This is a genomic window from Streptomyces sp. NPDC050743, assembly GCF_044456925.1.
GTDB lineage: Bacteria > Actinomycetota > Actinomycetes > Streptomycetales > Streptomycetaceae > Streptomyces.
Genome location: NZ_JBITGJ010000003.1, coordinates 241,537 through 356,879 on the forward strand (window position 1 = coordinate 241,537; position 115,343 = coordinate 356,879).

Here is a 115,343-nt window from a genome sequence, read left to right on the forward strand (position 1 = left end):
GCCGTGCGCGGGAACCGGGCCACCGTCGCCAAGATCACCAGCAAGTACCGCGACGAGCGCGCGGGCGTGATCCCCCTGCCGCCGGGCGCGGTCGGTGACGCCCGGGGCCGGCCCAGCTTCCTGGAGACCGACGAGCTGCGCGAGGTGCCGGTCGGCGACTTCCGGCGCCGGGTGGGCGTGGTGGACCCGGTTCTGTGGGACCAGGTACGGCACCTGGCCGGCTGATCACTTCACGTTCACCGTGACCGTCCACTCCTGAATGCCCTTGCAGGACACCTGGCCCGGCGCCGTCGGCTCGGCGCACAGCGGCCGGGAGGACGTCAGTTTCTCGGTGCCGGTGGCCACCGCCTGGTAGGCGGCCGTGGCCTGGCCCGGCAGGATGACGAAGCCCGCGTTGATGCCCTTCAGCGCGCTGCCACTGGCCATGAGCGGCTTCCAGGGGCGGGACTTGGTGCCCTCCAGGGTGACCCGGACCTCGCCGCCCTTGGCCACGCAGACCGTACGGCCGCTGTCGGAGGCCTTGAGCTGGACGAGGGCGGCGCAGCCGGCGCCGCCCGGGGACGCGGACGGTGACGCCTTGCCGTCACCGGCGCCGGTGTCCTCGCCGCTCTGGGAGCCGCAGCCGGCGAGGAGCAGCGCGGTGGCCGCGAGGGCGCAGAGGGTCGTACGGCGCATGGGGGTTCGCCTTTCTGCCGTGGCCGTGCGGGGCCGGCCGCCTGGTGCAGATGTGACGTACCAGCTGCCAAAAAGGATCCCGCACGCGGACGGATTCCGCGTGCGGGACCACGGTGCTCACCGGTTGTGGATCAGCTGGTCGTCAGGGCGGTGTCGTCCACGACGAAGCTGGTCTGGAGGGAGGAGTCCTCCACTCCGTTGAACTTCAGGGTGACCGTCTGGCCCGCCAGCGAGGACAGGTCGAAGGTCTTCTGCGCGTACCCGGAGTTCGCGTTGACGTTCGAGTAGGTCGCCAGGGTGGTCGAACCGGCGGTCACCGTCAGCTTGTCGTACGCGGTGCTGCCGGTCTCGGCGGTGTCGATGTGCAGGTAGAAGGTGAGCGTGGCCTTGCAGCCGGCCGGGATCGTCACCGACTGCGACAGCGTGTCGGTGTGCGAGGAGCCGTAGCCGTCGAGCCAGGCGTAGTACGAGCCGCCGTGGGCCGCCTCACCGGTGTCGTTGGTGATGACACCGCTGGACGCGCTCCAGCCGGTGGCTCCTGACTCGAAGCCCGGGTTGGCCAGCAACTGGGAGGAGGAGCAGGTGCCGCCGGAGGAGCCGACGGTCCAGGTGAAGGAGGCCGAGCCGGAGGCGCCGGTGGAGTCCTTCGCGGTCACCGTGACCTGGTAGGTGCCGGCGGTCGACGCCGTACCGGAGACCAGGCCGGTGGAGCTGTTGATGGACAGCCCCGTGGGCAGGCCGGTGGCGCTGTAGGTGAGGGCCGCGCCCGCGCTGTCGGTGGCCTGGATCTGCAGGCTGACCGAACCGCCGGTGGTGGTGGACTGGCTGCCGGGGTTGGTGACGGTCACCGTGTTGCCGCTGCTGGAGCCGGCGGTGAAGGCGGTGGTGCCGTTCGGGGTGCCCCAGCCGGTCGGGCCGTCGTAGCCGGTGCGCGCGGTGCAGAAGTACGAGGTGGAGCAGGAGCCGTTGGAGCCGCTGGTCACGTCGTACAGGTTGGCGGTGTGGGAGTACGGGTACTTCGCCGGATAGTCGCTCGCGCCCGGGGTGCCCGCGAGGGCGTAGACGCCGGCGATGATCGGCGCGGAGGCGCTGGTGCCGCCGACGACGCCCCAGCCGGAGCCGCCGTAGGTGTCGTAGACCGCCACACCGGTGGCCGGGTCGGCGACCGCGGAGACGTCGGCCTCCATGCGCTTGGCGCAGCCGGTGTCGGTCTGCCAGCTCGGCTTCGGGTCGTAGGCGGAGCAGCCGGAGCCGGTGCCCTCGGTGGAGTTGGTGTGCCAGACGGACTCGGTCCAGCCGCGGGAGTTGGACGAGGTGGTCAGCGCGGTGCCGCCGACGGCCGTCACGTACTGGGAGGTGGCCGGGTACTCGGCGCCGTAGGCGGAGTCACCCGAGGAGACGGTGATGGCGACACCCGGGTGCTTGAAGTACTGGGTGTCCTCGGTGGTCTGGGAGGACGCCTCGGAGCCGCCCCAGCTGTTGGAGACGAACTTGGCGCCGAGCGAGACCGCCTCGTTCTCGGCGATGCCGAGGTCGGTGTCGTTGGCGGAGTTGGCCTCGACCAGGATGATGCTGCAGTTCGGGCAGATGGCGCTGACCATGTCGAGGTCGAGCGCCTCCTCGCCGGCCCAGCCGCTGTCGTTGGCCGGCAGCGAGGTGGTGGAGCCGGTCTGACTGACCTGCCTGAAGCAGCCGTTGGCCTTGGTGCAGGAGGACAGGCCGTACTGGGCGCGGTAGGTGGCCAGGTCCGACTCGGCGTTGGGGTCGTTGTAGGCGTCGACGATGGCGACCGTCATGCCGGAACCGCCCGTGGTGGGCAGGTTGTAGGCGCTGTGCAGGTTGGCCGGGGAGAGGCCGGAGGGCGCGGCCGCGAGGGCGGCGGCCAGGCGCTGCTTGATGTCCGTGCGGCGCTGGGCGAAGCAGGACGCGTAGCCGGGCTCGGCCTTGGCGCACAGGTGCTCGGTCGGCACCTTCTGGCCGGCCTTGCCGGTGGAGTGGAAGGTCTGCCGCTCGGGGTCGGTCAGCGCCTTGGCGTTCTGCGTGACCTTGGAGGTGTGCGGGTGCGCGCTGGCGGTCTGCGCCCCGGCCGTGGGCGCCGCGACGAGTCCGGCGACGGTGAGGGCGAGGGCGGGGAAGGCGACGGCGAGGAGTCTTCGCAGACTCCGTCTCCGCCGGCTCGGGCGTGACTCACGCATGGGGTACTGCCTCCGGTTGACGTGGGGATGCGCACTGGATTGGCAGGCCCGTGACGCGCGTAGCGGCGGCAGAACCGCGCAGTCATGAGCATGACACTCACAGACACCTGACAGTCCGCCGGGTGAGCGTTACATGTCAGGTGTGGGCAGGAACGTAGCCGTGGCCTCGGGACCACCGGCAGTACTCAAAGAAATTCTTTGCCCTGCCATAGAAATGACTTAGCCCCCTCATAGGAGGGGGCTGGGGCGCGCTTGGCGGGGACCTCGGCGGAAACTACGCCCAGAGCTGGCCCTGCAGCGTCTCGATGGCCTCCTCGGTGGTGGCCGCCGTGTAGACGCCGGTGGACAGGTACTTCCAGCCGCCGTCGGCCACGATGAAGACGATGTCGGCGGACTCCCCCGCCTTGACCGCCTTCCTGCCCACACCGATCGCCGCGTGCAGGGCGGCGCCCGTCGAGACGCCCGCGAAGATGCCCTCCTGCTGCAGCAGTTCCCGGGTGCGGGTGACCGCGTCGGCCGAGCCGACCGAGAAGCGGCTGGTGAGCACCGAGGCGTCGTACAGCTCGGGCACGAAGCCCTCGTCGAGGTTCCGCAGGCCGTACACCAGGTCGTCGTAGCGCGGTTCGGCGGCGACGATCTGCACGCCCGGCCTGTGCTCGCGCAGGTAGCGGCCGACGCCCATCAGGGTGCCGGTGGTGCCGAGACCGGCCACGAAGTGGGTGATCGACGGCAGGTCCGCCAGGATCTCCGGGCCGGTGGTGGCGTAGTGGGCGCCGGCGTTGTCCGGATTGCCGTACTGGTAGAGCATCACCCAGTCGGGGTGCTCGGCGGACAGCTCCTTGGCCACGCGTACGGCGGTGTTGGAGCCGCCCGCGGCCGGGGAGGAGATGATCTCGGCGCCCCACATGCCGAGCAGGTCCCGGCGCTCCTGCGAGGTGTTCTCCGGCATCACGCACACCATGCGGTAGCCCTTGAGCTTGGCCGCCATGGCGAGGGAGATGCCGGTGTTGCCGGAGGTGGGCTCCAGGATGGTGCAGCCCGGGGTGAGCCGGCCGTCCTTCTCCGCCTGCTCGATCATGTGCAGCGCGGGGCGGTCCTTGACCGAGCCGGTGGGGTTGCGGTCCTCCAGCTTGGCCCAGATGCGGACGTCGGGGGACGGCGAGAGCCGCGGCAGGCGCACCAGAGGGGTGTTGCCCACCGCGGCCAGCGGAGAGTCGTAGCGCATCGCTGCTCAGCGGCCGATCAGCGCATGCCGCCGGCGACGGCCGGCAGGATCGTCACGGTGTCGCCGTCGGACAGCTTGGTGTCGATGCCGTCGATGAAGCGCACGTCCTCGTCGTTCAGGTACACGTTGACGAAGCGGCGCAGCTTGCCCTCGTCCACGATGCGGGCCTGGATGCCCGCGTGCCGGGTCTCGAGGTCGGCGAACAGCTCGGCGAGGGTGTTCCCGCCGCCCTCCACCGCCTTCTGGCCGTCCGTGTACGTGCGGAGGATGGTCGGGATGCGGACCTCGATGGCCATGGCTCAGGGCTCCTGTCGGAAGGTGTCGTCGGTTCGGTCAGGCGCGCGGCGGCGGCGCGCCGCGGCTCAATGCCAAACGGCGGCAGCGGGGTGGATCAACAGATGGCGCTGTTCAGCCTGCACAGATCGACGTGCAGCCGCGCCACGAGCAGCATGCCCGGCGCCTTCTCGCTCACGTCGTTCAGAACCATGCGCTCATCGTAACGATTCCCGGTCCGGCCATCGGAGTGTGATCTCGCATGCTGGATGAAATCTGACCGCATCGCGGGATCAGTAGGAGTCCACGACCCTGACCTCCTCCTCCGACACCTCGCCGTCCACGATCCGGAAGGAGCGGAACTGGAACTCGCCGAGGCCGTCGGTGTCGGCGGTGGAGACCAGGACGTAGTGGGCGCCGGGCTCGTTGGCGTAGGAGATGTCGGTGCGCGAGGGGTAGGCCTCGGTGGCGGTGTGGGAGTGGTAGATGACCACCGGGTCCTCGTCGCGGTCGTCCAGCTCGCGGTAGAGCTTGAGCAGGTCGCCCGAGTCGAACTCGTAGAAGGTGGGCGACATCGCCGCGTTCAGCATGGGGATGAAGCGCTCGGGCCGGTCCGCGCCCGCCGGGCCCGCGACGACGCCGCACGCCTCGTCGGGGTGGTCCTTGCGGGCGTGGGCGACGATCTGGTCGTAGAGGACCTGGGTGATGGTCAGCATGTCCGTCAGGATAAGCAGAAGGGCCGTTCCGTACCGATAGCTGGTACGGAACGGCCCATATGCCGGACGTCCTGAGCGGCAGCCGCAGCGGGGCGCCACGAGAGCCCCGCGCGGCCGGACGTCCCTTCGGGGGATGGTCGTCAGCGCTTGCGGAAGGCCGCGGCCTCCGGGTTGCGGCGCTTGAGCACCCAGTAGGAGACGCCGAGGATCGCGGCCCACAGCGGAGCACAGTAAAGCGACACCCGGGCGTCCTTGTCGATGCCCATGAGCACGATCACCATCAGGATGAACGCCAGCGCGAAGACGCTCGTGTACGGCGCCCCCGGCGCGCGGAACTCACTCTGCGGCAGCAGCCCGCGGTTCGCCTTCGCCCGGTAGCGGAGCTGGCAGACCAGAATGACGATCCAGGCCCACATGCCGGAGATGGTCGCGAAGGAGACGACGTAGTCGAACGCCTTGCCCGGCCACTGGTAGTTGATCCAGACACCGACCAGCATCAGCGCGGCGGAGAACGTCGTGCCGACCAGCGGGGTACCGCTGCGCGTCAGCTTGGTGAAGAACTTCGGGCCCTGGCTGTTGAGCGCCAGATCCCGCAGCATGCGGCCGGTGGAGTACATGCCGGAATTGCAGGAGGACAGCGCGGCCGTGAGGACGACGAAGTTCACGATGCCGGCGCCGGCGGCTAGGCCCATCTTCTGGAAGGCGGCCACGAACGGGCTCACACCCGGGTGGAAGTTCGTCCACGGCACGACCGACAGGATCATGATCAGCGCGCCGACGTAGAAGACGGCGATGCGCCACGGCACGGTGTTGATCGCCTTGGGCAGCACCGTCTTGGGGTCCTTGGACTCGCCCGCGGTGACGCCGACCAGCTCGACGGCGAGGAAGGCGAACATAACCATCTGCAGGGTCATCAGCGTGTTGCCGACGCCGTGCGGGAAGAAGCCGCCGTCGTTCCACAGGTGGCTGACGGACGCGGTGTCGCCCGCGTCGGAGAAGCCGATCGTCAGGATGCCGGCGCAGATCAGGATCATGCCGATGATCGCGGTGACCTTGACCATGGAGAACCAGAACTCCAGCTCACCGAAGAGCTTCACGGAGATCAGGTTGGCGCCGTACAGCACGATCGTGAAGATCAGGGCCGAGACCCACTGCGGGATGTCGAACCAGTACGTCATGTAGGCGGCCGCGGCCGTGACCTCGGTGATGCCGGTGACCACCCAGAACAGCCAGTACGTCCAGCCGGTGACGAAGCCCGCGAAGGGGCCGATGAACTCGCGCGCGTACTCCGAGAACGAACCCGACACCGGGCGGTACATCAGCAGCTCGCCGAGCGCCCGCATGATCAGGAAGATGACGAGGCCCGCGACGGCGTAGGCCAGGATGAGACTGGGTCCGGCCTTGGAAATGCCCTTGCCCGCGCCGAGGAACAGGCCGGTGCCGATGGCACCGCCGATGGCGATCATCTGGATCTGCCGGGACCCGAGCCCGCGCTGGTATCCCTCGCCGCTCTCGCCGTCGGCCGGCGCGGCGTCCTTGCCGTCGCGATGCTGGTCGACCTGCGCTGAGGTCATGTGTGGTGCGCCTTTCTCCATGCCGATCCGGACCTTTCGTCGGCCTCGGATCGGGTTTCGATCCCCCCGGATTGCTGGAGCTGTTGCCTGGCCGACGGTCGTCGGCTCGGTGGCGCACCCGGCCGGACATGGGTGGTGTCAGCCGGGCGGTCGTGAAGATTTATCACGGCCGCAATATTGATCAAAGGAACGCGATGTGGCGCATCACACAGGGAAAAGGGCACAAAGAGTGCCCGAATGCGGCAAACCAGGCCGCAACGGTGACGGCATCGTTATCCGGATTTGAGCGTCCGCTGAGCGAACACCCGTGCACTGGAAATGTCCCGGATTACGCCATAAGTGTGTTGACCAGGGTCTCCTGGAGCCCGCCGAGCCACAGATAGGCCATGACCATCGGCTTGCGCGGGTCCTCGTCCGGGAGCCGGTAGAGCAGGTCGGTGTCGTCCTCGTCGATGATCTCCAGCCGGGTGCCGATCGCGAGCCGCAGGTCGTTGAGCGCGCCGAGCCACTGCCGGGACTCCCCCGCCGCGAGCTTCAGCACCGCCCCGCCCTCGTCCACCGGGGCGAGCGCGTCCAAGGCGCGGATCACCGCGAGCGCGTTCTCGCGCTTGCCGGCGCGCAGGTCGTTCTCGGTGTAGCGGCGGAACTCGGCGGAGTGGGCCTGCCGCTCCTCGGCCTCGGCGGGCGAGTCCGGGGCCTGCTCTGGGTCGCTGTAGGCGTCCGGGAAGAGCCTTCTGAGCACCGGATCGGCGGGCGGCTCGCTCGGGCCCTCCGCGAAGAGCTCGGCGAGCGGGTCCTTCGGGGCGTCCGCGCCCGGCCCGGGGCCGATGAGCTCCAGGAGCTGGACGGCCAGCGACCGGATGATGGAGATCTCGATCTCGTCGAGCGCGACGGCCGCGCCGCCGCCGGGGAGCGGTTCGAAGTGTCCGGGCATGTAAATGGGTTCGCTACTTCCGGTCTTGCTGCAGGGTGGCCCACAGACCGTAGCCGTGCATCGCCTGCACGTCGCGCTCCATCTCCTCGCGAGTCCCGCTGGAGACGACCGCCCGGCCCTTGTGGTGGACGTCGAGCATGAGCTTGGTGGCTTTGTCCTTCGAGTACCCGAAGTACGACTGGAAGACGTACGTCACATAGCTCATGAGGTTGACCGGGTCGTTGTGCACGATCGTGACCCAGGGGACGTCGGGCTCGGGTACGGCGAAGACCTCCTCCGCCGACTCTGTGCGTTCGATCTCTAGGGGCGCGGGTGACGTCACATTGCCCATGCTGCCACGCGGCCCGGAAATCGTCACACCGACGAGAAGGGAGTAGGATCGGTTGCCATGAACACAGCGGACCTTGGGCTGCCGGTGGATGTTCCCTCGACGGCGCTCTTCACGGACCAGTACGAGCTGACGATGCTGCAGGCCGCTCTCAAGGCCGGTACGGCCGAACGGCGGAGCGTGTTCGAGGTCTTCACCCGGCGGCTGCCGGACGGGCGCCGCTACGGCGTGGTGGCGGGCACCGGGCGTGTCCTGGACGCGGTGGAGAACTTCCGCTTCGACACCGACGTGCTGGGCTTCCTGCGCGAGCGGAAGATCGTCGACGAGGACACCCTGAAGTGGCTCGCCGACTACCGCTTCAGCGGGGACATCTGGGGCTACCCCGAGGGCGAGGTCTACTTCCCCGGCTCGCCGATCATGCGCGTCGAGGGCACCTTCGCCGAGTGCGTGCTGCTGGAGACGGTGATCCTCTCCATCCTCAACCACGACTCCGCGATCGCCGCGGCGGCCTCCCGGATGGCCTCCGCCGCCGGGCAGCGCCCGCTGATCGAGATGGGCGCCCGCCGCACCCACGAGCTGGCGGCGGTCGCCGCCGCGCGCGCCGCGTACGTCGGCGGCTTCGCGACCACCTCCGACCTCGCGGCCGGCTTCCGCTACGGCATCCCGACGGTCGGCACCTCGGCCCACGCCTTCACCCTGCTCCACGACCACGAGCGGGACGCCTTCCAGGCCCAGGTCGCCACCCTCGGCCGGGGCACCACGCTGCTCGTGGACACCTACGACGTCGCCGAGGCCGTCCGTACGGCGGTAGAGGTGGCCGGCCCCGAGCTGGGCGCGGTCCGCATCGACTCCGGCGACCTGCTGCTCGTGGCGCACCGGGTGCGGCAGCAGCTGGACGAGCTGGGCGCGCGGAACACGAAGATCGTCGTCACCTCCGACCTGGACGAGTACGCGATCGCCTCACTGGCCGCCGCCCCCGTGGACGCCTACGGCGTCGGCACCCAGCTGGTCACCGGCTCCGGCCACCCGACCTGCTCCATGGTCTACAAGCTGGTCGCCCGCGCCGAGTCCGGCGACCCGAAGGCGCCGCTGGTGCCGGTCGCGAAGAAGTCCAGCGGCGGCAAGACCTCCGTCGGGGGCCGCAAGTGGGCGGCGCGCCGGCTGGACGAGGACGGGGTGGCCGAGGCCGAGGTCGTGGGCACCGGCCAGGTGCCGGCGGAGCTCGCCGAGCGCCGGCTCCTCGTGCAGCTGATCAAGGGCGGTGACGTCGTCGCCCGGGAACCCCTGGACGTGCCGCGCGAGCGCCACATCGCCGCGCGGGCGAACCTCCCCCTGTCGGCGACCCAGCTCTCCCGGGGGGAACCCGTCCTTCCGACGGAGTACGTCCAAGGGCGCTCGGGTAGCTAAAGCGGGACCGCCGTCCGCCCGCCCACGCCCCCTCCCCTACGGGCCCGTAACTCTCTAGGCTCAGTTACTTAAACCTCAGTCGAAGGACACCCACCATGCGCCGCGCCTTGATCGTCGTAGATGTGCAGAACGACTTCTGCGAGGGGGGCAGCCTCGCGGTCGCGGGCGGCGCGGACGTGGCCGCCGCGATCACCGAGCTGATCGGCCAGGCGGCGGGCTCCGGCTACCGCCATGTGGTCGCCACCCGGGACCACCACATCGCGCCCGGCGGCCACTTCGCCGACAACCCCGACTTCGTCCGCTCCTGGCCCGCGCACTGCGTCGCGGGCACGGAGGGGGTGGGCTTCCACCCCAACTTCGCCCCCGCCGTCGCCTCCGGCGCGGTCGACGCGGTCTTCTCCAAGGGGGAGTACTCGGCGGCCTACAGCGGCTTCGAGGGCAAGGAGGAGAACGGCACGCCGCTGGCCGACTGGCTCCGCGCCCGCCACATCGACGAGGTCGACGTGGTCGGCATAGCCACGGACCACTGCGTACGCGCCACCGCGCTGGATGCGGCGAGAGAGGGCTTCCGGACCCAGGTCCTGCTGGACCTGACGGCGGGGGTCGCTCCGGAGACGACGGAGCGGGCCCTGGAGGAGCTCCGAGAGGCGGCCGTGGAGCTGACGGGCAAGCCGGTGGTCAGTGGCTGACGGTCACCGACCACCGCCGACCTGCAAAGCAGCGCCCCGAAGGGGCGCGGGGCCGTATCGACATGCGGCTTCGCCGCGTGGGCGCGACCAGCCACAACACACCCGCAACCGCCCACGCAGCGCCACCGCCCCCCACAGCCGGCGTCACCCCTGCTGAACCGCCGGAGGTCTCAGCAGCGCCCGGATGGGGTGCCACAGCTCGTTCACGATGACACCGGTGTCCGTGGGGGCCGTGCGCCATATCAGGCCGTCCGGGTGGTGCAGCACGGCCGTGATCTCGTCCGGTGTCGGAGGCGCCGCGTTCCCCCGGAGGTAGATCGCGCGGAACCCCAGGTTGCGGAGCCTGGTCAGGGCCCGGGCCCGGTTCTGGGCGTGCACCAGTACCCGCACCCCGGCGGAGCCGTAGGGCAGGTTCAGTGCCACCACGACCGTGCCGTTCGGCAGCTTGCAGAAGCCTCCAGCGGCCATGCGGTCACATCCCCGTTTCGGTCGGTGTCAATAAGCGGTCCACAGGACGCACCTAAACACGATCGGCGGCGACCCGCCAAGGGGTTGCCGCCGATATGCGTCTGACCTGCGGAAACGCTGACTACTTCACCGCGGGACCGATCTTGAGCAAGATCGTCGAGCCGTCCTTGGCCTCCTTGACGATCGCGATCTTGGTGTTGGTGTCAGTGACCTTCACGCCACCGGTGGGGTTCGCCGGGTCGTAGTAGGTGCTCGTGTGGTCGTTGAAGACCGGCACCCCCTTCGACGCCTTGATCACCGTCGCGGCGTCCGCCTTGTGCAGCGTGATGCCGTCCGTGCCGTACAGGCTGAACGGGGAGTCGTACGCCTGCATGCGGTTGCGCATCAGCGTGCCGTCGGTCCACTTCAGCGCCTTCGGGTGCGAGTCGATCGGCAGGATCAGACCGGTACCCGGGTGGCTGTTGGTGCTGTTGGTGTTGTTGTCGGCCTGGGAGGTGTCCCACTTCCAGATCAACAGGCCGTTCTGGTACGGGTAGTGCTCCACCCAGTCCGGAGGGGTCGTCGAGAAGCCGAAGTTGTACGGGCCGGTCTTCAGGGTCTTGTCGTACGACACGTACTGCCGGTTCTCGGCGACGTAGTACTGCTTGTAGTCCTTGGTGAAGGACGCGCCGATCCGCGAGAAGCCGTTCGCGGTCCAAGCGGCGTCCGCGGCCTCCGCGTTGTCCGAGAAGACGGGGGCGCCGTCGGCGGTCACGGTGATCGCGTCGGCCGTGAAGCCGTTCTCCGCGACACCGCCGTCAGTGGCGTAACGGAAGCGCAGGCCGATCTTCTTGCCCGCGTAGGCGTCGAGCGAGTACGACAGCTTCTTGTGGCTCTGCGAGAAGCCGGTGAGCGCCGGGTTGCCGCTGCCGTCACGCGGGATGGCCTGGCCGTCCGCCGTGCCTTCCAGGGCGGTCCAGTTGGCGCCGCCGTCGGTCGACACCTCGGCGTACAGGTAGTCGTAGCCGTCCTCGATGGCCCACCAGCCGTCCAGGTCCAGCTTCGCCGAGGACTTTCCGGTCAGGTCCACGGGCCGGGTCAGCGTGTTCTTCAGGTCGTTGCCGCTGCCGCTCCACCACTGGGTCGAACCCTCGGCGGGCTGGGTGATCGTGGTGGTGACCGCCTTGTCCGGCAGGGTGACCACGAGGGCCTGCTTGTCCCAGGCGTTGTACTCGGCGACACCCGGCTTGTGCGTGGACTGCGTGCCGGCCTTGGCGGTGTCGTAGTCGAGCCAGCCGAGCTGCAGCTTGTCCCAGGCGTTCATGTCGCCCGGCAGGTCGCCGATGGACTCCCTGCCGGTGCCCAGCCAGGAACCGGAGGACATCAAGGTCCAGAAACCCGTGGAATTGTCGCCGCCGGCGGTGTCGTACTCGTCGGGCAGACCGAGGTCGTGACCGTACTCGTGGGCGAAGACGCCGAGGCCGCCGTTCTCCGGCTGGATGGTGTAGTCGCCGACCCAGACGCCGGTGTCGCCGACCTGGGCGCCGCCGAGCTTGTTGCCGGCGGGCCCGGTGGCGCCCGCGTCGGTGCCGAAGGCGTACCAGCGGTGGGCCCAGATCGCGTCGGTGCCCTGGGCGCCGCCGCCCGCGGACTCGTCCTCACCGGCGTGCACGATCTGGAGGTGGTCGACATAGCCGTCGGGCTCGTTGAAGTTACCGTCGCCGTCGTGGTCGTAGCGGTCCCACTGGTCGTACTGGGCGAGGTCCTTCTTGATGTCGGCGTCGGTCCGCCCGGCCGCCTTCGCTTGCGCGACCCAGGCGTTCAGACCGTCGCTGACGACGTTCCACACGCTCGGGCAGTTGGTCTGACCGCAGGCGTTGTTGCTGCCGTAACGGGCCTCGTTGTAGGGGACCTTGACCCAGTCCGTGATCTCACCGGAGACCGAGTAGCGGCCCGAGGACTGCTTCTCGTAGTACTTCTTCAGCGACTCGGTCTTCTTGCCGGTGCCGAAGTAGAGGTCCTGGTAGTGCTTCTGGCCGTAGTCCTTCTGCCAGGCCGTGGAGTTGTCCTTCTTGCGGTCCGGCGCGGCGATGGTGTTGTGCAGCGGGCCCGCGGTGCCGCCGTACTTGGGGTCGGTCTTGTCCCCGAACTCCACCAGGATGGTGAAGATCTTGTCGGACTTCTCGCGGCTCAGCTCGACGTACTTGCTCTTGCCCTTGCGGCTCTTGAGCGCCACGACCTTGGAGCCGCCCCGCTCCTGCGCCTTGACCTTCCCCGATATGAGCTGGTTCAGCGCCTCCCGGCGCTGGGCCTCCTGGGTCTTGCTGAGCGGGCCGTCGAGGTCGTGTGCCCGCTGCCGCACCGGGGCCGGGTCGTGCCGGTTGACGGCCGCCGACCGGGTCTGGGTGCTCGCCTCCGCGACGGCGAGGGTGGCGAACGTCGCGGAGGCCGCCGCGAGGCTCACACCGATCGCGGCCGCTCTGAACGTTCAGGATCTGCCGGTCACTTGAGTTCCTCCCCTGCGTCTGTTAGGCGCATGCCAAGTGACGTCATTTGGCTAGAGGTTTGGAAGAAAAACAGGTCTTGACTTGTTCTGGCCAAATCCACTAGGTGCAGCCGACGTTCGCTTTACGAACCTGCTGGCGTCCTATGACTCCACCCCATGACTCCGTGCGCCCCCCGTGCACCTGTACCGTGGGTTAGGTCACGCTTACCAGGTGTCCGGCTCGGGCATGCACGCGAAGAGAGTCGAACGGCACGCCCCCGACACCCCCCCGAAGAATCCCCCGAAGACTTCCGAGGACACGATTGCCATGCCTCGTCCGACTGCCGCACAGCTCGTTTACGGTTCGTGCACCGTGATCTTCTCGACGCTCGCCATGCTGCTGCTGTCCCAGACGAGTTCGGGCCTCGGGGTCACCGTCATCGCCCTCGCGGCGCTGGCCCTCGGGCTGCTCGTGGCGATGACGGTGCCGCTGCCGAAGGTCCGTACGACCGAGGTACCGGCCGAAACCGCCGAGCCCGCATCCCAGGAGCAGCCGGTGTCCACGGCCTTGTGAACTGTGCCCACACGAAAAGCGGCGGGCCCGTGATCCCACGGGCCCGCCGCTTTCGTACGGGCACCCCTGCCGCTTGGCTCAGCCGGTGCTGACCACCACCGTCTTGGCCGCCTTGTCGTGCAGCCCCTGCTTGTAGGGCTTGTCGAAGTAGCTCCAGCCGCCGCAGATCGCCGTCCAGATGGGGCCACAGCAGAAGGCGAACACCACCCACAGCAGAAGGGCGCGGATCAGGTTGGTCTGCATCGAGGGCGTGGCGCCGTTGTCCAGGTTCGCCACCCTCATGTTGAACCACTTCTTGCCGAGGGTCTGGCCGTACTTGGTCATCATGAACGTGTCGTACGCGACGTACAGCACGGCCGCGATGAAGGACTGTCCCACGGACTTGGCGGCCTCGACGTGACCGCTGTTGACCTGGTACTGACGTACTCCGAACGCCCAGGTGAGCAGCCAGACGACGATCCCGACGAGGATCATGTCGATGATCCGCGCGAGGGTCCGTCTGCCGCTACCGGCGAGCGGGGGCATACCGGCGAGCGGGTCGGCGGGGTAATCGCCGGTGCCGTAGGGGCCGCCTCCGTAGGGTCCGCCGCCATAGGGAGGGGGCTGCTCTCCGCCGTACGGGGGCGGTGGCTGGTTGCCGTACGGCGGCGGTGGCTCGCCGCTCCCGTACGGGGGTGGCTGGCCGCCGCCCGGGGGCTGCCCGCCACCGGGCGGCGGGGGCTGCTGGGCACCGCCGGACGGAGTACCGTACGGCGAGCCCGACCCCTGGTCCGACGGGGGCCGCTTCCTGAACGGGTCGTCCTCGGGGGGCTGCTCTCCGGAGCCGGGGGGCGGTTCACTGCTCATGGCCCGAGTGGACCGCGAACGCCCCGGCTCCGCATCCGGCGGACGGCCGTACGGGGTACGGCCGCGCCCCGCGCTCAGCCCGCGACGAAGGTGTGCGCCGCCTTGTCGTGCCAGCACTGGTGCCAGGGCCGGTCGAACAGGCACCACAGCACGCCCAGGATCCCGATGCCGAGCAGGCCGGGCACGCTGTAGACCAGCCAGCGGCGCAGCGCAGCGCCGAAGGCCGGGGGCTCGTGCGCCTCGATGTCCCGCACCTCCAGACCGAGCAGCTTCTTGCCGAGGGTGCGGCCCCATCTGGCGGTCGGCAGCACCTCGTACCCGACGCCGGCGAGCAGCAGGACGGCGAGCACGATGCCGAGGCTGGTGGCGGTCGTGCCGTCGAGCAGCCAGACGGTGACCTCGCGGCCGGACAGCCTGGCCGCGTCGATCTTCTGCTGGACGTGGTCGAGGGCCTTGGTGCCGAGCGGTACGGCGGCGACGGCCGTCACGGCGCCCACGACCACGGTGTCGATCAGCCGGGCCGCGAACCGCTTGCTCAGTCCGGCGGGGCGGGCGGCGGCCTGGCGGCGCGCGGCCGCCTGGAAGGGGTCCTCCACCGGCGGCTTCCACGGCGCCACCGGCTGCTCGTCCCCGCCGGCCAGCTGGTGCACCTGCTGCGCCCAGGACGCCTGGCCACCACCGGGCCCGCTGGTCACCGGGGTGGCCGGGGCACCGGCCTGCGCCGGCACCGAGGGCGCCACGGCCGCCTGGGCGGGCTGGGCCTGCGGTGCCTGCGCGGCAGCGGCGCGGGCGGCGGCCTTGCCGGCACCGAAGCCGGGGCCTGCGGCCGGGGAAGCGGCAGCGGGGTTCGAGGGGGATGCGGCGGAGGGCGGGGTGGGTGTGCCGACGGGACCCTGCGGCCCGAAGCCACCGGGCGCACCCGCGTCATGGCCGCCCTCACCCGCGCCGGAGGCGGACGCGCCGAAGCCCGGGCCCTGAGCCGGATCCTGCGCGCCGAAGCCGGTCCCCGTCCCGGCTCCAGCGGCGGCCTGCGGTGCGGGGCCCTGGGCCGCGCCGTGCGGGCCGAAGCCGGAGCCCGCCCCGGCTTCCGCGCCGGAAGTCTGGGGGCCGGACGCGGGCTGGGCGCCCCGCCGGCCCTGTCCGGGTACCGGGCGGAACGTCATCGTGCCGTCGTCCTGGACCGCCGCGGGCCCTGGGACCGGCCGGCGGAAGAGGAAGGTGCCGCCCGGGTTCTGGTCCTCGCCCTCCCCCGGCCCGCCGTCGGGGCGGCCGGCCTGGCCCGCCGGCCGGGCCGGGCTCTCCGCGGGCACCCGCGGGTCGGCACCCCAGGCGGTCCGCCCGTCGCCGGGCCCGTGACCACCGGCGCCCGGGCCCGCCTGCCCCGCCGTGCCCTGGTCGCCGTACCCGGCGTGTCCCGCACCGCTTCGGCCGTCGGCACCCCAGGCGCCGGACCCGCCGTGGCCGTCGGGCGCCCAGGTGCCGGGGCCGTCATGGCCGGAGGGCGCCGGCTGCGGGTCCTCGTCGAAGAAGTGGGGGCCCGTCTCCTCCACGGCCGAAGGCGCGGCGCGGACACCGGGCAGCGCGACGAGCGGTTCGCCGTCCTTCGGCGCCGGGCGGCTGGTGCCGGGCACCCAGGAGGCGCCGTTCCAGTACCGGACGTATCCGGGAATGGACGGGTCCGGGTAGTAGCCCTCGCGGGGCCTGTCGTCACCTGGGGCCGGGGTTGGGGCGCTCATGTCCGTCGTCCCGTATCTGCTCGGGGGTGGGATGGGGGCCTCCACATCTATCAGACCGCGGCAGCCCGCAGCGCCAGTCCCGCAGGACCCACCCCTTTCCGGGCAATGCCGCACCCCGCTCTCACACGTCCGCGAAAAAAAATTCCCCCGACCCGCGTAATGGCCCGGCCGCTGCCCCCTCTCCCCCGGTGCGGGCCCGTTCCGAGCGGCCCCGAGCGGAAAGGACACGCAGGTCATGGAACACACCGTGGTGGAGCGGGAGCTGGAACTGCGGCTCATCCTGTCGCCGGAGCGCGGCATCCCGGTGCCGGCCCGGCTGAGCTACCGCTCCGACGATCCGTACGCCGTCCACATCACCTTCCACATCAACTCCCCGTCCCCGGTCGACTGGACGTTCGCCCGCGAGCTGCTGGTGGAGGGCGTGTTCCGGCCGTGCGGGCAGGGCGACGTGCGGGTGTGGCCGACGAACGCGGAGGGGCGCGGTGTCGTGCTGATGGCACTGAGCTCCCCGGACGGGGACGCGCTGCTTCAAGCGCCCGTCCCGCAGGTGTCGGCCTGGCTGGAGCGGACGTTGCGGGCCGTGCCCTCGGGGACGGAGGGCGGGCAGCTGGGCATCGACGACGCGCTCGACCAGCTGCTCGCCCGGTGAGCGACCCTGTCGAGGGCTCAGAGGACCTTGCCCGGGTTGAGGATGTTCAGCGGGTCGAAGGCCTGCTTCACGGCGCGCTGCATCTCGACCCCGACCGGGCCGATCTCCCGGGCCAGCCACTCCTTCTTCAGCATCCCGACGCCGTGTTCGCCGGTGATGGTGCCGCCGAGCTCCAGGCCGAGGGCCATGATCTCGTCGAAGGACTCCCGAGCCCGCCGAGACTCGGCCGCGTCCGCCGCGTCGAAGCAGACGGTGGGGTGGGTGTTGCCGTCGCCGGCGTGGGCGCAGACGCCGATGGTCAGGCCGTACTTGGCGGCGATCCGCTCGACGCCCTCCAGCATCGCGCCGAGCCGCGAGCGGGGTACGCACACGTCGTCGATCATCGTCGTGCCCTTGACCGCCTCCAGCGCGGTCAGCGAGAGCCGCCGCGCCTTCAGCAGCATCTCGGACTCGGCCGCGTCCTCGGCCGGGACCACCTCGGTGGCGCCGGCGGCCTCGCACAGCGCGCCGACGGCGGCGAGGTCGGCGGCCGGGTCCGGGGTGTCGAAGGCGGCCAGCAGCAGCGCCTCGGTGGTCTCCGGCAGGCCCATGTGGGCGAGATCGTTGACCGCCTTGACGGTCGTACGGTCCATCAGTTCGAGGAGGGACGGGACGTGACCGCCCTCCATGATCCGGCAGACGGCGTCGCAGGCGGCGGCCGCGGAGGGGAACTCAGCGGCCAGCACCAGCTGCTGCGGCGGCTTGGGCTTGAGCGCGAGCACCGCCCGGACGACGATGCCGAGCGAGCCCTCGGAGCCGACGAACAGACGCGTGAGGTCGTAACCGGCGACACCCTTCGCGGTACGGCGGCCGGTGGACATCAGGCGGCCGTCGGCCAGCACCACGTCCAAGCCGAGGACGTACTCGGCCGTGACCCCGTACTTCACGCAGCACAGGCCGCCGGACCCGGTACCGATGTTGCCGCCGATGGTGCACATCTCCCAGCTGGAGGGGTCCGGCGGGTAGTACAGGCCGTGTTCCTCGACCGCGCGGGACAGGGTCGCGTTGATCACGCCGGGTTCGACCACGGCGATCCGGTCGACGGGGCTGATCTCCAGGATGCGGTCCATCTTGGTGAGGGACAGCACGATGCAGCCGTCGGTGGCGTTGGCGGCGCCGGACAGTCCACTGCGGGCGCCCTGCGGGACCACCGGGACGCGCAGTTCGGTGGCGGTGCGCATGACGTGCTGGACCTGCTCGACGGTGCGCGGCAGGACGACGACGGCCGGGGTGCCGGCCGGGCAGAAGCTCGCCATGTCGTTGGCGTAGGAGGCCGTGACGTCGGCGTCGGTGAGGACCGCCTCGGCCGGCAGGCCCGAAAGGAGCCGGTCGGTGAGGTTGCCCTGGGCCTCGTCGGGTGCGGCTTGGATACGGCTCATGATCACAGCGTCGCACCATGGGCCATCGCCTGTGAACCCCGTCGACCGTCTCCCTCCGGCCCGCCGGCCGGGTTCAGAGCGCGGCGGTCCCGATGAGGGCGTTGCGGGTGACCAGCACCGCCAGCTGTTCCTCGCTCAGCCCTTCGGTGTCCCCGGACCGTCTCGGCAGCACCATGTAGCGCGTCTCCGCGCTGGAGTCCCATACGTTGAAGGCTCCCCTCCCTGAAGGGAGTGGATTGGTCACCCTCCAGGGCTGAGCGGGGATTTACGGCTCAGGCCGCCGCCGGAGCCGGCGGCTCGGGTGGTCTTACGCCCTCGGCACCGTCCGGGTTCCAACCTGCCCGGACCAGCATCACACGGGCAAAGTTCTTGTCCCTGGGGGACACCGCTCCACACACGGTGCAGGCATACGTTCTCATCGACAGAGGCAGTGCGTGCTTGGTTCTCGCTCCGCACGTGGCACAGTCCATCGTGGTGTGCGCCGGGTGCACGAGACGGACCTCCCGCCCGTGCTTGCGGCCCATCTCGCACAGGGCACGCTTCGTCGCGGCGATGGCGGCATCGGCCGCCTTGCGGGCCATGGTGGTCTTCGCCAGGAACCTCGGCCTGAAGTCCTCCACCGCAACCCCGTCGTGGCCGCGCACCACCCGCTTGGCCCACTTGCGGCCGGTGTCCTCCCGCTGCCTCGCCACCTTCTTGTGCAGCTTCGCCGCCTGCGCCTGCGCCTGCCGGTAGCCGGCGGATGCGGGCTGTCCCTTGGGAGGCCGGCGCCGGGCCATCATCCGCTGATACCTCGCCAGCCGCTGCGCGGCCCGCCTGCCGTGCTCGGCATGCGGCAGATCGTAGGCGTCGTCGGTGGTGGTGGCGGTCTCCTTCACACCCCAGTCCACCCCGAGCACGCGCCCCGTGGCGGCGAGCGGTTCACTCCGCGCGGCAACGACGAAGGACACATACCAATGCCCGAGCGTGTCCTGGAACACCCGCACACTCGACGGGTCGGCCGGAAGGTCCCGCGACCACACCACCCTCAGCACGACCTGGCCCGCAAGGTGCAGGCGGCCGTCCCTGAGGCGGAAACCGCGCCTGGTGTAGTTGAGGCTGGGCCGCGCCTCCCGCTTCTTCTTCCACCTGGGCATCCCGGCCCGCCGGTGCATCGGCAACCGGTCCTTGATGTCCTTCAGCGCCTTCGCCCTCGACCTGGCGAAGTCCCGTATCGCCTGCTGCTGCGGCACGCTCGCGCCCTCAGCCAGCCATGGCGTCGCCCTGCGTGCCTCGGTCAGCATCCTGTCCAACTGCCCCGGACCGCAGGTCACCTTCTCGCCCGTCGCCCGGCTCTGCGCGTGGACCTGCTGGGACTTCGCGACGCACTCATTCCAGATCCAGCGGCAGCGATCCCACTCGGCTTCGAGCCGGCGCCTGGCCGTGTTCGACAGGCGCACACGGAAGGTGTACCGGGCATGCTCGGTGTCCTTCGTGGTCGCCTCTGCCGTCATGCATCCGAACCTACCCGAGCGGACTGACAGTTGAGCTCTTGATCATTGCGGGCGGCATCACCGCCGTGCGGGGCGGGGCGCCGGATCGCCCTGACGGCGATCCGGCTATCCCTGCCCCGCTCCGCAGGAGTCCGATTCCTCCCCGGCCCGAAGGCCGGGGCATCCCCGGAGGAACCCGGTGAACCACCGCTCGTAGTAGGAGCTGGTCAGGTACCGGGCGGGCGGGATCGACTCGATGGCGTCCCGGAACTCGTCGAGATAGAAGAGCCCCTCCGCGCGCAGGGCGAGCAGGAGGCCGGCGACCCTCGCCTCCCAGTCCGTGTGGAAGGGCTCGGGATCGTCGGTGGTGTCGATGGCGCCGAAGCCGACCGTGCCGCCCACGTCGTTGATCCTGGCCATGCCGTGAGCCTACGTCCGCCTCGGCGCCCTCGCCTCACAGATTGCCGCGGCGCTCCTGCTCCCGCTCGATCGCCTCGAACAGGGCCTTGAAGTTGCCCTTGCCGAAGCCCATCGAGCCGTGCCGCTCGATGATCTCGAAGAAGACCGTCGGCTTGTCCTGGACCGGCTTGGTGAAGATCTGCAGCAGGTAGCCGTCCTCGTCGCGGTCGGCGAGGATCTTCAGTTCGCGCAGGGTCTCGATCGGCACCCGCGTGTCGCCGACCCACTCGCCGAGAGTGTCGTAGTACGAGTCGGGGGTGTCGAGGAACTCGACGCCGGCCGCGCGCATGGTGCGGACGGTCTGCACGATGTCGCCCGTGTTCAGCGCGATGTGCTGGACGCCGGCGCCGCCGTAGAACTCCAGGTACTCGTCGATCTGGGACTTCTTCTTGGCGATCGCGGGCTCGTTGATCGGGAACTTCACCTTGAGGGTGCCGTCCGCGACGACCTTCGACATCAGCGCGCTGTACTCGGTGGCGATGTCGTCGCCCACGAACTCCTTCATGTTCGTGAAGCCCATGACCTTGTTGTAGAACCCGACCCACTCGTTCATCCGGCCGAGTTCCACGTTGCCGACGCAGTGGTCGATGGCCTGGAAGGTGCGCTGGGCGGGCGGTTCGACGATCGGCTTCGCGGCGACGTAACCGGGCAGGTAGGGGCCGTCGTAGCCGGAGCGGTCGACCAGGGTGTGGCGGGTCTCGCCGTAGGTGGCGATCGCGGCGAGGACGACGGTGCCGTGCTCGTCCTTCACCTCGTACGGTTCGACGACCGAGCGGGCGCCGTGCTCGACGGCGTAGGCGTGCGCGGCGCGGGCGTCCGGGACCTCGATGGCCAGGTCGATGACGCCGTCGCCGTGCTCGGCCACGTGCCGGGCGAGGAAGTGACCCCAGTCGGTGCTCGGCTTGATCACCGAGGTGAACACGAAGCGGGCGGAGCCGTTCTCCAGGACGTAACTGGCGGTCTCGCGGCTGCCGTTCTCCGGTCCGGAGTAGGCGACCAGCTGCATGCCGAAGGCGGTGGAGTAGTAGTGCGCCGCCTGCTTGGCGTTGCCCACGGCGAAGACGACCGCGTCCATTCCCTTGACCGGGAAGGGGTCGGCCTGCCGGGCGGTGTCGGGAGTGTGGTGAGTGGTCTGCGTCATAGCGGAAGCGTGGACCCGCCCTGCAAGGTGCGCAATAGTTTCCGTGTTCACTGGGCAATCTGCTCAGCGATACGGCCATATCGGCGGTCTTTCTGTACAGGATGCCCATCCCTGGAGGTGCCGTGGCGATCGATCATCTGGACGGGCGGATCATCGTGCTGCTCGCGCGCGAGCCGCGCATCGGGGTGCTGGAGATGTCCCGGCGGCTCGGGGTCGCCCGGGGCACGGTGCAGGCGCGCCTGGACCGGCTGCAGTCCAGCGGGGTCATCCGGGGGTTCGGCCCGCAGGTGGATCCCGCGGCCCTCGGCTACCCGGTGACGGCCTTCGCCACGCTGCAGATCCGGCAGGGCCAGGGTCCCGACGTCCGGGCCCACTTGGCGACCGTGCCGGAGGTGCTGGAACTGCTGACCACCACCGGCAGCGGAGACATGCTGTGCCGCCTGGTGGCCCGCTCCAACGCCGACCTCCAGCGGGTGATCGACCGCGTCGTCGGCTTCGAGGGCATCGTCCGCGCCTCCACGGCGATCGTCATGGAGAACCCGGTTCCGCTGCGGATCATCCCGCTGGTGGAACAGGCCGCCGGGGAGGACGGGGACTTGCAGAGAAGTTGATGCAAAAGACGCGTTGCAAAGGTCTCTTTGCATAGCTATCTTTGTACGCATGACGGAGGAACCGCAGGAGCGCAAGGTCCGCCAACTGGACGCCCGTTCACTCAGAGGACTGGCCCACCCGCTGCGGATGCAGCTGCTGGACGCCCTGCGGCACCACGGTCCGGCCACCGCCTCCCAACTGGGCGAACGGCTCGGCGAGTCCAGCGGCGCGACCAGCTACCACCTGCGTCAGCTCGCCGCCCACGGCTTCGTCGAGGACGCACCGGAGCACGGCAAGGGCCGGGAGCGGTGGTGGAGGGCAGTGGACCAGGGGCTCGCCTTCCACTCCGAGGATTTCAGGCAAGCCGGCCCCGAGGTCCGGGGCATGGCCGACATGTACCTCCACGAGGTCGCGAACACCCACGCCCGTGAACTGTCCACCTGGCTCAGCACCCGGGACCGCTGGTCCGAGGAGTGGTCCCGCGCCTCCGACATGAGCAACGCGACGCTACGGCTCACGCCCGAGCTGGCCGCCGAACTCGTCCAGAGGATGCACGCCCTGATCGACGACTACCGGGACCGCGTCCCCGGCAAGGACACCCCGGACTCCGGGCAAGTACGCGTCCACACGCACCTGTTCCCCATCGAGACGGACTGAAAGGGCACGCCATGTACTTCCGGACCCAGCTCGACCTCGCCCAGCAGCACGCCGCCGATCTCCGCGCCCAGGCCGACGCCCACCGGCTCGCCACCGCGGCGAAGCCGCCCGTCGAACTGCGCGCCCGCGTCGGCTGGACCCTCGTAGAGGTCGGCCTGCGCCTCGCGGCCGCCCCGAAGCCGGTGGTCGCCTAGATGGTGGTCGCCTAGACAAGGACAGGCCCTCAGCAGCTCGGTACCGAGCCCTTCCCCTTCTCCAGCGCCTCCAGGGAGTCCACGGCGCTCTTCAGCGTGGTGACCGGGATCAGGCGCAGTCCCTTGGGCAGTTCCGCCTTGGCGTCGGTGCACTCGGCCTTCGGGACCAGGAAGATCGTGGCGCCGTCACGCCGGGCGGCCTGGGTCTTCAGGGCCACCCCGCCGACCGCGCCGACCCTGCCGGAGGCGTCGATCGTGCCCGTACCGGCGACGGTGCGGCCGCCGGTGAGGTCGCCGCCGCTGCCGTCGCCGTGCAGCTTGTCGATGATCCCCAGGGTGAACAGCAGGCCCGCGCTCGGTCCGCCCACGTCGGCGAGCTTCAGCGTGACCTCGACCTTGTCGGCGCTCAGCCCCAGGTACTTCAGCGCCGCCTGGGTCGCCGCGTCCTGGGACTGCTTCATCTGCGCCTCGTTGTGCTGCTCGATCTCCTTGACGTTCTCGCCGCTCGGGTAGACCGCGTCGCGGGGCATCACGGCCCGGTCGGTGCGGAACCAGTTGCCGATCACGTCTGCGAGGGTCACCGTGGCGTCCGGACCGGTCGCCTCGATCGTGACCATCCGCAGCTGCCCGCTGGTGCGCCGGACCGGGGCGCCCGAGACGGTGATCACCTGGCTGCCCTTGTTCTCGCCGAGCACGTTCGCCGTCATCCCGGGCTGCGCCACCGAGAACGGCAGCGGCGCGAACGCCGCCGTGGCCAGCAGGGCCGCGACGGGCACGGCGCAGACGGCTACGGCCTGGGGACGCGTGAGACGTGAGAGCACGGGATCAATCTAACGTGACCACCAGCCGTGCCTTATGCCGCGTACAGGTCCCGCCGGCCCCGGGTGAAGCGGCGCAGGGCCTCCGGAAGGGGCTCGACGCCGATTCCGGGTGCGGTCGGGACCGGCAGGTGGCCGTCCTGGAGTACGAACGGCTCGGTGATGTCCTCGGCGAAGTAGCGGGAGGACGCGGAGGTGTCCCCGGGGAGCGTGCAGCCGGGCAGGGCGGCCAGGGCGAGGTTGGGGGCGCGTCCGATGCCCGTCTCCAGCATGCCGCCGCACCACACCGGGACCCCGTGCGCGTGCGCCACGTCGTGGACCCGGCGGGCCTCCAGGTAGCCGCCGACCCGGGCGGGCTTGACGTTCACCACCCGGCAGGCGTCCATCGCGATCGCGGCGGCGGTGTCGGAGGCGTGGTGCAGGGACTCGTCCAGGCAGACGGGGGTGCGCAGGCGCTGCTGCAGCTGGGCGTGGGCGTGCAGGTTGTTCTCCTGCAGCGGCTCCTCGATCAGCAGCAGCCCGAACTCGTCCAGGCGCCGCAGCCGCTCGGCGTCCGCCAGGGTGTACGCGGTGTTGGCGTCCACCTGCAGGGGCAGTGCCTCGCCGAAGCGGTCGCGGACCGCCCGTACCGGCTCCACGTCCCAGCCCGGCTCGATCTTCAGCTTGATGCGGACGTATCCCTCGGCGAGGTAGCGCTCGACGTCGTCCAGCAGCTCCGGCACCGAGTTCTTGATGCCGACCGACACCCCGGCGGGCACCCGGTCCCGCACCGCGCCGAGATACACGGCCAGCGGCATGCCGTACGTGCGCAGCTCGGCGTCCAGCAGGGCCGTCTCCAGGGCCGCCTTCGCCAGCTCGTGGCCCTTGATCTTCGCCACGGCCGGGGCGAGGGCGGCGGCCGTGACCTCGCCCAGCGCCGCCACGCGCGGGATCAGGAAGTCGCGCAGCACGATCTCGGCGCCGGCCACGAACTCCGAGCAGTACAGCGGCTCGGGGTCGGCGGCGAACTCCGACCAGCCCTCGGCGGAGTCGGTGACGACGTGCAGGAGGAAGGTGTCCTTCGTCGTCATCGTCCCGAAGGACGTACGGAACGGGGTGACCAGCGGGATCGCCACGTGGACGATCTCGACGCGCTCCAGTTTCACGCGGCCTCCTCCACGGGGGTCCCCCCGCTCGAGCGCAGCCGAGAGTGGGGGAGGGTCAGCGTGTACCAGCCGTCGCGGGACATCCCGGTGGCCCGGAACCCCTCCCCGAAGGCCGTCAGCAGCACCTCGCGCACCGCGTGCCGCCAGCGCAGCGCGAGTGCCGGGTCGGCGGCGCGCAGCTTGACGATGTCTTCGGGCACCCGGCACCAGATGTGCCGCTCGTCGCGGCGGGTGAGGGGGTCGCCGTCGGGGGCGGTGGCGATGACCGGTCCGCGGGGTGCGATGTCGTACGACGCCGGTGGCGCGCCCAGGTCCCAGGTGACCGTCAGCCGGTCGCTCTCGTCGCCGTCGTTCACGCCGTCGGTCATCGGGCCGTAGAAGTCGACCAGGTACTCCGTGCCGGTGGCGCCCAGCTTGGCCAGGTTGAAGCGGGCGTTGCGGCCGACCAGCGGGTCGAAGGTCCAGCGCATGGTGCGGGCGCCCAGACCGAGGGCCCAGTCGCGCTGGGCCAGCTTCACGGCGTGCCCGAGCCCCCGGTCCGCGGCGGCCACCAGCGAGTAGGTGCCGCGGTCGGCGCCGAGGACGGCGACGGACGCGCCGGCCAGCCGCTGCCCGTCGTACGCGGCGTGCACCGCGCCGCCGGCGTGCACCAGGCTGTGCAGCACCTCGGCCGGGTAGGGCGGGGCGGTGCGGGGTGTCTGCCAGACGTCGCTGAAGTAGCCGGCCACGGCCGCGAGGGAGGCGACGTCGTGGACGGTACGGAGGGTGACTCCTGCTGTCATGGCACGAGTCTCGAAGGAGCTGGCTCCGTGTGTGTTGTGCGAGCGGCCAACGCTCGCGTACGTTCGTTGCACCATCCGCCAATAGCCCGCTGGGGACCCTCATGGACGCCTGCACCCTCGGTGACCTCCTGGACGTCGTCGGCGGCCCCGCCCTGCGCCTGCACACGACCCCCGCCGGGCAGGCCGTCCCGGTGACCGAGGCGGTGCTCCACGACGGCCGCACCCCGCTCCCCCGGCAGCCCGGCGCGCTGCTGCTCGCGGTCGGTGTCCCGGCGGCGGAGTCCGGGCCGCTGCTGCGGGCGGCGGCCGAGGCCGGGCTGACCGGGGTGGTGGTGCGCGGTGCGGACGGCCCGGTCGCGGCGGCGGAGGCGTACGGCGTGGCCCTGCTGTCGGTCGCCGAGGACGCCGCCTGGCACCACGTCCATCTGCTGCTGGCCTCGGCCATCGCCGCCCGGCCCACCGCCGCCGCCCCCGACAGCGGGCTCGGCGACCTGTTCGCGCTGGCCGACGCGATCGCGACGGCGACCGGCGGGGCCACGGCCGTCGAGGACCCACGGCAGCGGATCCTCGCCTACTCCACCGTCCCCGGGCAGCCGGTGGACGAGGACCGCCGGCAGGGCATCCTCGGCCGGCAGGTTCCGGCCAGCGCGGAGAACACCGAGCAGTACCGCCGCCTGTTCGCCGCCGACCGCCCGCTGAGGCTGCCCGCGCTGTCCGCCGGCGACCTGCCCCGCCTGGCGATGCCGGTACGGGCCGGCGGGGAGACGCTCGGCTCGGTGTGGGTGGTCGACGGCGGCTCGCTCACCCCGGACGCCGAGGACACCCTCGCCCAGGGCGCGTCCACGGCCGCCCTGCTCCTGCTGCGGGCACGCGCGGCCCGGGAACTGGCCCGGCACCGGGGCAGCGAGCTGCTGCGCCGACTGCTGGACGGCACGGCGGTGGATGCGGCGACGGCAGCCGAGCGGCTGGGCCTGGCCGGTCTCGCCCGGGTGGCGGCCTTCGTGCTGGACTCGACGGCCGGCGTCCCGGACACCGAGCGCACCGCGCTGCGCCTGCTGGACGTCGTACGGCTGCAGTGCGAGGCGCGTTACGGGCGGCACGCGGGCGTGCTGGTGGACGGGGTGGTGTACGCGGTGCTGCCCGGTTCCGGCGAGCGGCACAAGAAGCTGGCCGAGGACATCGTGGCGCGGGCCGGGCAGGCGCTGCGGGTGCCGGTGCGGGCGGCGCTCGGCGAGGTGGTGCCGGACGCGGCGGGGCTGGCGGACTCCCGGGCGGACGCCGACCTGGTGCTGCGGGTGCTGGACGGGGGGCTGCCGGTGGCCTGCGTGGACGAGGTACGGGCCCGCGTCACCCTGCTGCGGCTGACCGAAGTGATGGGCGAGCGGCGGGAGTTGAACGCGGGCGCCTGGCGGCGGGTGCTGGCGTACGACGCCGCGCACGGCACGGAGTACGCCCGCACGCTGGTCTGCTGGTTCGACGCGGGCTGCGACATGGCGGGCGCGGCGAAGCTCCTCGCCGTGCACCCCAACACCTGCCGCTACCGCCTGAGGCAGCTCCAGCAGCACGCCGGGGTCGACCTGGACGACCCCGACGAACGGCTGGTGCTCTGGCTCCAGTTGCGGGCGCTGGCGGGCCTCAGCTCAGCCACGCCCTGAGCCGCTCCTCACATGTGCGCAGGTGCGCCACGGGCACGTACTCCCCCGCCGTGTGGGCGAGGGAGGGGTCCCCGGGGCCGTAGTTGAGCGCGGGCACGCCCAGCGCGGCGAACCGGGCGACGTCCGTCCAGCCGAGCTTGGGTCGCGGCTCGGCGCCGAGCGCGGCGACGAGGCCGCCGACCCGGTCCAGATGCGGCAGGGCACCGCCGACGATCTCGGTGACGCGCACCTCGTACTCCGGGAAGAGCGCGCGCACGTACGCCTCGGCTTCTTCCGGTGAACGGCTGGGCGCGAAGCGGCAGTTGACGGTGACGACGCACTCGTCGGGTACGACGTTCCCGGCGACCCCGGCCCGTACGGCGACGGCACTGAGCCCTTCGCGGTACTCCAGTCCGTCGACGAGGACCCGCTCGGGCCGGTGTGCGTCGAGCCGTCGCAGGACCAGGCCGGCCTTGTGGGCGGCGTTGACCCCCTGCCAGGCGCGGGCGGTGTGGGCGCGGGCGCCCCTGACCACGATGTCGGCGGTGAGGATGCCCTGGCAGCCGGCCTCCACACCCGCGTCGGAGGGCTCCATGAGGATGGCGAGTTGGGCGTCGGCCAGCAGGTCCGGCCGCTCGGCGCCGATCCGGGCGAGCCCGTTGCGGTCCCCTTCCACCTCCTCGCACTCGTAGAAGACGTACGTGAGGTCGCGGACGGGCTCCGCGACGGTGGCGGCCAGCCGAAGGGCCACGGCCACGCCGCCCTTCATGTCGCAGGCGCCGAGCCCGTGCACACGCTCGCCGGCGAGCCGGGAGGGCAGGTTCCCGGCGGCCGGGACCGTGTCCAGGTGCCCGGCGATCAGGGCGCGTTCACCGCGTCCGAGGCGGGTGCGGGCGACGAGGGAGTTGCCGACCCGGTCGACGGTGAGATGGGGCAGGGCGCGCAGGGCGGTGTGCACGGCGTCGGCGATCCGTGCCTCCTGCCCGCTCTCGGAGGGCAGGTCGACGAGGGCACGGGTGAGTGTGACGACGTCGGCGGTGAGGTCGAGGCGGGTCATGCGGAGTCTTCCCGGAGGGCCTGATCGAGGTTGAGCTTGGAGTGCCGGACGCCGTAGAGGCCGTAGACGACGAGCCCGGCCGCCATCCAGGCCCCGAAGGCGATCCAGGTGTCGGTGCCCAGGCTGCCCAGCATGTAGACGCAGAAGCCGACGCCGAGCAGGGGCGTGACGGGCGAGAACGGCACCCGGAAGGAGCGCGGGGTGTCGGGGCTGCGCCGGCGCAGCAGCACCACCGCGACGTTGACCAGCATGAACGCGAAGAGCGTGCCGATGCTGGTGGCGTCGGCGAGGCTGCCGAGCGGGACGAGGGCGGCGAGGACGGCGATGAACGCCGACACGATCACGGTGTTGGCGCGGGGCACACCGGTGCGCGGGTGCACCTTGGCGAACAGGGGCGGCACGAGCCCGTCCCGGGCCATCGCGAAGAGGATGCGGATCTGCCCGTACTGCACGGTGAGCACCACGCTGGTGGTGGCGACGACCGCGCCGACGGACAGCAGGATCGGCCACAGGTTCCCGCCGCCGACGGACCGTACGAGCACCTCGCTGAGCGTGGCCTCGGTCCCCGCGAACTGCTTCCACGGCATGGCGCCGAGCGCGGCGACGGCGACGAGCACGTACAGGGCGGTGACGAGGACGAGCGACAGGATGATGGCGCGCGGCAGGTCCCTTTGCGGGTTGCGTGCCTCCTCACCCGCGGTGGAGGCGGCGTCGAACCCGATGTAGGAGAAGAAGAGGGAGGCGGCTCCGGCGCTCATGCCGGCCGCGCCGAGCGGGAAGAGGGGGTGGAAGTTCCCGGCGCGGAAGGCGGTGAAGGCGACGGCGCAGAACAGCACGAGGGCGGCTATCTTGACGCCGACCATGACGGTGTTGGCGACGGCGCTCTCCTTGGCCCCGCGCAGCAGGACGACCATGGCGAGTACGACGATGAGGGCGGCGGGGATGTTGAGGGTCCCGCCGGCCCCCGGCGGCGCGCTGAGCGAGTCGGGCAGCGTGACGCCGAAGGTGAGCTGGAGCAACTCGTTGACGTACTGCCCCCAGCCCACGGCGACGGCGGCGACCGACACCCCGTACTCCAGGATCAGACACCAGCCGCACACCCAGGCGACCAGCTCGCCGAGGGTGGCGTAGGCGTAGCTGTAGGAGGATCCCGAGCCGGGGATCATGCCGGCCAGCTCGGCGTACGACAGCGCCGAGAACAGGGCGGTGACGCCGGCGACGACGAAGGAGACGACGATGGCGGGCCCCGCCTCCGGCACGGCCTGCCCCAGCACCACGAAGATCCCGGTACCGAGGGTGGCGCCCACGCTGAGCAGCGTCAGCTGGGCCACGCCCATGCTCCGCCTGAGCGGGCTGCCGGCGGCCTCCCCGACGAGCCGTTGCACCGGCTGGCGCCGGGTGAGCCGACGTGCGCCGCCCGCTTCTCGTGCCGTGGCCTCCGGCCGTGTACCCACTGTGTCCACCGCTGTTCCCTCCGCCTCGGGGTGTATGGCCCTTGATGATGCGGAGGGGGTGGGGCGGCGGGGTGTGCGGATCGGCCAAAGGTGCGGGTGGGTGGTTGGCCGGATGAGCAAAGGGGGGTGGGGTGGGGTGTGTGCCGGGTGCGGGTGCGTGGGGGCTCCCGCCCCTTCGGGGCGCTACTCGGCTGCGGGCAGTCGTGCCACTGGGGCGGCGCGGGTGGGCGCAGCGGCACCCCACGAGCGCGGGCGAGCGGAACCCACCCCGGCCGGCATCAGCGCAGGTCAGCCGATCGACGCAGGGCGATCGGGCAGGGTCGGCGTCAGCGCAGCGCCTCGGCGACCTCCTTCGCCGCCTCCACCACCCTCGGTCCCACCCGTTCCGGTACGGAGTCCGACAGCATGACGACGCCCACGCTGCCCTCGACGCCCGTGACGCCCACCAAAGGCGCCGCCGCCCCGCTCGCGCCGGCCTCCAGTTCGCCGTGGGTGAGGGTGTACCCGGGATCCGTGGATGGCGACTGCCGTGCGGCCAGGATCGCCTTGCCGGCCGCGCCCCGGTCCAGCGGATGCCGGAACCCGGCGCGGTACGCCACGTGATAGTCGGTCCACGTGGGTTCGACCACGGCGACGGCCAGTGCCTCCGTCCCGTCCACCAGCGTCAGATGCGCCGTGGCCCCGATGTCCTCGGCGAGCGACCGCAGCGCGGGCAGCGCGGCCTCCCGCACCAGCGGGTGCACCTGCCGGCCGAGCCGCAGCACCCCGAGCCCGACCCGGGCCCGTCCGCCCAAGTCCCGCCGTACCAGGGCGTGCTGTTCGAGCGTGGCGAGCAACCGGTACACCACGGTACGGTTCACGCCCAGCTTCGTGGACAACTCCGTGACGGTCAGCCCGTGGTCGGTGTCGGCCAGCAACTTGAGGACACGCAGTCCCCGGTCGAGCGTCTGAGAGGTCTCCGCGGTCACGACGCCCACTCCTTCGGCGGTGAGGTCGGCGGACCCCCTGAGCGGCGAATGCGTCGCCGAGTCCCGTCGGCGACGCGTTTCAGAGGCCGCCGATCGGCAGGATGGCCCGGCGGCTCCGGGCATGTCGCTTCACGGCTGCGCTCCGCGGCGGCGCTGCCACGGGGCGTATGCGTAGCGGGACAGTAGCGAAGCAGGTTCGCTGAGCGGAAGTCTCCGTCCAGAATCCGGGCAAGACCAGATCCGGCCTGCCTGAATTCGTCCGGATACGCACACGCCCCAGGAACTGACACGCGCCAGTCCCTGGGGGCCGGGGCGCAGCCCCGAGCAGCCGCCCCGCGGAGTGTCACCTCATCCGCGTGGCCCACTCCTGCACCTTGGCGATCCGCTGCCGCAGCTGACCCGCCGTGGCCTCCGCGCTGGGCGGCCCGCCGCAGACCCGGCGCAGCTCGGTGTGGATCACCCCGTGCGGCTTGCCGCTCTGGTGGACGTACGCGCTGACCATCGTGTTGAGCTGCTTGCGCAGCTCCATCATCTCCTTGTGGGTGACCACCGGCCGCCGCTCGGCCGGCAGTTCCAGCAGGTCGGCCTCGCTGTCCGGCTTCTTGCGGCTGTGCGCGATCTGCCGGGCCTGCCGCTTCTGCAGCAGCAGCTGCACCTGCTCGGGCTCCAACAGTCCCGGAATGCCGAGGTAGTCCTGCTCCTCCTCGCTCCCCGGGTGCGCCTGCATGCCGAACTCGGCGCCGTCGTACAGCACCCGGTCGAAGACGGCGTCGGACTCCAGCGCCTCGAAGGGCAGCATGTCCTGCTCGCCGGTGTCCTCGTCCTGCTGCTTGTTCGCCTCCTCCATCTCCTTCTCGGATTCGGCGTACGGGTCCTCCTCGCCCTCCTTCTTGGGCTTGTCGAGGGCGTGGTCCCGTTCCTTCTCCATCTCATTGGCGAAGGTCAGCAGGTCGGGCACCGTCGGCAGGAACACGGACGCGGTCTCGCCGCGCCGCCGGGACCGTACGAAACGCCCGACGGCCTGCGCGAAGAACAGCGGGGTCGAGATCGTCGTCGCGTACACGCCGACCGCGAGCCGGGGCACGTCGACGCCCTCGGACACCATGCGCACCGCGACCATCCACCGGTCGTTGCTGTCGCTGAACTCGTCGATCCGCTTCGAGGCGCCGGCGTCGTCGGACAGGACGAGCGTCGCCTTGGTCCCGGTGATCTCCCGGATCAGCTTGGCATAGGCGCGCGCGGAGTCCTGGTCGGAGGCGATGACGAGGGCACCGGCATCCGGGATGGCCTTGCGCACCTCGGTCAGCCGCTGGTCGGCGGCGCGCAGCACGCTGGGCATCCAGTCACCGCGCGGATCGAGCGCCGTACGCCAGGCCTGGCTGATCGCGTCCTTGGTCATCGGCTCGCCGAGCCGGGCGGCGACCTCGTCACCGGCCTTGGTGCGCCAGCGCATGTTGCCGCTGTAGGAGAGGAAGATGACCGGCCGGACGACGCCGTCCGACAGGGCGGACCCGTACCCGTAGGTGTAGTCGGCGGCGGACCGCCGGATGCCGGCGTTGTCCTCCTCGTACGTCACGAAGGGGATGGGGTTGGTGTCGGACCGGAAGGGCGTACCGGTCAGGGCGAGCCGGCGCGTGGCCGGCTCGAACGCCTCCAGACAGGCCTCGCCCCAGGACTTGGAGTCACCGGCGTGGTGGATCTCGTCCAGGATCACCAGGGTCTTGCGCTGCTCGACGCGGTTGCGGTGCAGCATGGGCCGCACGCCGACGCCGGCGTAGGTGACCGCGACGCCGTCGTACTCCCGGCCGAGCGGCCCGGCGCTGTACTCGGGGTCGAGCCTGATCCCTATCCGTCCGGCCGCCTCGGCCCACTGCTTCTTCAGGTGCTCGGTCGGCGCGACCACGGTCACCTGCTGCACGACGTGGTGGTGCAGCAGCCAGGAGGCCAGCGTCAGCGCGAAGGTGGTCTTGCCGGCGCCGGGCGTGGCGACGGCGAGGAAGTCACGCGGCTGCTCCTGGATGTACTTCTCCATCGCCCCCTGCTGCCAGGCACGCAGCTTGCTGGCGGTACCCCAGGGCGCGCGGCCCGGGAAGGCGGGCGAGAGGTGGTGGGAGTGAGCGGAGGAAGCGGCGGTGGTAGTCACGGTCTCCGTATGTCTTGCGGGTCGGGCGGCTCGGCTACGTATGACAACCGGGCCACCCTACCGGCGCCCCGGCGGTGTCAACGCGCGAACGAGGCCGGGTCGCCCGTGGGTGGGAGCCACGTCACAACTGCCGCAGCCGCCCCGCGATCACCCCGACATCACCGAGGTCACCGGAGGCCACCTCGATGACCAGGTCGTACGCGGTGTCCTGGTCGGCATCGGCGAGATCCACCCCGTTGACGGCGAGAAAGGCGGCGGTGGCGAGCCACGCGGTGCGCTTGTTGCCGTCGACCAGGGGGTGGTTGGCGGCCAGGGCGTGCAGCAGGGCGGCGGCCTGCTCGTACAGGTCCTCGTAGGCGGCCGTACCGAACATCCGGGCCCGCGGCCGGTGCACGGCGGAGGCCAGCAGGCCCGGCTCGCGTGCCTCGGGCGGCCGGCCGCCGAAGGCGATCTCGGCGACGGCGGTGACCTCGGCGACGGTGAGGTGGCGGCTCATTCGCCCAGCCTCCGCAGCAGAGCGGCGTGGCTGCGCGCGAGGCGCTCGGCGTGGGCGCGGACGACCGCCTGCTCCTCCCTCAGATACCGGTGTACGGCCGCCAGGACGACCTCGTCGGTCCGGCGGCCGGAGGCGTCGGCGAGGTCGTCCAGGGCCTGCCGGGTGGCGGTGTCGAGGGAGAGGGTCAGCTCGGGCATGGGGGAAGGCTAGGGTGCGGCAGGCCTCCCGGCGACCGGATTTCCCAGGTCACCGCGCCCTGAGCCGTGTCGTCACCCAGGCCCCCACCAGCGCCACCCCCGCCATCGGCAGGAAGACCGCGGCGAAGGCGGCGGGGTGGCTGCCGTCGGTGGCCGTGGCCGTGGTGGCCGCCGCGCTGCCGCCGCCCAGGGCCGCGAAGGCGGCGCCGGCCGCGGCGAGGAGGACGACGTTGGAGAGGGCGTCGGAGATCTGCAGTGCGGCGGAGTTGGCGCCGGCCTCCTCCGGGGCGGACAGCTTCAGCAGGAGCACGCTGGTGGAGGAGATCACCAGGCCCATGCCGAAGCAGCCGAAGCCCCAGGCGACGGCGACGGTCCAGACGGGCACGGAGTGCATGAGCACGCTGGGGGCGGCCGTGATCGCGGCGGCGACCAGCACCATGCCGCCGGTCATCAGCCGCTCCCGGTACGGCTGCACGCGCGGCCGGGACTGCACCCAGGAGCCCAGCGCCCAGGTGCCGCCGCCCGCCGCGAGCGAGAGCCCGGCGAGCATCGGTGACAGGCCGCGCTGGGTGACCAGCATCAGCGGCACGAAGGACTCGGCGGAGATGAAGGAACCGGCGGACAGACCGCGCAGCAGCACGACGGAGGGCAGGCCGCGGGCCGCCCGGTAGGTGCCGCGCGGAAGGAGGCCGAGGACGGCGGGCACGAGCAGGGCGGCGCCGGCCAGCCCCGGGAGCAGGGACAGGGGGCGCAGGTCCTGCGCGGCGTACTGCAGCAGGCCGGCGCCGAGGGAGATGCCGAGCGCGAGCCGGATCCGCCGCCGGTCGAAGGCGAGGGCGCCGGCATCCTCGTCCACCGGGCCGGCCGCCCTCCGCCGTATCTGCGGCAGGGCGAGGGCGAGCGGGAAGACGACGAGGGCCGGGATACCGAGGAAGACCCAGCGCCAGCCCAGGTGCTCGGTGACGGCGCCGGAGGCGAGCGGGCCGACGATGGACGGTACGACCCAGCCGGCCGCGAACGCCGCCATGATCGCGGGGCGCAGCCGCTCCGGGTAGGCGCGGCCGACGACGACATACAGCGCCACGATGACCAGTCCGCCGCCGAGCCCCTGCACCGCCCGCCCGAGGATGAACACCCACATGACCTGCGCGGTCCCGGCGACGACGAGTCCCGCGGCGAAGGCCCCGATCCCCGTGGTCAGCGCCCCGAGCGGCCCCCGCCGGTCGGACCACTGACCGGCCAGCACCATGCCGAACAGGCTGGTCGTGAAGTACCCGGAGAAGGCGAACGCGTACAGGGCCAGGCCGTCCAGCTCCCGCGCCGCGACCGGCATCGCGGTGCCGACGGCGGTCGCCTCGAAGGCGATCAGCAGCACGACGGACACGATCCCCACACTGAGCGCCCGGTAGGCCCCGCCCAGCACACCGTCGCCCTGCTCGACGGGCTCCACGACATCGGCGTCACGCGACTCAAGGGCACTCATGGCCGACAGAGTAAGGCCCACAGCACGGTTTGACCCCTGTCGGTGGTCCCGCCCACCCTGCGACCTTGGTGTACGCCTCCGGGCCGTTCATGAACGCCGTGTGGCAGTCGCATTGCAGCCCCGCCGTTCGCCTTGAGCCCGTGGAACACCTCGCCATAACGTCGTTCCCACGAACACGGCCGTGTGCCCGAGTGGTTCAGGGGCTCGCCTGCAAAGCGAGTTACGTGGGTTCGAATCCCGCCACGGCCTCTTGTGCCTTGACCAGGCAAAAGGAAAGGGCGGCACCCCTAGCGGGGTGCCGCCCTGTTCGTCGTCCGTCTCAGTTCCCGTCTCAGTTGATAGGCCCACCCACCTGTTCGACCGACTCGACGCCACACGAGCCCCCCACACCCTTCACTGAGTCCTCGCATGTCGGATGATGACCCTTGAACGAACAACAACCTCAGGGGGACATGCGCGCTCGCGCCATCTCCATGGCGGTCACTGCCGCACTAGCTAGCGTTCTCGTCGGCTGCACTAGGGCGCGTATTGGGTCGCGATCAATCTGCGGGATTCGCCCTCGGGGCCGGTCCTGGAGCGGTAGACCTTCTTGCGTGACGCGAGTGCAACTGACGGATCAGGAATGGGAGTTCATCGGGCCGTACCTGCCGATCGGCGAGTACGGCCCATATCCCGAACGGCTGCGGCAGCAGTTCGAGGGTGTGATCTGGCGGTTCAGGACCGGCGGACAATGGCAGGAGATGCCGCAGCAGTTCGGTGCCTGGTCGACCGTCCACAACCGCTTCCGGCAGTGGCGCGACGCCGGCGTCTTCGAGGCATTGCTGGAGGGCCTGATAGCGGAGTCCGCGAAGCGGGGTGAGGTGGACCTGACGCTGGTGAGCATCGACTCCACCACCGCGCGCGCTCACCACGACGCCGCCGGGATGCATCTGGACCAGGACGTCCTCACAGCCCTGGAGAAGGCTGCCGCCGAGGCGGAGAAGGCCAGGTCAAAAGGGGCAGCCGCGATGAACAAGATGGACAGGACACCGAGACCGGTCCCGGGCACGAGGAGCGGCGACGCATCCGGCGTCGGCGGAAGCTGAGGCTGAAGGCTGCCCTCCTCGGGCGCTCCAGGGGCGGGCTGACCAGCAAGGTCCACCTCGCCGCCGACCGAAAGTGCCGCCCGCTGGCGTTCGTGCTGACCGCAGGCCAGGCCGCAGACAGCCCACAGTTCCTGCCCGTACTCGTGAAGTTACGGGTCCGCGGCCCCGTCGGCCGTCCACGCACCCGGCCGGACGCGGTCGCCGCCGACAAGGCCTGGGAACGCCCGTCCGGCCGCCCCGGACCCGGTGTCAGGGCCCGTGATGACGGGCGGGCTCGCCGACAGCGTCTTCGACACGGCGAGCCGGAACCCGGGGCTCCCCCTCGTGGCACGCCGCAGCGACGACGGATCCTGGATCCCCGTGACGGCGGCCGGACTACGGGACGAAGTGGTCGATCTGGCGAGGGGACTCGTCGCCTCCAGCATCCGCCCCGGCAACCGGGTGGATCCTGAGGGACGCCCGCTGTGTCGCCGTGGTCGTCGAGGACGAGCAGGGCGTGATGACCGTGGGGTCGGTGTGCGGCTCGCTGCCCCGGCTGCGCCACGTCTGGCAACTGGACGTGGGCGCGCTGGACGATCTCGTGGCGCGCGGCCGCCCGGTCCCGGCCACGACCGTCGACTCGCTGCGCCGGATCGTGCTGCCGGACTCGACCGCGATCGTCGCCTACACCTCCGGCACCAGCGGACACCCCCGCGGGTGCGCGCTCAGCCACCGCAACCTGGCGAGCCCCTGCGACACACTGCCGGCCGGCTGGCGGCACACCGCGGCACCGCCCGGTGAGCAGCCCTCCATCCTCGTCTTCCTGCCCTTCTCGCATGTGACGGGCTGATGCTCCAGCAGCTGTGTCTGCGTGGCGGCGTCCTCATGGGCCACGAACCCGAGCTGGCCGCGGAGGCCCTGGCCTCGTCGCTGCCGACGTTCCGGCCCACGTACCTGTACGCGGTGCCGTATGTCTTCGAGAAGCTGTACAAGAAGTTCCTCCAAACCGCCCAGCAGGCGGGCCGGGGCGCCCTGTTCGAGCGGGCCGTCCGCACCGCGCAGGACTACGCGCTCGCGGCCGAGCGGCAGCGGCTGGGCACCGGGCCCGGCCCCGGCTTCGACCTGAGACTGCAGCACGCCCTCTACGACAAGGCCGTGTACCGCAAGCTGCGCGCCGCGCCGGGCGGGCGGGTGTGCGGGGCGGTGTCCGGGGGATCGCCCCTGAACCGGGATCTCGCCCTCTTCTTCGCGGGCATCGGCATCCTCGTCCACGACGGGTACGGGCTCACCGAGACGAGCGGAGGCATCACCGCGCAGCCGATCGGGCGGGAGAAGTCCGGCACGGTGGGGCGCCCGCTTCCGGGTGTCGACGTACGGGTGGCCGAGGACGGGGAGATCCTGGTGCGCGGCCCGTCGGTGTTCCAGGGGTATGTGGGCGACGACCACGGCACCCGCACGGTGCTGCGCGACGGCTGGCTGGCCACGGGCGACATCGGGCGTCTGGACTCCGAGGGCTATCTGTCCATCACGGGCCGCAAGAAGGAGATCATCGTCACGAGCGGCGGCAAGAGCGTGGCCCCGGCGGCACTGGAGGAGCGGCTGCGGGTGCATCCGCTCATTCACCAGGCGGTCGTCGTGGGCGACAACCGGCCCTGCGTCGGCGCCCTGTTCACGCGCGGGGACACCCCGGGCCGGGACGCCCGGGAGGAGAACGCGCTGCGGCAGGAGATCGCGTGGGCGGTGGCCGCCGCCAACAGCACGGTGTCGCGGTCCGAGTCGATCCGGGTCTTCCGGGTGCTGCCGGAGCCGTTCGACGTCGTGAACGGGCTGCTGACGCCGTCGATGAAGCTGCGCCGGGACGCCATCGCCCGCCGGTACGCGGTCGAGATCGACGCATGTACCAGTCGGCCTCGCGCGTTCCACGGGAGCGGCGGCCGGCTGCCCACCTGGGACGACTCCGACGACGTGTTCCGCCGCGTGAGGTGAGGGCCCCCATGGGGTGAAGGCGTCCGGATGCGCGTACGGGGCAGCGCGGCGCATGCTTGTTGTGTTATCGACCCGACGGCCGGAAACGGTAGGCAACAAGGACAGAAACCGATGCGAGTGCGCATCGAAGGCGCGGACGGCGCGCCCGGAACGGTGATCGACGCGCTGATCGGAGCGGTGGCGGAAGCGATCCGTGCCGCGGGCGGCCTGGCGACGGGCGGCGTGTACCTGCGCTCCCGTACGCCCGGCGTGCTGCGCCTGGCTGTACTTTCCGGGATGCCCGCGGAGCTGATGCGGCCGTGGTGGCGGATGCCCCAGTACCGGCCGGTTCCCGTCGCGGACGCCTACCGGCTCGGCCTGCCGGTGGTCCTCAACGACGGCACGGACATGATGCGGCGCTACCCCCAGGTGTCGGCGTCGCTGCCGTTCCACTTCGGCGTGGTTTTCGTGCCGGTGCGCGGCGGCGGGACGACCTACGGCGTTCTGGGGGTGATGCGCCCCGCACAGCCGAACGTGACCGAGCCGCTGCCCGACCGGAGGCTGACGACCATGGCGGACCGGCTCGGCGACGTCCTCCATGCCGTGGACGTGGGCGGGGACCCGGTGGTGTGGGACGGGCCCCCGCTCTGTGTGCGACCCCCGGCGACGGGCTGCGCGCAGGGACGCGTCGGGCACTTCCTGTGGGACCCGGCCGAGCGCACGGTCACCGCGGACACCACCTTCTGGGGGCTGACCGGGGGCTGCGAGAAGGACATCGCCCAGTCGCCGGAGGTGCTCGCCCGAGCCGTCTCCCCCGATGACGGTCCCGTCGTGTCGTCCGCGCTGCGCGAGGCCGCCCGGGGATCGCCCGCCCGGCCCCTGTGGGTGCGGGCCGGAGACGGCGGACATCGGCTGCTGGAGTTCTGGACCGAGGGACCGGCCCGCGAGGGGTACCGTGTGGGCGGTCTCGTTGTCGATCCGGGGCCCGGTCCTGCGGCGGAGAGCGCGGATCTCCTCCCGGACGGGGTGTTCGCGTTCGAACGGACGGGGCTGATCACCTACGTCAACCCGCGGGCCGCGGACCTGCTGGGGCGGCCGCGGACGGAACTGGTCGGCCGACCGCTGCTGAAGGTCCTGCCGTGGCTGGACCGGCGCGGCTACGAGGACCAGCTGCGGGCGGCGCTGCTGTCGGCAGAGCCGGTGCGCTTCCAGGTCGAGCACTCCAAGCTGGGGCCGCACGGTGAGCGTGAAAGCGACTGGCTCACCCTGTTGGTCTATCCCGGCCCCGACGTGGTGACCTGCCAGGTGGTGCCGCTCGGGCACACGGCGGACGCGGTCTCGGTGGACGAGACGGCAGTGACGACGGGGACGCGCGACGCCAAGGAGGCGCTGTCCTCTGCGTACCGCCCCATCGTGCTCGGGATCGCCCTGTCAGGGGCCCTGACCGCGCATCAGGTGTCCGAGGTGGTGATGCGTGAGCTGCTGCCGGCGTTCGAATGCCGTCGTCTGGCCATCTACCTGCTCCACGAGCGGCGTCTGCACCTGGCCTGGGAGACCGGCTTCCCGCCGGGATCCCTCGATCAGTTCGAAGGGGTGGGGCTGGACGCGAAGCTGCCGAGTGTGGAGACGCTCACCACCGGGCACCCCCTGTTCTTCGAGTCCATGGAGCAGATGCGGGCCGCCTACCAGGGCATCCCGAGTGACGCCCAAACCGGCGCGCGGGCCTTCCTGCCGCTGATCGCCTCCGGGCGGCCGGTCGGCTCCTGCATCCTCGGCTTCGAGCATGCACGTACCTTCAGCTCCGAGGAACGTACGGTGCTCACCGCGCTCGCGGGGTTGATCGCGCAGGCCCTTGAGCGGGCCCGCCAATACGACACCGAGGCGGCGCTGGCCCGCGGTCTGCAGGAGGCCCTGCTGCCGCACCGGCTGTCCGAGCACCCGTTGATGGAAACCGCGGTCCTCTATCTGCCCGGTACCCAGGGCCTGGACGTGGGCGGCGACTGGTACGACGTGGTGGAGGCCGGGGACGGGCTGGCACTGGTCATCGGCGACGTGCAGGGCCACGGGGTGCAGGCGGCGGCCACCATGGGACAACTGCGCAGTGCGATCCGAGCCTTCGCGCTCGGCGACCATCCTCCGGACCAGGTGATGAGCAGTACGAACCGGCTGCTGATAGACCTCGACCCGGGGCAGTTCGCAAGCTGCTGCTACGTCCGTCTCGATCCTGTCACGGGGGCGGCGCGGGCCGCGCGGGCCGGGCATCCGCAGCCGTTGCTGAGCCATCCGGACGGGCATACCACGGTACTGGACCTGCCCGGTGGGGTGGTGCTCGGAGTGGATCCGGGGGCCGGGTATCCGGTGACACGGCTGCGGCTGGAACCGGGGGCCGTGCTGGCGCTGTACACCGACGGGCTGGTCGAGCGACCGGGGGCGGACCTCGGCGAGGGGGTCGAGGCGCTGCGGGCGGCACTGTCGGATGCGCGGGAGGCGCCGGGCCGCGTGGGCGGGCTCCGCCTGACGGAGGTCGCCGACCGGATCACGGACCGGGTCCTGCACACGGCGGACCGGACGGACGACATGACGCTGCTGCTCGCCATGCGGCGCGACGAAGGAGACGGCGCATCCAGGTCCGGTGCCGCCGCCCGGGCGGGCCGAGCCGTGGCGGGTGAGGCGTCCGAGATCCGGGGCGCCTGTTGACTCCGGTGCCGTGCTGGTGCGGCGATGCTCCTTGGTACGTCGGCCGACCGTGAGGCGAAGACAGTTCATCGATGGCTCTGCAGATCAGCGCGACCAATCCGGAGCACCCCGCGCTCCTGCTCGAACTGCCCTGGCAGGTGCCCCTGGAGGAGTGGCCGGAGCATTACCTGGTGCCGCTGCCCCGCGGTATCTCCCGGCACGTGGTGCGCTACGCACGCGCCGGTACCGAGGTGGTGGCGGTCAAGGAGCTCGCCGAGCGGCCCGCGGTGCGGGAGTTCGAGCTGCTGCGGGACCTCGACCGGCTCGGTATCCCGGCGGTGGACCCGCTCGCCGTGGTCACCGGCCGTACCGGCAAGGACGGCGGGCCCTTGGAGCCTGTGCTGATCACCCGGCATCTGCCCAGGTGTCCCCCGGTGGGTTCAGGAGTTGCTAAAAGACCTGCTCAGGGCGGGCGAAGCCAGCCCGCTGTAAATCCGCCGGCTCCGTCCTGCCAGCTTGTGGGCCTCACCAAGGGGCGATGCCCTCGCGAAGCGCCTCCGCGTGCAGGCGCCGAGCCCTCAGCGGCGAGGCGGCGGCGAAGCTTCAGGTGGCCCCGCAGGCCGCGGGCGGCGGTGCCTTTTGAACGGCCGCAAAAGGGCCGTTGGCGCCGGCTCCACGGTGTACGTTCAGGCAGGACGCGCCGAGAGCGCCCAGCACGCCGTGAGAGGATCCGAAAGCCAGATGGAATCCGTCACCGCCGCCCAGGAACGGCTGCGCGCACGCCAGCAGGAACTGCAGGACGAACTGGCACAGGTCCAGCGGCAACTTAAACAACTGGAGACGATGGTGGTCGCCTCGCAGTGGCGGCATGCCCCCAGTGGCCCGAAGGGACGCGGCACCGTCTACCACGCGACGGCAAACCGGAGTTGCCGCCTGACAAACGGGCCGGAAGAGATCACCCTGTACGAGGCCCTACAGACGGGGCTGGTCCCGTGCCCCAAGTGCAGGCCGAAGGGCGCCTAACGCCACGCGCCGTGGGGCCGACCTTCTTCCGGCAGCGCTGAACGATCGCTCACGAGATACAAGACGTGGGCGTCCATCTCAGTTTCCGTCTCGTTCATCGCCGTGCACCGCCGTACGGCGAAGCTCACCGCTATCCGGCGGGTGCGGCTGTTCGTACGGGACTGAACGGCGACGGACGCACCCGAATAGTGCTCTGACCAGCACGGACAAACCTCCTCGGCGAGTGTCCAGCAGTTCTTGCGCGGCAGGTCCGACAACAGCCCGAGCACCAACGCCCGTGCCCGGCGCCGTGGTTCCACCCGGACGAACCGCCCCGCGATACGGCCCATCAGAACCTCGAACGCTTCCTGCCACCGGGCAGGATCTATGCTGTGAGCTGCGGGCACCGTCTGATCTTCTGTCTTCACACACCGACGATCACCGGCGGCCGCGCCCATTCCCCGGACCGGCTCCCAACAGTACGACCACGAACTGCTGCCGGCGCGGCCGGTGAGTGATGACCGGTGCTGGCTCTGCCGATGCCCCCCGATCTTGGCTGATATACGCTGCCTTTACTTTCATCGCAGCTATGCCCGGGGGGGCTTACACATGCTGATGCGGTCTCGCGTGCTCTGGGGGAGCGCGCTCTTTTCCGTGGTCCTGGTGGGAGGCGCCGCGCCCGGTGTGGTCGCGGCGCCGGCGGCGGTCACGGGTGCCGCGGTTTCCGTCGGGGTCGGGCCGTGGGGCACGGCGAAGGAGTTGGCCGGGGTCAGCCGGGTGGTCGAACTGGAGTCGGCTCGGAACGGGACGCTGGCGGGGCTCTTCGTTCAGGGCGGCAGGACGGTGGTCTCGGTCAGGCCCGCGGGCACCGCCGCCTGGGGATCGACGCAGGCGGCGCCGGGAGCCACGCTGCAGCGGACGGACGACGGGGCGCTCGCGCTGCTGTGGTGGGTGCCGGGAACGGATGGCGGGCCCAGCACGCTGCGGATGTCCCGGCTGGCTCCCGACGGCGCCGCCTTCGGCCCGGCCGAGGACGTCGCGACGGGTACGCCCGCGAGCGCCGGGGTCGACCGGCGGACGCCGGTGACCACCATCGCCGCCGACTCCGCGGGCAGGCAGGTCGTCGCCTGGATGGACGCCGACCGCCGGCTGACGGTCGTGGAGCGTTCCGGCCCGCGGTCCGCCTGGTCCGCGCCGGCGCGCCTCGACCGGCTCCCGGACCCGATCGTCCGGCCCGACCACACCTACGACTACACGCTGCGGGACCTGCACCTCGCCGTGGCCACCGACGGGTCCGTGGGCTTGGTGTGGGGTGGGGACAGCTATGACACGGGTGACGGGGTGGACCCCGATCCGACGGCTTGCCAGTGGCACTACCGGTTCCTGGAGAAGCCCGCGGGGGCGGGTTCCTGGACGGCGCCGCATGCCCTGGCACAGCTGGGCGACCAGCCTCGGCTGGTCACGCTGGCCGCTCATCCGCAGGGCGGTTTCCAGTTGCTGGCCGGCGGCACCTACGCCCGCAAGGCGGCCGGTGCGGCGGACTGGGGTGCCGGCCAGAGCACCGGGATCGAGGCGGGCCCGTCCGCGCCGGCCGAGTTGCTGACCGCCGCGAACGGCGATGTCACCGCGGTCGGCTGGCAGAGCGGCGGGCCCGCCGTCGCCACCCGTCTCGCGTCCCGGGGCAGTTGGGGCGCCCCGCGGCAGCTGACCCGTTACGCCGAGGACGGCCCGGTCGGCAGCGCGCAGATCGTGAACGGCGCGGTGGTCGTCACCTACACACAGAAGCGGTTCGTCTCCAGCCGTACGGTCCGCCGGGACTTCGTCGCCCAGACCGTGGCGGGCGGCAGCGTGTCGAAGCCGCGCACCCTCAGCTCCCGGAAGGACGGCACGACCAGCGCGGGCCTGGTGGCCACCGATGACAAGGGACGCCCGGTGGCGGCCTGGACGCAGTCCGCCGACGACGGCTCCTCGCGCGTCTCGTACACCGCGACCACCGGGAGCCGGGCCCTGCCCAAGTGGCACGACTACGCCGACGACACCCGCGCGGACCTCGTGGGCATCGGCCAGGGCGACACGATGAACCTGTTCACGCAGGACTCCGCCAATCCGCTGGTCACCTATCAGACCCGCACCTGGGCGGACACGACCCGGGTCGTGCCGTTCGGGGACTTCGACGGCGACCGCTGCAACGACCTCGTCGTACGGCTGCCCGGCGGCGAGACCCGGCTCTACACGCCGGTCTGCGGCGGTCTGCCCGCGCCCGACTCCGCGTACCGGCGCCTGGCCCGGGACTGGAGCGGCTACGACACGCTGCTCTCCAGCGGCGACCAGACCGGCGACGGCCGCCCCGACCTGCTGGCCCGGGACGCCCGCACCGGTGATCTGTACCTGTACGCCCACAACGGGACGGACGGCTTCCTGGCCCGCAAGAAGATCCGCTCCGCGTGGACCGGCTACAAGCGGGTCATCGGTGCCGGCGATCTCAACGGCGACGGCATCGGCGACGTGCTCGCGCTCGACCGGTCCGGCGAACTCTGGCGCTACAACGGCGTCCGCGGCGGCACCCTCAAGGACCGTGTCCTGGTCTTCAAGGACTGGGGCGGCTCCTACCAGGACGTCGTGGGTGCCGGTGACGTCAACGGCGACGGCCGCGACGACCTGGTCTCCCGCGACACCTCGAACCGGCTGTGGCTCAACGCGGGCACCGGCACCGGCACCTTCAAGAACCGCGTCCAGGCGGCCGGTGACGCGACCTACTGGAAGAGCTGGGCGTCCCTCGGCTGAGCGTGGTGCGGACGAGCGGGCCGGGTCACAGGACCCCGCCCGCCTCGTCCTGGAACAGCTCGGTCCAGTAGTGCCACTGGGTGCCGGGCGCCGTGCCCGTGGGGTCGACGGCCGACAGGGTGTGGATCATCGCCGCGGCCAGCTGGTCGTACGCCTCCGTCGTCAGTGCGCCCGCGAGGTGCTCGTCGATGGTGCGCTCGTGGTGCAGGAGCCAGAGCGTGAAGGCGAGGGTGGAGACGTCGGTGTTGAGGGGGTGGAGCGTGGCCTCCGGCTCGCTGAAGGTCAGCACCGCGCCCGTTCTGCCGTCGACCACCAGGCTGTTGTCCTCGACGAGGTAGCCGAGGCGGATCAAGTGGTCGGCGTGGGCCGGGAGTTCGTCCAGGGGGTAGTCGCCCGCGTACTCGTCGGTGAAGTACTCCCGGAGCGTCGGCAGCGGGACGTCCGTGTCGGCGTGGAAGAGGACCGTCTCCTCCGGCAGCCCGGTCTCGCGGAGGAAGCGCCGGGTCGGCTCGTGCGTGAGGGTCGTGGGGAAGTCGACCTCTTCGAAGCGGGTCACCCTGCCGTGCCCGAACTCCTGGTCCAGGACGCGCGCGGGGACGTCCAGGGTGAGACCGGAGGCGGTGCCGGGGCCGGCGACGAGGGCGAGCGGGCGGATCAGGGCCGCCGCCTTCCAGTACGGCGGGACCTCGCCTGCCGCGCCCTCCTCGAAGAGGGAGAGCAGGCGGCGGGTCGCCTCGGCGACCGTCCTGGGGCCGTACTGACCCGCGAGGGACGTGAAACGGCCGCGCAGGCCCGCCAGTTCCTCGGTGACCGCGGCGAAGCGCAGCAGCGTGGCCAGGGAAGGCGCGAAGGGGCGGGGCTCGGACGGGGCGAACAGGTACGCCGTCGTCAGCTCGCCGGTGCCGCCGTCGAGCAGGATCGACTCGCGCTCCATGCCCGCCGGGTTGAGCAGTTCGCCTATCACCAGCCGGTCCCGCAGCTCGGCCGCCACCCGGAACGGGCCGTCCGCGGCGTCGGCGAACGTGCGCAGGCCGTGCCTGCGCAGCGGCGAGAAGGTCAACAGGCCCGTGTCCGCAGGCAGTCCGCCACCGCCGAGCAGGCCGCGCGTCGGCCCGTGCGTGACATAGCGGTCCAGCTCCGCCTCGGTCAGCGTGATCGCCGGAATCCCGGCATCGGTCGTGCTCATCGCTCCCCCGCGATCTTCCCCGTGCCCCACCTGCGTCCGTGAGCGCGACTGCCCCCACTGCTTGCGCAGCCTACGCCCCCCCACTGACAACGGCCCGCACCAGGAAGGACGTCGGTCGAGCCGGGTGCGTTGCGCGCCGGCGCGGATCGTCACCGCCGCGGGGCGAGCCTCCGGGCGCTCACTGGCCCGTCACCACCGCCGCCTGCGGCCGGATCGGGAGCCGGTTGACCGGGCGGCCGGTGGCCGCGCGGACCGCGGAGGCGATCGCGGCCGGTGCCGTCACGACCGGGACCGCGCTGACGGACTTGGCGCCGAAGGGGGCGACCACATCCCGTTCCTCGACCAGTTTGACGATCCGGATGTCCGGGGCGTCCAGCGCGGTCGGCAGCGCGTATCCGGTCAGGTCGGGGTGGCGGATCAGGCCACGCGGGGTGCGCAGGTTCTCGGTGAGCGCGATGCCGACGCCCTGGGTCACGCCCGCCTCGATACGGGCGACCAGCTGGGTGGGGTTGAGCACCCGGCCCACGTCCTGGGCGACCGCCAGCTCCACCACCCGCACCGAGCCCAGCTCGATGTCGACGTCCACCACCGCGCGGATCGCGCAGAAGGCCAGGCCCACGAAGGCGTCGCCCTGGCCGGAGGCGTTCAGCGGCTCGGTCGGGTGCGGTCGGCACTGGGCCGTGGCCCACAGCTCCTTGCCGTCCATGGCCTCGGTGACGGTGGTCGACAGCACACCGTCGTACGACGTGATCTTGCCGTCGGTGATCTGGAGGAGCTCCGTGGACATGCCGAACTTGTGGGCGAGCGGCTGCAGGAGCTGGGTGCGGACCATCTTCGCCGCGCGCTCCACCGCGCCGCCGGACACCCACGTGTGCCGGCCGCGGCAGCCCGCGCCGGCCGGCGGCTGGTCGGTGTCGACCGGCGCCACGTGGACTTCCTCGATGCCGAGGGTCTCCTGGACGATCTGCCGGGCGAGGGTGGTGAAGCCCTGGCCGGTCTCCACGGCGGCGCACAGGACGGTCGCGACTCCGTCGTGGACCTTGACCGTCGCCGTGGACACCTCGTCGGCGCCCTCCGCGCCGAGCATGTGCACCATGCCCACGCCGTAGCCGACGCCGCGGCGCACCGCGCCCGGTTCGCCCGCGCCCTCGGGGCCGCCGGGCAGCAGCCACTCCTCCTCGGGCGTGTCCTTGGGCAGGGCGGGCAGCGGGAAGTCCTGGACGGCCTGCAGGAGTTCGGCGACCGGCGCCGGGCAGGTCACCGTCTGGCCGATCGGGAGGACGTCACCGGTCGCGAGGGCGTTGCGCAGCCGCAGCTCGGCCGGGTCCAGGCCGAGTTTCTTCGCCAGCTTGTCCATCTGCGCCTCGTAGGCGGCGCACACCTGCATCGCGCCCTCGCCGCGCACATGGCCGGAGGGCGGGTTGTTGGTGCGCACGGCCCAGCCCTCGATGAAGGCGTTCGGGACGACGTAGGGGCCGCACGCGAAGGAGACGGCGGCGGCGAGGGCGTCGGAGGAGGTGTCGGCGTACGCGCCCGCGTCCAGCAGGATCTGCGCCTCCACCTTCACCAACCTGCCCTCGGCGTCGGCGTGGTGGCGGTACCGGAGAAGCGTCGGATGACGGTGGGCGTGACCGAGGAAGGACTCCTCGCGGGTCGCCGTGAGCTTCACCGGGCAGCCGGTCTTCAGGGCGAGCAGGCCGAGCGGGAGCTGGAAGCCCTGGTCCTCGCGGTCGGCGGTGGCGCCCGGCACCCCGGTGACGACGATCTTCACCCGTTCCGGGGACAGGCCGTAGCAGGCTGCGGCGGTGTTGCGGTCGGTGTGCGGGTCGGTGGAGGCCAGGTACAGCTCCACGCCGCCGTCGGGGCGCGGCACGGCGAGGCCGGCCTCGGCGCCGATCGGGGCCGGGTCCTGGCGCCCTATGCGGTACTGGCCCTCCACGACGACCTCGCCGACCGCCGAGGGGTCGCCGTGGTGCAGCGGGATGTGCCGGATCAGGTTGCCGTCGGGGTGCAGCGGCTCGGCCTCGAAGGCCTGCTCGGGGTCGGTGACCGGGTCGAGTACTTCGTACTCGACGATGACGGCCGCCGCGGCCATCCGCGCGGTGTCCGGGTGGTCGGCGGCGACGGCGGCGATGGGCTCGCCGTGGTGCCGTACGACCTCGGAGGCGAACACCGGACGGTCGGGGGTGCCCCGGCCGTGGCGCGGGGTGCCGGGCACGTCCTCGTGCGTGACGACGGCCCGTACGCCGGGCATCTCGCGCGCGTGGCTGGTGTCGATGGACACGATGCGCGCGTGCGCGTGCGGGGAGCGCAGCACGGCCGCCCACAGCAGGCCCTCGGCCCACAGGTCGGCCGCGTACGGGAAGGTGCCCTCGGTCTTGGCGCGGGCGTCGGCGTGCGGCAGGGAGGCGCCGAGGCCGTGCGGCAGCGGCTCGGCCTCGGGGGCGGGTTCCGCGGCGGTGGTCGCCGTGGCGGCTTCGTTGCTCACGCCTGGCCTCCGTCCTGGCCGTAGTGCGGGTCGTGCGGGCCGTGCGGTCCCGGAGTGCCGTGCGGCGGTGTGCCGTACGGGTCGGGCGTGCCGTACGGCGGCGTGTCGCCGTAACCGCCGGGAGCGGCCTGCGGGGTGTCGAACGCGCCCGGCGCCTCGAACGCCGACGGATTGACGCCGCCGGAGCCGGGACCCGCCTGGTGCGGGATACGGGCCTCGTCCGCGTCCGGCCCGGCGTCGACGGCGTGCGACGCCTCGCGTTCGGCGACGACCTCCTTGACGGCCTCCACGACGCCCCGGTAGCCGGAGCAGCGGCACAGGTTGCCGCACAGCGCCTGCCGGGTCTCCAGCTCGGTCGGTGCGGGGTTGCCCTCCAGCAGGTCGTGCACGGTCATCGCCATGCCGGGCACGCAGAAACCGCACTGCACGGCACCGCACCGGGCGAGCGCGCGCTGCACGTCGGAGGGCTGTCCGTCGACGGCCAGGCCCTCGACCGTGCGCACCTCGCTGCCGGCCGCGGTGACCGCGGGGACCAGGCAGGAGGCGACCAGTCGGCCGTCGACCTGGACGTTGCAGGCCCCGCACTCGCCCTGCGAGCAGCCGTCCTTGGCGCCCGCGAGCCCGAGCCGCTCGCGCAGGACGTACAGCAGCGACTCGCCGATCCAGGCGTCGGTGACGGGCCGGTCGACGCCGTTGACGCGCAGGACGTAGGAGGCGAGCGGGTGGTCGTCGTTCGGCGGGAGGGGCGCGGTGTGCTCCGCGTGTTCCCCGGCGGCGGCTTCCTGTGGCCTGGGCGCGCCGTCCTCGGCGGGGGCCTCGTCGTCCGCGCCGGGTGCGGCGGCCTCGGGTGCGTCGGCGGCGTGCTCCGGTACGGCTGCGGAGGCCGGGGTCCGCGGTGCCGCAGGGTCGGCCGCCGCCGCGTCGGGGCCGGTGGTCCTGGTGGGGTCTGTGGCCGCCTGCGCGGCTCTGGTGGGTGCCGCGGGGCCCTCGTGGTCCGCCGGGCCGCCAGCGGGGCGCTCAGGGGCCGCCGCGGGGCCGTGGCCGTCCGCGTCCGGTCGCCGTCCCGCCGCCGACTCGGCCCGCTGCTCCGGGAATCCGGTCGGCACGCCTGGCCGCGCCGGCTCCGCGGACTCGGCGAACTCGCCGTACTCGGCAGACTCGCCGAACCGGCCGGGGTGGTCGGCCTCGAAGCGGCGAGCCTCGGCGCGCGCCTCGGCGGACTCAGGCCGCCGGCCGTCCCCGTGACCGGCTTCGTCGGCCCCCGACTCGTCCTGGGCGGCCGTGGCATGGCCGGCCGGCCCCTGCCCGTACCGCTCGTCCGGTGCGGGGGCGTACCCCGGCGCGGCCGGACCGCCCGCCGGGTGTGCGTCGGTGTGGTCGGGCAGGCCGGTGTGGCCGGTGTCGGCGGGCCGGTCCCAGGTGCGGGCCGCCTCCTCCGTCGCCCAGGGCGCGGGCGCGCCGCCGGGCAGGGTGGCCGGCGGGGTGCCGCCGCCCCACTGCTCGACCAGGGAGGACGTGGTGAACTCGCCCGATTCGTCCGGAAGGTCGCCGCCGGCGACCGGGATGGACCACTGCCCGGTGACGTCGTGCCCGGGCGCGGCCGGCGCCGCGGGCTCCTCGAAGGTCCAGTGCTGGGTCGCGCCGGGGCTGTAGGTGAACCGGTCGTCGGCCTGCGTCCGGGGCGCGGCGTTCGGGTCGGGCCACTCGGCGCCGCCCCCGGGCGCGGTCCAGGTGCCGGTCGCGGCGGGGTCGCCGGTGCCGGGGGCGACCGCTATCCGCGGCGGCACATAGCCGTGACCCGGCGCGGCCAGCGGGCTGTCGCCGGACAGCAGGGCCTCGATGCCGCCCTCGGGGAGCTTCACGAACGCGGTGGCGCCGTCGTCGTAGTCGCCCTGGGGCAGCGGGTCCCAGCGTCCGCCGCCCTGGGACGTGCCCTGTCCGTGCTGGTCGTCGGTCACGACAGCGCCCTCCCCAGTGCTCGTCGGGCCAGTGCGGCGACGGTGCGCCGCAGGTGCAGTACGGCGGGCGGAAGCGCGGGCACCGAGCCGTCGGCCTCCGGTGCCGGGTCCGGGATGCAGGCCGCGGCGACGTACTCGCCGAAGGCGTTCAGGGCCTCCGGGACGAGCGCGCGGTCGTTGTCCCAGTCGATCAGCTGGGCGACCCACTGCTCGGCCTCCAGGGGCCTGAGCGGCATCGGCGCTATGGCGCCGACGGCGCACCGCACTCCGCGCCGGGCGGGGTCGAGGACCAGGGCCACGGAGGCCAGCGCGCGGCCCGGCCCGGTGCGTCCGGTCGCCTTGAGGAAGACCTGCGGGGCGTGCAGCAGCGGCACGCGCACGTAGCCGATGAGTTCGCCGCCGCGCAGCATCTCCATGCCGGCCAGCAGATGCGACACCGGGATCTCCCGGCGGGCTCCGCCCGGGCCCGCGATGATCAGCGTCGCCTCCAGGGCGGCCAGCACCGGCAGCGCGTCCCCGGTGGGGGCGGCCGAGGCGATGTTGCCGCCCAGGGTGCCCGCGTTGCGGATGTGCGGCGGGCCCGCGGCGCGCGCGGCGGCGGCGAGCGCCGGGATCAGGGCCGCGAAGTCGGGGCGGCCCATGCGCGCGTGCGTGAGACCCGCGCCGAGCAGCGCGTGGCCGTCCTGGTACTGCCAGCCGCGGATCTCGCTGATCCGCCCGAGGCCCACCAGGGCGGCGGGCCTGAGCTGGCCCGAGTTGACGGCGGCCATCAGGTCGGTGCCGCCCGCGACGGGCACGGCGGCGGGCATGGCCCCGAGTGCCGCCACGGCCTCGTCCAGCGTCGTGGGCAGCGTGACGGCCTGCTCCGCCTGCGGTGCGTGCGTGGTCAAACCGGCTGCCCCTTCCCGCTGCCCACCTGGTCCCACCTGTGTGGCCGTACGGTACGTGCTCACAGGGCGGACGTGGCAACTCTGGCACATCTTCGCAAGGGCCGAGGACGGGGGTCCCTTAGGAGGCATTCGCCCACCTCATCGCGGAGATGGTCCGTTTTGTACGGCATCGCCGGTGCGCGCCGATTGACACTCTTCGGTGACCCTTGGCGCGTTTTTCCAGCACTTGTTCGAGACGACCGCCCGAGCAGGGCGGTCACTTGTTCGGCGGCGGTCCCTCGATCGGGCGACCGGGCACCCCGGGGCGCTTCTGCCACGGCCGGGGCCCGGTGGGCGGCCGGTAGGCCACACCGAGGGCGTCAAGTCGCGCGTAATGGGCGGTCATACGGCGTTCGAAGCCGGCGAAGTCCCGTTCACCGGGGGCGGGCAGCCGGCTCCAGGCCACCTCGGCGAAGGCCGCGAGCCGGGGGAAGGCCTGGTAGTCCACGCGCGCGGTGTCCTCCAGCACCTCGGTCCAGACGTTGGCCTGAGTGCCCAGCACATGCCGGGCCTCCGCCTCGGTGAGCCCGTCCGGGACGGGCTCGAACCGGTAGACGTCCTCCAGGGTCCGCACGAACCCGATCGGCACCGGTTCGTCCTCACCTGGGGCCTGACGGTGGTCCAGATACACGTACTGCTCCGGGCACATGACGACGTCGTGGCCGGCCCGCGCGGCCGCGATCCCGCCGCCGTAACCGCGCCAGGAGGACACCGCCGCGCCCTTGGCGAGTCCGCCCTCCAGGATTTCGTCCCAGCCGATGAGCCGGCGCCCGCGTGCGTCGAGCCAGGCGTCGAAATGGCCGATGAACCACGACTGCAGTTCGTCCTCGTCGGCGAGGGAGAGGTCCGCGATCCGGTTCTTGGCGGTCACCGAATCGGTCCACTGCTCCTTGCGGCATTCGTCGCCGCCGACGTGGATGAACTGCCCGGGGAACAGCTCCAGGACCTCCTCGAAAACCCCCTCGTAGAAGCGCAGGGTGGTGTCGGTGGGGGCGAGTACGTTGGCGGAGATCCCCCAGTTGTCCCAGACGGTGAGGGCGGCGGTGTCGATGACGTCGGTGTTGCCGAGTTCCGGGTATGCGGCGATCGCGGCCTGCGAATGGCCCGGTACGTCGATTTCCGGGACGACGGTGATATGCCGCTCGGCGGCATAGGCGACGATCTCGCGGATGTCGTCCTGGGTGTAGTAACCCCCGTGCGGTTTCTCCTCCCACAGCGGGGAGGCCCGGTGACCGAATTTCGACCGGGCCCGCCAGGAGGCGGTCTCGGTCAGTTTCGGATACCGCTTGATCTCGATCCGCCAGCCCTGGTCGTCGGTCAGATGGAAATGGAAGACGTTGAGTTTGTGCGCCGCCATCAGGTCGAGATAGCGCAGCACGCCTTCCTTGGGCATGAAGTGCCGTGCCACGTCCAGAAGAAGGCCGCGCCAGCCGAAACGGGGGGCGTCGCGGACGGTGACGGCCGGGACCTCCCACGCGGTACGTCCGGTCACGGGGGCACGCCGGAAGACCTCCGGGCCGAGCAGCTGGCGGAAGGTCTGGGCGCCCCAGAACAGGCCGGCCTCGCTCGCGCCGTCGATGCGGACCAGACGGCCGTCGGCGGACAGCTGGTAGGCCTCCGGGCTGCCGAGTTCGTCCTCCAGCGAGGAGACGATCCGCAGCAGGACGCGGGAGCCGCCGTCGCGGTGCGGGGCCAGCAGCAGCCCGGTCGCCGCGCCGACGGTCGCCCGCAGCCAGCGCGCGACACGCTCGGTGCCCTCGGTGGCGTCGATCCCGGTGTCCGCGTCGAGGACGAATCCGGTGGCACCGCCGGGCAGCGAGGCCGAAACACGGCTGGGCGCGGGGATCAGCGCCACATCGGGTTCCGGGAAGAGTGTGTCGCTCATGTCGCCGTCGCACCTCCGCGCCTGCGTTGCACTGAGTGCAACGACCGTTCCGCCATGCACAACTCCGACGGAGGCTACAGGTCTCGACCACTCCTGGCCAGAGAACGCGAAAGCCCCCGGCACGCGCGCACCGCACACGCGCCGGGGGACCTCACGAACCCGGACGGACGCCTACTTGTCGCCGCCCTTGTCGTCGCCGCCGCTGCCCATGGATTCGTAGATCTCCTTGCACATGGGGCAAACGGGGTACTTCTTCGGGTCGCGGCCCGGCACCCAGACCTTGCCGCACAGCGCCACGACGGGGGTGCCGTCGAGGGCGCTCGCCATGATCTTGTCCTTCTGGACGTAGTGGGCGAAGCGCTCGTGGTCACCGTCGCCGTGGGACACCTGTGGCGTCGGCTCTACGAGGGTCCCCGTACCAGTCCCGCGCTCGGGCTCAAGAGTGCTCATACCGCCCAGGGTACTGAAGTGCACAGGTATCAGTTGAGCGAAGGGTCGTCCGGATACGTGGCCACCATCGCCAGCTCGTTGCGCTGGCGGCGCAGCACCTCGCGCCACAGCCGCTCCGGGGCCGGTGAGGAGACGTCCCCGGGCTCCGACTCGACCACGTACCAGGCGCCCTCGACCAGCTCGTCCTCCAGCTGACCGGGGCCCCATCCGGCGTATCCGGCGAAGATCCTCAGGGACCCGAGGGCCGAGGCGAGCAGCTCCGGCGGGGCCTCCAGGTCGACCAGGCCGATCGCCCCGTGCACCCGGCGCCAGCCCAGCGGGGCGAGGTCGCCGTTCGCGCCGCCCGGGATGACCGCGACACCGAGCGCCGAATCCAGCGAGACGGGCCCGCCCTGGAAGACCACCCCGGGCTCGCCGGTCAGATCGGCCCAGCCTTCCAGGATGTCGCTCACGTCCACCGGGGTGGGGCGGTTGAGGACGACACCGAGGGAGCCCTCCTCGTCGTGGTCGAGAAGGAGCACCACAGCGCGGTCGAAGTTCGGGTCCGCCAGGGCGGGAGTGGCCACGAGCAGCCGCCCTGTGAGCGAGGACACCTCGGTCATGCCAGACATGATCCCGCATCTTCCCCTTCGGTGGGGAGCCAATCGGGGTGCGGGAGTGAACGCAGCTCAGGGTGCACGGAAGCGCCCCGGGCGCACGCCCGGAGCCGGTGACCCCATGTGCCCGATAGCGCACGGTTCGTGTTGTGACACAGCTATGACGCGACTGGGCGGTCCTTGGGCTTACGAACGGGGGGTGATCGGCGATTACCCTGTCTTCCCGGCCCCCGCGCACAGTGATCGGCCGGCCCCTGCCCAACTCATCGGAACGCGAGATACATGACCGTCAACGACGATGTCCTGCTTGTCCACGGCGGAACCCCGCTGGAGGGCGAGATCCGTGTCCGCGGTGCGAAGAACCTCGTACCGAAGGCCATGGTCGCCGCCCTCCTGGGCAGCGCGCCGAGCCGCCTGCGCAACGTTCCCGACATCCGTGACGTGCGGGTCGTCCGCGGCCTGCTGCAGCTGCACGGCGTGACGGTCCGGCCGGGCGAGGAACCCGGGGAGCTGGTGCTCGACCCGACGCACGTCGAGAGCGCCAACGTGGCTGACATCGATGCCCACGCGGGCTCCAGCCGTATCCCGATCCTCTTCTGCGGCCCGCTGCTGCACCGCCTCGGCCACGCGTTCATCCCCGGCCTCGGCGGCTGTGACATCGGCGGCCGGCCCATCGACTTCCACTTCGACGTGCTGCGGCAGTTCGGCGCGGTCATCGAAAAGCGCGCGGACGGGCAGTACCTGGAGGCCCCGAAGGGCCTGCGGGGCACGAAGATCCGGCTGCCGTACCCGTCCGTCGGCGCGACCGAGCAGGTGCTGCTGTCGGCCGTACTCGCCGAGGGCGTAACGGAGTTGTCCAACGCGGCCGTCGAGCCGGAGATCGAGGACCTCATCTGCGTGCTGCAGAAGATGGGCGCGATCATCGCGATGGACACCGACCGCACCATCCGCATCACCGGTGTGGACAAGCTCGGCGGCTACGCCCACCGCGCCCTCCCGGACCGCCTGGAGGCCGCGTCCTGGGCGTCCGCCGCGCTCGCGACCAACGGCAACATCTACGTCCGCGGCGCCCAGCAGCGCTCGATGATGACGTTCCTGAACACCTACCGGAAGGTGGGCGGCGCCTTCGAGATCGACGACGAGGGCATCCGTTTCTGGCACCCCGGTGGCCAGTTGAAGTCCATCGCACTGGAGACGGACGTCCACCCCGGTTTCCAGACCGACTGGCAGCAGCCGCTGGTGGTCGCGCTGACCCAGGCCACGGGCCTGTCCATCATCCACGAGACGGTGTACGAGTCCCGGCTGGGCTTCACGTCCGCGCTGAACCAGATGGGCGCGCACATCCAGCTCTACCGCGAGTGCCTGGGCGGCTCCGACTGCCGCTTCGGCCAGCGCAACTTCCTGCACTCCGCGGTCGTCTCGGGCCCCACCCGGCTCCAGGGCGCCGACCTGGTCATCCCCGACCTGCGCGGCGGGTTCTCGTACCTGATCGCGGCCCTGGCGGCCGAAGGCACGTCCCGCGTCCACGGCATCGACCTGATCAACCGCGGCTACGAGAACTTCATGGAGAAGCTCGTGGAACTGGGCGCGAAGGTCGAGCTGCCGGGCAAGGCGCTCGGCTGACGGGTTCCCGCGCCGTACGACGAAGGGGCGGCCCTCCGGTGAAGGAGGGCCGCCCCTTTGGCGTCGTCGTGCGTCGTGACGTCATCGCGCGTCAGAACGCACCGCACGTCGTCCCGTGACGTACGAACGACAAGGTCAATTGCCCTTGGCGGCTTCCTTCAGCTTGCTGCCCGCGGTGACCTTCACGCTGTAGCCGGCGGGGATGTTGATCGGCTCGCCGGTCTGCGGGTTGCGCGCGGTGCGAGCGGCACGGTGGGTGCGCTCGAAGGTCAGGAAGCCGGGGATGGTGACCTTCTCGTCGCCCTTGGCGACGATCTCGCCGACGGTCTCGGCGAACGCGGCCAGCACGGCGTCGGCGTCCTTGCGGGTCACCTCGGCGCGGTCGGCCAGCGCGGCCACCAGCTCACTGCGGTTCATGTTGTTACTCCCGTGTTTTTCTTGCCGTTGGGGTGTGCCACGCGGCGGACCCGCCCGAGGCACTGCGATGCCGATGCGCTCGCGCCCAGGGACGCATCCTGCCCCTACCTGCGGCGGTAAAGCCAATCCGGCACCCGTAGGAGTCGTGAGAACACCCTGGGGAGTCACACGAAAAGCGCCCGCTCGGCGTCACCCTAGAGGGCGCCCGGCATCGGCTGGTTCCACGACGCGCCGATGCGGGGGCCGCCGTGGTGATCCTCACAGCCCCTGCACAGTACGGCACGGCGTCACCGGGACGTCGCCCGGCCGCCGCACCGCCGTCACCCGGCGGAGCGGCGAGGAGGGGGCTAGGCCGTCGCGCCCGCCGCCTTCGCGGCCTCGCGGACGGCGCCGGCGACGGCGCCCGCGACCTTGTCGTTGAAGACGCTCGGGATGATGTAGTTCGGGTTCAGCTCGTCCTGACTGACCACGTCGGCGAGGGCCTTCGCGGCGGCCAGCATCATCTCGGTGTTGACGGTGCGGGACTGGGCGTCCAGCAGGCCGCGGAAGACGCCCGGGAAGACCAGCACGTTGTTGATCTGGTTCGGGAAGTCGGAGCGGCCGGTGGCCACAACGGCCGCCGTCTGGCGGGCGATTGCGGGGTCCACCTCGGGGTCGGGATTCGCGAGCGCGAACACGATCGCGCCGTCGGCCATGGCGGCCACGTCGTCGCCGTCGAGCACGTTCGGGGCGGAGACGCCGATGAACACGTCGGCGCCGCGCACGGCCTCCTTGAGGGTGCCGGTGAGGCCCTCGGGGTTGGTGTTGTCGGCGATCCAGCGCAGCGGGGAGTCGGCCGGGGCGTTCACCAGGTCCTCGCGGCCGGAGTGGACGACACCGTGGATGTCGGCGACGACGGCGTTCTTCACGCCCGCGGCGAGCAGCAGTTTGAGGATGGCCGTACCGGCCGCGCCGGCGCCGGACATCACGACCCGGATGTTCTCGATCGCCTTGTCCGTGACGCGAAGTGCGTTGGTCAGGGCGGCGAGGACGACGATCGCGGTGCCGTGCTGGTCGTCGTGGAAGACGGGGATGTCGAGGGCCTCGCGCAGCCGGGCCTCGATCTCGAAGCAGCGCGGCGCGGAGATGTCCTCCAGGTTGATGCCGGCGAACCCGGGCGCGATCGCCTTGACGATCTCCACGATCGCGTCGCTGTCCTGGGTGTCCAGGCAGATCGGCCAGGCGTCGATGCCGGCGAAGCGCTTGAAGAGGGCCGCCTTGCCCTCCATGACGGGCAGCGCGGCCTTGGGGCCGATGTTGCCGAGGCCCAGTACGGCGGAGCCGTCCGTCACGACCGCAACGGAGTTGCGCTTGATGGTGAGGCGGCGGGCGTCCTCGGGGTTCTCGGCGATCGCCATGCAGACGCGGGCCACACCCGGCGTGTAGACCATGGAGAGGTCGTCACGGTTGCGGATGGGGTGCTTCGACGCCATCTCGATCTTGCCGCCGAGGTGCATCAGGAACGTACGGTCCGAGACCTTGCCGAGGGTGACGCCCTCGATGCCGCGCAGCTTCTCGACGATCTCCTCGGCGTGCGCGGTGGAGGTGGCCGCGATGGTGACGTCGATGCGGAGCTTCTCGTGGCCGGACGCGGTGACGTCGAGGCCGGTGACCGAGCCTCCGGAGGACTCCACGGCGGTGGTGAGCTGCGAGACGGCGGTTCCGCTCGCGGGCACCTCCAGCCGGATGGTCATCGAGTAGGAGACGCTGGGCGCCGTTGCCATGGCCGACTTCCTCTGCTTTCACCGTGTCGCGAGTTGTGCCGTCCGATCGTCGCACCTACCGCGGAGTACGCGGTAGTCGCCCTGGATTGCGGACGTTGTGTTCATGAGCGGTGCCTGGTTGATGCACTGTTTCGGAAAACCATTTCCACCATACGAGAAACGATCAGGCGGGAAAAGGGGTGCACCGCACAAAGAAAGAGACCCACATCACGTCCGTGATGTGGGTCTCCCTCACGCTCATGACACCGACCCGCCATGCTCGCCTCGCGGCAAGTGGTCCCTCGCAGGGACAAAGGTTGGGCCCGGGGGCTTGGATCGGGCCGGTGCCACATCAAGGCTAACAAACCGACGCCCCGGGGCCATTCCCGTACGGGAGGTTCACAGGAAACTCAGTCCCGCAGCAGATCCGGCACCCCGGCCGCGTCCGGCTCGTCCCGCTCCCCCGACACCACCGTCAGCTGCTGGGTGGCCCGGGTCAGCGCCACGTAGAGCACGCGCAGCCCGGCCGGCGACTCGTCGGCGATCTCCGCCGGCGAGACGACCACCGTCGCGTCGTACTCCAGGCCCTTGGCCTCCAGGCTGCCGAGCGCGACGACCCGGTCGCCGAGCCCGGCCAGCCAGCGCCGGGCCTCCTCGCGCCGGTTCATGGCGACGACCACGCCGACCGTGCCGTCCACCCGGTCCAGCAGCCGCTGGGCCTCGGACCGCACGGTGTCCGCCAACGACTTCCCGACGACCGTGAAGCGCGGCTCGACGCCGGTGGACCGGACCGCGCTGGGCGCCTCGGAGCCGGGCATGGCGAGCGCGAGCACCTTGGCGGCCAGCTCGGCGATCTCCGCCGGGTTGCGGTAGTTCACGGTGAGCTGGAAGCGGCGCCGGGGCCGGGTGCCGAGGGCCTCGTCGCGGGCCTCGGCCGCCTCGTCCGGGTCGGACCAGGAGGACTGGGCCGGATCGCCGACCACGGTCCAGGTGGCGTGCCGGCCGCGGCGGCCGACCATGCGCCACTGCATCGGAGTGAGGTCCTGCGCCTCGTCGACGATGACGTGCGCGTACTCGGTGCGCTCCTGCGCGAGGCGCTCGGCCCGCTCCCGCTGCGACTCCTCGCGCACCGGCATCAGCTCCTCCAGCCCGGTGAGCTGGTCCAGCGGGTCGAGCTCGCGCTTCTTGCGCGGCCGGGCCGGGGCCCCGAGGATCGCCTGGAGTTCGTCCAGCATGGCGATGTCGTGCACGGAGTGCCCGTCCCGCTTCAGCGAGCGGGCGACCCTGCGGACCTCGCCGGGGTTGAGGATCCGGCGCGCCCAGCGGCCGAGCCGCCTCTCGTCGGCCATGGCGGCGAGCACGGCCTTCGGGGTCAGCTCGGGCCACCAGGCGTCGAGGAAGGCGAGGAAGGAGTCCTCGGACGTGACGTCCTCGTCGAAGGAGGAGCGCAGCTCGGCGGCCAGCTCCGGGTCGGTGTGCCGGGTGGCCGCCCCGGACTTGGCCCACAGGGCGTCCAGCAGCAGCTTGCGGGCGCGCGGGCGCAGCAGGTTGACCGGCGCGGTGCCGCCGAGGGCGGTGCGGCGCACGCGGTCCAGCTCCGCCTCCTCCAGCTCGATGCGGCGCCCGAAGGCGACCACGCGGAGCCGGGTGGGCGGACCGTCGAAGGACCGCCGCTCGCTGTCGTCGGTGTCGCGGGTGTCGTCGTCCAGGGCGGGCTGCCCCATGGCGCCGGTGCCCGCCGGTCCCAGTTCCAGGGCGCCCCGGGCTGCCTTCCGCAGCACCTTCAGCATCCGGTACGAGCCCTTGGCGCGGGCCACGGACGGGGAGTCGTACAGCGTGGCCTCGGCGCCGTCGACGAGCGAGCCGATCGCGCGGATCGCGACCTGGCCCTCCTCGCCGAGCGAGGGCAGCACACCCTCGGTGTAGGCCACGAGCAGCGGGGTCGGGGAGACGATCAGGATGCCGCCCGCGTACCGGCGTCTGTCCTGGTAGAGCAGGTAGGCGGCGCGGTGCAGGGCGACGGCGGTCTTGCCGGTGCCCGGGCCGCCCTCGACATACGTGATCGAGGCGGCGGGGGCGCGGATGACCAGGTCCTGCTCGGCCTGGATGGAGGAGACGATATCCCGCATGGTGTGGCTGCGGGCCTGGCCGAGGGCGGCCATGAGGGCGCCGTCGCCGATCACGGGCAGCTCGCGGCCGTCGAGGCGGGCGGTCAGCTCGGGCCGCATCAGATCGTCCTCGACGCCGAGCACGCGGCGCCCCTTGGACCGGATCACCCGGCGCCGTACGACCCTTCCGGGATCCACCGGAGTGGCCCGGTAGAAGGGGGCGGCGGCCGGCGCCCGCCAGTCGATGACCAGCGGCGCGTAGTCCTCGTCGAGCACGCCGATGCGCCCGATGTGCAGGGTCTCGGCGATGTCGGCGGTGTTGTCGTCGCGTACGGCGCCCTCGGCGGGCTCGACCGCCGTGTAGGCCCCGTCGGGCCCCTTCTTCCCGTCCTTGCCGAGCAGCAGGTCGATCCGCCCGAACAGGAAGTCCTCGAACTCGTTGTTGAGCCGGTTCAGGTGGATGCCGGCCCGGAAGACCTGGGCGTCCCGCTCGGCCAGCGCGCCCGGGGTGCCGACCTGGCCGCGCTTGGCCGCGTCGTGCATCAGGAACTCGGCCTCGTGGATCTTCTCCTCGAGCCGCCGGTACACCCGGTCCAGGTGTTCCTGTTCGACGCTGATCTCTCGGTCGCGGACGGAGTCGTGTGCGTCGTGTACCGAGCCGACCGCGGACTGCTGAACCTGAGCGGCCACCGGGCCCCCTTCTGACGTGCTGGGCAGCCGTCAACCGTACGCGAAGGGGGGCCGTCAAAGCTACGGGACGGCAGCTCAGGGGCGCGGGGAACTGCGCGACAGGCCCATGGGCGGGCGGCCGGCACTCGTCCGGAACACGCCGGGACCCGGCGGGGGGGTCTGGGGGCGCAGCCCCAGAAGGCGGCACCCCTCGCGCACCGCACCACCCCCGGCCGGGTCCGCCGCAGCCGCTACGCGTCGACTTGCACCAGCTTCTTCCCCTGGAAGGTCACGACCTCGAAGTGGTCGATCTCGTTGGGCTTGAAGGCCGCCGCGCCGCCGATGTAGAGCGGTTTCTTGGACTCCGGCGTCGTCCCGTTCGGGATGCCGTAGCCCCAGTCCGGCACGGACCAGGAGGACATGGTCACCCGCTGCCCGTTCTTCGCGACGAGCACCAGGGAGCACTTCAGCGGGCCCTTGACGTTCTTCAGCTCCAGGACCGCCTGGGTGCCCCAGTCCTTCTGCGCCATCCCGACGGTCGCGCTGACCTGGGACGACGGGTCCGTGGCCGACTTCTTCTCGGGCAGGGAGGCGAAGGTGGTCTGGGCGCTGGACGCCTGGACCTGTCCGCCGCCGTCCGAGCCGCCGTTGACCGCCACCGCCGCGAGGGGCCCGGCGATGATCAGCGCGGCCGCCGCCGCGATCATGTAGAAGCTGCGCCGGCGCTTCTGGGCGCGCTTCTCCGCGACCTCGTCGACCAGCTTCTCCACGATCCGCGGGCTGGGCCTGGCGGACAGCGACTCGCCGATCGCGGGGGTGCTGCCGGAGCCCGGCAGGTCCGCGAGCGCGGCCAGCATCGGCTCCATCCCGGCCAGCTCGTCCAGCTGCTGGGCACACCACTCGCAGCCGGCGAGGTGCGCTTCGAAAGCGGTTGCCTCGGCGTCGTCGAGAATCCCGAGGGCGTAGGCGCCGACGGTCTCGTGCTCGCTCGGCACCGAAGATCCCGATTGGGGGCTCATGGGCCCAGACATACCCGGACCACCCGCACCGAATCCCTGCATTCCCCCGTAACCACTGCTCATCACGCCGTCACCCCCCGCTCCTCCAGTGCCAGCTTCATCGATCGCAGGGCATAGAACACCCGAGAGCGCACCGTGCCGCTGGGTATCCCCAGCGTCTCGGCCGCCTCATTGACCGTACGCCCCTTGAAGTACGTCTCGACGAGCACCTCCCGGTGGGCCGGGGTCAGGTCGTCGAGCGCGTCCGACAGCGTCATCAGCCACAGCGCCTTGTCGATCTCGTCCTCCGCGGGGATGACCTCCAGCGGCGACGGATCGACCTCCTGCGGCCGGGCCTGCCGGCTGCGGTGGCCGTCGATGACGATGCGGCGCGCGACCGTCACCAGCCAGGGGCGTACCGAACCGGTCGCCCGATTGAGCTGACCGGCGTTCTTCCAGGCACGGATGAGCGTTTCCTGTACGACGTCCTCGGCGCGCTGCCGATCGCCGGCGACCAGCCGCAGGACATACGCGAGCAGGGGTCCGGCGTGCTCTCGATACAGCGCACGCATCAGCTCCTCATCCGGTTCCGAGGGCTGTGAGGACATGCGATGTCGGGCCCTCGATCCACGTTCATTGGCCACGGCCGCATCCTTGCGCACGCCCACCTCCGGTGTCCGGGGGTTCCCCCAGTCGGTCGCTCGCCCACCCGTACGGAAGGAGGCGGCACGGTGTTCAAACGGAAGTGACAGTTTTCTCCGGGGTGACGTGACGAGCGGGACATGCGACCACAATCCCACCACGTGATCTTCACATTTCAGACACGGCGCTGGGAGGAACGCGGGATCCCCGTGTACGGCCCAACCAAACCTGGTGTTACGGAAATCACGCCCGTGCGACCGCGGCCCGCCGCCGGTGCCGGGCCACCCGCTCCCGGTTCCCGCAGACCTCACTGGAACACCACCGCCGGCGCCGCCCCCGGGAGGTGTCCAGGTACACGAGCGGGCAGTTGTCACCCTCGCACTCCCGGACGGCCGCCCGCGCGACGGGGTCGGTGAGCAGTTCCACGGCGTCCCGCGCGACGAGCGCGAGCAGTCCGGCGCAGGCAGGCGGGTCGGCCAACTCCCGTGTGAGCACGCCGTCCTCACCGTGTACGGCACGCGGGACGGGGGTCGCGGCACGGGCCAACTCGTTGACCCGCCGGAGCGCGCTCTCGTACGGCGGCGCGCCCGGCGGGTGCGGGGCGCGCACCAACGTCCCTATGTGCGGACGCAGTTCCCGGAACCCCACGAGCCAGGAGGCGTCGGCATGACCGAGCGCCGTCCCCTCCGGCACGAGCCCCACCCCGCCGATCCACGCGCACAACGCCCCCACGCCGTCCAGCCGTTCGGCCGGATGCGTGGTCGCGAGGAGATCGAGACAGATCCGTCCGGCGTCGAACCGCGGCTCGTACGGGGGTGTGACCGTACCCAGTGCCATGTGCCTGTCACCGCCTAGGCAGGAAGCGTGGGGGCTCTTCTCTGTGGGCCTCTCCTCCTCACAGTGCCCGCCCGGACGCCCGGCCGGAACCCCTCGTACCCCTGGTTCAGGCGGAGCCGGGGGTCCGGCGCAGGACCAGGGACAGGAAGCCGAAGGAGTCCCGGTAGACGCGCAGCCACTCGGTGCGGCGGGCCGTGGCGGTCTCGAGCACCTGAGCGCTGTCCGGATCGTCCGGGTGGTCCAGGGCCCATGCGGCCAGCGCACCCCAGCAGGCCCATTCGTAGTCGTCCAGCTCCTGGCGCGTGCTGATGTGACCCTCGACGGGAGTCCAGCCGGCGGCGACGACACGGTCCACGGTGGTCGCCAGGTCGGCGAAGTCACCGAGCATCTCGACGGCCTCCCGCGAGGGGGGCCGTTCCCAGAACCCGTCGCCGATCAGGACCCGGCCGCCGGGAGCGAGGTGGCTGCGGGCCGCGGCGAGCGTGGGGAGCAGACCGCCGAAGGCGTGCGCGGCCCCGAAGCTGAGGATCACGTCGAACGGCTCCGCCGACACGAACTCCTCGGCCTTTCGGTGGTGGAGGACGAGCCGGTCCCGGACGCCGAGGTCACCCGCCGCGGCGGAGGCCCGGGACAGGGCGTCCTCGGATACGTCCACACCCTCGGCACGCGCGCCCGGCCGCAGCGCCAGGGCGCGCAGAAGCCATTCCCCCGGGCCGCAACCGAGGTCGAGCACCCGCTCGTCGCCCCTAGCAAGGCCGCGCTCCAGCAGCCGCCGCACCGAGTCGTCGCCGAGCGGGGACTTGATCGGGTGGCCGCGATGGGCGATCCGGGACATCTGTTCACGGTTCACCGGTGCAGCGTGCCAACGGCCGGGGCGACGCGCATCCCATTTACGGCGCCGGCGCCTGTGCTCAAGTCGCCTACGCGTCCGCGTACTTCGCGTCCGTCGCCGGGTCCAGGGCCAGGCGGTAGCCGCGCTTGACCACCGTCTGGATCAGCTTGGGGGAGCCGAGGGCCGTGCGGAGTCTCGCCATCGCCGTCTCCACGGCGTGCTCGTCGCGGCCCGCGCCCGGCAGGGCGCGCAGGAGGTCGGCGCGGGGCACCACCCAGCCGGGGCGGCGGGACAGGGCCCGGAGCAGGGACATGCCCGCCGGGGGGACCGGCTTGAGGGCGCCGTCGACGAGGACCGCGTGGCCGCGGATCTCCACCCGGTGGCCGGCGATCGGCAACGCGCGGGCGCGCGCCGGCAGTTCCTGGCACAGGAGTTGGACCAGGGGGCCGAGGCGGAAGCGTTCCGGCTGGATCGTGTCCACGCCGTGGGCCTGGAGGGGGAGCGCCGTGACCGGGCCCACGCAGGCCGGGAGGACGTCGTGGGCGAGGGCTGACAGCAGGTCGGTGAGCAGGCCCCGCTCCTCCGCCCGGGAGAGCAGCGAGGCGGCCGCGGGGGCGCTGGTGAAGGTGAGGGAGTCCAGGGAGCGGCAGACCGTCGCGTCCAGCAGGCGGTCCAGCGGGGTGACGTCCTCCGGGGGCATCCAGCGGTACACCGGGACCGGGACCACCTCCGCTCCGCCGGCCCGCAGGGACTCCACGAAGCCCGGGAGCGGTTCGCCGTGCAGCTGTACGGCGATACGGCGGCCGTCGACCCCCTCCTCCAGCAGGCGGTCCAGGACTTCGGCCAGGGATTCCGAGGACGGGGACCACTCCTCCGTCAGGCCCGCCGCGCGGATCGCGCCCTTGACCTTCGGGCCCCGGGCCAGGAGTTCGGCGCCGCGCAGCCGGCCGAGCAGCTGCTCGCCGAGGCCCCAGCCGTCGGCGGCCTCCACCCAGCCCCTGAAGCCGATCGCCGTGGTGGCCACGACCACGTCGGGCACCTGGTCGATGATCTCCTTCGTCGCGGCGAGGAGTTCGCCGTCGTCGGCGAGCGGCACGATGCGCAGGGCCGGTGCGTGCAGGACGGCGGCACCGCGCCGCTGGAGCAGGGCGCCCAGCTCGTCGGCCCGGCGCGCGGCGGTGACGCCCACGGTGAATCCCGCGAGCGGACCGTGCTCGACGGCTCCGGGTTGCTGCTCTTCGTACATGGGCTCTCCTAGCTGGCCGGCGCGCGAATCGAGCCTGTCAACGGCGCGTGACAGGCTCGGTTCGGCTTGATTGCGCCGGTGTTACGTCACACTTCGGCGTAGCTGAGCTGCGCCTTTGTCTCCGAAGCCGCCACCGTCACGGCCTGTCGCGCCGGGCGGCGAAGGTATACGACCCACGTCACCGCGAAGCAGAGCCCGTAGAAGGCGAGGAAGGCGACGAACGCTCCGGTGCCGCTGCCGTAGGACAGGAAGGACTGGCGGAAGGCGAGGTTGATACCGACTCCGCCGAGCGCGCCGACCGCGCCGATCAGGCCCATGGAGGCGCCGGACAGCCGACGGCCGTAAGCCGCCGCGGCCTCCCCCTCCAGGCCCTTCGCCAGGGCCTTCGCCTGGAAGATGCCGGGGATCATCTTGTACGTCGAGCCGTTGCCGAGCCCGCTGAGCACGAACAGGACGACGAAGACGGACACGAACAGCGGCAGCGACTTCTGCAGGCTCGCGGCGATCAGCACGGCCGTGGCGGCGGCCATGGCGACGTAGTTCCACAGGGTGATCCGGGCGCCGCCGAACCGGTCGGCGAGCCGGCCGCCGACGGGGCGGATCAGGGAGCCGAGCAGCGGGCCGATGAAGGTCAGGTACGCCGCCTGGAGCGGGGTGCGGCCGAACTGGATCGTCAGGACCTGGCCGAAGGCGAAGCTGTAGCCGATGAAGGAGCCGAAGGTGCCGACGTAGAGGAAGGACATGATCCAGGTGTGGGCGTCCTTCGCGGCGTCCTTGGCCGCGCCGGTGTCGTTCTTCACGGAGGCCAGGTTGTCCATGAAGAGGGCGGCCAGCACCGCGGCCACGACGATCAGCGGGATGTAGATGCCCAGCAGCATCCGCGGGCCGCCGCTCGCGCCGATGACCGCGAGGGCGACGAGCTGGATGACGGGCACGCCGATGTTGCCGCCGCCCGCGTTCAGACCGAGCGCCCAGCCCTTCTTCTTCAGCGGGAAGAAGGCGTTGATGTTGGTCATGGAGGAGGCGAAGTTGCCGCCGCCGATGCCGGCCAGCAGGCCGACGACGAGGAACGTCGTGAAGGACGTGCCCGGTTCCATGACGGCGAAGGCCGCGATCGTCGGGATGAGCAGCAGGCTCGCCGAGATGATCGTCCAGTTGCGGCCGCCGAAGACGGCCACGGCGAAGGTGTAGGGGACGCGCACGACCGCGCCGACGAGGGTGACCATCGAGGTCAGCAGGAACTTGTCGGCGGGCGTGAGGCCGTACTCGGGGCCCATGAACAGGACGAGGACGGACCACAGGGTCCAGATCGAGAAGCCGATGTGCTCCGAGAGGACCGAGAACCACAGGTTCCGGTTGGCGATCCGCTCGCCGGTCGCCTTCCAGAATCCCTCGTCCTCCGGGTCCCAGCGTTCGATCCAGCGGCCACTGCGACGGGTTGGGGCTGTTGGGGCTGGGGCTGTCATCACGCCTCCACGGAGCTCCGGCTGCTCGGTCCGCCGTCGACCTGCCATCGACCGGCTCAGCCCGAAGGTAGGGAGGGCGCGTTTCCTGCCTGTGGCTGTGGGTGACCGGAAGGGAACGTTGCTCTCACTCGGCGCGGGGGCGGCCGGTGAGGGGCCGCTCAGGGCTGCATGACGGCGGCGTCGACGGCCGGAACCCATCCCCCGGCCGGCCGTCGCAGCCAGCCTTGCGCCGCCGCGAGCTCCTCCGCCGCCCGGCGCAGCGCGTCCAGTCCGGGGTGGACCAGCCCCTTGCGCCAGACCAGGGAGACCGGCGACAGCGGGACGGGATCGACGAGCGGGCGGCGGACGGTGCGGGGCATGGCCGGAAAGTCGACCACGGCCAGGACCGGATGCCGGTTCTTGGCCATGATCCGCTCGAACTCCTCGTCCCCGACGGCCAGCGGCAGGGGTGCGGCGAGCCGGATGCCGCGCCCCTCGAAGAGCCGGCTCGCCAGGTCGGTCCACTCCAGGGTGCGCGGGTTGCCGGCGCCGGCGTACACGGTCTCGCCGGCCAGCGCGGCCAGCGGCACCTCGGCGCGGGCGGCCAGCGGATGGTCCTCGGGCAGGACGACGGCCATCGGCTCAAGACGCACCGGCTGCTGCTCCAGACCGGACCGCAGCGCCGGGTCCAGGCCGGCGAAACGGCCGAAGGAGGCGTCCAGCCGGCCGACCAGCAGCTCGGCGGCGGCCCCGGTCAGCCCGCTCTCGTAGCGGGCCATCAGCTCGCAGTCCGGGGCGAGTTCACGGGCCCGGTGCAGCACACGGCGGCCGGTGACCAGGCCCGGGGAGTTGAGGTCCACCAGCAGCGGCCGGGACCGGCCGGGGGCGAAGGCGGCGAGCAGATCGTCCTGGGCGGCGAGGACCCGCCGGGCGTGCGGCAGCAGCCGCTCGCCGTCCGCGGTCATCGTCACCTGCCGGGTCGTCCGCACGAACAGCTCGGCGCCCAGCTCCCGCTCCAGCCGCCGTACGTCCCGGCTGAGCGCCTGCTGGGCGACGTACAGACGGGCCGCGGCCCGGGTGAAGTGCAGTTCCTCGGCCACGGCGACGAAGGCGCGCAGGAGACGGGGGTCTATGTCGGCGGGGGCGGGCATGACCGTGAACTTACAACGCAGGTGCGTGAATGGGCACCGAGAAGGTGTTGGACCCCGTGATCCACTCGGGGCGAGGGTGAATCCATGCCTTCCGTCATGTCCAGGACCACCGGCACCTACCGCCGCCTCTTCTCGCTCCCCGGCACCCGCGCCTTCACCACCGGCAACCTCCTCGCCCGGCTGCCCATGGGCATGTTCAGCGTGAGCGCGGTCGTGATGATCGCCGGCTCGCGGGGCTCGTACGCCCTGGCCGGTGCCGTCACCGCGACCGGTCTCGCGGCGACCGCGCTGGCGGGGCCCTGGATCGCCCGGCTCGTGGACCGGCACGGGCAGGCCCGGATCGCCGTACCGGCCACGCTCGTCTCCGCGCTCGGCAGCCTGGCCCTGCTGCTCTGCGTGCGCTACGGCGCCCCGGACTGGACCCTGTTCGCCGCCTACGCGCTCACCGCGGCCACCCCGAACATCGGCGGCCTGTCCCGCGCCCGCTGGGCGCATCTGCTGGGCGACGAGCCGGCCGCGCTGCACACCGCGAACTCCTTCGAACAGGCCGCGGACGAACTGTGCTTCATGCTCGGCCCGGTGCTGGCGTCCTTCCTCACCGGCACGTTCTTCCCGGAGGCGGGCACGCTCACCGGCGCGGTGCTGCTGCTCGCCGGCATGCTGCTGTTCACCGCCCAGCGGGCCACCGAGCCGCCGCCGCGGGCCCGCTCCCAGGCGCCCTCGCCGCTGCGCAGCCCGGGCATCCCGCCGCTGCTGGCCTGTTTCACCGCGGCCGGGGCGGTGTTCGGCTCGATGGAGGTCGTCACGATCGCCTACGCCGACGCGCAGGGCCACCGTGCGGCGGCGGGTGCGATCCTCGCCCTTCAGGCGGCGGGCTCGTGCGTGGCCGGTCTGCTGTACGGCGCCCGCAAGCCGACGGGGGTACGGCTGGGGCACTGCCTGGCCGCGATGGCCGCGCTGATGACCCTGCCGTGGGTGGCCGCCGGGGTCGCCGGTTCACTGTGGGTGCTGGCGGGGGCGCTGCTGGTGGCGGGCATGGCGACCGCGCCGACCATGGTGACGGGGATGAGCCTGGTGCAGCGGCGCACCCCCGCCGACCGCCTCAACGAGGGCATGAGCCTGGTGGTGACCGGGCTGCTCACCGGCATCGCCTGCGGCTCGGCGACGGGCGGCTGGGCGACCGAGCACCTCTCCGCCGTCGCGGCCTTCGCCGTTCCGGCCGTCGCGGCCGCCCTCGCTCTGGTCGTCAACTCGTGTGCTCCGACGGCCGGTTCAGCCCGGCGCGCGACGGCGCACGGATCAGTTCTGTCGTAGCGCGGGCATCGGCAGCGGGATGCCGTACGCGGTCGCGCCCGCGCCCACGCCGCCCTCACAGGTGTTCGGAGGGGTGGTGCCGCTGCCCCGGGTGGAGGGACGCTCGGCGGCCCAGAACATCTGGCCGAGCATGCCGGAGGTGCTGCCGGCGCCGTTCGGGGCGACCGACCGGACGAACGAACCGGTCGAGTTCTCCAGGGAGTTCGCGAAGTCCGTGCACTCGGGCAGGGTCTTGTTCTGGTCGCTGATGTAGACGGCACCGGTGAACTTGGCGGGTGCGAGCGGCGGGATCGGGGGCGCGTAGGTCGGTTTGCCGTCCACATGTTCCTGCCAGTTGGCGATGGCCGAGCCGGTGGAGGGCTGGCGGGCGGGCACCATCGCGTTGGCGTAGTCGAGGACCGGCGCGTCGGTGCGCAGCCAGTCGCCGGTCGCCTTGCGGTCGAGGTCGATCAGCCAGCGGTCGCCGGCGGCGACGTCGATGGTGAGGCGGGCGGCGGGGTCGGCACCGGAGGCGTCGTACGGGTGGGCGGCCCGGTAGGCGTCGATGAAGGACTGCAGGCCGGTCAGGTCGGGGCCGGTGTTCTGCTCGTAGTCGATCTCGATGCCGACGCCGAGGTCGCTCGCCACAGCGGCGGCCCGCCGGCCGAGGAGGGCCGGATTCTCGGCGAGCGCGCTGTCCCAGGAGTCGGTGTAGGTGATTCCGCCGATGGAGAGCATCACCCGGATCCCGTGGGAGGTGAAGTACTGGACGATGTCCTTGGTCATACCGCGGGGCACGCCGTTCAGGGTGGTGGCGTCGGTGGTGCCGTGCAGCAGTTTGAGGGGTTCGACGAAGCTGAGGACGACGAGATTGACCGAGGGCCGGCCGTCGCCGCGGTCGATCAGCCAGTGGTTCTGGCTGTCGAACTCGCTCACCGTGCGAACGGTGCCCCAGACGCAGGCGTCGTTCGAGCAGTGCCAGGCGCCGTAGATCTGCATCGGGGTGGTGGCCGCGGCCGAGGCGGCGGGGGCCTGCGGGACGACCAGGGCGCCGAGCAGCCCGATGGCGAGGAGCAGTCTGCGGCGGAACCGGGTGCGCATACGAACCTCCGGGAGGGGAGCGGCCTGCGGGACGCGGGAGGTGGCGCGGGCAGCGTGGCAGGTCCAGACCAATCCGGCAAGGGGGTGTGCGCGCTCGGCCCCGGGCATGACGAAGGCCCCGCCGCTTCGAGCGACGGGGCCTTTGCCCACATGGGGTAACCCCCGGAGGGGTTTGGTGGAGATGGCGGGAATCGAACCCGCGTCCAACGGTGCGGAATCAGGGCTTCTCCGTGTGCAGTTCGCTTCGCTTTTCTCGGCCCCGGCGATCACGCGAACAAGTCGCCGACGGGCTCAGTCACTGTTTGGTTTCCCTCTTCACCCCGTGACCGGGATCAAGGTTTAGTTCCCTAGCTGATGCCAGGATCCGGGTCGGGAACAGCCCCGGGCTGACACTTCGCAAGTCGCTACTTAGGCAGCGAGGGCGAAGGAATCGCGCTTGGTGTTGGCGATTATTTTTTTCGGCCTGTGGTTTACGAGATCATGGCCGCTTCCTCGACACGCTTCCCCTGCTTCGACAGCCGCTGTCGAAACCGATCATCCCCATGTTGATTTTTCAAACCCTCCGAGGAGGGTCACACGCACCCGCTGTGAGGTGCAGGTGCCATCGTACGGGAACAACGCCCGCCCGTGCCACCGTATTCCCGCCGGTCACCCGGCCGTCGTACCTGATTCAACGCGACCGGCGGCCGGTGCATTCCCGGCTAGCCGCGCTGCTTGCGCCGCGCCGCCGCCATCGCCCGGTCCGCCTCGCGCCGGTCCTGCTTCTCGCGCAGGGTCTGGCGCTTGTCGTACTCCTTCTTGCCCCTCGCCAGCGCGATCTCGATCTTGGCGCGGCCGTCCTTGAAGTACAGGGCGAGGGGCACGATCGTGTGCCCCGTCTCCTGGGACTTGGACTCCAGCTTGTCGATCTCCGCGCGGTGCAGCAGCAGCTTGCGCTTGCGGCGCGCGCTGTGGTTGGTCCAGGTGCCCTGGCTGTACTCGGGGACGTGCACGTTGTGCAGCCACGCTTCGTGGTCGGTCAGCTGCACGAAGCCGTCGACCAGCGAGGCCCTGCCCTGGCGCAGCGACTTCACCTCGGTGCCCATGAGGACCAGACCGGCCTCGTAGGTGTCGAGGATGTGGTAGTCGTGCCGCGCCTTCTTGTTCTGCGCGATCAGCTTGCGCCCTTTTTCCTTAGCCATAGTGCCGACCATTTTGGCACCACACAGGGGGTGGGAGTACAGCCGATTACGCGTGACTACGAGGGGTCACCCAGGCCGGTGAGGACCGTCTCGGCCCGGCTCAGGGCCTCCGGGCCCGCCTCCAGGTCCGGGGTGATGCCCCGGCCGTCGACCGCGTGGCCGGAGGGGGTGCGGTAGTGGCCGACGGTCAGCTCGGCCACCGAGCCGTCGGGCAGCCGGGTCGGCATCTGGATGGAACCCTTGCCGAAGGTGCGCGAGCCGATCACCACCGCGCGGCCCCGGTCCTGCAGGGCTCCGGTGAGCATCTCGGCCGCACTCATGGTGCCGCCGTCGACCAGGGTGACCAGGGGCCGCCCGGTGTCGCCGCCGGGGGCCGCGTGCAGGGAGCGCTGGGCGCCCTTGACGTCGTAGGTGGCCACCAGGCCGCCGTCGAGGAATGCGGAGGCGGTGCCCACCGCCTCGGTGACCAGGCCGCCGGAGTTGCCGCGCAGGTCGAGGACGATCCCGTCGTCGGCCGGGGCCTGCCGCAGAGCGGCGCGCACGGCGCCCGAGGAGCCCTTGGTGAACGCGACGATCCCGATGACGGTGACCCCGCCGGGCAGCCGGCGCACGGTCACGGAGTCGGTGGACAGGCTGGCCCGGTGCAAGGTCTCGGTCCACGCGCGCGTGCCGCGCTGCAGGCCCAGGGTGACGGGCGTGCCCGCGGCCGCGTCGTCGGCGTCGCCGCGCAGCAAGGAGACCACCTCGGTGACCGGCCGCCCGTCGACCTTGCTGCCGTCGACGCTGAGCAGCCGGTCGCCCTTGCGGATTCCGGCGTCGGCGGCCGGCGAGCCCGGCTGCACCCGGGTCACCTCGATCCGGCCGTCCCGCTCGCGCCGCGCCCACAGGCCGACGCCGGTGTAGCGGCCGTCGAGGGCCTCCTGGAACTCCTGGTACTCGTCCTGCGAGTACACCGCGCCCCAGCGGTCCCCGCTGCGGCTGACGGCCCGCTCGGCGGCCTCCATAGGGGACTTGCCGTCGGCCATCGCCTCGGCGGCGGCCCGCTGCACGTCCTCGTGCCCGCCGGCCGTGGGCGACGGGCCGGCGACGGCCTTGCGTGCGGACACGGTCGCGTCGGGTTCCGGGAACGAGCCGGTGGCGGCGCCGGTGACCAGGACGCCGGCGAAGACCAATGTCAGGGCGGCCCCGCGGCGGAAGCGGCGGGGCGGACAGAACAGGTCGCGGCCTGACATGGCGGTGAGTCTAGGACAACGCGAAGGGCCGTACGGGCGGATGCCCGTACGGCCCTCTTGGCATGCGTCACACCTTCAGGTACTTGCGCAGCGCGAAGAAAGCCGCAAGTGACGGCATCAGAACGCTCGTTGCGAGGATCAGCGGCAGCTTGGTCAACACCGCGTCCCAGCCGACGAAATTGATCAGCGTGAGCTTGTGGGCGAGGTCCATGCCGTGGTCGATCGTGAAGTACCGGCCGACCACCAGGGCCACACAGGCGAGCCCGCCGCCGATGAGCCCGGCGACCGCGGCCTCGGCGATGAACGGCGCCTGGATGTAGAAGCCCGACGCACCGACCAGGCGCATGATCCCGGTTTCGCGCCGGCGGCTGAACGCCGACACGCGCACGGTGTTGACGATCAGCAGCAGCGCGACGATCAGCATCATCGCCATCACGCCGAGCGCGCCCCGGTTCATCAGGTTCAGCAGCTGGAAGAGGTTGTCCAGGATGCCCTTCTGGTCCTGCACGGACTGCACACCGGCGCGCCCGTTGAAGGCGGAGGCGATCACCTGGTACTTCTGCGGGTTCTTGAGCTTGATCCGGTACGACTCCTGCATCTGGTCCGGCGTCAGCGAACTGGCCAGCGGGGAGTTGCCGAACTGCTCCTTGTAGTGCTTGTACGCCTCGTCCTGCGACTCGTAGGCGACCTTCTCGACGACCGACATCTTGTGCAGGTCCGAGAGGATCTGCTTCTTCTGGTCCTCGGTGACGGCGCCCTTGGCGCAGTTGACGTCCGATTCGGCGTCGTGCTTGTTGCACAGGAAGATCGAGACGTTGACCTTGTCGTACCAGTAGCCCTTCATGGTGCTCACCTGGTCGCTCATCAGCAGCGAGCCGCCGAAGAGCGCCAGGGACAGGGCGACGGAGACGATGACGGCGAAGGTCATCGTCAGATTGCGGCGGAGACCGACACCGATCTCCGACAGGACGAACTGGGCGCGCATGGCGTCTTGTCGAGCCTTTCCGTCGTGAACTTGCTTAGTGCTGGTAGCCGTAGACGCCGCGGGCCTGGTCGCGGACGAGGCGGCCCTTCTCCAGCTCGATGACGCGCTTGCGCATCTGGTCCACGATGTTCTGATCGTGCGTCGCCATGATGACCGTGGTGCCCGTCCGGTTGATGCGGTCGAGCAGCTTCATGATGCCGACGGAGGTCTGCGGGTCGAGGTTGCCGGTGGGCTCGTCGGCGATCAGCAGCTTGGGCCGGTTGACGAAGGCCCGCGCGATGGCCACGCGCTGCTGCTCACCACCGGAGAGCTCGCCGGGCATCCGGTCCTCCTTGCCGCCGAGCCCGACGAGATCGAGCACCTGCGGCACGGACTTGCGGATCTCGCCGCGGGACTTGCCGATGACCTCCTGGGCGAAGGCCACGTTCTCCGCGACGGTCTTGTTCGGCAGGAGCCGGAAGTCCTGGAACACCGTCCCCAGCTGGCGGCGCATCTGCGGCACCTTCCAGTTGGAGAGGCGAGCGAGGTCCTTGCCCAGTACGTGCACCTGGCCGTGGCTGCACCGCTCCTCGCGGAGGACCAGCCGCAGGAAGGTGGACTTTCCGGAGCCGGAGGACCCCACGAGGAACACGAACTCGCCCTTCTCCACTTCCAGGGAGACATCCCTGAGTGCGGGGCGGGTCTGCTTGGGGTAGACCTTGGAGACGTTGTCGAATCGGATCACGGATGCACCACGGGTCGCCGGGGGTAGATGAGCGTGACCATACGCGACCCGGGTGTGCAAGTGCAGTCGCAGGTCGAGGTTGGGTAAGGCTTGTACGTTTTTGTACCGGCCGCTGCCCTCTCCCCGCTCTCCAAGGACCCGCGCAAGCTCCGCAGGAACCTGGCAGAGTGGAGGGGGAACGTTCCCGTTCCCGTGAGCGTTGTACGAGTGATGGCCGGTGCAAGGAGGGCGAGCGCATGACGTACGACCGGTTGGTGTGCGCGAACTGCGCGGCGCCCGTGAGCGAGGGCCGGTGCCCGGTGTGCCGCGCCAACCGCGAGCGACTGCAGCAAGAGGGTTTCCTGGGCGGGGTGAACCCGATGGCGCTGATCGCCCTGCTGGCGGTGCTGATCGCCGCGGTGGCGCTGCTGGCGCACCAGACCGCTTGAGAACCGGCGCGTGTAAGAAAAGTCCCAAAAGCTGGTCCCGGAGACGCGTCAGGGCCCGGAGCGTGGAGCTCCGGGCCCTTCCGTGTGCGCGGTTGACGCGCTGCGTGACCGTACGACTACACAACGGCCGTACGGCTACGCCCTGACCGTATGGTCATGCGATGGCCGTATGGTTACGCGGCCGCGCCGCCCCGGCCGTTGACCAGACGCGGCAGGACGCGGAAGCCGATGCCGCCGGCGATCATCGTCGCGGCGCCGATGAGCAGGAACGCGGTCTGGCCGGCACCGGTCTCGGCGAGCTGCTTGTCGCCGCCCTGGGCCTGGGTGTCGGAGCCGGTGTCGGTGAGGGTCGCGGAGCCCTCCTCCTGCGAGGCGTTGTCGTTGCCGCCGCCCTGCGGGGTGTCGTTGTTGCCGCCGGTGGCGGAGCCACCGGTGTTGCCGCCGCCGCCCGTGCTGGACGAGCCGCCGGAGTTGCCGCCGCCCGTGGTGTCGGAACCGCCGGTGCCGTTGTCGCCACCGGTGGTGGTGCCACCCGTGCCGTTGCCGCCACCGTTGCCGTTGCCGCCACCGTTGCCGTTGCCGCCGTCGGTGCCGTTGTCACCGCCGTTGCCGTTGCCGCCACCGGTCGTGGTGTCGCCGCCACCGATGACGCCGCCGATGGTGACGTCTCCGCCGGTCGTGGTGTCGCCACCGGTCGTGGTGTCGCCACCAGTCGTGTCACCGCCGGTCGTGGTGTCGCCGCCCGTGGTGGTGTCGCCACCGGTCGTGTCACCGCCGGTCGTGGTGTCGCCGCCCGTGGTGGTGTCACCGCCGGTCGTGGTCCCGCCGGTGGTGCAGATGCCGAGATCGCAGCCGCCGTCACCGCCGTCGGTGCCGCCGTCGTCGCCCTCGCCGTTCACGTGCGCACCCAGGCTGATCGGGCCCGCCTGGACGCCGAGGTCCAGGGCGGAGGCCGCGCCGGCCGCGGTCAGTGACGCACCGGCCGCGATCACGGCGCTGGCGGCTATCCGCGCGACCCGGATCCGCGTCTTCTTCGTCATATGGTTGCTACCCCCAGTAGCTGTTACGTCAATGAGGCGCGCATGGGGCGTTGCCGTGATCGACGGGAGGCAGCCGGTGACGAAGTCGCGTCAACTCATTCCCCCGGTTCACATGCGCCCCTGAAGTACGCATGCCGCACTTCACCCTTCCGATTTTTCAAAGCAACGTCAAGGCCGTTGCGGGCGCAATGTCCTATCGGGAGGCGTTTGAGGTGAGTTGAAGCCTGTGAGTGTGATGTAAAACCCAGACAAAAGACAACTGCCGCCTCTCGGGCGGCAGTTGTCGTGTCGACAAAGTTACTTCTCCTGCTGCTTGCGCCAGCGAATGCCGGCCTCCAGGAAGCCGTCGATCTCGCCGTTGAAGACGGCCTCGGGGTTGCCGACCTCGTACTCGGTGCGCAGGTCCTTGACCATCTGGTACGGGTGCAGCACGTACGAACGCATCTGGTTGCCCCAGGAGTTGCCGCCGTCGCCCTTGAGGGCGTCCATCTTGGCCTGCTCCTCCTGCCGGCGCCGCTCCAGCAGCTTGGCCTGGAGGACGTTCATGGCGGTGGCCTTGTTCTGGATCTGCGACCGCTCGTTCTGGCAGGAGACCACGATGCCGGTGGGCAGGTGGGTGATGCGGACCGCGGAGTCGGTGGTGTTGACGCCCTGGCCACCGGGACCGGAGGACCGGTAGACGTCGATGCGCAGGTCGGACTCGTCGATCTCGACGTGGTCGGACTGCTCGACGACGGGCAGCACCTCAACACCGGCGAAGGACGTCTGGCGGCGGCCCTGGTTGTCGAAGGGCGAGATGCGCACGAGGCGGTGGGTGCCCTGCTCGACGGAGAGGGTGCCGTAGGCGTACGGCGCCTGGACGGCGAAGGTGGTCGACTTGATGCCGGCCTCTTCGGCGTACGACGTCTCGATGAGCTCCGTCTTGTAGCCGCGCTGCTCGGCCCAGCGCAGGTACATGCGCTGGAGCCGCTCGGCGAAGTCGGCGGCGTCGACGCCACCGGCCTCGGCGCGGATGTTGACGAGCGCCTCACGGGAGTCGTACTCGCCGGACAGCAGCGTCCGGACCTCCATCTCGTCCAGCGCCTTCCTCACCGCTGCCAGCTCGGACTCGGCCTCGGCACGGGTGTCCGGGTCGTCCTCCTCCTCGGCCATCTCGAAGAGGACGGCGAGATCGTCGATCCGGCCGCGCAGCGCCTCCGCCTTCCTGACCTCGGCCTGGAGGTGGGAGAGCTTGCTGGTGATCTTCTGCGCCTCGTCCGGGTTGTCCCAGAGGGACGGCGCGGCCGCCTGCTCCTCGAGCACGGCGATGTCTGCCCTCAGCTTGTCGAGGTCCAGGACGGCCTCGATCGACTCCATGGTCGAGGAGAGGGACTTCAGCTCTTCGGATACATCGACGACTGCCACGCATCCAGCGTAACGGCTCCGCCGAGCACCGAGACCCTGCCGGGGCCCCGGCCCCCGGCCTCGGCCTTTCCCCCGGCCCACCCGTCCCGGCCGTCTGGGCGGCACAGCCGCACCGAGACTCGGCCACCGCGCGCTGGGTACGCGGCGATCCGGGGCACTCCCGGCCGACCGGGACAATCCCTGGCTGCCACGCCGCGGCGATCTGGGGCGCCTCGGGGCCAAGCGAGACTGCCCTCCCCTTCCCAGGATCCTGTCGACGATCTCGGGCCGCTCTCGGCCCGACCGCGGCCCCGCCCCTCCCACCGAAGCCAGCCGATCACCCGAACCGCGAGGGACCAGGCCACGCCTCAGCCGACCAAGCCGCCCCTCCCCAGCAGCCGAGGGAAGCCCTCCGGCCGACCGAACCATCACAGACGGGCCCCCAGACGACCACTCCCCCACTTCCCTCCCCAAAGCCAGGAAACGCCCGTCCGTCGGCCGAGCCGCGGTGGGCTAAGCGCCCGCCAGACAGAGGGAAACCGGGGGTACAGAGGCGGAGCCCCTGGGTGGGTCAGGGGGTCGACGTGGGGTGGGTGGTCGGCGTCGGGTCGTCGTCGCCGCCGGAGGAGGCGAACCACGCGCCGACGCCCAGGACGGCGGCCAGGACGACCCCGGCCACCCCCAGAGTGACCCGGCGCCGCCGCACCGCGGCCTTGTGCCGGGCCGAGCCCGGCCGGGGCGCACCGGCGGCGCGAGGAGCGCGGGCCGTGCCGTGGGCGCCGCCCGCCAGCTCGTCCGGCCCCGGCACCCGCATCGAGGTGTGCGTGTCCCGGTTGGAGTCCGGCTTGGTGCCCGGCACCAGCGACACCGCGCCCCGCCGTCGTACCGGCTCACCCGGCAAAGCCGCCGGCCCCGGTTCCTCCTCCGCCGCGCCCTCGAAGGGCTCCGGTTCGTCCACGTCCAGCGGCGGCATCCCGGCCAGCGTCGGCAGCTGCTCGCGCAGCCGCGCCGCCAGCTCGGAGGCGCGCAGCCGGGACGCAGGCGCCTTGGCCAGGCACTGCACGATCAGCTGCCACAGCTCCTCCGGGATGCCGGGCAGGGGTACCACGGTCTCGGTGACGTGCCGGCGCAGGACCGCGCCGGGGTGCCCCCCGCCGAACGGGGTGAAGCCCGCCAGCAGCTCGTACAGGACCGTCGCCAGGGCGTAGATGTCCACGGACGCGCGCGGCGGCAGGCCCTCGACGATCTCGGGGGCGAGGTAGTCCGGCGTACCGATGATCTTCGTCGCCCGCGTGCGCTTCGGCGTGTCGATCAGCTTGGCCACGCCGAAGTCGGTGAGCAGGGCGGGGTGGGCGCCCCCGGGGCCCAGCGGGCCCTGCATGTCGAGGAGCACGTTCTCGGGTTTGACGTCCCGGTGGACGACCCCGGCCGCGTGGGCCGCGGCCAGCGCGTCGGCGATGTCGGCGACGATCGCCACGGCCGCCTCGGGGGCGAGCCGCCGCTCGCGCTCCAGCCGGGTGCGCAGGTCGGTGCCGCGTACGAGGTCCATGACCAGGGCCAGGTCGTTGCCGTCGACCACCAGGTCGCGCACGGTGACGATGTGCGGGTGCTCCAGGCCGAGCAGCGCGGTGCGCTCCTGCACGAAGCGCCCGACGAGCTCCTGGTCGGAGGCGAGGTCCTCGCGCAGCAGCTTGACGGCGACGGGACCTTCTGGTCCCTCGCCCAGCCACACCGTGCCGGCGCTGCCCCGCCCCAGGATCTGGTTCGCGGTGTACCGGCTGCCGATCTTCCGTGCCAAGACTGCTCCTACCAGACGCGTGTTGCCGATAAAACTACGCGTCCGGCGAGCCAACCTTCACCGCGGAGACGGAAATCACCCGCCAGATGTCGACAAATCCTCAAACTCGCGGGCGGTTACCGCGAGTTCGCGCCCCGGGTCGCCCCGGTCCGGGCGCTCAGTTGCCGCTGCCGGAGGAACCGCCCAGCTGCTTCATCCATTTGCCCACCTGGCCGGCCCAGTGGCTCACCTCGTGCCAGTAGCTCCGGCCCTGCCCGATCCAGGTGTGCACCGGGGTCAGCTCGTAGATCAGCCAGCTCGCCACGACCAGGATGACGATCGTGAACAGGCAGCCCTTCAGGCAGCCGAGCCCCGGGATCTTCATCGGGTTGGCGCTGCGCTGCCGGGGTGCCCGGGGCTCGCGGGCGGGCCGCTGCGGCTCCGGCGCGGGCGGCGCGTACCGCTGCGGCTGCTGCTGCGGCGGGGCGTACTGCTGGGGCTGCTGCGCCCCGTAGCCGTACCCCTGCTGGTACCCCTGCTGCCGGCCGCGCGGCTGCGGCTGCTGCGGGCGGGCCTGCGGGGCCTGCCGCGGCTGCTGCTGAGGACGGGCCACCTGCCGCTGGGGCCGGTGGTGCAGCGGGTCGTCCTCCGGGGACAGGTACTGGATCTGCGTCTGCTCGTTGCGGTCGCGGGCGGCGCGCAGCTGGGTCTGCCAGGGGTGCGGCTGCTCGGGCTGCTGCCCCTGCGGACCCGTGTTCGGCAGCACCGCCGTCGGGTCGGCCGCGCCCGTGTTCGGCAGTACGGCGGTGGGGTCGGCGGCGCCGGCGGGGCCGCCGGTGTGCGGCAGGAAGCTGGTCGCGGCGTTGGGGTCGTACGACCCCGCCGAGCCCTGCGGCAGCACCTGGGTGGGGTCGGCGGCGCCGGACACGCCCGGGACGGCGGTCGGGGCCGGGTCGGGGGCCAGCAGCGCGCCCACGCCCTCGGCGGCGGCGATCTGCGCGGCGTTCGCGTGCACCCCGATGCCGTCGGCGACGACCCGGAGGCCGCGCGCCAGGTTCTCGGCGCTGGGCCGTTCGTCGGGGTTCTTGCGCAGGCAGCGTTCTATGACCGTCCACAGCGGGTCCGGGACGGTGGAGGGGCGGCGCGGCTCGGCGCTCAGGTGCTGGTGCAGCACCTCCAGGGCCGTGCTGCCGGCGAACGGCGGGCGGCCGGTGACCAGCTCGTACAGCAGGATGCCGGCGCCGTAGATGTCCACGGCGGAGGTCTGCGGGCGGCCCTCGGCGGACTCCGGCGCCACGTACGCGGGCGTGCCGACGAACTCCTGGGTGCGGGTCAGGCCCGGGGAGTCGGCGAGACGGGCGATGCCGAAGTCGGTCAGCATCGGGTGCATCTGGCCGTCGGCCTGCATGAGCAGCACGTTGGCGGGCTTCAGGTCGCGGTGGACGACGCCGTCGGCGTGGCTCGCGGCGAGCGCGTCGGCGATCTGCGCGGTCATCAGCGCGGCGGCGACCGGCGTGAGGGGGCCGCTCTCGCGGAGGTAGCGGTGCAGGTCGGGGCCGTCGACCAGGTCCATCACCAGCGCCAGCAGATCACCCTCGACGACCAGGTCGCGGACCCGGACGATGTTCGGGTGGGTGAGGCGGAGCAGGACGGAGCGCTCGCGCAGGAAGCGCATCACGATGTCCGGGTCGCTCGCCAGTTCCTCCTTGAGGACCTTGATCGCGACCGTCTCGCCGGGCTGCCCGGGCACGGCCGCCTCGGCGCCCGCGGTCTCGCGCTGGCGGGCACGCCAGACGGTGCCTGTGGCGCCGCGTCCGAGCGGCTCCTCAAGCAGGTACTTGCTGCCGACTGGCCGCACGTCACGCGCTCCCTGCTGCTTGCTGATGCTTGCTTGTCTGCATTCCGGTTGTCGTTCCGGTTGTTCCGATCCACTGTAGTGCCGCCCCCGAGGGCACTACGTAAGCGTTCCCGAGCATGTTCGATGTGTTCGACGGAAAGACGCTCCCGTCGGTCCACTGGTTGCCGCAGACCGGACGTGACCGATCTCAAGTGATCGTCTGTGCGGCACTGGTCAGGCACTTTTGGGGGCAGAGCCGACCAATCAAGATCACTTGATGCCGGGTCCCGGGCGCGTTGTCGGTGGCAGGTGCGAGGATGCCCTGCAGTACTTGCCGACGTGCTCGTGTGGGGTGGGGATGCAGATCCGGCTGACCGTCGTAGACCCGCTGGGCCCGGCCCCGCAGCGGGGCCGCGCCGCGAGCCGCGACGTGCTGGTCACGGCGCCCACCGGCACGGACCTGGCCGCGGTCGCGACGGCGCTGGCCGGGGCGGTCACCGGGGAGGGCCGCGACGCCCCCAACTCCCCCGTCGTGCTCTACGCCGGCACCGAGCGGCTGGACGCACGCCGCTGCGCCCTCGGCGAGCCCCCGCTGGTCGACGGCGCGGTGCTGTCCCTGGGCGCCCCGGCGGCCCCCGAGCCGCATCCCGAGCTGGACGACGCGCCGACCCAGCTGCACGTCGTCGCGGGCCCGGACGCGGGCGGCGTCCATCTGCTGCACGGCGGCCGGATCACCGTGGGCCGCTCGGCCGACGCCGACGTGCCGCTGGACGACCCCGACGTGTCCCGGCTGCACTGCGTGGTCACCGTCGGGGCGGACGGGCGGGTGTCCGTCGCCGACCTCGGCTCCACGAACGGCACGACGCTGGACGGGGTCCGGGTGGGCGAGCGCCCGGTGCGGGTCTCCGCCGGGGGCTTGCTGCGGATCGGGGAATCGGCGCTGCGGGTTGCTCCGTCCGGGGGACCGGGAGCGCGGACCGTCTCCGACGGGGAGGGGTGCCTTCGGGTCTCCCTCACGGGCGACTCCGCGGACCGGCCTTCGGCCTCGTCCGGTTCGCCGTCCGCAGCCGCCGGGGCCGCCTCCGAGATCGGGCAGCACAGCTACGGCTCCGACGGCTGGGGGACCTCCGGTAGCGGGGGGCAGGAGCATCGACGGGGGCCCGCCGTCGTGCCCGGGCAGGGCGGGGCACCCCGGATCGAGAGCGCGTCCGGTGCCGCCTTCGGCGGGGACACGCACGCGGGGCGGTTCGGCGTCGACGGGGCGGACGAGGCGCCGCCGGGCAGTGGCCGCAAGGACACTCCCGTCCGGGGCATCGACGCCCCGCAGGGGGCACGGCGGCGCGGGCTCGGTGCCTGGGCGCGCCGGCTGGCCGGCGGGCGTGGCGAACAGTCCGCCGGTCCCGGGGCGTACGACGGCACCGGCGCCCGTGTCGGCACCGGCCCGGCGGCCACCGCGCCGCAGCAGCCCGAGACCTGGCCCGATCCCGCCGCACTGCTGCTGACGGCGCTCGGCCCCGGGTCCCGGCTGTGGGAGCGCGGAGCCCGTCATCCGGAGACGCTGACCGTGCGGCTCGGTACGGCGGACCGGAGCGCGCCGGACGGCTCCGGCCTGGTGCCCGCGGTGCCCGTGACGGCGGCACTGCGCGAGGTGGGCGCGCTGGGCCTGGCCGGCCCGCGCCCCCGGCTGTCCGGGCTGACCCGCGCGGTGCTGGCCCAGCTGGCCGCGCTGCACTCCCCCGACCTGCTGGAGATCGTGCTGATCAGCGCCGACCGCTCCCGCCCCGTGGAGGAGCGCACGGCCGAGTGGTCCTGGCTGGGCTGGCTGCCGCACGTCAGGCCGGGCCACGGCCAGGACTGCCGGCTGCTGCTCGCCTTCGACCGCGAGCAGGCGGCGGCCCGCACGGAGGAACTGCTGCGCCGGGTCGACGACCCCATGGCGACCGGCACACCCGCGGCCCGCCCCGCCCCGGCACCCGGATCCGGCACCCCCGCCGGCGCCACCGCTCACACCACCGGCTTCCCGGCCCAGGGACTCACCGCCGGCCGAACCGGCGATGGCGATCCCGCGCCCGGCCACGTCCCCGCCGGCCCCGCCCAGAGCGGCACCCACCCCTCGGCCGCCCCCTCGTCCCCCACCCGCCGCCCCTCCTGGGCCAGGGACGACGTCGAGGCCGGCGGGGGCAGTGGTTTCGCGGGTCCCTACACCGTCGTCGTCGTGGACGGAGACCCCGGTGGCGGCGCGCTGCGGGAGGCGGTCGCGCGGCTGGCCGTGGCCGGGCCGCGGGCCGGGATCCATGTGGTCTGTCTCGCCGAGACCGACCCCGCCTCGCCCGCCTCCCCCGTGGCGCGGACGTACGAGGCCGCGTGCGCGGTGACGCCGACCTTCCGGCACTGCGGTGCCGTGGCGCTGCTCACCGGGGATGTCACGACGGCGGTGCACCTGCTGCGGGTGGCGCCGGGCGGACCCGTCGAACCGGGGACGCTCGCCGCCGTGGACGCCGTGTCCGTCGCCTGGGCGGAGCGGTTCGCCCGGGCGCTGGCGCCGCTGCGGCCGGACGGCCCGGCCGGCGAGCGGGACACGCGCGTGGCGGCGCCGTTGCCGCAGTCGGCGCGGCTGCTGGACGAGCTGGGGCTGGCCCGGGCCACCCCGGCGTCGCTGATGGCGCGCTGGGCCGACGCGGCCGACGACACCCAGGCCCCGGGCGGCCGCGCGCGGGCGGTGCTCGGTGCCGGGCCGCGCGGGCCGCTCACCGCCGACCTGGTGGCCGACGGACCGCATCTGCTGATCGAGGGGCCGGCCGGCAGCGGTCGTACGGAGTTGCTGCGGGCCGTGGTGGCCTCGCTGGCCGCCGCCGAGCGGCCGGACCGGCTGGGCGTCGTGCTGATCGACGGCCGGGACGGGGTCGGGACCAGCGCCGCGCACGGCGAGGGACTGCGCGTGTGCACCGACATACCGCATGTCACCACCCACCTCGTCGCCAACGACCCCGTGCGCATGCGCGAGTTCGCCCAGTCGCTGGCCGCCGAGCTCAAGCGGCGGGCGGAGCTGCTGGGGCGGACCGATTTCGCGCAGTGGCACGCGGGGCACGAGGTGTCCGGCCGGATCGTCGCCCAGCGCGCACCGGCCCCCGCCACCGGCGACCTGGAGGCGCCGCCCAGCTCCACCCTGCAGCTGCGGCCGGGGGCGGCTTCGCGGCAGCGGGCCGAGGCGGCGCCGCCGTTGCCCCGGCTCGTGGTCGTCGTGGACGACCTGGACGCGCTGGTCTCACCCCCGCTCGGCTCGCCGGGCCGGCCCGCCGCCGGTTCGGTGCTGCGTGCGCTGGAGGCGGTGGCCCGGGAGGGCGAGCGGCTCGGGGTGCATCTGGTGGCGGCGGCCGGGACCGGGGGGCGTACGGCGGAGACCGAGCCCGCGCGGAGGGCGGCCCTGCGGGTCGTGCTGGACGCTCCGCAGCAGGGGCCGGACGAACCGGCGCCGGGGCGCGGCCGGCTGGCGTACGCGGACGGGCGGGCCGTCGGTTTCCAGGGCGGCCGGGTGACGGGCCGTATCCCGCGCACCGCGACCCAGCGGCCCACGGTGGTCCCGCTGGACTGGCAGCGCATGGGCGACCCCCCGGCCCGCCGGCCGGTGCGGGAGCTGGGCAACGGCCCCACCGACCTGGCCCTGCTGGCGAGCGCGGTGGAGCGGGCGGCCCGGGAGGTGTCGGCGGCGGAGGTGCCGTCTTTGCTGTAGCCGAGGAGGCACGCATACACCGCCGGTCACGAGCCGGTCACGATGACCCGTTTGACACAGCAGGCGCTCTTGCCCGTCCCGAGCGGCCCGGCGTACACCGGACCGCACGGGACAGTCTTCTTTACGTTCAATGGAGAACGACGAACGGGGAAGTGATGCACAGCAAGAGCAGCACCATCCGGACACGCAGGACCGTCACCGCATTCGCCGCGCTGCTCACGGGAGCCCTCGCCCTGAGCGCCTGCTCCAGCAGCGATGACAACGGTGGGAAGGGCAGCGGCGAGAAGACCGGCGCAGCCACCGGCTCCACCGTCACCCTGCCGAAGCTGAACGGCGCGAACCTGGAGATCGCCGCCGTCTGGACCGGTCAGGAGCAGAAGAACTTCAAGCAGGTCCTGGCCGAGTTCGAGAAGCGCACCGGCGCGAAGGTCACCTTCGTGCCCGCCCAGGACCCGATCATCAACTTCGTCGGTTCGAAGATCGCCGGTGGCCAGCCGCCGGACGTTGCCATGCTGCCGCAGCCCGGCGCCATCAAGCAGGCCGTGCAGCGGGGCTGGGCCAAGCCGCTCGGGGCGGAGGCCCAGAAGGAGCTGCAGAAGAACTACTCCCAGGGCTGGCAGGACATCGGCAAGGTCGACGGCAAGCAGTACGGCGTCTACTACAAGGCCGCGAACAAGTCGCTGATCTGGTACAACACCAAGGTCTTCGACAACGCGGGCGCCAAGGAACCGAAGACCTGGCCGGAGTTGCTGACCACCGCCCGGGCGGTGTACGACTCCGGGGTCACGCCGTTCTCGGTGGGCGGTGCGGACGGCTGGACGCTGACGGACTGGTTCGAGAACGTCTATCTGTCCCAGGCCGGCCCCGAGAAGTACGACCAGCTCGCCCAGCACAAGATCAAGTGGACGGATCCCTCGGTCAAGCAGGCGCTGACGACGCTGGCGCAGATCTGGGGCAAGAAGGACTACCTCGCGGGCGGCCAGGACGGCGCGCTGCAGACGGAGTTCCCGTCCTCGGTCACCCAGACCTTCACCGGCGGCGACCAGCCGAAGGCCGCGATGGTCTACGAGGGTGACTTCGTGCAGGTCAACATCGGTGAGACCAAGGCGAAGGTGGGCACGGACGCGAAGGTGTTCCCGTTCCCGGCGGTCGGCTCGGCCGCGCCGGTGGTCTCCGGCGGTGACGCGGCGGTGATCCTGAAGGACTCCAAGGCGGCCCAGGCTCTGGTCACCTTCCTCGCCTCACCGGACGCGGCGACGATCCAGGCGAAGCTCGGCGGCTATCTCTCGCCGAACAAGAACGTGCCGGTCTCGGCGTACCCGAACGCGGTGCAGCAGAAGATCGCCAAGGCGCTGATCGCGTCCGGCGACGACTTCCGCTTCGACATGTCCGACCAGGCCCCGCAGGCCTTCGGCGGCACCCCCGGCAAGGGCGAGTGGAAGGATCTGCAGGACTTTCTGAAGAACCCGACGGACGTGGCGGGCACCCAGGCCAAGCTGGAGAAGGACGCGGCGGCCGCGTACGGAAGCGGGAGCTGATCAGGCGATGGCGTCGGCGGCAACGGCGGCGGGGGCCTCACCGGGTCCCGCCGCGCCCCGCAGTCGTAGGAGCGTGACCGGCACCCGCAGGACCGTGGCAGCCCTGTTCCTGCTGCCCGCCCTGGTGCTGCTCGGCGCGCTCGTGGTCTACCCGATCGGGTACTCGATCATCCGCAGCTTCTACAACGCCTCCGGCGACGGGTTCACCGGCGCCGACAACTACAAGACCCTCTTCACCGACGACGGCATCCGCACCGCCCTGAAGAACAACGTCATCTGGGTGGTGTTCGCGCCCACGGTCTCCACCGCGCTCGGTCTGATCTTCGCGGTGCTGGCCGAACGGGTGCGCTGGGGAACGGCGTTCAAGCTGGTCGTCTTCATGCCGATGGCGATCTCGATGCTGGCGGCCGGGATCATCTTCCGGCTGGTGTACGACCAGGATCCGCACAAGGGGGTCGCGAACGCGGTGTGGGTGGGTGTCCACGACACCTTCGCGCAATCGTCGGCGTTCCCGCAGGCCCACCCGGGCCGTGAGTCGCCGCTCGTCGCGCAGAACGGCGGTTTCGTCACCAAGGCCACCGTCCACGCCGGCCAGGCGGTCACCCTCCCCCTCGTCGGCGTCGCCCCGGACCAGATGCCGGACGGCGCGAAGAAGGCCGTGGCCGCCAAGCCCGAGCCGGGCAGGATCACCGGCACCACCTGGCAGGACTTCACCCGCGGCAAGGGCGTGGGACGGCTCGGCGCGCCCGACCCGTCCGAGCTGGGCTACGCCGGGATGCGGATCGAGGCGGTGAAGGACGGCAAGGTGGTCGCCTCCACCGAGGCGGCCGGCGACGGCACGTTCACGCTGCCCGCCTCCGCCGACGGGGCGCAGCTGCGTCTTCCGGCGAGCAACTTCAAGGAGCCGTACAACGGGGTGGAGTGGCTCGGCCCGACGCTGGTCACCCCGGCGGTCATCGGGGCGTACGTCTGGATGTGGGCGGGCTTCGCGATGGTGCTGATCGCGGCCGGGCTCGCGGGCGTGCCCCGGGAGCTGCTGGAGGCGGCGCGGGTGGACGGCGCCAACGAGTGGCAGGTGTTCCGCAAGGTCACCGTGCCCTTGCTCGCGCCGGTCCTCGCGGTCGTCACCGTCACGCTGATGATCAACGTGCTGAAGGTGTTCGACCTCGTCTACATCATCGCCCCGGGCTCCTCCCAGGACGACGCCAACGTGCTCGCCCTGGAGCTGTACCGCAAGGGCTTCGCGGAGAACCAGCCGGGCGTCGCGAGCGCGATCGCGGTGCTGCTGCTGGTGCTGGTGATTCCCGTGATGCTGTTCAACATTCGTCGGCTGCGGCGGGAGGTGCGGCGATGACGGCGACCGCCGGGAGCATCGGGAAGGTCGGGCCCGTCCAGACGGTGAAGGCACGCCAGTCCCTCGGCTCGAAGATCGCCGAGAGGCTGAGCGGCGGCCTGGTCCGCGTGTTCCTGATCGTGGTCGGTCTGTTCTGGCTGGTGCCGACGATCGGGTTGCTCGTCTCCTCGCTGCGCGCGCCGGAGGACATGAGCGCGAGCGGCTGGTGGAAGGTGTTCACCGAGCCGTCCCAGCTGACCTTCGACAGCTATCGGAAACTGCTGGAGAACGGGGACATCACCCACTCCCTCTGGAACACCGTGCTGATCACGGTCCCGGCGACGCTGCTGGTCGTCGTGGTCGGCGCCCTCGCGGGCTACGCGTTCGCGTGGATGGAGTTCCCGGGCCGGGACTGGTGGTTCCTGGGTGTGGTGAGCCTGCTGGTCGTGCCCGTGCAGGTGGCGCTGATCCCGATCGCCGAACTGTTCGGCAAGATCGGCCTGTTCGGGACCATCCTCGGCGTGATCCTGTTCCACACCGGCTTCGGACTGCCGTTCGCGGTGTTCCTGCTGCGGAACTTCTTCGCGGAGATCCCGCGCGAGCTGCTGGAGGCGGCCCGCCTGGACGGCGCCGGTGAGCTCCGGCTGTTCGCGCGGGTCGTGCTGCCGCTCGGCGGGCCGGCGATCGCGAGCCTCGGCATCTTCCAGTTCCTGTGGGTGTGGAACGACATGCTGGTCGCGCTGGTGTTCACCAAGTCGGGCACCCAGCCGATCACGGTCGCGCTGCAGACGCAGGTACGGCAGTTCGGCAACAACATCGACGTGCTGGCACCCGGCGCGTTCATCTCCATGGTGATCCCGCTGGCCGTGTTCTTCGCGTTCCAGCGGCAGTTCGTGTCCGGGGTGATGGCGGGCGCGGTCAAGTAACGGCGTTCGTCAGCACTCTTGCGAGGGGCGGGCCACCAGGGGTCCGCCCCTCGCCGTTCATCCGTCGTCCCCCCGCCGTCCCCCATATGCCGCACGAACCGTAACCAATTCATTCCATCGGCCGTTCCGGTCAGAAAACCCCGCGCCGACCGACGACCCTTGGATGTCCCTTGCCCAGGTTCAGTGTCATTGTCCCCGCGTACAAGGTCCAGGCGTATCTCTCCGAGTGCCTGGACTCGGTGCTCTCGCAGTCGTACCCCGATCTGGAACTGATCGCCGTGGACGACTGCTCACCGGATGCCTGCGGGGCGATCATCGACGAGTACGCGGCCCGGGACGCGCGGGTGCGGCCCGTGCACCTGGCCGAGAACCGGGGCCTCGGGCGGGCCCGGAACGCGGGGCTGGCCGAGGCGACCGGCGACTACCTGCTCTTCCTGGACAGCGACGACACCCTCACCCCGGACGCGCTCAGGGCGATCGCCGACCGGATCAAGGATTCCGGCGAGCCGGACGTCCTGGTGTACGACTACGCGCGCACCTACTGGGACGGCCGGGCGGTGCGCAACCAGCTCGCCGGAACGCTCACCGAGCAGGGCCCGGCGCCGTTCCGCCTTCAGGACCGGCCGGGGCTGCTCAGAGTGCTGATGGTGGCCTGGAACAAGGCGTACCGGCGGGAGTTCGTCGAGGCCCACGGCTTCGCGTTCCCGCAGGGCTACTACGAGGACACCCCCTGGACCTTCCCGGTGCTGATGACGGCGGAGTCGATCGCCACCCTGGACCGGGTGTGCGTGCACTACCGGCAGCGCCGGCAGGGCAACATCCTCGGCACCACGAGCCGCAGGCACTTCGATCTCTTCGAGCAGTACGACCGGGTGTTCGCGTACGTCGAGGAGCACCCCGAACTGGCGCGGTGGCGGCCGGAGTTGTTCCGCCGCATGATCGACCACTACGCCACGGTGTTCACCAAGCGCAACCGGCTGCCGCGCGGCAGCCACGGCGAGTTCCTGCGCCGGGCCCGCGCCCACTACCGCCGCTACCGCGTCCCCGGCACCCGGATGCGGCGCCGGAACATCCTGGTCCGCTTCGGTCTGCACCGCACCTTCCGCGCGTTCCGGCTGGTCTCGGCCGTGCGCCGGCGCACGATCAAGGCGGCCGTGAAGCCGGCCCGCGCCGTACGGACCGGCGTGCTGCGGCTGCACTACCGGATCCAGCTGCGGCTGCCCGTCCGCGCCGACCGGGCGGTGTTCACCTCCGGTGCGGGCCCCGGCGGCGACCCGGGCGCGCTGGAGGAGGCGTTCCGCACCCACGCCCCGCACATCCACACCGCCTGGATCGCCCGCCCCGGGCACGAGCACACGGTCCCGCCCGGCCCGCGCCGGCTGCGGCCCGGCAGCGCCGGCTACTGGACGGCGCTGGCCCGCGCCAAGTACCTGGTCACCGACGACGACCTGGACCCGGGCCTGCGCAAGCGGCCCGGGCAGATCCTGCTCCAGACCCGGCAGGGCACGCCCCTCAAGCACATGGGGCTGGACCTGCAAGAGCGCCCGGCGGCGGCCCGCGACACCGACTTCGCCCGGCTGCTGCGCGGCGTCGACCAGTGGGACCTCGTGCTGTCCGGCAACCGGCACTCGACCCTGACCTGGGAGCGGGTCCTCCCGGGCCGCTACACCACGCTGGAGTACGGCGCCCCGCGCAACGACGTCTTCCAGCGGGCGACCTCGGCGGACGTGGCCCGGCTGCGCGCCTCGCTGGGCATCCCGGAGGGCGCGGTCGCGATCCTGTACGCGCCGACCCACCGGGACTATCTGCGCACCCAGCACCCGCTGCTGGACCTGGAGCGGATCGTGCGCCGCCTCGGCCCGCGGTTCGTGATCCTGGCCCGCACCCACGGCGACCGGTGTCCCGAGGGCCCCCGGGTCATCGACGTCCGCGACCACCCGAGCGTGCAGTCCCTGTGCCTGGCCTCGGACGCCCTGCTCACCGACTACTCGTCGATCATGTTCGACTACGCGGCCCTGGACCGGCCGATCGTGGTGCACACCGGCGACTGGGAGGCGTACCGGGCGGCCCGGGGGACCTACTTCGACCTGCGTACCTTCCCGCCGGGCGCGGTCGCGCGCAGCGAGGACGAGCTGATCGACATCTTCGCGACCGGGCACTGGCGCGGCTCGCGCTCGACCCAGCTGCGGGCGGCGTTCCGGCAGCGGTTCTGCCCGTACGACGACGGACGCGCCGCCGAGCGGGTCGTCCGGCATGTGGTGCTGGGCGAGACGGGTCTGCCGCCGGTGGTGCCGCTCGCGGAGCGCAAGCCGGTGCCGGCGGCCTGTGGACGGTCGCCGCTGGCCACCGTGCCGCAACCTTCCGATTCCCTCCCCGTCACCGAGAGGCGCTGACGGCGTTGGTCCTTTCGGGAGTTCCCGTGCCCCTCGGCTCGACGCGGCCCACCCCGAGCCGGCCGTCCACCTGGCGTCCGGCGGGGCGGCCCGGTCGCGTGACAGGCCTCGCCCGCGGGACACGGTCCGCAAGACAACAGAAAGAGCAGAATGCCCCGCTTCAGCATCATCGTCCCTTCCCACGGGGTCGCCGCCCGGCTGTCCCAGGCGCTGGACTCGGTACTCGGCCAGTCGTTCGGCGATCTGCAGCTGATCCCGGTCTGCGACGGCCCCGACTCCCCGGCCGCCGCCGTGGCCGCCGGATACGCGGAGCGGGACCCCCGGGTGACCCCGGTCGACTCGCCGCCGTCCGCCGGTCTGAGCGGGGCGCGCAACGCGGGTATCCAGGCGGCGACCGGCGCGTATGTGCTGTTCCTCGACGGCGACGACCTGCTGCTGCCGGGCGCGCTCGCGGCGCTGGACGCCCGGCTGACCGAGACCGCCGGCGTGGACGTGCTCCATGTCGAGCACGAGCGCGCCCCCTGGTGGGAGGGCGAGCCCACCAACCCGGCCAGGCCGCTGTTCGCCGGAGCCCCGAAGGGCGCCTTCGCCCCCGCCGACCTGCCGGAGCTGACCGGCGTGCAGCTCCCGGCGTGGAGCGCGGTCTACCGCCGCAGCTTCCTCACCGAGCACGGGCTCGCCTTCCCCGACAGCCACTTCACCGACCTCGGCTGGGGCGGGCTGACCACGCTCGCGGCCGGGCGGATCGCGGTGCTGCGCCGGGTCGTCGTACGGCACCGGCTGCGCCGGCAGGGCAGCCGGCTCAATCTGCCGGGGCCGCACCAGCACGAGCTGCTCGACCAGGTGGAGCTCGTGCTGACCCGGGCCGCCGAGCTGGAGCTGCCCGCCGAGCGGACGCGCGCGCTCTTCGAGCAGCTGTTCACCCAGGTGCTGAAGACCGCGTCCCGGCCGGAGCGGCTGCCCGTGGGGCACCGGGCGTTCTTCCGCCGCGCCGGCCGCCTCTACCGGCGCCACCGGCCGGCCGGTTTCCGGGCGCCCGGCGGCAGCCTGGGCGTGCAGCACCGGCTGCTGGCGACCGGGGCGTACAGCGCGTTCCGGGCGCTGCGCGGCGCCAACCGGCTGGCCACGGACACCGCCGAGCGCCTGCCGCGCCCGCGCGCGGTGCGCACCCGGCTGCGCTACGCCCGCGACCTGCGCCGCCCGCTCGACGAGAACCTCGCCGTGTACTGCGCCTACTGGGGCCGGGGCTACGCCTGCAATCCGGCCGCGATCCACGCCAAGGCCCGCGAACTCGCCCCGCACATCCGCTCGGTGTTCCTGGTCGAGGCCGACCAGGCGCACGCGATGCCGGAGGACGTGGAGTACGCGGTGATCGGCTCCCGCCGCTCCTGGGAGGTCCTGGCCCGGGCCAAGTATCTGGTCAACAACGCCAACTTCGCCGAGGGCGTCGTCAAGCGGCCCGGCAGCGTGCACCTGCAGACCCAGCACGGCACCCCGCTGAAGACGATGGGCGTGGACCAGTCGACGTACCCGGTGGTGGCCGCCCAGTCGGGCAGCTTCACCAGGCTGCTCGGCCGGGTGGACCGCTGGGACTTCAACCTCTCCGCCAACCGCCACTCCACCCAGATGTGGGAGCGCGCCTTCCCCGGCTCGTGGGAGGCGCTGGAGTACGGCTATCCGCGCAACGACGTCTACTACACGGCGACCGCCGAGGACGTGGCCCGCATCCGGCGCCGGCTGGGCGTCCCGGAGGACAAGACGGCCGTGCTGTACGCGCCGACCCACCGCGACCACCACACCGGCTTCGAGCCCGGCCTGGATCTCGAGGCCTTCTGCGAGGCGGCCGGCGAGGACGTGGTCGTCCTGCTGCGCGCCCACTACTTCTACGACCGGGGTCCCGGCCGCAGCGACGGCCGGATCATCGACGTCACCGCGCACCGCTCCTCCGAGGACGTCTGCCTCGCCGCGGACGCGCTGGTCACCGACTACTCGTCGATCATGTTCGACTACGCCAACCTGGACCGGCCGGTCGTGGTGTACGCCGACGACTGGGACGTCTACCGGGAGACGCGGGGCGTCTACTTCGATCTCATGGCCGAGCCGCCGGGACCGGTCGCGCGCACCCCCAAGGAGCTGGCCGCCGTCTTCCGCGACGGCTCGTACGCGGGCGCCGAGGCGGCCGCGCTGCGGGCCGCGTTCCGGGAGCGGTTCTGCGAGTTCGACGACGGACGGGCCGCCGAGCGCGTGGTACGGCGGGTGCTGCTCGGCGAGCCGCCCGAGGCGGTCCCGCCCGTGATCCCGCTCGCGCAGCGCGTCCCCGCCCCCGCCGCCGCGACCCTCGTGAGGAGCTGACCGCCGTGAGCCGTTTCAGTGTGATCGTGCCCTGCTTCAAGGTGCAGGGCTTTCTGCGCGAGTGCCTGGACTCGGTGCTGCTGCAGTCCTTCGACGACTTCGAGCTGATCGCCGTGGACGACCGCTCCCCGGACGGCTGCGGCGCGATCCTCGACGAGTACGCCGGGCGCGACCCGCGCGTGCAGGTGCTGCATCTGCCGGAGAACGTGGGCCTCGGCCGCGCCCGCAACGCCGGGCTGCGGCACGCCACCGGCGACTACCTGTTCTTCCTGGACAGCGACGACACCCTCACCCCGGGCGCGCTCAGGGCGATCGCCGACCGGCTGGCGGAGGCCGCGGACCCGGACGTGCTGGTCTTCGACTACGCGCGTACCTACTGGTGGGGCGGCACCCGGCGCAACGTCCTGGCCGAGGTGCTCGCCGAGGCCGGCCCGGACACCTTCACCGCCGACGCCTACCCGCGGATCCTCGACCTGCTGATGGTGGTGTGGAACAAGGTCTACCGACGGGAGTTCGTGGAGGCGGAGGGCTTCGAGTTCCCGCCGGGCTACTACGAGGACACCCCCTGGACCTTCCCGGTCATGCTCAGCGCCCGCAGCATCGCCACCCTGGACCGGATCTGCCTCGGCTACCGGCAGCGCCGGCAGGGCAACATCCTGTCCACGACCAGCCGCAAGCACTTCGACATCCACGACCAGTACGAGCGGGTCTTCGCGTTCGTCGAGCAGCGGCCCCGGCTCGCGCACTGGCGGCCGTACCTGCACCGCAAGATGGGCGAGCACTGCCTGGACATCCTGGCCAAGCCGGACCGGCTGCCGCCCGCCGACAGGGCCGAGTTCTTCCGGCGTACGCAGGAGATGTTCCGGCGCCACAAGCCGGCGGACGGCGCGCTGACCGACGGCGAGGCCGGCCTGCTGGAGGGTTCCTGGACGGCGTACCGGATCAGGCGACAGGCGGCGCGGGCCGGACGGGAGACGGCGCGCCGGGCCGGTCTGCTCCGCGGTGCGGCCGCCGCGCGGGCCCGCTCCGGCTGGGCGGCCCTGCACGCGCACCGGCCGCTGGACCCGCACCTGGTCGTCTACTCGGCGTCCTCGCACCGGGGCATGCTCGGCGATCCGGCCGCCGTGTACGCCAAGGCCCGGGAGATCGCCCCGCAGCTGCGCGGGGTGTGGGCGGTCAAGGACGAGGAGACGGCCGCCGGGCTGCCGCCGGACGTGGAGCACGTGATCGTGGGCTCCCGGCGCTATCTGGAGGTCACGGCGCGGGCGAAGTTCTTCGTGAACGACGTCAACTGGCCGGGCACGCTGGCCAAGCGGCCCGGCAGCGTCCACATCCAGACCCATCAGGGCACCCCACTGAAGTCCATGGGTGCCGACCTGCTGGACAAGCCGGGCGCCCGGCTCGGCTTCGACGTGCCGCAGATGCTGCGCCGGGCCGACCGCTGGGACTACAGCCTGGTCGCCAACCGCCACTCCGAGCTGGTCTGGGAGCGGGCCTACCCCTGCCACTTCACCTCGCTGCGCACCGGCAGTCCGCGCAACGACGTGCTGGTGAACGGCGGCGACAGCGACTTCCGGCAGCGTCACGGCATCCCGGAGACGGACACGGTCGTGCTGTACGCCCCGACCCGCCGGGACTACCGCCGCAGCGGGCACGTGGACCGGATCGACCTCGTGCGGTTCGCGGCGGACCTCGGCGAGAGCCGGAGCGAGGGCCTGGGCGAGGGCCTGGGCAAGGGGTACACCCTGGTGGTCCGGCTGCACCCGTCGCTGGCGGCCGGCCCGGCGCGCGGCATGGGGCTGGCGGAGCTGGCCCGGCGCGGGATCGTGGTCGACGCGACCGACGAACCGCGCCTGGAGGACGTCCTGCTCGCGGCGGACGTGCTGGTCACGGACTACTCGTCGGTGATGTTCGACTACGCCTGCCTGGACCGGCCGGTCGTCGTGCACGCCGACGACTGGCCCGCGTACGCGGCCGCCCGGGGCGCGTACTTCGACATCACCGCCGAGCCGCCGGGCCATGTCACGCGCTCCTACCGGGAGCTGGCCGGGCTGTTCGCCTCCGGGGCCTGGCGGGACGAGGAGTCGGCCCGGCTGCGCGCGCGGTTCCGGGCCCGGTTCTGCGAGTTCGACGACGGCCGGGCCGCCGAGCGCGTCGTACGGACGCTGCTGCTGGGCGAGCCGATGACCGGACCGGGTGCGGGTGCGGTACGGATCCCGGGCCAGACGGTCGGCCGGGGCGCGCTGACCTCGGCGTAGGGCGCCGGGGTGCCGGTGCCGAGGCGGCCGCCGGCACCCCGGGCCGCCGGGTCACTCGATGACGAGGTCGACGTCGATGTTGCCCCGCGTGGCGTTGGAGTAGGGGCAGACCTGGTGGGCGGCCTCGACCAGCTTGCGGCCGGCCTCCTGGTCCACGGTGTCGGGCAGCTCGACGCGCAGCGTCACCTTCAGCCCGAAGCCCTCGCCCTGCTTGCCGATGCCGACCTCGGCGGTCACCGCGGCGTCGCTGACGTCGACCTTGGCCTGCCGGCCGACCAGGCCGAGGGCGCTGCCGAAGCAGGCGGCGTAACCGGCGGCGAAGAGCTGCTCGGGGTTGGTGCCCTGGCCGTTGCCGCCCAGCTCCACCGGCGGGGCGAGCTGGAGGTCGATCCTGCCGTCGGAGGAGACGGCACGACCGTCACGGCCGTGGGTGGCGGTGGCGACTGCGGTGTAGAGCGCGTCCATGGGACCCGTCCTCTCGGTTCGATGCGGTGTCCGCTGCGGGGTTGCCGCGTGCTTGCGAGCACAAGTAGAGCACACAATTAAGTTGTGCACAACTAAATGGCTCGCAAGAGCTATCCTGGACCCATGACCACCTCACCCACCGCCGCCGAAGCCGACTGGCTCCGCCTGGACCGCCAGATCTGCTTCTCCCTGCACGCCGCGTCCCGCGCCTTCAACGGCGTCTACCGCGTGATCCTCAAGGACCTCGGGCTCACCTACCCGCAGTACCTGCTGATGCTGGTGCTCTGGGAGCAGGGCGACCTGCCCGTCAAGAAGCTCGGCGAGCAGCTGCGGCTCGACTCCGGCACGCTGTCCCCGCTGGTCAAGCGGCTGGAAGCGGCCGGCCTGGTGCGCCGGGAGCGCAGCGCCCAGGACGAGCGCTCGGTACAGGTCCGGCTGACCGAGGAGGGCGCGGCGCTGCGCGAGCGGGCCCTGGAGGTGCCGCGCCGCATCGCCCGGGCGACCGGCTTCGACCTGGCGGAGATCACCGAACTGCACGAACGCCTCGACCGGCTCACGGCCGCACTGGACGCGGCGGCCCTGGTAGCGGGACGCGAGGAGGACTAGCCGACCACGGGCTTCAGTCACGCGGCCTCGTGGGCTTACGGACGTACAGCCGTACGACCATCCCGCCCCGCCACACCCGCTCCCGCCCGGTGAACTCCGCCCGCAGCACGGCGAGTTTGGCCCGCTCGACGGGCCTGCGCGGGCTCCAGCGCCCGGCGAGCAGACCCGGGTCCGCCACGACCCACACCCGGTCCAGCCGCTCCATCCGCCGCCGCACCTCCCGCGGCCCGGCCTCCCGCCCGTACAGCGTCCCCGACCCGGCGGCCGGCTCCACCAGCAGCACATCCCGCGCCCCCCGGAACGCGCCCCGATAGGTCAGGGCCACGTTCCGCGCATGCGCCGGCAGGAACAGCACGGCGTCCCCGGGCCCCAACTCCCGTGCCACCACCCGGGAGACGGCACCGAGATCGTCGGGCCGAGTGGCCGGATCGCGGTCCGCGCGGAGGACGGGGAGCTGGTGCACGAAGGACAGCGCGATCGCCAGGACACCGGTGAGGGTGACGAGGGGAGACTGCGACAGGGGGCGCCATCCCGACCTGCCGTCGACGGCCGCCCGGCCCACCACCCCGGCCAGCCGCTCGGCACCCGCCGCCACCAGCAACGGCGCCCCGCTCAACGCGTACAGCACATACCGGTCCACGAACAGCGGCGAGGCCTGGGAAGCCAGCATCAACAGCGCAGGCGGCACCACGGTCAACGGCAGCGCCACCCCCACGAGAGTGATCTCCCCCCGCCGTCCGAAGAGCCCCGCCAACCCGACCGACGCAAGCCCCAGACACCCCGCGTACACCCCGCCCGAAGGCCCGAGGAACCACCGCAGCAGTTCCTCCGCCGTCACCGCCGTGGGCCTGCGCAGCCACGCCACCTGCGCCGCCTGCCCCCGCGACACCAGAACCATCGGCACCAGTGACACCAGGACCGCGCCGGCCGCACACCCCCACCCCCGCCACACGCGCCGCCCGGCCCGGGCCAGCGCCAGCGACCCCGCGTGGGCGCACAGCAGCAGCACCGCGAACTCGTGCAGCCAGCAGGTGAGCCCGAGGACGGCGCCGTACGCCGCCCAGGAACACGAGGAACCGCGCTGCACGGCCCGTACGAGCAGCAGCGTCGCCCCGGTCGCCCCGGCGGCCACGAGGGCGTAACTGCGGCCCTCCTGCGCATAGTGACCGGCCATCGGCGCCACGGCGTACAGCAGCCCGGCCCACAGTCCGACGCGCGGCCGGGCCAGCCGGGTGCCGAGTGCCGCCACCAGCGCGGCCGTCACCGCCGCCGCGCACACCGACGGCAGCCGCAGGACGACCTCGCCGGGATGGACGGCGAGGACGGCGTGCACCAGGAGGTAGTACAGCCCGTGCACGGCGTCCACGTCGTGCAGCAGCAGCCAGATCTGCGGCACCGTACGCCGCCCGACCTGGAGGCTGACGGCCTCGTCGCGCCACATCCCGCCCCGGTCCAGCCCCCAGAGCCCGACCGCGAGCATCACCAGCGCGGGCACCCCCACGGCGATCCGGCGGCGTATCCCGGCCCGGTGGCCGCGGGGCGCGCGCGTCGCCCCGCCGGCCGGCGCGACGACTGCCCTCGCAGCCGCCCTGCGCGACTGCGGTTCCACAGGAAGCCCGACGTTCACCACGGTCCGCCCGATCTATTGCGATTAGCCAACCCTTTTCAGACCATGACGGCGTATCGGCGTGGATACACCATCCGCGGCGCTTAGGCTCCCATGCGATGAACCGTCTCCGTGTCAACTCCGATCCGGTGCTCGGCGTCACCGCCCTCTGGCTGGCCACCCGCGCCGTGATGCTGTGGCTGCTCACCCACGACAACGCCCCGCTGCTGGGCGGGGGCACGGTGAGCCGTGAGGTGTCGGGGCTGTACGGCTACTGGTACGGCGTCCTCGCGCACGGCTCGTTCCCGGCGCACGACACGCTGTGGCAGTACCCGCCGGGCGCCGGCGTGGTGCTGCTCGCACCGCGCCTGCTGCCGTGGCTGCCGTACTTCCAGGCGTTCGTGCTCCTCACCCTGGCCATGGACGCGCTGGTCACGACGGCGCTGACGCGCGTGGGCGGACGTCCCGGGCGCAGCCTGCTCGGCGCGGCCCTGTGGACCGGCGGACTGCCACTGCTGCTGCACCTCCCGCTCGCCCGGTACGACGTCCAGGTCACCGCCCTCGCGGTGCTCTCCCTGCTGGCGCTGAAACGCTCCACGCGCGCGTGCGGGGTGTTCGGGGCGCTGGGCGCGCTGGTGAAGGTGTGGCCGGCGCTGGTGCTGCTGGGCACGCCCCCGGGGCCGTCGACGCGCCGGGCGTGGGGGTGGGCGACGGCCGCCGGAGCCGCCCTGCTCGCAGCGCTCGCCGTGTCGTTCGACCACCCCCTGTCCTTTCTGCGGGGGCAGGGCGGGCGGGGCGTGCAGATCGAGTCGCTCGGCGGTACGGTGCTGAACCTGGCCCGGCACGCCGGCTGGCCCGGCCGGGCGCGCTACCAGTACGGCGCCACCGAGCTGGTCGGCCCGCACGTGTCCGCCGTCGTCACCGCCTCCCTGACACTGACGGCGGTCGCCCTCACGCTGCTGGTGCTGTGGCGGATGCAGGCGCAACGCTGGAGCGAGGCCACGCCGTACGACGCGGCGCTGAGCGCGGTCCTGCTCTTCACGGTCACCAGCCGGGTGATCAGCCCGCAGTACATGATCTGGCTGCTCGGTCTCGCCGGGGTGTGCCTGACCTCGCGGCACACCAGCCAGCGGCCGGTGGCGGCGCTGGTCCTGGCGGCGGCCGCGCTGACCACCCTGGCGTTCCCGATGCACTACACCGAGGTGGTCGAGGGCACCTGGACCGGCTGTCTGCTCATGCTGGCCCGCAACGGAATCCTGGCGGCCGCGTCCGTGCTGTCGTTCATGCGGTTGTGGCGCTCGACGGGTCCGGATGGAAAGACCGTGCAAACAACGGAACCCCGACCCGATTCCGACCGTCTTCCGGACCGAGCGTTAAGCGTCTCTTAACGGCGTATTACCGAACATTTCTATGCTCCCGGCCTGTGGACCCGATGCGATCAGACCCGACCGACACACCCGATACAACAGGTACCGCCGAGTCGCCGCGTCCGGCGCAGGTCGGTGTCGTCGTCATCGGCTACAACGACAGTGCCCACGTGGGTGACGCCGTGCGGTCGGCGCTCGCCCAGGGGCCGGCGGTCACCGAGGTCGTCGCCGTGGACGACTGCTCCACGGACGGCAGCGCCGAACTGCTCGACCGACTGGCCGCCGACGAGCCCCGGCTGCGGGTGGTGCGCCGGAGCGTGAACAGCGGCGGCTGCGGCAGCCCGCGCAACGCCGGGATCGACGCGGTGACCACGCCGTACGTGATGTTCCTGGACAGCGACGACGTGCTGCCGCCCGGCGCGGTGGACGCGCTGCTGGCGGCGGCCACGGGGGCGCACGCCGAGGTGGCGAGCGGGCTGTGCGTGCGCCGGGAGCTGCCCTCGGGGCGCGAACAACCCTGGCAGGCGCCCCTCTACACGGCGAACACCGTGCTCGCGCGCCCCGCACATCGGCCGCGCCTGGTCCACGACACGCTGTGCGTCAACAAGCTGTACCGCACCGACTTCCTGCGCGAGCACGCCATCCGCTTCCCCGAGGGCCGCTTCCTCTACGAGGACATCGTCTTCACCGCGCGCGTGCTGGCCGCCAGTCCGCGCATCGCGCTCGTACGGGACCGCGTGTACGTGTGGCATGTGCGCCGCGCCGCCGAGCAGTTGTCGCTCTCGCTGGACCGGGAGCACATCGACAACTGGAAGGCGCGCGTGGAGGCGTGCGCGCTGGCGTACGACATTCTGCTGGGCGCCGGGCAGAAGGAGCTGGCGCGGGCGGCGCGGGCCAAGTTCCTCGACCACGAGGTGCGGATGTACGCGCGCGAGCTGGGGTTGCGCGACGCGCACTACCGGCGCGCGTGGTGGGCGCACACCCGTGAGTACCTGGCGCGCTACGACGCCGCCGACTGGGAGCTGAACCCGAGCGCTCCGGGCCGGCTGCTCGCGCGGGTCGTCCTGGAGTCGCCCGAGCCCCGCGACCTGCCCCGGCTGCGCGAGCTGGCCGCACGCCCGGCGCGCCTGCTGCCGCCCTACGCCCGCACCCCCGACGGCGTCCCGGTCTGGTCCCCCGACCTCCCCCAGGTCACGCTCACACCGTTCCTGACCCGCCCCACCGGTGTCCTGCCGCTCGTGGTCGACGCGGAACTGCGGCCACGCGCGCGTGCCTCGACGCTCCGTCTGCGGCTGCACGAGCTGTACGGCAGGGTGGCCGAGGCGGGCCCGCGCGAGGTGGACCTGGAGTGGCACTCCCGGGACGACGACCGGACGCGGGGGCGCACCACGGTCCCGCTCACGCCCTGCGGCCCGGAGAGCTGGTCGGCCGAGCTGCCCGTCGACCTGGCCGGGCTCGGCGCCGGCACCTGGGACCTGCGGCTGACCGTGCGCTTCGCCGACGACGCACAGCGCGATGTGACGGCGCACGCCTTGGCGGGCGCCGGCCGGCTGCGCCGGAGCGCCGTCCCGAGCGCCCGGCACGGCGTGCTCCTGGTCCAGCCGTACGCCACGCACTCCGGCGCACTGGCCGTGCGCGTGGCGACCGGGGTGCGCGGGGTGCTGCAGGTGGCGCGCGGCCGACTCCGCCGCCTGCTTCACTGAGGACCGCCTGCTGCTTCACTGGAAGACGCCCGCTGCTCCACCGAGCGACAGAACGGGCCAACTGACGAGGGGACGGCCGCAATGACCTGGCTGATCACCGGCGGTGCCGGATACATCGGGGCACACGTCGTACGGGCGATGACCGAGGCGGGCGAGCGCACGGTCGTCTACGACGACCTGTCCACCGGCGTCGCCGGGCGCGTACCGGCGGAGGTCCCCCTGGTGCGGGGCTCGGTCCTGGACGGGGAGCTTGTGGCCCGTACGCTCGCCGAGCACGAGATCAGCGGGGTCGTGCATCTGGCGGCGAAGAAGCAGGTGGGCGAGTCGGTGGAGCGCCCGCTGCACTACTACCGGGAGAACATCGAGGGCCTGCGCACCCTCCTGGACGCGGTGACACGGGCGGAGATCCCGTCCTTCGTCTTCTCCTCCTCGGCCGCCGTCTACGGCATGCCGGACGTCGACCTGGTCACGGAGGAGACCCCCTGTCGGCCGATGTCCCCGTACGGCGAGACGAAGCTGGCCGGCGAGTGGCTGGTGCGCGCGACGGGCAGGGCGACCGGCATGTCCACGGCGTCCCTGCGCTACTTCAACGTGGCGGGCGCGGGCGGCCCCGAACTCGCCGACACCGGTGTCTTCAACCTCATCCCCATGGTCTTCGAGAAGCTCACCGAGGGCGCGCCGCCGCGCATCTTCGGCGACGACTACGCGACGCCGGACGGCACCTGCGTACGCGACTACATCCACGTGGTCGACCTGGCCGAGGCCCACGTCACCGTCGCCCGCGCCCTGGCCTCCTCCCCCGGCACCGACACGACCCTGAACATCGGCCGCGGCGAGGGCGTGTCGGTCCGCGAGATGATCGACCGGATCAACGCGGTCACCGGCTACAACCGCCCGCCGACCGTCACCCCGCGCCGCCCCGGCGACCCGGCACGCGTCGTCGCCTCGGCCGCCCGTATCGCCACGGAACTGGGCTGGCACGCCAAGTACGACGTCCAGGACATGATCACCTCGGCCTGGGAGGGCTGGGTACACCACCACCCGGAGGCCGCCCGGTCGTAGGCTGCGCCGGCCGCGCGGTTCCCCGCGCCCCTGGGGAGCCGCAGCGCGGTCGGCCGCGGCGGTGCCGTGGCTGTGGGCACAGCCACGGCACCGGTGCTGTCACAACGCCTTGAGCGCCCCCGCCGTGGCCCGGGCCAGTTGTTCCAGGTAGCCCTTCGGCAGCTTCGGCGATCTGATGACCACCGCGCGCCAGTACAGCGGGCCGGAGATCAGGTCGAGCGCGAGGTCGGGATCGACGCCCGCCCGCACCTCGCCGCGCTCCTCCGCCGCCGCCACGATCTTGCTGGCCACGCCCTCCTGGCCGTCCCGCAGCGCCTTCTGGAAGGCGTCGGCGATGTCGGGATTGCGGGCCGCCTCCGCCTGCAGGTCGGGGATGATCTGGGAGGCGACCGGGTGGCGCAGGGCGCGGGAGGTCACCTCGTAGAGGAGGCGGAGGTCGCCCTCCAGGGAGCCCGTGTCGGGGACCGGGAAGCCCAGGACCGCCATCGCCGAGACGACGTCCAGCACCAGGTGCAGCTTGGAGCGCCACCGCCGGTACACCGCGGTCTTGCCGACGCCCGCCCGCCGCGCGATGCCCTCGATGGACATCCGCGCGTAGCCGACGGCCGCGAGTTCCTCGAAGACCGCCGCCCGGATGGCCTCGGTCACGTCCTCCCGGAGTACGGCGGCCCCGGCGGGGGTGCGGCGGCGCGGACGCGTCGGCGGCTCGTCGGCGTTCGTGGTCATGACCCACAGCATAGGGCGTTACGACGAAACGGTTGCGTTCCGACGTCGATTGGTTCTACGCTCGCGATGCGACGATACGGTCCCGTTCCGACGTAAGAGAACGTGAAGAGAAGCGTAAGGAAACGAACGCACGTCGGACGACGGGCCCCGACGCGCCCCGGCCCCCCAGCCGGACGCGCCACCCCCTCCCCCCGAGCGAAAGCAGCGGATGTGAGCCAGGTCCTCGACACACCGCCCCCCACCCAGGCCCCGGCCGACGACGACCTCGCGGCGCTGGCCGCCCGGCACGGCCTGTCGGTCAGCGGCGCCCGTCCCTCCCTGCCGGAGTACGTCCGCCAGCTGTGGGAACGGCGCCACTTCATCACCGCCTTCGCCACCGCCAAGCTCACCGCGCAGTACAGCCAGGCGAAGCTCGGCCAGGTCTGGCAGGTCATGAACCCGCTGCTGAACGCGGCGGTCTACTACTTCATCTTCGGCGTGCTGCTGGGCACCAGCCACGGGGTGCCGGACTACATCCCGTTCCTGGTCACGGGCGTGTTCATCTGGACGTTCACGCAGAGCTCGATCATGGCCGGCACCCGCGCGATCTCCGGCAACCTGGGCCTGGTCCGCGCCCTGCACTTCCCGCGCGCCGCCCTGCCGATCTCCTTCTGCCTCCAGCAGCTCCAGCAGCTGCTGTTCTCCATGGCCGCGCTGATCGTCATCCTGCTGTGCTTCGGCATCCCGGTGAGCGCCTCCTGGCTGCTGGCGATCCCGGCCCTGGTCCTGCAGTTCGTGTTCAACGCGGGCGTGTCGATGATCATGGCGCGCTGGGGCGCCAAGACCCCGGACATCGCCCAGCTGATGCCGTTCATCCTGCGCACCTGGATGTACGTGTCCGGCGTGATGTGGAGCATCAGCAAGCTCACCAAGAAGGACCACCTGCCGCACATCGTCACGGTCCTGCTGGAGACCAACCCGGCCGCCGTCTACATCGACCTCATGCGGTACGCGCTGATCGACAGCTTCCACGCCAGGCAGCTGCCCCCGCACGTGTGGCCGGCCGCGTTCGGCTGGGCCCTGCTCGCCGGCATCGGCGGCTTCATCTACTTCTGGAAGGCTGAGGAGACGTACGGCCGTGGCTGAGCAGACCCCCACCGAGATGATCCCCACCGTCATCGCCGAGAACGTCGACATCGTCTACCGGGTCAACGGCACCGGCGCCGGCCGCGGCACCGCCACCGCCGCCCTCAACCGCATGCTGCGCCGCAAGCAGGCCGAGCAGGCGGCCGGCGTACGCCGGGTGCACGCGGTCAAGAAGGTGTCGTTCGTCGCCTACAAGGGTGAGGCCATCGGGCTCATCGGCACCAACGGCTCCGGCAAGTCGACGCTGCTGAAGGCCGTCGCCGGACTGCTTCCGGTGGAGAACGGGCACATCTACACCAACGGCCAGCCCTCCCTGCTCGGCGTCAACGCGGCCCTGATGAACGACCTGACCGGTGAACGCAACGTCCACCTCGGCGGTCTGGCCATGGGCATGTCCCGGGAGCAGGTCAGGGAGCGCTACCAGGACATCGTCGACTTCTCCGGGATCAACGAGAAGGGCGACTTCATCACCCTGCCGATGCGCACGTACTCCTCCGGTATGGCCGCCCGGCTGCGGTTCTCCATCGCCGCCGCCAAGGACCACGACGTCCTGCTGATCGACGAGGCACTGGCCACCGGCGACCGCAAGTTCCAGATGCGCTCCGAGGAACGCATCCGTGAACTGCGCGAGCGCGCGGGCACGGTCTTCCTGGTCAGCCACAACAACAAGTCGATCCGCGACACCTGCGAGCGGGTCCTGTGGCTGGAGCGCGGCGAGTTGCGCATGGACGGGCCGACCGAAGAGGTCATGAAGGAGTACGAGGCCTTCACCGGCGACAAGAGCGACAAGCCGGCGAAGAAGCCGGCGCCCAAGAAGGCGGCCTGACCGGTCGGAGTAAGAAGGTGGCGCGAAAGTTACCGGGAGCGAAACCGCAGGCCACGGAACTCCCTCTTCCTTTCTGGGCCCTCTCTTACTCCGCGTGTGGTTATCCCTTTCATCTGCTTAGTGACAGTATGTTATGAAGGGTGCCCCAAGCCGACGAGCCGAAGGAGTCCACTGCGATGCCCCAACTCAGCGTCATCGTCTACGGACCGAACGCACAGGGGCATCTGACAGAGTTGCTGGACTCCCTGGAAGCCCGCCCGCTCCCCGCCGCCGAGGTCATCGTCGCCGCGGTCGGCGACTGGGCGCGGGAGACGGCCGAGGGCCACGCCCCCGAGACGGTGGTCGTACCGCTTCCGGAGGGCACCGGTGACGCGGCGGCCCGGGCGGCCGGCGCCGCCCGCGCGACCGGCCGCTGGCTGCACTTCGTCCACGCCAAGGACAGCCTGCCGGCCGGCGCCGCCCGGCTGATCGCCGAGCGGACCGCCGAGCTGGACGCCGCCGACGGCGCCGGGGTGGACGTACTCGTCTTCGACCATGTCACCACCACCTGGCAGACCGCCGGCACCCCCTCCCGCGACGGCCGGCTGCTCGCCGCCGTCGGCCGCGACAGCCTGCCCCTGGACGAGGCCGCCGACCTGCTGCGCCTGACCCCGCTGCTCGGCAACCGCGCCCTGCGCGCCGAGTTCTGGCGGGCGCACGAGCAGCAGCTCAGCAGCGACGACGAACCGCAGGCCGCCCACGCCGCCCTGCTGCACGCCGGCCGGGTCGCCTGCCTCAACCAGGTGGCGTACGAGAACCGCCGGCTGCGTCCCGAGAGCCTGCCGCCGCTCGCCCCCGAGGACCGGTTCGCGCTGATCGACCGCTACGACTCGCTGCTCTCCCTCGCCAGGGACCGCCGCGCCGCCCGCACGGTGCTGTACGACCTGATGATGCGCGACCTCGTGCGCACCTTCGCCGGCGAGAACCTGCCCGACGCCGTCGCCCGCGAGTTCTTCCGCCGCGCCTCCCTCGCCGCGGTCCGCTGGCGCCCCGACAAGCACGAGCGCCCGGCCGGTGTGGAAGGCGTACGGCACGCCCTGCTGGAGGAGGGCGCGTACACCAAGTACCGCGCGTTCCAGGCCGCCAACCGCGCCCGCCGCGCCGCCAAGAAGGCCGTACGCACCCGGAAGAATCAGGTCGGCGCCAAGCTCCGCGACCAGCAGTACCACCGCGCCCTGAACCGTCCCGTCGACCCGGACCTGGCCGTGTTCGCCGCCTACTGGGACCGCGGGGTGTCCTGCAACCCGGCCGCGATCGCCGCCAAGCTCGCCGAACTCGCCCCGCACATCCACCAGGTGTGGACGGTGGCGAAGGAGAACACGGCGCTGCTGCCGCCCGGCACCGACCACGTCGTCCCCGGCACCCGCCGCTACTGGGAGACGCTGGCCACCGCCAAGTACCTGACGAACAACGTCAACTTCCCCAACGCGGTGGTCAAACGCCCCGACGCGATCCACCTCCAGACCCACCACGGCACCCCGCTCAAGCGCATGGGCCTGGACCAGAAGGAACACCCGGCCGCCGCCAAGGGCCTGGACTTCGCCGCGCTGCTGGCCCGCATCGACAAGTGGGACTACAGCGTCAGCGCCAACAGCCACTCGACCCGCATGTGGGAGCGCGCCTACCCGGCCCGCTACACCTCGCTCGACTACGGCTATCCGCGCAACGACGTCTTCTACACGAGCGGCGCCCGGGAAGTGCGCACCGCCCGGGAACGCCTGGGCATCCCGCCCGGCAGGACGGCCGTCCTGTACGCCCCGACCCACCGCGACTACGAGGCCGGCTTCACCCCGCGCCTGGACCTCGCGGCCCTCGCCGACCGCCTCGGCGAGGACACCGTGCTCCTGGTCCGCGCCCACTACTTCTACGGCGGCGCCGCCTCCCCGCTGACCGGTCTGCGCCGCTCCGGCCGGATCATCGACGTCTCCTCCTACGACCCCGTGGAGGAGCTCTGCCTGGCCGCCGACGCGCTGGTCACGGACTACTCGTCGATCATGTTCGACTACGCCAACCTCGACCGCCCGATCGTCGTCTACGCCGACGACTGGGAGACCTACCGCACCACCCGCGGCGTCTACTTCGACCTCATGACCGACCACCCCGGCCAGGTCGCGCGCACCCAGGAGGAGCTGACGGAGATCTTCGTCTCCGGCGCCTGGCGCGACGAGAGCGCGGCCAAGGCACGGGCCGCCTTCCGGCGCCGGTTCTGCGAGTACGACGACGGCCGCGCCGCCGAACGGGTCGTACGACGGGTGTTCCTCGGCGAACCGGAGGAGTCACTGCCACCGGTGATCCCGCTGGAGGAACGCACCCCCGCCCCGACCCCCGAGGAGGCCTCGGCATGACGACCCCCGACGTGACGGTGACGGTCATCGTCTACAACGACGCCGCCCGCCTGCCCCGGGCGGTCGCCTCGCTGCGCGCGCAGACCCACGCGAACATCGAGATCATCATCAGCGACGACCACTCCACCGACGACACGCCGGCAGTGGCGCGCCGGCTGGAGTCGGAGGACTCCCGCGTCCGCTACCTCCGCCTGCCGGAGAACAGCGGCGGCTGCAGCGCCCCGCGCAACCGGGCCATCGACATCGCCCGGGCGCCGTATCTGATGTTCCTCGACAGCGACGACGAACTCCCGCCCCGGGCGGTGGAGTTGCTGCTCGGCGCACACCGCGAGCGCGAGGTGGACTTCACCATGGGCGCGGTGCGCCGGTGGCGGGTCGACAGCGGCCGCCGTACGACGTGGATGCGGCACCTGGTCGCCGAGCGCCGCACGGTGGAGGGCATCGAGGCCGACCCGCGGCTGCTGTTCGAGCACCTGTCGACGAGCAAGATGTACGCGCGTTCCTTCCTGGACCGGCACGAGTTGCGCTTCCCGGAGGGCATCCACTACGAGGACCAGCTGTTCTCGGCGCAGGCGTACTGCCTGGCTAAGGCGTTCACGATCATTCCGGACCCGGTGTACGTCTGGTACATCGACCCGTTCGCGGCGGCGGCGACGGCCTCGATCTCGAACCAGCGGCACAAGGTCACGAACGTCCGCGACCGGGTCCACGTCCAGCGTCTGATCGACGACTTTCTGGTGGAGAGCGGGCACGCGGGGCTGCGCGAGGACAAGGACTACAAGTTCCTCAAGCACGACTTCCGGATGTACGCGGGCGACCTGCCCTACCGGGACGAGGAGTGGCTGAGCGCCTTCGCGGACATCGTGAACCCGTACCTGGAGACCCTGTCTCCCGGCGCGTACGCCCGTCTGCCCCGCCCCGAGCGGGTGGTGCTGGAGCTGCTGCGCCAAGGCCGCCTGGAGGAGGTCCGGCTCGCGGCCCGCGGGCTCGGGCACGGGGTGGCGCCGCGGCAGGTCACGGCCGACGCGTCCGGTGTGCCGTACTGGGGTGACCGCGTGCCCACGTCCGACCGCGCCCGCCGCGAACTGGACGTGTCCGACCTGGAGTTGGACACGCGCCCGTTCCCGAGCGCGCAGTTCCGCCACGAGATCACGGAGCTGACCCCGGGTCCCGGAGCCTCCCTCACCCTGGCCGTCCGCACCTACGACCCCGGTCTGCGCCTCCCCGTCGGCCCGCAGCGAGCCGGCCTGGTCCTCTCCCCCGGCAACCGCCGGATGGCGGTCCCCTTCCGCCTCGACCCGGTCCGCCCCGGCGTCTTCGAGGGCACGGTCCATCTGGACCTGGCCGAGGCCCCGCTCCCCTTGCAGGGCTTCGCCGGCGTACGGCACCCGGTGGTCCGCCTCCAGCAGCAGGGCCTGGCCAACTCCGGTGTGCTGCTGGCTCCCCTGGCCTTCCCGGCCCTCACGGCCCAGATCGAATACCGCTCCGGTGCGACGCCGCACGAGGTCACCGTGGAACCGGAGAACCGCAACCCCGGCCGTCTGCAGATCCGCTGGCGCCCGGTGGGGGTGACGGCCCGTGTCATCCGCCCGGTCGTGCGGAAGGTGGCCCGCCCGAAGGTCCGCAAGGCGGCGAAGCTGCTGTCCAGCGTGCTGAGGTAAGAGGGCCGCTTCGAAGCGCCGTCGAGGTGCGGGTCCGTGGGCGACCGCGGACCCGTCGTGGCCGCTCGCGCAATTCCCCGCGCCCCTTGGGGCGTTGCCGTCGCCGTCGGCTGCACAGCGCCGCCGCCCGGCGACGGCTCAGGGCACCACTCGGTACAGGACCTGGGAAGCCGGGCCGACCGTCACCTTGCGAAGCCCCGGCCCCGCCAGGCTCTTCGGACCCACGACCCACTTCACGCCGTACTCCCGAAGAATCCCGGCCCGGTCGGCGGAAGACGTCCCCGCGGCGAAGTACCGGGCCACCGCATCCTCCCGCCGCGCGGCGTCCGGAAGGAACACATCCGGATACCCCGGCGCCACGGTGTACGGCCCGTACGCGGGGATCTGCCGCGCCGGGGTCGTCCGGGCCATCACCACGTCCCCGTACGTCACCCACGGCGTGATCCAGTGGTACCCCACCCAGGGCGTCCGGTACTTGGAGGCGACCGCGGACGGCAGAGCAGCACGCCCCGTCACATAACCGAGCGTCCCCACCTGCGTCCACGCGCCGACGAGCAGGGCGGCGCCCCACAGGCACGCCCAGCCCGCCCTCCCCCAGGCTCGGCTTCGCTCGGGCGGGGGTGCCCCAATCGCCCGCCGCCCCGCCGAGACGGCCTCCAGCGCGGCCGCGAGCTGCGCCGGGATCAGTGCGGCGGGCAGGGCGCGGCCCCAGGAGTAGTGGCCGGACAGCCCGCCCGCGGCGAACACCAGCACGCCCAGCACGAAGAACAGCACCAGCGGGTCCCAGCGGTCGCGGCGGAAGCGGAGCACCAGCGCGGCCACCCCGAGCAGCACCAGACCGAACCGCGCGGCCAAGTGCTCGTACAGCGGCTTGTGGATGGCCTCCAGGTCCGCGCCGGCCGAGAACAGGGAGAAGAAGTCGTAGTACGGCCACAGCCACAGCAGGAGCAGGCCCAGGGCGAGCGCCGCGGACAGCCGCAGCAGCACCGCGCGGGGCGGTCGCGCCGCGATCACCATCGCCAGGGCGCCCAACGAGGCCACCACGCCGGTGAACTGGTGGCACAGCAGAATCAGCGCCCAGAGCACACCGAGCCACAGCCACCTTCCCCACGTGGCCTCCTCGCGCGTCGCCCGCGTGACCCAGGCCCAGAAGTGGAAGGTGAGGCCGAGTGAGAAGACGCTGGGGTACGACACCGTCAGCGCAAGGGAGTTCAGGCCCAGGAAGCCGGACCAGTTGAACAGCAGCGGGCCCCAGAGGAACAGCAGGCTGAGCAGCGCCAGCGCGGGTGCCATGCCGTGGGAGCTGAGCGTGCGGACGTAGCGCCGGACGCCGGTGACGAGCAGGGTCAGCCCGACGAGCGCGGCCAGCCGCAGGACCACGAACACCGACAGGCCGGTCAGCTTGGCGACCAGGCCCAGGACCAGCATCCACGGCGAGTAGTAGGGGCTCGGCGTGTCCGCGTCGACCAGCGGGTTGCCGGGATGGAACAGGTTGTGGCTCAGGCGCTGGACGGTGGCCGCGTGCATGCCGAGGTCGCCCGCCCAGGGCAGGCGGACGATCACCAGGAGCAGCAGCACCACGACCAGCGCGGCGGCGGCCTGCGGCAGCGCCCGGCCGGCCCGCGCGGCGCCCGACGGGGGCTGCGTGCGGCTCACCGGCCCGGTGTCAGACGGTGCGGTGTGCATCCTGCTGGAACACCCAGGTGCGGTAGACGAGGAACCGGAAGGCGGAGGCGAGCACGATCGACAGTGCCTTCGCCGCATTCGAGGCCAGCACACCGCGCAGGCCGAGACCGTGGTAGCCGACCCAGAACAGGCCGATTTCCATCACGACACCGAGGCCGCTGAACACGAAGAACAGGATGATCTGGCTGCGGGTACGCGAGGACCGGTCGCGATAGGCGAAATAGCGAAAGCCCAGGTAATTGGTCGCCATCGCGATACAGCTGGCCAGGACGGTCGCGGTCATCGCCCGCCAACCCAGGCCGTGCAGCAGCAGGTTGAAGACCAGGAAATTGACGAGGACACCGCTGCCGCCGACGATCCCGAATTTCACGACCTCCAGCACGACACGCGTGACGGGCCGGGCCGGAGCCGGCGCGGGGGGTGCCGCCGCGCGGGTCTCGGTGATCTCGGTGAGTTGAACAGTCACAGCGCAGACCCTATCCGAAAGGCACCGATTAGCAGGAAACGGTAAATTCGCTGATCGTTTTTGCCTAAGGGTCGGCAAGAAAGGGAACGCCCCGGGCCGATTCGACGTCGGCCCGGGGCGCTGTCACTGCCGTAGTCCTACGAATGCGTGCGCAGCAGCGTCCGCATCGTCCGCATCGCCACCGACAGGTTGGCGAGGTCGAAGGTCTCCGAACCGCGGATCTCCTCCAGGGTGGTGCGCGCCCGGCTCAGGATGGGCGCGTTCTTCTGCTCCCAGGCCTTGAAGCGCTGCTCGGGAGTGGAGGTGCCGTTGCCGACCGCGAGGACGTCCGCGGTGAGCGCCGCGTGCGCCGCGTACAGGTCCTCGCGGATGGAGGCGCGGGCCATGGACTGCCAGCGGTCGGCGCGGGGCAGCTCGATGATGCGGTCCATGAGCTGGGTGATGTCGAGCCGGTCGGCGAGGTCGTAGTAGATCTCGGCGACGTCGAGCGGCTCCTTGCCCATGCGGTCGGCCACCGACACGATGTCGAGCGTCGGGAAGGCGGAGGAGAACCCGGCCACGCGCGTGGCGAGTTCGTCCGGGACGCCGGCCGCGGACAGCTCGTCGTACACGTGCTGGTACCACTCCAGGTCCGCGCCGCGCAGCAGCTTCGGCAGCTCCTGCCAGACCCGCTCCACCCGCTCGGCGAAGAACTCGACCGTCTCGGCCAGCTGCAGCGGCTGCGGCCGGTTGTTGAGCAGCCAGCGCGTGCCGCGCTCGACCAGCCGGCGCGAGTGCAGCCGGATCCGGGTCTGGACGGCCGCGTCGACCTTGTTGTCCAGGGCCTCCACCGCGTCCCACACCGGAGCCGAGCAGAAGATCGCGCGGGCCGCGGTCTGGGCCCGGACGATCTCCTCCAGGGAGGCGCCGGTCTCCTCGCGCAGACGGTGCAGATACGTCGTACCGCCCGTGTTGACCGTGTCGTTGACCAGCACGGTCGTGGTGATCTCACGGCGCAGCGGGTGGTTGTCGACGGCGTCCGCGAACCGCTCGCGCAGCGCCGTCGGGAAGTAGGCGTGCAGCAGGCTGCGCAGGTACGGGTCGTCGGGCAGGGAGGTGGCCAGCAGCTCCTCGGCGACCGTGATCTTCGTGTACGCCAGGACGACGGCGGTCTCCGGGCTGGTCAGGCCCTGGCCCTGGCCGAGGCGCTCGCGGATCTGACGGTCGGTCGGCAGGAACTCCAGCGCGCGGTCCAGGTGGCCCTCGCGCACCAGGTGGCGCAGGAACCGCTGCTGGGCGTGGAGCATGTCCTTGGCCTGGAACAGGGCGTTGGCCAGGGCGGTGTTCTGCGCGTAGTTGTTGCGCAGGACCAGCGCGCCGACCTCGTCGGTCATCTCGGCGAGCAGCTTGTTGCGCTGCTTGACGGTCATGTCGCCGTCCGCGACCAGACCGTTCAGCAGGATCTTGATGTTCACCTCGTGGTCGGAGGTGTCCACGCCGGCGCTGTTGTCGATCGCGTCGGTGTTGATCCGGCCGCCGTGCAGCGCGAACTCGATCCGGCCGAGCTGGGTCAGGCCCAGGTTGCCGCCCTCGCCGACGACCTTGACGCGCAGGTCGGCGCCGTCGACGCGGATGGCGTCGTTGGCCTTGTCGCCGACGTCGGCGTTCGACTCCGCCGACGCCTTCACGTACGTGCCGATGCCGCCGTTCCACAGCAGGTCCACCGGGGACTGCAGGATCGCCTTCATCAGGTCGGCCGGGGTCATCTTGGTGACCTTGCCCTCGATGCCGAGAGCCTCGCGGATGTGGGCGTTGACCGGGATCGACTTGGCGCTGCGCGGGAAGATCCCGCCGCCCGCCGACAGCAGCTCGGTGTTGTAGTCGGCCCAGCTGGAGCGGGGCAGCTCGAACAGGCGGCGGCGCTCGGCGTAGGAGGTGGCCGCGTCCGGGGTGGGGTCGATGAAGATGTGCCGGTGGTCGAAGGCGGCGACCAGGCGGATGTGCTCCGACAGCAGCATGCCGTTGCCGAACACGTCACCGGACATGTCACCGATGCCGACGACCGTGAAGTCCTCGGTCTGCGTGTCCACGCCCAGCTCACGGAAGTGCCGCTTCACGGACTCCCAGGCGCCGCGCGCGGTGATGCCCATGCCCTTGTGGTCGTAGCCGGCCGAACCGCCGGAGGCGAAGGCGTCGCCGAGCCAGAAGTTGTACTTCTCGGCGACCCCGTTGGCGATGTCCGAGAAGGTCGCGGTGCCCTTGTCGGCCGCGACGACCAGGTAGGTGTCGTCGCCGTCGTGCCGGACCACATCCTGCGGCGGCACGACCTCGCCGGCGACCATGTTGTCGGTGATGTCGAGCAGCGCCGAGATGAACGTCTTGTAGCTGGCGACGCCCTCGGCCAGCCACGCGTCGCGGTCCTTGGCCGGGTCCGGCAGCTGCTTGGCGACGAAGCCGCCCTTGGCGCCGACCGGCACGATGACGGTGTTCTTCACCATCTGCGCCTTGACCAGGCCCAGGATCTCGGTACGGAAGTCCTCACGCCGGTCGGACCAGCGCAGACCACCGCGCGCGACCTTGCCGAAGCGCAGGTGCACGCCCTCGACCCGCGGCGAGTACACCCAGATCTCGTACGCCGGGCGGGGCGCCGGCAGGTCCGGGATGGCCTGCGGGTCGAACTTCATGGAGACGTAGTCGTGCGGCTTGCCGCCGAGCGCCTCCTGGAAGAAGTTCGTGCGCAGGGTCGCCTTGATGACGGTGAGGAAGGACCTGAGGATCCGGTCCTCGTCCAGGCTCGCCACCTGGTCCAGGGCCGCGTCCAGCTCCTCCAGCAGGGCGTCGGTGATCTCGAGACCGGCCTTCTGCCGGTCCGGCGACATCCGCGCCTCGAACAGCGAGACCAGCAGCCGGGTGGTGTGGACGTTGTTGCGGAGGGTGTCCTCCATGTAGTCCTGCGAGAAGGTCGAACCGGCCTGCCGCAGGTACTTGGCGTAGGCGCGCAGCACCATCGCCTGACGCCAGGTCAGCCCGGCGCTCAGCACGAGGGCGTTGAAGCCGTCGTTCTCCGCCTTGCCGGTCCAGGTGGCGGCGAAGGCCTCCTGGAAGCGCTCACGGGCGTCGTCGGCGAGGTGGTCGCCGCTGCCCGCCTTGGGCATGCGCAGACCGAAGTCGTAGATCCAGGCGGTGGTGCGGTCCGCGCAGCGCAGCTCGTACGGCCGCTCGTCGGTGACCTCGACGCCGAGGCGGCTGAGCACCGGCAGCACCTTGGAAAGGGAGACGGTGCCGCCCTTCTGGTAGATCTTGAACCGGCGCTCCTCCGGCCCGGCGCCCACCGGCTCGTACAGGCTCAGGCTGAAGGTCTTGTCCTCGCTGAGCTGCTCCAGGTGGACCAGGTCGGCGACCGCGGCGCGCGGGGTGTGGTCGGCCTTGTAGCCCTCGGGGAAGGCGTGGTTGTAGCGGCGCAGCACCTCGGCCGCGTGCTCCTCACCGCACTCGGCGGTCAGCGCCTCGGCGAACGCGTCGGCCCAGGACCGGGCGGCCTCGACCAGGCGGGCCTCGATGCGGTCCCTGTCGGCGTCCGACAGCTCGGGCAGCACGGTGCCCGGCGGGACGCGGACGACGAAGTGCAGCCGGGAGAGGATCGACTCGGTGTTCCAGGCGGTGAAGTCGACGCTGACGCCGCCGAGCTCCTCCTTGAGGATGTCGATGATCCGCAGCCGGACGCCGGTGGTGTAGCGGTCGCGCGGGAGGTAGACGAGGGCCGAGTAGTAGCGGCCGTACTCGTCCTGCCGCAGGTAGAGCCTGAGGCGCCGCCGCTCCTGTAGGTAGAGGACGCTCGTGACGATGGACTGCAGTTCGGCGACGGGCGTCTGGAACAGCTCGTCGCGCGGGTAGGTCTCCAGGATCTGCAGCAGGTCGCGGCCGTCGTGGCTGTTGGGCGAGAACCCGGCACGCTCCAGCACCTCGTCGACCTTGCGGCGGATGACCGGGACGCGGCGCACGGACTCGGTGTACGCGGCCGAGGAGAACAGACCGAGGAAGCGCCGCTCACCGACGACGTTCCCGTCCGCGTCGAACTTCTTGACGCCGATGTAGTCCAGGTACGACGGCCGGTGCACGGTAGCCCGGCTGTTGGCCTTGGTCAGCACGAGCAGCTTGTGCTCGCGGGCCTTGGCGCGGGCGTCGGCCGGCAGCCGCTCGAAGGAAGGGCTGACCGGGTGCTGCTCGTCCTCGGCGTGGTGCGGGTCCGAGCGCAGTATGCCGAGACCGGTGCCGGGCACGGCGGCGAGCGTGTCGTCCTCGCGCAGCTGGTACTCGCGGTAGCCGAGGAAGGTGAAGTGGTCGTCGGCGAGCCAGCGCAGCAGCTCGCGGGCCTCCTCGACCTCGGGCCGGGGCAGATCGCCCGGGACGGGCTCGCTCTCCAGGCCGCCGGCGATCCGGGTCGCCGCGTCCCGCATCTTCTCCCAGTCCTCGACGGCCTCGCGCACGTCGGACAGCACCCGCAGCAGATCGGCGGTGATCTGCTTCAGGTCGGCGCGGTCGGTCTCCCGGTCGATCTCGACGTGGATCCAGGACTCGAAGTGCGCGTCGTGCGGCAGGTCGCCGCCCGGCGGGG

Annotated in this window: 89 protein-coding genes, 1 tRNA gene, 1 other RNA gene and 4 pseudogenes (2 of these 95 only partly in view); 34 read left to right on the top strand and 61 right to left on the bottom strand. The window is 71.8% G+C overall.

What is annotated here, in order from left to right; genetic code table 11:
• Positions 1–225 carry the end of a type II toxin-antitoxin system PemK/MazF family toxin gene (locus ACIBJF_RS05335; protein ID WP_399172346.1) on the top strand. The gene continues 234 nt to the left of window position 1, outside the view, so the window shows 225 of its 459 coding nt (coding positions 235–459); its start codon lies beyond the left edge, outside the window; it ends in the stop codon at positions 223–225.
• On the opposite strand, the gene ACIBJF_RS05340 is transcribed toward ACIBJF_RS05335, so the two are convergent.
• From ACIBJF_RS05340 to clpS, 9 genes are all read right to left on the bottom strand, one after another.
• Positions 226–675: a hypothetical protein gene (locus tag ACIBJF_RS05340; protein WP_399172348.1), complete on the bottom strand. Its 450-nt coding sequence runs from the start codon at positions 673–675 to the stop codon at positions 226–228. It abuts the gene before it with no gap.
• A 131-nt stretch (positions 676–806) separates the two neighbouring features.
• The gene (locus ACIBJF_RS05345) at positions 807–2,870 is read right to left on the bottom strand and encodes a putative Ig domain-containing protein (RefSeq protein ID WP_399172349.1); all 2,064 of its coding nucleotides are present in this window, start codon (positions 2,868–2,870) and stop codon (positions 807–809) included.
• Positions 2,871–3,144: 274 nt separating this feature from the next.
• Positions 3,145–4,095 (bottom strand): cysteine synthase, encoded by a 951-nt coding sequence (locus tag ACIBJF_RS05350; RefSeq protein WP_351809896.1) that lies wholly within the window; start codon positions 4,093–4,095, stop codon positions 3,145–3,147.
• Between the two features lie 17 nt (positions 4,096–4,112).
• Entirely contained in the window at positions 4,113–4,391 is a 279-nt protein-coding gene (locus tag ACIBJF_RS05355; protein ID WP_351809899.1) for a MoaD/ThiS family protein, read from the bottom strand.
• Between the two features lie 95 nt (positions 4,392–4,486).
• Positions 4,487–4,582, bottom strand: coding sequence for a putative leader peptide (locus ACIBJF_RS05360; RefSeq protein WP_023550193.1), 96 nt, complete (start codon positions 4,580–4,582; stop codon positions 4,487–4,489).
• 79 nt (positions 4,583–4,661) lie between these two features.
• A complete protein-coding gene (locus ACIBJF_RS05365; RefSeq protein ID WP_399172350.1) occupies positions 4,662–5,084 on the bottom strand; it encodes a Mov34/MPN/PAD-1 family protein in 423 nt (140 codons plus the stop codon).
• A 140-nt stretch (positions 5,085–5,224) separates the two neighbouring features.
• Positions 5,225–6,658, bottom strand: coding sequence for an amino acid permease (locus ACIBJF_RS05370; RefSeq protein ID WP_399172352.1), 1,434 nt, complete (start codon positions 6,656–6,658; stop codon positions 5,225–5,227).
• A 328-nt stretch (positions 6,659–6,986) separates the two neighbouring features.
• A complete protein-coding gene (locus ACIBJF_RS05375; protein WP_399172353.1) occupies positions 6,987–7,592 on the bottom strand; it encodes a DUF2017 domain-containing protein in 606 nt (201 codons plus the stop codon).
• Positions 7,593–7,605: 13 nt separating this feature from the next.
• Complete coding sequence (clpS, locus tag ACIBJF_RS05380; protein WP_351809912.1) at positions 7,606–7,923, bottom strand: ATP-dependent Clp protease adapter ClpS; 318 nt, start codon at positions 7,921–7,923, stop codon at positions 7,606–7,608.
• A 57-nt stretch (positions 7,924–7,980) separates the two neighbouring features.
• Here clpS and ACIBJF_RS05385 point away from each other — a divergent pair, with 57 nt between their 5' ends.
• Both ACIBJF_RS05385 and ACIBJF_RS05390 read left to right on the top strand, forming a co-directional pair.
• Complete coding sequence (locus ACIBJF_RS05385) at positions 7,981–9,327, top strand: nicotinate phosphoribosyltransferase (protein WP_399172354.1); 1,347 nt, start codon at positions 7,981–7,983, stop codon at positions 9,325–9,327.
• Between the two features lie 95 nt (positions 9,328–9,422).
• Entirely contained in the window at positions 9,423–10,016 is a 594-nt protein-coding gene (locus tag ACIBJF_RS05390; RefSeq protein WP_399172356.1) for a nicotinamidase, read from the top strand.
• A 144-nt stretch (positions 10,017–10,160) separates the two neighbouring features.
• On the opposite strand, the gene ACIBJF_RS05395 is transcribed toward ACIBJF_RS05390, so the two are convergent.
• Positions 10,161–10,484 (bottom strand): hypothetical protein, encoded by a 324-nt coding sequence (locus ACIBJF_RS05395; protein WP_399172357.1) that lies wholly within the window; start codon positions 10,482–10,484, stop codon positions 10,161–10,163.
• A 121-nt stretch (positions 10,485–10,605) separates the two neighbouring features.
• Entirely contained in the window at positions 10,606–12,927 is a 2,322-nt protein-coding gene (locus ACIBJF_RS05400; RefSeq protein ID WP_399172359.1) for an immune inhibitor A domain-containing protein, read from the bottom strand.
• 394 nt (positions 12,928–13,321) lie between these two features.
• Here ACIBJF_RS05400 and ACIBJF_RS05405 point away from each other — a divergent pair, with 394 nt between their 5' ends.
• On the top strand, positions 13,322–13,522 hold the full coding sequence (locus ACIBJF_RS05405; protein ID WP_399172360.1) for a hypothetical protein: 201 nt from the start codon (positions 13,322–13,324) through the stop codon (positions 13,520–13,522).
• A 78-nt stretch (positions 13,523–13,600) separates the two neighbouring features.
• Here ACIBJF_RS05405 and ACIBJF_RS05410 read toward each other — a convergent pair whose 3' ends face one another.
• Entirely contained in the window at positions 13,601–14,368 is a 768-nt protein-coding gene (locus tag ACIBJF_RS05410; protein ID WP_399172361.1) for an RDD family protein, read from the bottom strand.
• Positions 14,369–14,442: 74 nt separating this feature from the next.
• On the bottom strand, positions 14,443–16,104 hold the full coding sequence (locus ACIBJF_RS05415; RefSeq protein ID WP_399172362.1) for an RDD family protein: 1,662 nt from the start codon (positions 16,102–16,104) through the stop codon (positions 14,443–14,445).
• Positions 16,105–16,339: 235 nt separating this feature from the next.
• On the opposite strand from ACIBJF_RS05415, the gene ACIBJF_RS05420 reads away from it, so the two are divergent.
• Positions 16,340–16,753, top strand: coding sequence for an SsgA family sporulation/cell division regulator (locus ACIBJF_RS05420; RefSeq protein WP_399172363.1), 414 nt, complete (start codon positions 16,340–16,342; stop codon positions 16,751–16,753).
• Positions 16,754–16,770: 17 nt separating this feature from the next.
• Here the strand turns inward: ACIBJF_RS05420 and ACIBJF_RS05425 are convergent, their stop codons facing one another.
• The 5 genes and pseudogenes from ACIBJF_RS05425 to hppD form a co-directional block, all read right to left on the bottom strand.
• Positions 16,771–18,177: an FAD-binding oxidoreductase gene (locus ACIBJF_RS05425; protein ID WP_399172364.1), complete on the bottom strand. Its 1,407-nt coding sequence runs from the start codon at positions 18,175–18,177 to the stop codon at positions 16,771–16,773.
• Positions 18,178–18,244: 67 nt separating this feature from the next.
• Positions 18,245–18,376, bottom strand: a pseudogene (locus ACIBJF_RS05430) (nitrile hydratase subunit alpha); the annotation flags it as partial.
• Between the two features lie 67 nt (positions 18,377–18,443).
• Positions 18,444–19,664: an RNA-guided endonuclease InsQ/TnpB family protein gene (locus ACIBJF_RS05435; protein ID WP_399172366.1), complete on the bottom strand. Its 1,221-nt coding sequence runs from the start codon at positions 19,662–19,664 to the stop codon at positions 18,444–18,446.
• Positions 19,665–19,769: 105 nt separating this feature from the next.
• On the bottom strand, positions 19,770–20,063 hold the full coding sequence (locus tag ACIBJF_RS05440) for a hypothetical protein (protein ID WP_399172368.1): 294 nt from the start codon (positions 20,061–20,063) through the stop codon (positions 19,770–19,772).
• 34 nt (positions 20,064–20,097) lie between these two features.
• Positions 20,098–21,243 carry a 4-hydroxyphenylpyruvate dioxygenase gene (gene hppD / locus ACIBJF_RS05445; RefSeq protein ID WP_399172369.1) on the bottom strand — a complete coding sequence of 382 codons (1,146 nt, stop codon included), beginning with the start codon at positions 21,241–21,243 and terminating at the stop codon, positions 20,098–20,100.
• 122 nt (positions 21,244–21,365) lie between these two features.
• Here hppD and ACIBJF_RS05450 point away from each other — a divergent pair, with 122 nt between their 5' ends.
• The 3 genes from ACIBJF_RS05450 to ACIBJF_RS05460 are packed head-to-tail and all read left to right on the top strand — an operon-like array spanning position 21,366 to position 22,685.
• Positions 21,366–21,854 (top strand): Lrp/AsnC family transcriptional regulator, encoded by a 489-nt coding sequence (locus ACIBJF_RS05450; RefSeq protein ID WP_351809167.1) that lies wholly within the window; start codon positions 21,366–21,368, stop codon positions 21,852–21,854.
• Between the two features lie 49 nt (positions 21,855–21,903).
• Positions 21,904–22,491: an ArsR/SmtB family transcription factor gene (locus ACIBJF_RS05455; protein ID WP_399172372.1), complete on the top strand. Its 588-nt coding sequence runs from the start codon at positions 21,904–21,906 to the stop codon at positions 22,489–22,491.
• 11 nt (positions 22,492–22,502) lie between these two features.
• On the top strand, positions 22,503–22,685 hold the full coding sequence (locus tag ACIBJF_RS05460) for a hypothetical protein (protein ID WP_399172373.1): 183 nt from the start codon (positions 22,503–22,505) through the stop codon (positions 22,683–22,685).
• A gap of 29 nt (positions 22,686–22,714) precedes the next feature.
• Here ACIBJF_RS05460 and ACIBJF_RS05465 read toward each other — a convergent pair whose 3' ends face one another.
• Genes ACIBJF_RS05465 through ACIBJF_RS05475 form a run of 3 tightly spaced genes read right to left on the bottom strand, consistent with a single transcriptional unit; the run spans position 22,715 to position 25,430 of the window.
• Positions 22,715–23,506, bottom strand: coding sequence for a S16 family serine protease (locus tag ACIBJF_RS05465; RefSeq protein WP_399172374.1), 792 nt, complete (start codon positions 23,504–23,506; stop codon positions 22,715–22,717).
• A gap of 32 nt (positions 23,507–23,538) precedes the next feature.
• The gene (menC, locus tag ACIBJF_RS05470; RefSeq protein WP_399172375.1) at positions 23,539–24,648 is read right to left on the bottom strand and encodes an o-succinylbenzoate synthase; all 1,110 of its coding nucleotides are present in this window, start codon (positions 24,646–24,648) and stop codon (positions 23,539–23,541) included.
• Complete coding sequence (locus ACIBJF_RS05475; RefSeq protein ID WP_399172376.1) at positions 24,645–25,430, bottom strand: chorismate synthase; 786 nt, start codon at positions 25,428–25,430, stop codon at positions 24,645–24,647. Before ACIBJF_RS05475 ends, menC begins: the two co-directional genes overlap by 4 nt.
• A gap of 101 nt (positions 25,431–25,531) precedes the next feature.
• Between ACIBJF_RS05475 and ACIBJF_RS05480 the strand changes: the two genes are divergently transcribed.
• The gene (locus tag ACIBJF_RS05480) at positions 25,532–27,085 is read left to right on the top strand and encodes a PucR family transcriptional regulator (RefSeq protein ID WP_399172377.1); all 1,554 of its coding nucleotides are present in this window, start codon (positions 25,532–25,534) and stop codon (positions 27,083–27,085) included.
• Here the strand turns inward: ACIBJF_RS05480 and dapE are convergent.
• The 7 genes from dapE to ACIBJF_RS05515 all read right to left on the bottom strand — a co-directional run bounded on the left by dapE (position 27,066) and on the right by ACIBJF_RS05515 (position 34,862).
• Complete coding sequence (gene dapE / locus ACIBJF_RS05485; RefSeq protein ID WP_399172379.1) at positions 27,066–28,121, bottom strand: succinyl-diaminopimelate desuccinylase; 1,056 nt, start codon at positions 28,119–28,121, stop codon at positions 27,066–27,068. The two genes, ACIBJF_RS05480 and dapE, sit on opposite strands and share 20 nt — an antisense overlap.
• Positions 28,118–29,584: an amino acid permease gene (locus ACIBJF_RS05490; protein ID WP_399172380.1), complete on the bottom strand. Its 1,467-nt coding sequence runs from the start codon at positions 29,582–29,584 to the stop codon at positions 28,118–28,120. The genes dapE and ACIBJF_RS05490 overlap by 4 nt, the downstream gene beginning before the upstream one ends.
• A gap of 317 nt (positions 29,585–29,901) precedes the next feature.
• Entirely contained in the window at positions 29,902–30,543 is a 642-nt protein-coding gene (locus ACIBJF_RS05495) for a helix-turn-helix domain-containing protein (protein WP_356309366.1), read from the bottom strand.
• Between the two features lie 343 nt (positions 30,544–30,886).
• The gene (locus ACIBJF_RS05500) at positions 30,887–32,686 is read right to left on the bottom strand and encodes a DEAD/DEAH box helicase (RefSeq protein ID WP_399172383.1); all 1,800 of its coding nucleotides are present in this window, start codon (positions 32,684–32,686) and stop codon (positions 30,887–30,889) included.
• A 121-nt stretch (positions 32,687–32,807) separates the two neighbouring features.
• Positions 32,808–33,182: a type II toxin-antitoxin system death-on-curing family toxin gene (locus tag ACIBJF_RS05505; RefSeq protein WP_399172384.1), complete on the bottom strand. Its 375-nt coding sequence runs from the start codon at positions 33,180–33,182 to the stop codon at positions 32,808–32,810.
• On the bottom strand, positions 33,179–33,379 hold the full coding sequence (locus tag ACIBJF_RS05510) for a hypothetical protein (protein WP_399172385.1): 201 nt from the start codon (positions 33,377–33,379) through the stop codon (positions 33,179–33,181). The genes ACIBJF_RS05505 and ACIBJF_RS05510 overlap by 4 nt, the downstream gene beginning before the upstream one ends.
• Positions 33,380–33,428: 49 nt before the next feature.
• Positions 33,429–34,862, bottom strand: coding sequence for an MFS transporter (locus ACIBJF_RS05515; protein ID WP_399172386.1), 1,434 nt, complete (start codon positions 34,860–34,862; stop codon positions 33,429–33,431).
• Between the two features lie 177 nt (positions 34,863–35,039).
• Between ACIBJF_RS05515 and ACIBJF_RS05520 the strand changes: the two genes are divergently transcribed.
• The 7 genes and pseudogenes from ACIBJF_RS05520 (at position 35,040) to ACIBJF_RS05550 (ending at position 44,353) form a co-directional block, all read left to right on the top strand.
• Positions 35,040–35,111, top strand: a tRNA-Cys gene (locus ACIBJF_RS05520).
• A 344-nt stretch (positions 35,112–35,455) separates the two neighbouring features.
• Positions 35,456–36,183, top strand: a pseudogene (locus ACIBJF_RS05525) (transposase); the annotation flags it as partial.
• Positions 36,184–36,208: 25 nt separating this feature from the next.
• Positions 36,209–37,912 (top strand): annotated as a pseudogene (locus ACIBJF_RS05530) (AMP-dependent synthetase/ligase).
• A gap of 111 nt (positions 37,913–38,023) precedes the next feature.
• The gene (locus tag ACIBJF_RS05535) at positions 38,024–40,588 is read left to right on the top strand and encodes a SpoIIE family protein phosphatase (protein ID WP_399172389.1); all 2,565 of its coding nucleotides are present in this window, start codon (positions 38,024–38,026) and stop codon (positions 40,586–40,588) included.
• A 71-nt stretch (positions 40,589–40,659) separates the two neighbouring features.
• Positions 40,660–40,993, top strand: a pseudogene (locus ACIBJF_RS05540) (DUF4032 domain-containing protein); the annotation flags it as partial.
• A 315-nt stretch (positions 40,994–41,308) separates the two neighbouring features.
• Entirely contained in the window at positions 41,309–41,590 is a 282-nt protein-coding gene (locus ACIBJF_RS05545) for a hypothetical protein (protein WP_399172470.1), read from the top strand.
• Between the two features lie 588 nt (positions 41,591–42,178).
• Positions 42,179–44,353, top strand: a complete 2,175-nt coding sequence (locus tag ACIBJF_RS05550) for an FG-GAP repeat domain-containing protein (protein ID WP_399172390.1) — start codon at positions 42,179–42,181, stop codon at positions 44,351–44,353.
• Between the two features lie 25 nt (positions 44,354–44,378).
• On the opposite strand, the gene ACIBJF_RS05555 is transcribed toward ACIBJF_RS05550, so the two are convergent.
• From ACIBJF_RS05555 to ACIBJF_RS05585, 7 genes are all read right to left on the bottom strand, one after another.
• On the bottom strand, positions 44,379–45,539 hold the full coding sequence (locus ACIBJF_RS05555) for an SUKH-4 family immunity protein (protein ID WP_399172391.1): 1,161 nt from the start codon (positions 45,537–45,539) through the stop codon (positions 44,379–44,381).
• Between the two features lie 178 nt (positions 45,540–45,717).
• Positions 45,718–48,027, bottom strand: coding sequence for a xanthine dehydrogenase family protein molybdopterin-binding subunit (locus ACIBJF_RS05560; RefSeq protein WP_399172392.1), 2,310 nt, complete (start codon positions 48,025–48,027; stop codon positions 45,718–45,720).
• On the bottom strand, positions 48,024–49,985 hold the full coding sequence (locus ACIBJF_RS05565) for a 2Fe-2S iron-sulfur cluster-binding protein (RefSeq protein WP_399172393.1): 1,962 nt from the start codon (positions 49,983–49,985) through the stop codon (positions 48,024–48,026). The genes ACIBJF_RS05560 and ACIBJF_RS05565 overlap by 4 nt, the downstream gene beginning before the upstream one ends.
• Entirely contained in the window at positions 49,982–50,875 is an 894-nt protein-coding gene (locus ACIBJF_RS05570; RefSeq protein ID WP_356312129.1) for an FAD binding domain-containing protein, read from the bottom strand. The genes ACIBJF_RS05565 and ACIBJF_RS05570 overlap by 4 nt, the downstream gene beginning before the upstream one ends.
• A 256-nt stretch (positions 50,876–51,131) precedes the next feature.
• On the bottom strand, positions 51,132–52,799 hold the full coding sequence (locus ACIBJF_RS05575; protein WP_399172394.1) for a beta-N-acetylhexosaminidase: 1,668 nt from the start codon (positions 52,797–52,799) through the stop codon (positions 51,132–51,134).
• A gap of 171 nt (positions 52,800–52,970) precedes the next feature.
• Positions 52,971–53,249, bottom strand: coding sequence for a DUF3039 domain-containing protein (locus tag ACIBJF_RS05580; protein WP_143638399.1), 279 nt, complete (start codon positions 53,247–53,249; stop codon positions 52,971–52,973).
• A 29-nt stretch (positions 53,250–53,278) separates the two neighbouring features.
• Positions 53,279–53,851, bottom strand: coding sequence for a YqgE/AlgH family protein (locus ACIBJF_RS05585; protein ID WP_351809234.1), 573 nt, complete (start codon positions 53,849–53,851; stop codon positions 53,279–53,281).
• Between the two features lie 276 nt (positions 53,852–54,127).
• On the opposite strand from ACIBJF_RS05585, the gene murA reads away from it, so the two are divergent.
• A complete protein-coding gene (murA, locus tag ACIBJF_RS05590; RefSeq protein ID WP_399172395.1) occupies positions 54,128–55,468 on the top strand; it encodes a UDP-N-acetylglucosamine 1-carboxyvinyltransferase in 1,341 nt (446 codons plus the stop codon).
• A gap of 135 nt (positions 55,469–55,603) precedes the next feature.
• Here the strand turns inward: murA and ACIBJF_RS05595 are convergent, their stop codons facing one another.
• From ACIBJF_RS05595 to ACIBJF_RS05640, 10 genes are all read right to left on the bottom strand, one after another.
• A complete protein-coding gene (locus tag ACIBJF_RS05595) occupies positions 55,604–55,885 on the bottom strand; it encodes an HU family DNA-binding protein (RefSeq protein WP_399172396.1) in 282 nt (93 codons plus the stop codon).
• Positions 55,886–56,232: 347 nt separating this feature from the next.
• Positions 56,233–57,648, bottom strand: coding sequence for an NAD-dependent malic enzyme (locus ACIBJF_RS05600; protein ID WP_397994787.1), 1,416 nt, complete (start codon positions 57,646–57,648; stop codon positions 56,233–56,235).
• 389 nt (positions 57,649–58,037) lie between these two features.
• Complete coding sequence (locus ACIBJF_RS05605; protein ID WP_399172398.1) at positions 58,038–60,425, bottom strand: HelD family protein; 2,388 nt, start codon at positions 60,423–60,425, stop codon at positions 58,038–58,040.
• A gap of 230 nt (positions 60,426–60,655) precedes the next feature.
• Positions 60,656–61,423: a zf-HC2 domain-containing protein gene (locus ACIBJF_RS05610; RefSeq protein ID WP_351809245.1), complete on the bottom strand. Its 768-nt coding sequence runs from the start codon at positions 61,421–61,423 to the stop codon at positions 60,656–60,658.
• Positions 61,424–61,485: 62 nt separating this feature from the next.
• The gene (locus ACIBJF_RS05615; protein ID WP_030167252.1) at positions 61,486–62,070 is read right to left on the bottom strand and encodes a sigma-70 family RNA polymerase sigma factor; all 585 of its coding nucleotides are present in this window, start codon (positions 62,068–62,070) and stop codon (positions 61,486–61,488) included.
• Positions 62,071–62,287: 217 nt separating this feature from the next.
• The gene (locus ACIBJF_RS05620) at positions 62,288–62,881 is read right to left on the bottom strand and encodes a CGNR zinc finger domain-containing protein (RefSeq protein WP_399172399.1); all 594 of its coding nucleotides are present in this window, start codon (positions 62,879–62,881) and stop codon (positions 62,288–62,290) included.
• 106 nt (positions 62,882–62,987) lie between these two features.
• Positions 62,988–63,731, bottom strand: a complete 744-nt coding sequence (locus ACIBJF_RS05625) for an SAM-dependent methyltransferase (RefSeq protein ID WP_399172400.1) — start codon at positions 63,729–63,731, stop codon at positions 62,988–62,990.
• 70 nt (positions 63,732–63,801) lie between these two features.
• Positions 63,802–64,959: a uroporphyrinogen-III synthase gene (locus ACIBJF_RS05630; RefSeq protein ID WP_399172401.1), complete on the bottom strand. Its 1,158-nt coding sequence runs from the start codon at positions 64,957–64,959 to the stop codon at positions 63,802–63,804.
• Positions 64,960–65,045: 86 nt separating this feature from the next.
• Positions 65,046–66,425 carry a nitrate/nitrite transporter gene (locus tag ACIBJF_RS05635; protein WP_399172403.1) on the bottom strand — a complete coding sequence of 460 codons (1,380 nt, stop codon included), beginning with the start codon at positions 66,423–66,425 and terminating at the stop codon, positions 65,046–65,048.
• A 158-nt stretch (positions 66,426–66,583) separates the two neighbouring features.
• Positions 66,584–67,555 carry a LysR family transcriptional regulator gene (locus tag ACIBJF_RS05640; protein WP_399172404.1) on the bottom strand — a complete coding sequence of 324 codons (972 nt, stop codon included), beginning with the start codon at positions 67,553–67,555 and terminating at the stop codon, positions 66,584–66,586.
• Between the two features lie 96 nt (positions 67,556–67,651).
• Between ACIBJF_RS05640 and ACIBJF_RS05645 the strand changes: the two genes are divergently transcribed.
• Complete coding sequence (locus tag ACIBJF_RS05645; RefSeq protein WP_399172406.1) at positions 67,652–68,869, top strand: MFS transporter; 1,218 nt, start codon at positions 67,652–67,654, stop codon at positions 68,867–68,869.
• Here ACIBJF_RS05645 and ACIBJF_RS05650 read toward each other — a convergent pair.
• The 6 genes from ACIBJF_RS05650 to ftsE form a co-directional block, all read right to left on the bottom strand.
• Entirely contained in the window at positions 68,855–69,949 is a 1,095-nt protein-coding gene (locus ACIBJF_RS05650) for a hypothetical protein (protein WP_399172407.1), read from the bottom strand. The two genes, ACIBJF_RS05645 and ACIBJF_RS05650, sit on opposite strands and share 15 nt — an antisense overlap.
• Before the next feature lie 173 nt (positions 69,950–70,122).
• Positions 70,123–70,491: a transfer-messenger RNA gene (ssrA, locus tag ACIBJF_RS05655) on the bottom strand.
• Between the two features lie 159 nt (positions 70,492–70,650).
• The gene (gene smpB, locus ACIBJF_RS05660; protein ID WP_356312073.1) at positions 70,651–71,130 is read right to left on the bottom strand and encodes an SsrA-binding protein SmpB; all 480 of its coding nucleotides are present in this window, start codon (positions 71,128–71,130) and stop codon (positions 70,651–70,653) included.
• A gap of 56 nt (positions 71,131–71,186) precedes the next feature.
• Entirely contained in the window at positions 71,187–72,362 is a 1,176-nt protein-coding gene (locus tag ACIBJF_RS05665; protein ID WP_399172409.1) for a S41 family peptidase, read from the bottom strand.
• A 67-nt stretch (positions 72,363–72,429) separates the two neighbouring features.
• Positions 72,430–73,347: a permease-like cell division protein FtsX gene (ftsX, locus tag ACIBJF_RS05670; RefSeq protein ID WP_399172410.1), complete on the bottom strand. Its 918-nt coding sequence runs from the start codon at positions 73,345–73,347 to the stop codon at positions 72,430–72,432.
• 34 nt (positions 73,348–73,381) lie between these two features.
• On the bottom strand, positions 73,382–74,071 hold the full coding sequence (ftsE, locus tag ACIBJF_RS05675) for a cell division ATP-binding protein FtsE (RefSeq protein WP_031159396.1): 690 nt from the start codon (positions 74,069–74,071) through the stop codon (positions 73,382–73,384).
• A gap of 236 nt (positions 74,072–74,307) precedes the next feature.
• On the opposite strand from ftsE, the gene ACIBJF_RS05680 reads away from it, so the two are divergent.
• Positions 74,308–74,499 (top strand): hypothetical protein, encoded by a 192-nt coding sequence (locus ACIBJF_RS05680; protein ID WP_023550109.1) that lies wholly within the window; start codon positions 74,308–74,310, stop codon positions 74,497–74,499.
• 173 nt (positions 74,500–74,672) lie between these two features.
• On the opposite strand, the gene ACIBJF_RS05685 is transcribed toward ACIBJF_RS05680, so the two are convergent.
• From ACIBJF_RS05685 to ACIBJF_RS05700, 4 genes are all read right to left on the bottom strand, one after another.
• A complete protein-coding gene (locus tag ACIBJF_RS05685) occupies positions 74,673–75,539 on the bottom strand; it encodes a hypothetical protein (RefSeq protein ID WP_399172412.1) in 867 nt (288 codons plus the stop codon).
• Between the two features lie 297 nt (positions 75,540–75,836).
• Entirely contained in the window at positions 75,837–76,943 is a 1,107-nt protein-coding gene (gene prfB / locus ACIBJF_RS05690; protein WP_351809288.1) for a peptide chain release factor 2, read from the bottom strand.
• Positions 76,944–77,493: 550 nt separating this feature from the next.
• Positions 77,494–78,720, bottom strand: a complete 1,227-nt coding sequence (locus ACIBJF_RS05695; protein ID WP_399172413.1) for a serine/threonine-protein kinase — start codon at positions 78,718–78,720, stop codon at positions 77,494–77,496.
• Between the two features lie 157 nt (positions 78,721–78,877).
• The gene (locus tag ACIBJF_RS05700; protein WP_399172414.1) at positions 78,878–80,557 is read right to left on the bottom strand and encodes a serine/threonine-protein kinase; all 1,680 of its coding nucleotides are present in this window, start codon (positions 80,555–80,557) and stop codon (positions 78,878–78,880) included.
• A 337-nt stretch (positions 80,558–80,894) separates the two neighbouring features.
• On the opposite strand from ACIBJF_RS05700, the gene ACIBJF_RS05705 reads away from it, so the two are divergent.
• From ACIBJF_RS05705 to ACIBJF_RS05735, 7 genes are all read left to right on the top strand, one after another.
• On the top strand, positions 80,895–84,266 hold the full coding sequence (locus ACIBJF_RS05705) for an FHA domain-containing protein (RefSeq protein ID WP_399172415.1): 3,372 nt from the start codon (positions 80,895–80,897) through the stop codon (positions 84,264–84,266).
• 155 nt (positions 84,267–84,421) lie between these two features.
• Entirely contained in the window at positions 84,422–85,804 is a 1,383-nt protein-coding gene (locus ACIBJF_RS05710; protein ID WP_399172416.1) for an ABC transporter substrate-binding protein, read from the top strand.
• A gap of 73 nt (positions 85,805–85,877) precedes the next feature.
• Positions 85,878–87,158 (top strand): carbohydrate ABC transporter permease, encoded by a 1,281-nt coding sequence (locus ACIBJF_RS05715; protein ID WP_399172417.1) that lies wholly within the window; start codon positions 85,878–85,880, stop codon positions 87,156–87,158.
• Positions 87,155–88,063, top strand: a complete 909-nt coding sequence (locus tag ACIBJF_RS05720) for a carbohydrate ABC transporter permease (RefSeq protein WP_399172418.1) — start codon at positions 87,155–87,157, stop codon at positions 88,061–88,063. Before ACIBJF_RS05715 ends, ACIBJF_RS05720 begins: the two co-directional genes overlap by 4 nt.
• A gap of 170 nt (positions 88,064–88,233) precedes the next feature.
• Positions 88,234–90,456, top strand: a complete 2,223-nt coding sequence (locus tag ACIBJF_RS05725; protein WP_399172419.1) for a CDP-glycerol glycerophosphotransferase family protein — start codon at positions 88,234–88,236, stop codon at positions 90,454–90,456.
• A gap of 150 nt (positions 90,457–90,606) precedes the next feature.
• Positions 90,607–92,808 (top strand): CDP-glycerol glycerophosphotransferase family protein, encoded by a 2,202-nt coding sequence (locus ACIBJF_RS05730; protein WP_399172420.1) that lies wholly within the window; start codon positions 90,607–90,609, stop codon positions 92,806–92,808.
• Positions 92,809–92,813: 5 nt separating this feature from the next.
• Positions 92,814–95,066, top strand: coding sequence for a CDP-glycerol glycerophosphotransferase family protein (locus tag ACIBJF_RS05735; RefSeq protein WP_399172421.1), 2,253 nt, complete (start codon positions 92,814–92,816; stop codon positions 95,064–95,066).
• Positions 95,067–95,117: 51 nt separating this feature from the next.
• Here the strand turns inward: ACIBJF_RS05735 and ACIBJF_RS05740 are convergent, their stop codons facing one another.
• On the bottom strand, positions 95,118–95,531 hold the full coding sequence (locus tag ACIBJF_RS05740) for an organic hydroperoxide resistance protein (protein WP_399172422.1): 414 nt from the start codon (positions 95,529–95,531) through the stop codon (positions 95,118–95,120).
• Positions 95,532–95,654: 123 nt separating this feature from the next.
• On the opposite strand from ACIBJF_RS05740, the gene ACIBJF_RS05745 reads away from it, so the two are divergent.
• Entirely contained in the window at positions 95,655–96,137 is a 483-nt protein-coding gene (locus tag ACIBJF_RS05745) for a MarR family winged helix-turn-helix transcriptional regulator (RefSeq protein WP_399172423.1), read from the top strand.
• 13 nt (positions 96,138–96,150) lie between these two features.
• Here the strand turns inward: ACIBJF_RS05745 and ACIBJF_RS05750 are convergent, their stop codons facing one another.
• Positions 96,151–97,746: a glycosyltransferase family 39 protein gene (locus ACIBJF_RS05750; protein ID WP_399172424.1), complete on the bottom strand. Its 1,596-nt coding sequence runs from the start codon at positions 97,744–97,746 to the stop codon at positions 96,151–96,153.
• A gap of 116 nt (positions 97,747–97,862) precedes the next feature.
• Between ACIBJF_RS05750 and ACIBJF_RS05755 the strand changes: the two genes are divergently transcribed.
• The 3 genes from ACIBJF_RS05755 (at position 97,863) to galE (ending at position 101,875) form a co-directional block, all read left to right on the top strand.
• Complete coding sequence (locus ACIBJF_RS05755; protein ID WP_399172425.1) at positions 97,863–99,131, top strand: glycosyltransferase 87 family protein; 1,269 nt, start codon at positions 97,863–97,865, stop codon at positions 99,129–99,131.
• A gap of 44 nt (positions 99,132–99,175) precedes the next feature.
• The gene (locus tag ACIBJF_RS05760; protein ID WP_399172426.1) at positions 99,176–100,813 is read left to right on the top strand and encodes a glycosyltransferase family 2 protein; all 1,638 of its coding nucleotides are present in this window, start codon (positions 99,176–99,178) and stop codon (positions 100,811–100,813) included.
• A gap of 81 nt (positions 100,814–100,894) precedes the next feature.
• Positions 100,895–101,875: a UDP-glucose 4-epimerase GalE gene (galE, locus tag ACIBJF_RS05765; RefSeq protein WP_399172427.1), complete on the top strand. Its 981-nt coding sequence runs from the start codon at positions 100,895–100,897 to the stop codon at positions 101,873–101,875.
• Between the two features lie 99 nt (positions 101,876–101,974).
• Here galE and ACIBJF_RS05770 read toward each other — a convergent pair whose 3' ends face one another.
• Positions 101,975–102,601 carry a TetR/AcrR family transcriptional regulator gene (locus ACIBJF_RS05770; RefSeq protein WP_399172429.1) on the bottom strand — a complete coding sequence of 209 codons (627 nt, stop codon included), beginning with the start codon at positions 102,599–102,601 and terminating at the stop codon, positions 101,975–101,977.
• A gap of 210 nt (positions 102,602–102,811) precedes the next feature.
• Here ACIBJF_RS05770 and ACIBJF_RS05775 point away from each other — a divergent pair, with 210 nt between their 5' ends.
• From ACIBJF_RS05775 to ACIBJF_RS05790, 4 genes are all read left to right on the top strand, one after another.
• A complete protein-coding gene (locus tag ACIBJF_RS05775; protein WP_399172430.1) occupies positions 102,812–103,726 on the top strand; it encodes an ABC transporter permease in 915 nt (304 codons plus the stop codon).
• Between the two features lie 16 nt (positions 103,727–103,742).
• Positions 103,743–104,552, top strand: coding sequence for an ABC transporter ATP-binding protein (locus ACIBJF_RS05780; RefSeq protein ID WP_399172468.1), 810 nt, complete (start codon positions 103,743–103,745; stop codon positions 104,550–104,552).
• Positions 104,553–104,728: 176 nt separating this feature from the next.
• The gene (locus ACIBJF_RS05785; RefSeq protein ID WP_399172431.1) at positions 104,729–106,936 is read left to right on the top strand and encodes a CDP-glycerol glycerophosphotransferase family protein; all 2,208 of its coding nucleotides are present in this window, start codon (positions 104,729–104,731) and stop codon (positions 106,934–106,936) included.
• Complete coding sequence (locus ACIBJF_RS05790) at positions 106,933–108,597, top strand: glycosyltransferase family 2 protein (RefSeq protein ID WP_399172432.1); 1,665 nt, start codon at positions 106,933–106,935, stop codon at positions 108,595–108,597. The genes ACIBJF_RS05785 and ACIBJF_RS05790 overlap by 4 nt, the downstream gene beginning before the upstream one ends.
• Positions 108,598–108,735: 138 nt before the next feature.
• Here ACIBJF_RS05790 and ACIBJF_RS05795 read toward each other — a convergent pair whose 3' ends face one another.
• The 3 genes from ACIBJF_RS05795 to ACIBJF_RS05805 form a co-directional block, all read right to left on the bottom strand.
• Positions 108,736–110,283 (bottom strand): hypothetical protein, encoded by a 1,548-nt coding sequence (locus ACIBJF_RS05795; RefSeq protein WP_399172433.1) that lies wholly within the window; start codon positions 110,281–110,283, stop codon positions 108,736–108,738.
• On the bottom strand, positions 110,264–110,749 hold the full coding sequence (locus ACIBJF_RS05800) for a GtrA family protein (protein WP_399172434.1): 486 nt from the start codon (positions 110,747–110,749) through the stop codon (positions 110,264–110,266). The genes ACIBJF_RS05795 and ACIBJF_RS05800 overlap by 20 nt, the downstream gene beginning before the upstream one ends.
• A gap of 137 nt (positions 110,750–110,886) precedes the next feature.
• On the bottom strand, positions 110,887–115,343 hold the 3' portion of the coding sequence (locus ACIBJF_RS05805; protein WP_399172435.1) for an NAD-glutamate dehydrogenase. 478 nt of this gene lie beyond the right edge of the window; the window shows 4,457 of its 4,935 coding nt (coding positions 479–4,935); the start codon falls outside the window, past its right edge; its stop codon occupies positions 110,887–110,889.

Coding starts and splice junctions, on each gene's coding strand:
- ACIBJF_RS05385 (WP_399172354.1), top strand. CDS start 7,981: ATGAACACAGCGGACCTTGGGCTGCCGGTGGATGTTCCCTCGACGGCG.
- ACIBJF_RS05545 (WP_399172470.1), top strand. CDS start 41,309: ATGGAATCCGTCACCGCCGCCCAGGAACGGCTGCGCGCACGCCAGCAG.
- ACIBJF_RS05575 (WP_399172394.1), bottom strand. CDS start 52,799: ATGAGCGACACACTCTTCCCGGAACCCGATGTGGCGCTGATCCCCGCG.
- ACIBJF_RS05355 (WP_351809899.1), bottom strand. CDS start 4,391: ATGGCCATCGAGGTCCGCATCCCGACCATCCTCCGCACGTACACGGAC.
- ACIBJF_RS05730 (WP_399172420.1), top strand. CDS start 90,607: ATGCCCCGCTTCAGCATCATCGTCCCTTCCCACGGGGTCGCCGCCCGG.
- ACIBJF_RS05685 (WP_399172412.1), bottom strand. CDS start 75,539: ATGACGAAGAAGACGCGGATCCGGGTCGCGCGGATAGCCGCCAGCGCC.
- ACIBJF_RS05365 (WP_399172350.1), bottom strand. CDS start 5,084: ATGCTGACCATCACCCAGGTCCTCTACGACCAGATCGTCGCCCACGCC.
- ACIBJF_RS05595 (WP_399172396.1), bottom strand. CDS start 55,885: ATGAACCGCAGTGAGCTGGTGGCCGCGCTGGCCGACCGCGCCGAGGTG.
- ACIBJF_RS05600 (WP_397994787.1), bottom strand. CDS start 57,648: ATGGCAACGGCGCCCAGCGTCTCCTACTCGATGACCATCCGGCTGGAG.
- ftsX (WP_399172410.1), bottom strand. CDS start 73,347: ATGCGCGCCCAGTTCGTCCTGTCGGAGATCGGTGTCGGTCTCCGCCGC.
- ACIBJF_RS05785 (WP_399172431.1), top strand. CDS start 104,729: ATGCCCCAACTCAGCGTCATCGTCTACGGACCGAACGCACAGGGGCAT.
- ACIBJF_RS05395 (WP_399172357.1), bottom strand. CDS start 10,484: ATGGCCGCTGGAGGCTTCTGCAAGCTGCCGAACGGCACGGTCGTGGTG.
- ACIBJF_RS05420 (WP_399172363.1), top strand. CDS start 16,340: ATGGAACACACCGTGGTGGAGCGGGAGCTGGAACTGCGGCTCATCCTG.
- ACIBJF_RS05770 (WP_399172429.1), bottom strand. CDS start 102,601: ATGACCACGAACGCCGACGAGCCGCCGACGCGTCCGCGCCGCCGCACC.
- ACIBJF_RS05745 (WP_399172423.1), top strand. CDS start 95,655: ATGACCACCTCACCCACCGCCGCCGAAGCCGACTGGCTCCGCCTGGAC.
- ACIBJF_RS05340 (WP_399172348.1), bottom strand. CDS start 675: ATGCGCCGTACGACCCTCTGCGCCCTCGCGGCCACCGCGCTGCTCCTC.
- ACIBJF_RS05705 (WP_399172415.1), top strand. CDS start 80,895: ATGCAGATCCGGCTGACCGTCGTAGACCCGCTGGGCCCGGCCCCGCAG.
- ACIBJF_RS05795 (WP_399172433.1), bottom strand. CDS start 110,283: ATGCACACCGCACCGTCTGACACCGGGCCGGTGAGCCGCACGCAGCCC.
- ACIBJF_RS05375 (WP_399172353.1), bottom strand. CDS start 7,592: ATGCCCGGACACTTCGAACCGCTCCCCGGCGGCGGCGCGGCCGTCGCG.
- ACIBJF_RS05580 (WP_143638399.1), bottom strand. CDS start 53,249: ATGAGCACTCTTGAGCCCGAGCGCGGGACTGGTACGGGGACCCTCGTA.
- hppD (WP_399172369.1), bottom strand. CDS start 21,243: ATGACGCAGACCACTCACCACACTCCCGACACCGCCCGGCAGGCCGAC.
- ACIBJF_RS05410 (WP_399172361.1), bottom strand. CDS start 14,368: ATGAGCAGTGAACCGCCCCCCGGCTCCGGAGAGCAGCCCCCCGAGGAC.
- ACIBJF_RS05635 (WP_399172403.1), bottom strand. CDS start 66,425: ATGACAGCCCCAGCCCCAACAGCCCCAACCCGTCGCAGTGGCCGCTGG.
- ACIBJF_RS05665 (WP_399172409.1), bottom strand. CDS start 72,362: ATGTCAGGCCGCGACCTGTTCTGTCCGCCCCGCCGCTTCCGCCGCGGG.
- ACIBJF_RS05535 (WP_399172389.1), top strand. CDS start 38,024: ATGCGAGTGCGCATCGAAGGCGCGGACGGCGCGCCCGGAACGGTGATC.
- dapE (WP_399172379.1), bottom strand. CDS start 28,121: ATGACCCGCCTCGACCTCACCGCCGACGTCGTCACACTCACCCGTGCC.
- smpB (WP_356312073.1), bottom strand. CDS start 71,130: ATGGCTAAGGAAAAAGGGCGCAAGCTGATCGCGCAGAACAAGAAGGCG.
- ACIBJF_RS05760 (WP_399172426.1), top strand. CDS start 99,176: ATGCGATCAGACCCGACCGACACACCCGATACAACAGGTACCGCCGAG.
- ACIBJF_RS05480 (WP_399172377.1), top strand. CDS start 25,532: ATGGACGCCTGCACCCTCGGTGACCTCCTGGACGTCGTCGGCGGCCCC.
- ACIBJF_RS05585 (WP_351809234.1), bottom strand. CDS start 53,851: ATGACCGAGGTGTCCTCGCTCACAGGGCGGCTGCTCGTGGCCACTCCC.
- ACIBJF_RS05360 (WP_023550193.1), bottom strand. CDS start 4,582: ATGGTTCTGAACGACGTGAGCGAGAAGGCGCCGGGCATGCTGCTCGTG.
- ACIBJF_RS05510 (WP_399172385.1), bottom strand. CDS start 33,379: ATGCCCGAGCTGACCCTCTCCCTCGACACCGCCACCCGGCAGGCCCTG.
- ACIBJF_RS05415 (WP_399172362.1), bottom strand. CDS start 16,104: ATGAGCGCCCCAACCCCGGCCCCAGGTGACGACAGGCCCCGCGAGGGC.
- ACIBJF_RS05455 (WP_399172372.1), top strand. CDS start 21,904: ATGACGGAGGAACCGCAGGAGCGCAAGGTCCGCCAACTGGACGCCCGT.
- ACIBJF_RS05755 (WP_399172425.1), top strand. CDS start 97,863: ATGAACCGTCTCCGTGTCAACTCCGATCCGGTGCTCGGCGTCACCGCC.
- ACIBJF_RS05550 (WP_399172390.1), top strand. CDS start 42,179: ATGCTGATGCGGTCTCGCGTGCTCTGGGGGAGCGCGCTCTTTTCCGTG.
- ACIBJF_RS05680 (WP_023550109.1), top strand. CDS start 74,308: ATGACGTACGACCGGTTGGTGTGCGCGAACTGCGCGGCGCCCGTGAGC.
- ACIBJF_RS05345 (WP_399172349.1), bottom strand. CDS start 2,870: ATGCGTGAGTCACGCCCGAGCCGGCGGAGACGGAGTCTGCGAAGACTC.
- ACIBJF_RS05505 (WP_399172384.1), bottom strand. CDS start 33,182: ATGAGCCGCCACCTCACCGTCGCCGAGGTCACCGCCGTCGCCGAGATC.
- ACIBJF_RS05610 (WP_351809245.1), bottom strand. CDS start 61,423: ATGAGCCCCCAATCGGGATCTTCGGTGCCGAGCGAGCACGAGACCGTC.
- ACIBJF_RS05370 (WP_399172352.1), bottom strand. CDS start 6,658: ATGACCTCAGCGCAGGTCGACCAGCATCGCGACGGCAAGGACGCCGCG.
- ACIBJF_RS05460 (WP_399172373.1), top strand. CDS start 22,503: ATGTACTTCCGGACCCAGCTCGACCTCGCCCAGCAGCACGCCGCCGAT.
- ACIBJF_RS05620 (WP_399172399.1), bottom strand. CDS start 62,881: ATGGCACTGGGTACGGTCACACCCCCGTACGAGCCGCGGTTCGACGCC.
- galE (WP_399172427.1), top strand. CDS start 100,895: ATGACCTGGCTGATCACCGGCGGTGCCGGATACATCGGGGCACACGTC.
- ACIBJF_RS05710 (WP_399172416.1), top strand. CDS start 84,422: ATGCACAGCAAGAGCAGCACCATCCGGACACGCAGGACCGTCACCGCA.
- ACIBJF_RS05390 (WP_399172356.1), top strand. CDS start 9,423: ATGCGCCGCGCCTTGATCGTCGTAGATGTGCAGAACGACTTCTGCGAG.
- ACIBJF_RS05475 (WP_399172376.1), bottom strand. CDS start 25,430: ATGACAGCAGGAGTCACCCTCCGTACCGTCCACGACGTCGCCTCCCTC.
- ACIBJF_RS05515 (WP_399172386.1), bottom strand. CDS start 34,862: ATGAGTGCCCTTGAGTCGCGTGACGCCGATGTCGTGGAGCCCGTCGAG.
- ACIBJF_RS05645 (WP_399172406.1), top strand. CDS start 67,652: ATGTCCAGGACCACCGGCACCTACCGCCGCCTCTTCTCGCTCCCCGGC.
- ACIBJF_RS05720 (WP_399172418.1), top strand. CDS start 87,155: ATGACGGCGACCGCCGGGAGCATCGGGAAGGTCGGGCCCGTCCAGACG.
- murA (WP_399172395.1), top strand. CDS start 54,128: ATGACCGTCAACGACGATGTCCTGCTTGTCCACGGCGGAACCCCGCTG.
- ACIBJF_RS05435 (WP_399172366.1), bottom strand. CDS start 19,664: ATGACGGCAGAGGCGACCACGAAGGACACCGAGCATGCCCGGTACACC.
- ACIBJF_RS05630 (WP_399172401.1), bottom strand. CDS start 64,959: ATGTACGAAGAGCAGCAACCCGGAGCCGTCGAGCACGGTCCGCTCGCG.
- ACIBJF_RS05640 (WP_399172404.1), bottom strand. CDS start 67,555: ATGCCCGCCCCCGCCGACATAGACCCCCGTCTCCTGCGCGCCTTCGTC.
- ACIBJF_RS05440 (WP_399172368.1), bottom strand. CDS start 20,063: ATGGCCAGGATCAACGACGTGGGCGGCACGGTCGGCTTCGGCGCCATC.
- ACIBJF_RS05650 (WP_399172407.1), bottom strand. CDS start 69,949: ATGCGCACCCGGTTCCGCCGCAGACTGCTCCTCGCCATCGGGCTGCTC.
- ACIBJF_RS05555 (WP_399172391.1), bottom strand. CDS start 45,539: ATGAGCACGACCGATGCCGGGATTCCGGCGATCACGCTGACCGAGGCG.
- ACIBJF_RS05740 (WP_399172422.1), bottom strand. CDS start 95,531: ATGGACGCGCTCTACACCGCAGTCGCCACCGCCACCCACGGCCGTGAC.
- clpS (WP_351809912.1), bottom strand. CDS start 7,923: ATGGGCAATGTGACGTCACCCGCGCCCCTAGAGATCGAACGCACAGAG.
- ACIBJF_RS05780 (WP_399172468.1), top strand. CDS start 103,743: ATGATCCCCACCGTCATCGCCGAGAACGTCGACATCGTCTACCGGGTC.
- ACIBJF_RS05790 (WP_399172432.1), top strand. CDS start 106,933: ATGACGACCCCCGACGTGACGGTGACGGTCATCGTCTACAACGACGCC.
- ACIBJF_RS05350 (WP_351809896.1), bottom strand. CDS start 4,095: ATGCGCTACGACTCTCCGCTGGCCGCGGTGGGCAACACCCCTCTGGTG.